Raw genomic sequence first — 99,289 nt, 5'->3', positions numbered from 1 at the left:
TTGGCGTTTCGTTGTTTATTCAAACATTTCTATATTAAAATACTCTTCTTCGTTAAACTTATCTTCTGATTCCTTCTTTGTTTCTATAAAATCATCTGTCTCAACCGTTTCCTTTTCAGATGTTTCGTCTACTTCATTATCAATACTTTCAATCTTATCTTGAATATCTTGAGTAAATGAATGAAAATCGACTTTTGAAAAAGCACCAATATTATCAATCTCTTCATCTAATTCAGATATCAAATTTTCTAAAGATGATTTAGAATCTTTATATTCAATTTCCTTATTTATAGCATTCGAGATTTTATTATCAATTTCAATCTGATTTGATTTTACAAGGTTGTCAAAATCCGTTGAAATTTCTTTTAGTATTAAAAAGTTTTTCACATTTCCAAACCAATCGATATTAGCTAAAGTGCTAGAAAATAAATCATTAAATCCAATTTTTATTTTATCTTTAAAATCTTTAAAAAATGATAGATATTTTTTTTCATCATGGTGAAACAACTTTTTTGAATCAATTGATTCAAACTTTTTTATAACGAAGTCTTCCATTAAGGCATTTTTACTTTCTTTCAAGTAATTTTTTAAGGAATCTATTTTGTCAATTTCCTTTAATGTCTCTCGCAATTCCATGCCATAGAAAATTGTATATGTGTTTTTAAATTCATCGTATCTTGAGGTTAAATGTTTATAGATTATCTTGTTTAATTTGTTATCCTTTCTGAATCTTTCACATAGATAATTTACGGTATATGCAAATTGATTAAAATAGAAAGAAGATTCAATTAATGCAATCAACAAATCTTTGTCAGGCTTTATGAGTTCTAATAGAAAGTCCTTTATTGATGGATTTTGAAAATCAATAAAGTGAGTTCCTTCATCCGTTAAATTTGTTTTAATAAAGCAATCTTCTAATTCCTTAATATAATCTCTATAATCTATTGGTCTAAAATTTATTCCTTGCTTAAGAGCAATTGTTACATAAAAAAAGTCTAACGCTTCTTTAATTTCAGAGATAAAGATAGGACGACCAATTGATAGTAAAATAAACAAAGTATATTTTGCTCCTTCAGAAATTTCTGCTTTAAAAGCCCTGTCCCAAATACCAAACGGATTATTTAAGTTTTCTAAAAATGAATTGGCATATTTATCAGGTTCTGTTTCTGCCAATTTAATAGTCATTTGTTCAATAATCCTAGGACTATAGTTTTTATGGTTAATGATTTTCTTATAAACCTTATTATTAATTAATTCTTTAATATGTTCGAGACTAACATCCGAATAATATAAATGATTATAAAGGATGAGTGTTCTTATTCTTTTCGTGTAAGTATTTAAGTCTAAGGTATATTTGTGAATGTTTAATTCATCAGTATCAAGCTTAGCGTATTTTTCCTTTGCCTGAGTGAGAATATATTCTCGTGTTGTCATAATGAGAATTTTATTCTTATTACTCATAACTCGATTTATAAATTGAACCAAGTCATATGAACGACCTTCTATTACATCATATTTAAGAAAATTTTCACCTAAAAAGTCATCAAAATAAAAAACTTGTTTACTCTTGCTTTCTTCAGTTAATATTTGTTCGCCTTCCAAAATCTTTCGTATCTCGATTATTTCATAATCTTTCTGCAAATATTCCCACAAGAGAAGTTTTGCCAAGGTTGTTTTACCTATGCCAGGTATTCCACTTATAATAAGAAATTGATGTCTATTCAGTATATCTAATGCAACCTTAATACTATTATTTTTAACGTAGTATTTATAAGATTTTTGAATGCTAGAAATTAATGCTTTTGAACGTTCAAACAAGTGTTGATTAATAATAACATTAAATACTTTTGAACTATTTAACCAAAGCTTATAATGTTTCCTCTGTATTTCTGGATATTTATCTAATAACTGATTTAATCTTTGTCTTGAATAAATGTTTTTATCACCTTCAATCCAATCTTTAAATAGGTCTTTAATTTGGTCAACCTTTTTGACACTTAAATTGCATGAAACAACAAAGTAATATTTATCAAATTTTAGTTTTTTTAGTTTTTTAGCTTCTTCCTCAAGAAGACTCTTGGTAATATTTTTTGACCTCTTACATTGTACTACTATTGATGATTTTTTGTTATCTGAATATCTTAAATCAACTCCACCATCCTTACCTTCTGCGAATGCAGTTAGTTCTATTTTTAAGTCAGCGGAGAGTAAATCTCTAGTCAAATATTCAAAATCTAATGGAGATAATATATTTTGAAAATCATAATTTGCCATATGCAATGTCTTTTTTTACAATGAACGCCAACGTTTGGCATATGAAACGTAAGGGATTTCAATGCTCTTAAGTTTCCAGTTTGCACTGAGCCAAATTTACGATTAGACACAAATTTAGTCTTTTAAAACAAACCGTCAAATCGTAGATTTGGCGGGGCTAATCTAATATGCAAACCTTTCGTAAATCGCTGTCGCCCTTATGTTTTATTATGCACTGTTACCGCCAGTTAATTTTGTCCATATTATCTTTCAAAGACGTCGTTGAATCTTTTATTAGTCCAGAGAATTCAGAATATTGATCTTTAAATTCCGTTGTCAAATTCAACAAGTCATTAAACAAATGAGATAAATCTTTTCCAAGGTTAGCGATTAATTTTCCTATCTCATGAGTTCTAAACAGATTTGACTTAACTAAATATTCTTGATTTGGGCGAAGTATTTCGTCATAGAACTTCTGCAACTCACGTTTACCCGAAATTTCATTATAAAACTTAATTATCGAATCATTGATTGTTTTGTAAGGTTCAGTATTTTCATAATCCTTAGTATTCTCTTTTTCAAAGTCAACAAAATCAGCCAATGCATCCATATATTTATTTAAGTCTGTATTCAATTTATCCCGAAATTTATTGCTGCCTGCCAATGCATTGGCATGGTATTCTTGAACTTCTGGTATTAGATTACTTAAGAAATCAATTTGGCTAACAACATTTGATAACTCTTTCTTTTTCTTGATAGAGCTAAAAAGTTCCTTCGAATCTAAATGTAATATTCTTTGAAAATCATTTGATAATATTTTCGGTGGAGTCAAAGTTATCCCAGTGTCAATTGTTGTGCCATTGGCAATTTTGGAATAAGCCCCTTGTAAATTTGTTGAAAACGAATCAATAATTTTATCAAGATGTTGCTTTACAAAAACTCTAATACTTTTCTTATTTCTTAATCTTTCAATCCATTTAATCAGAATGTTTATAAAGACACCAAGCGAGAATACTAATATTGTTGTAATCGTTGTGAATAGTGCATCATTGGAAACATTATCAAAGTAGTTGTCTTTTTGATGAGCAATCTGAATAGTATTGTTTAATTCCTTAAAATCCTCTTTGCTTTGTAAGCGTAATGAATCTAATTCGTTTACAATCATAGTAAAATCAGAATTCACTTTAATTGAATCTAACTTAAGAGGATAAATCTGATTATTTACAATTATAGTGTCCATGCTGTCTCTTTTTTAATTGGCGGTAACGGGCTTGCTTTGTTTCGTGGGCGATTAAAACAGTTGTCTTATCAAACCTCCAAATAAGCAAGCCTATTAAATTTCCTATATATTTTGAACAAACCCATTTAATTGGCTTGCTGGTGTTTCTTAATTGTACTAAACATTCAAACTGCTAATCACCGCCCATGAAATATAGCTTTTGTTACCGCCTGTACCTTGCTGACTATTAACTAATCTGTGTTGGGACTGAACATGCTATGTATCTGCTGTAATTTTTCAATGTGACCATTTATTATACTTGCATTTTTATCATTTCTTAAATTTAGAAGCTGTTCAATCATCCCTGTTAACATGTTTTTTTGCTTCTCTTGTTGGTTATCAGTTTTCTTTTGGTATTCAGTAACTAATATGTGAGTGAATAAAAACATTTCATTTAATATTTCCATAAAAGGGATCATTTTAAGAAATGTTTCTTCAATATCCATTTTAACAATCATGTCATAAACTTTCACAGGACTTTTATCCTTTGCTGTTTCTCCATAGTGTATGGATAGGTCACGTAATTCCTTTAGAGAACTGAAATTTACATTAAAATATTCGTCTAATTTTTGTGATATGTCATTATAGTGCACATTTAAATGAGGTAAATCATTGTCAATAATTCCACCAATTTCTTTTACCCAAAATGAATTATTTCTGTTCTTAAGTTTTGCAACACCATTATCACTTAGAGTTACAAAATTGTATATTTTCTTATATCCTTCATTGATAATTACGACTATTTGTCTTGCCGAAAAGACCCCTTCATATTGAAACTTTGCATTCAAATATATTCTAACTGCTGAAGTCAAGTCTAAAGTTAAAATCCCAATAAATAACCTAAACTCTAAAAGATCTAGTAAATTATTAAAGCTAGCATTGATATTTTCCTTCTTTAAAAAAGTATCAATTGCTTCAGCTTTTTTGATAAGCTTTCTAATGTTATCAATATCACTAGTTATATCATTTAATTTTTCCTCAGTACTTGTCAGTAGTCTTAATTTCGTTTCAGGTGACATCAGTGCTTTGTTCATAATGGATTATCTTTTTGGTATTGGCGGTAACGTTGGGCTAACCCAACCTAGTTGGTTTATTTTGATTATATAAGTTTGTTTACTCCACTAATATAGTTGGCTAACCCAACCTTTAGGTAGAGTTATTAAAAATATCACCTATTGGATTTTTAAACTTAGAAATCTCGCTTTTTGCAAAATGAGTATAAATCTCTCTTGTTTTACTCGAACCATGCCTAAAATATTTTGTATGTAAGGTAAATCTGTTCCTTGTTCCAATCCAATACACCATTTTCATTGGTGATAAACTCAAATTTATAAACAATTATCTTCAATCAAAACATTTTACAGTAATAAATTTTAAGGGAAATACACATCATTTATTCTTGTGCTGGTGTTTGTGGGGGCAACGAAACAAAGAGGGTGTCCAAAAAGTAAGTTCAATCGAATACAATATCCTGTTGAATGAAGTGAAACATCTGTTAATGAAAAGGACAGATTCTTCGCTGACTCAGAATGACAATACTATTGAACTTTTTGGACACCCTCTTTCTTTGCAGGGATGCATCAAAGGGCTACAGCACCAATTCTACGATATTTGATTTTTGACCAACCACCTCGTCTTTCAGCATAAAAAAGAGGTAATACTCGCGGCTTTCGCTTTTTTCGGGATCTGCCTTTGGTCGTGCATCAATATACTTCCCTGTGGTTGATACCCCAAGCAGTTGAAACTGTCCGCTTCCGTTAATACGTGAATATACTTTCCAACCATCGGTAGATTGTTTTTGGCATTTTAACACAGGGTATTCGGCTTCGACACTTGCCTTAAGTTCAGGAACCAAATTGCTTGAATCCTCGTTTGCATAGGTAGTATTAAAACCCAAATCAATCCACATGGCTTCGGTACAAGCTGGATTTTCACGAACTTTATCTCTACGAGTACGAATGTATTTCACGAAATCATCCTTCTCTACATTTACTTCCTTCACTGCAGCCTTCAATTGCACTTCAAGCTGATCCCTGGCATCCATCAAAGCCAATAGTTTGTTAATGCGTGCAATTTCTGCTGCAATCTCCTCCTCAGTCATTCCCAGTGTTGGGCCATGAATCTGAATTTTCGCAATATAGTTTAAACAAGCTTGTCTAAACTCTTTTACATTCCCTTTAATAAAGTCATAACGTTTTTTTATTAAAACCATAATTGTAAATTTTATTTAAACATATTTGATTCCTTATTACTTCCCTTTTAATATGACACCTATAAAGTCAAAACAAAGAGCCAATGATCACATTTCATATTAACATTAAACTCTTATAAATTGCATCATATGATGTTCATACAAAAAGACAATATCTAAGTTAGCAGCTCTATTTAAAAAATCCATGTAAAATAGAATATTTTTAATTTATATCATTTTGTTTAATTTTTAAACACTGATTTTCTGTACATTAGGAATTTTTTAAAAAATTACAATTTATCTCCCACCTCTCTCATAATATAAAATACAGCCAGCCATTACTTTTGCATCATCGCGAAAATGACCTCTTTCGCATTCAAAACATATATTTTTATTATCGCACAAATTATAACAAACATTCTATTTATCCTTAATTCATTGGTATTCTTGAACTTTTGTTAAAGACAAACACACATTCGGTAAAAAAATGAGGCTTTTTCGGCTTGCTCTCTTTATTTTTTTTCGATCATAGCGGTAAAATCTCAAAAATTATTTATTGTTTACTTTTCGGAAGCTCAGAAAATTCTCGCGATTACGCTCATTTTTCGCCCGTTTATTATGCTCATTCGCGCGGTGGAGCACTTTTTCCGCGCGTTTGACGGCTTCATTCGCGCGAAAATCCTGCTCAAACGCGCGGTGAAGCTCCTCATTCGCGCGGTGGAGCTCCTCATTCGCAAAAAAATTGATCATATTCGTGCGTTTATGGATAAATTTCGCTGTGTTGAGCACTTTTTTCGCGCGAAAATCATGCTCCACCGCGCGGGAGAGATGCTCAAACGCGCGGGAGAGCATGATTTTCGCGCGTTTGACGAGCTCTCACGCGAGTTATTGTTAATTAAAATCGAAGAATAAGCTCATCTTGCAATTCTTGAATATCACGTCAAAGCACACTGTGACTGGTATTGAGCGAGATGGAGATATCTGGGTCTTTTATTCAACAATTACAAAAAGTAAAAGGAGGCTTTTATTTTGAGGGCTAAATCAAGATCAAAAATCTTGAAAATCACTTGATTTTACACAAGTATTATGATTATTTAGTTTTAAGTACTTTTTGCGCCGGCACATTTATTCTCAAAATTTTGAGATTCTTTTCTTTATCATTTGCCTGAAGGGCAAAAGTCATATGGCTCAGGGTTAAAGGTGTGGAAACGATTGCCGCCTGGGTTAATCGATTTTGAGCATGCGCTCCTTTACATGTCATGCATCTTCGAGATGCTAGACATATTCACACCAACATCATTTATTCCTTCTCTTATTCCTAAATTTTGCCTGAAAAGCAAAAGTCATATGGCTCAGGGTTAAAGGTGTGCAAATGACTGCCGCCCAGGGTTAATCGATTTTGAGCATGCGCTCCTTTACATGTCAAGTATCTTCGAGATGCTAGACATATTCACACCAACATCATTTAATTCTTCGTTTGTTCCAAAATTTTGCCTGAAGGGCATATATCATACTAGCCCAGGGGAAAGGTGTGGAAACGACGGCCGCCCTGGGTCAATCGATTTTGAGCATGCGCTCCTTTACATGTCAAGCATCTTCGAGATGCTAGACATATTCACACCAACATCATTTAATTCTTCGTTTGTTCCAAAATTTTTGCCTGAAGGGCAAATATCATACTAGCCAGGGGAAGGGAGCGAAGCGACTGCCGCTCTGGGTTACTGGGTTCTACAATAACTCGTCGCAACTGGTTTTGTTGATTGGAGTGGATGGTTTACTGCGACGAAAATGAAATGTTTTCTTTGTCTTCAAGCCAGAAGGGCTGTTTTTATCCTCAAGCAGAGGATTAAGGTGAGGTGATTTGGGATGAACAACAAACACCTCATTCTATCTTTCTTCTGGATAGTCGGGACAGGCTCTAAAGAGGCTTATCCTGAGCGCAATTCCCTATAGGGAAGTGAAGGGTGAGCGTGGGGATTGATTCAAATTTAACACTTTGACCATTGCCTTACATGTCAAGCATCTTGAAGATGCCAGACATATACATCACCAACATCACTTATTCCTTCTCTTGTTCCAATATTGGATGTAATGATCCTGAGAAATTAAACCAATGGAACCTGAGTAGATTCCTCCGCCTTGCAATCCATCGTAAACACGCACTACAATGGTATTTTTTTCGCTGCTGCTTAGTAGGTTTTGAGGCAGGTAATATCCCCTTAATTGTTGCCACGAATTGGATCGTTCGTGAACGGTTTGTGGTTTAAATTCGCCAGACTGTCCTACCAGAACGCCATTTACAAACACCTGGTCGATGTCGTCAATCTTTCCCAGAATCAGTACCATTCTGTCTTTTACAAACTTCTCTTCCAGTTTAAATTCCAAGGCATAACAGGCATAGCCATCATAGTTTTTATAGCCCTGATCTTCCCAGTTTCCCGGAACAATAATATTGTCCCAAGTTTCCAATTGGTCAATATTTTCATGTGCATACTGGCCGATTTTAAACTTCCAGCTTCCGCTCAAATCAACATCTAATGGAACTGCATCAACATCCATCATGATGCCAAGGTTTCCATGAACAATCCCGCCTTCTCCTCCAGCGTCGTACACACGCACCGCAATGGTATTGTTTTCTTGTAATAAATCAGCAGGAAGTTTGTAACTCCTGAAAACATTATATGCGGTTGAAAATCGAGGTGGAAATTTACCTGACAATCCGATTCTTACGCCATTCACAAACACCTCATGCACATCATCAATGTATCCCAACTGCAAATACAAAGCTTGTTTGTCGGGCAATTGCCTTGCACTAAAAGTCGTTCGATACCATGCAAAACCATCATAACCATGAAAACCTTGGTTTTCCCAGCTGATGGAACATCGATCCACTCCCAGTCTGAATCGTTAAATTCAGGATTGGCCCACTCCTGCTTATCGCCAATGGAAAATTTCCAGCGATGGCTTAAATCCATTACCTTTTTTAAATCCTGGGCAGAACTGAAGCTTACAGAACTCATTGAAAGAAACAGAATCAAGCTGAGCTTGCTTAGTAGGTATGATATGTTTGAAGTTTGAATCATTATTCAGATAACTTTATTGACACGGTAATTTGAAATTTGTGTCATTTGTATTTTATTTTATCAATCGAACCAGTAATCCAGAAACTTTTGGAATGAATTTCGATTGTCTTTCATCGATTTATTAATGATAGGACTTGCCATTTCACGATCTGTAATTCCAATCGGTCCATCATAAATTCCTCCTGGTCCCATATGATCTCTCACCATGATTTCAATGGTATTCTCCCCTCCTCGGTTCAATAAATGATCGGGAATATCGTATGCCCTGAGTATGTAATTGTCAGAGATGTACGAATATCTCCTGTTTTTTCTTTTTAATTGACTGGACGATCCGATTTTTTCACCATTCAAATATACCTCATCCACATCATCAATTACCCCGGCAAACAATACCTGCCCCTTGCTGTTTAAATTGGCAGGATAGCTGAAAGTTTTGGTATAAATCGCTCTTCCGTCAAGCAGATTGTATCCCCTGGCTTCCCAAAACCAGGAACAAAAATCTTTCCGTCACGATGGGTAATCACTTTTTTCTGCTTTGGATCCACCTGAATACTGGTTTCAAAATCCCAATATCCCGAAAGGTCCACATTCATTTTAAACTGATCGGAATCGAAAGAAATGTTAATCTCTCCTCCTGTTATGCCACCCTCATTGTAATCATCGAAAACCCGAACCGCAATCAGGTTGGAGCCTCCATTATTCAAAATGTCCTTAGGGATAGGATACATTCTTGGAATAGCAGCGGCCGTTTGAGCAACAGGTCCCATTTGCCCGGATGCACCTACCAATTTTCCATTTACATACACCTGGTCGGCATCATCAATATATCCCATATTCAAATATACATACTGAGCCGATTTTGGAGCCATAATGGTAAAACTTTTTCGATACCATGCATATCCATTGTAATTCTGAAATCCATTTTGTTCCCACGATTCCGGCACAAACACCTTTGTCCATTTTGAATCGTTGTAATCGGGGCTGGCCCACTCCGGATCATCCCCGATTGTAAATTTCCAGTATCCTTTCAGGTTTACCAAGGATTTCAAATCTTTGGCAAGCACATTCCCCGATGAGAATGCTATGATAATGACTATTAAAAAATCCTATTCAAACCCAATATTTTTATATTGCTATTCACTTTTATTTCGATTAACCTGAATTCCGTTATTATTTCTCGTGGATTGCAAACTTTAATCGCAATGCCAATTCTTCACCACTTAATGCTGCAGTTGTTTTGATCTTCTTATTTTCAAACCTCTTACGGATTGCTGCTTTTAGCTCTTCATCAAAACCGATCACCTTACTAACAACCACTTCATTGTTTTCATTTACAGTGCATCGCAATACGATCAATTCCGATTCTCCACTTCTTACATAGTCGGTAAAACTAATTTGACTAGCAACTTTCTGTATTTTCTTTAAAACTGCGCTTTTTTCTTTTTCTATATTCTTTGTTTCAGGTGAACTTGCCATTCCTAAATTCACACTTAGCAAACATGCTAAAACAATCATCGTAATTTTTAAACTTTTCATGACCCTATTTTTTAGTTTTTTACATTTCGGTTAGAAATTTTTTAGAGGAACAGAATCGCGCGCCTTCCGTTCTTTTCTAATCTTAAATTTCTAATGTAAAATTAGGGCCACTTTACATCATTTGTGTCACGGCAAAATCAGCAATTGTCATAAGTTGTCACAGACAATGAACAATGATCAATTAATAATAAATAATACCAGAGAAGCTTTCTTTTCAAACGCAATTGCTAACCAACCTATATCCTACGCCATGCACCGTCAAAATAATTTTGGCATGATTTGGATCATCTTCTATTTTTTGTCTCAGCTTCAATATAAAATTGTCGATGGTTCTTGAGGTGGGTTGATATTCGGTTCCCCAAACCTCATCCAACAAATCATCTCTGCTAACCGTTCTATTCTTGTGATTCCACAAGTAATGAAGTATTTCAACTTCCTTATGCGACATTTTTACCTCTTCTCCCTCAACAAAGCCTTCGAAGGATTTAAAATCCACACTTAATCGTCCAAGCTCTATTTTTTCAATCTCTTTACTCGCCGATACATCCTGAGTGCGGCGCAAAACCGCACGGATTCGGGCCAACAATTCTCTCAAACCAAATGGTTTGGTAATGTAATCATCGGCACCCAGCTCTAAGCCAATACCTTATCAATCTCCTCTCCCTTTGCTGTAAGCAGGATAATTGGCGTTTGAATGCCTTTGGCTCTGGCTTTTTTACAGATGTCGAATCCCGAAATTTTAGGAAGCATTACATCAAGCAATACCAGGCTGTAATGGTTCTCCATAATCTTATTCAAGCCAATTTCTCCATCTTCGGCCGTATCCACCTCGTACGATTCAAATTCTAAATTGTCCTTTAAACCCATTAACATGCTGGGCTCGTCTTCTACTATTAAAATGGGATACATTTTCTATATGATTTGAAATTATTCAACTATTATTTTACCGGAAACAACAAACTAAAGCAGGATCCTTTTCCAAAATCACTTGCCAATTCAACTTTGCCATGATGTGCTTCCATAATGTGTTTTACAATGCTTAAGCCAATACCAGAACCCTTAGCCTTGTGCGCTAAATTGCCTGTTGTAACTCTGTAAAACTTATCGAATACCAATGGCTGATCTTTCTTCTCTATTCCAATGCCATAATCCTTCACATCCACACGTACCAAATCGCCATCCAAACAGGTACTCACCTCTATTTTTTTCACTTCAGCACTGTACTTCATTCCATTGTCAATTAAATTGATAATGGCTTCGGCTACCGCCTCCTTGTCCAGCTTGATATCAGGTATCTGATCTGCCAATTGTAGCTCAATCTCAAAACCATTCTGATCGAAATGTTGTTGGTAATTTGCTATGATGTTCTCGATTTCGGCATTCAAATTTGTATTGGTAAAATGGTATTCTCTTTTCCCACGCTCAATTCTACTAAAATTCAGAATCTTATTCACCATTCTCGACAATCGGTTGGCTTCGGTATTGATTACCTTATAATACTCCATCTTCTTCTCTTCAGTCGGAATACGTCCCATTTCCAGAGTTTCGGAATACATATTAATCAAAGCCAAAGGAGTTCTAATTTCATGAGAAACATTGGAAATAAAATCGGTTTTCAATTGATTCAAGCGAATCTGTTTCCTGACATTCTTGTAAACAAACCAGGCTCCCAGCAACAAAATGATATCCATCACAATCAAAAGAATGATATTGGTACGAGTCCTTTCCCGAACCAAATCTTCAATGGTATTTCCGCGCATCTGAATACCCAACTGGTAATCAGGAAACAACCAAATATCTTTTTTTTGAGTGATATTTTTATCTTCACCGGACTGAATCTGGTTGGCATATACTTCTTCTGATTCATTCTTGAAAACAGAAATGTAGAAACGTTCCTGAGCTACCGACTGAATCTTTGGCCCCATGTTTTCGCTAATAAATTTATCTGTATCGACCAATAACAGCACCGTTTTCACAGATAAAGTATCCTTTTGCAATGCAAATGCAAACAAACTTTTGCCTGGTAATGAGTTGGATAAAGCTTCAATTTTTCGATAGCCACTTTTGACATATCGCTGTAAAAGTTCAATCTTATTCAGATTGGCAGCAAAATCAAGTTCAAGGGTGGAATGTAAATTTGCCAAACTATCTTCCGGGACTTTCTCTTTTGCGTATAATTTAAAATCATTAATATCTTTGATTCCTATCGCATCTATCGAATAATTTTTCGATAATAAAGTATTCGCATCTTCGGTCTCACGCTCCAAACGGTTTGCCCACCCACTCAGCACATCGTCAGAATATTGGTTTAAGGAAAATAAAATGGACTCCAATTGCCCTGTGTAAATGGAATCAATAACAGCTTCGTTCTTACTTAAATTACTGATTTCGTAGGCAGAAAAGAACAATGATGGCAGAACCAATATCAAGGTTAAAACAATACCGATTTTCAATCCGGGTTTTATCATTCGCAATGCTTTTGTTTACCCAAATATAAGCATTAATGATGATGATAAGACAGATGAAGCTTTTCTGTACCCATAAAACCTACTTCCCATTTCAATTAAGCTTTATGTTGCTTTTTGCTTAGACTTGTAAATTGACTACTTTTTCACTTTTAAAGACTTTATAAAAAACAAGCCATGACTCAAAAAGAATCATGACTTTGATTTTGCGAACTTTAGTCCGAATTACATATTTTCTTGCTTAACTGTCAGAATTCGTTGCGCATTTAACAACGTCCACCTTGCCTCCAAAATATTTATTTTTAAATCGTAAAGCTACATTTACCAATGCGATTAATACAGGTACTTCTACCAATGGTCCGATTACCGCAGCAAAAGCTACACCTGAATTGATACCAAACACTGCAATGGCTACTGCAATGGCCAATTCGAAATTGTTACTGGCCGCAGTAAACGACAAACTTGCTGTTTTTGAATATCCTGCCTTGAATTTGTGTCCCATAAAGAATGAAATCAGGAACATTACTACAAAGTAGATGACCAAAGGAATGGCAATACGCACCACATCTAATGGCAATTGTACAATGTATTCTCCTTTCAAGGAAAACATTACAAATATCGTAAATAGCAATGCAAACAAAGTAAGCGGACTAATTTTTGGAATGAATTTCTTCTGATACCAATCTTTTCCTTTTGCTTTGATACCGAAGTAACGAGTAATCATTCCTGCAAAGAATGGAATACCAAGGTAAATTAATACACTTTCAGCAATATCGCCCATTGTTACATCCACAACCGAACCCTGAAGACCAAAATACTCAGGCAATACAGTGATAAACACATATGCATATACTGAGAAGAACAGTACCTGGAATATGCTGTTGAAAGCTACCAATCCTGCTGCATATTCTGGATCTCCTTTGGCCAAATCGTTCCATACAATTACCATAGCAATACATCTTGCCAAACCAATCAAAATTAAACCAGTCATGTATTCAGGATAATCTTGCAGGAATACAATTGCCAAAGCGAACATTAAAGTTGGACCCAATAACCAGTTCTGCACCAAGGATAAGATTAAGATCTTACGATTTTTAAACACATCCTTTAGCTCTTCATATTTCACCTTTGCCAATGGAGGATACATCATGATCACCAGTCCTATGGCAATCGGAACATTTGTTGTTCCCACCGATAGTTTGTTCCAAAATCCAGCCATGGCAGGAAAAAAATAACCTGCTCCCACACCTATTACCATTGCGGCAAAAATCCACACGGTTAGGTATCTATCCAAAAAGGACAATTTTTTATTTAAAGATCCCATAATATTTAAGTATAACGGAAAAGCAAGAATCTGATTTTAGCCCTCGGGTAATTCCAGTTTTACACTTCCCCCTATATTGAAGCTTACGCTTGTAAGTAAAAAGTTTAAAGTATTCAGGATTGAATAATTATTAATTACCAATTATTCAATCCCCATTATTTTATGCTTTTTTTAAAATGTACTCTTCATTGAATTTTGCGAAATCTCTTCTGATCTCATCACGAACACGACGGAATACATCGAAAATTTCTTCTTCTGTTCCTTCTGCGTAAGCTGGATCATCAAAACCAATATGAAGACGAGTTCCTACTGGTCCCAGGAATGCCGGACATGCATCTTTAGCTCCACCACATACCGAAATCAAGAAATCAACCCCCTCATCCAGGAATTCATCTACCATTTTTGGACGGTGAGAACTGATATCAATTCCTATTTCAGCCATAGCCTTAATCGCTAAAGGATGTACTTGATCTGCAATTTTTGTTCCTGCCGATACAACTTCTAAATCTGGATTGATATCTCTTAAAATTGCTTCACCCATTTGACTTCTACATGAGTTTCCTGTACACAACACCAATACTTTCATCTTATTTTCTTTTATTCAATTTTTCAGCAAAATAGCCGAGTGAGTATTAACAAATTTTATTTTCTAATGGAGTGATTTCTTCAAACAAATCTCCAAATACACTTTTCAATTTCTCTATCCCTTCTTTGTTCAAGCAATATTTAATTTTTAAACCTTCAACATCCCCTTGAATTAATCCCATGGATTTTAATTCTTTTAAATGCTGCGAAACCGTTGTTCTACTCAAAGGCAAATAATCTGAGATATCACCAGAGATACAGGTTGGAGTAGAAGCCAAAAACTGCAATATGGCAATTCTTGCAGGATGCGACAGCACCTTTGCCAGTGAAGCAATTTCCTGCTGATTTTCTTCAAATAATTCTAATTTCTTCATAAGTTCTCCATTTCCTATTTCTAATGTCGCAAACATACGTCATTAATTTGAAACTCTAAACAGATTTTTAAAAGTTTACAATTTATTAACATCGGATCCAGTATAAAAGCACCATCAAAAAGAAAGGTCCTACTCATTGCGAGAAGGACCTTTTCTGTAAATTATCTTGATTGCTTACAATCTAGACTCTAATATTTCCGCAACATCTGCTGCTGCAACATCAGGTAACATACCAACGTACCCACGCTCAAGAAATCTTTGAGAAATGGTATCAATGCTGTCTTGTCCCACATTGTGCTCTCCTAAACGGGTTGCAATGCCAACGCTTTGGAAAAATTCTTCGGTTTTCTGAATTGCCAAAGTTTTTCTTTCATCATCACTACCTTCTGTAATATTCCAAACTCGCTCAGCATACTGCAATAATTTCTCACCACGTTGTTCTTTCAATTTGGTCAATAGTCCAGGAAGAACAATTGCTAAAGTTACGCCATGATCAATTCCATGGAAAGCTGTCAATTCGTGACCAATCATATGAGTTGCCCAGTCGCTCTTAACACCCATTCCAATCAATCCGTTTAAAGCCATTGTTGCTGCCCACATTAAATTGGCTCTGTTTTCATAGTCAGGAGTTTCGCTAGCCATTGCTTTCGGTCCTTCTTCAATTAATGTCAACAATAATCCTTCTGCAAATCTATCCTGAACAGGTGAATTTACCGGATATGTCAAATATTGCTCCATTACATGCACATAGGCATCAACAATACCATTTGTGATCTGGCGCATTGGCAATGAATAGGTTGTTTCCGGATCAAGAACTGAGAATTTTGGAAATAACAATGGATTTCCGAAAGCCAACTTCTCTTTTGTTGCAGCCTTGGTAATTACACCACCACTATTCATTTCAGATCCTGTAGCTGCCAAAGTTAAAACAGCTCCTAAATCAACAGCTTTTGTAATTTCAGCTCTTTTCGCCAAAATATCCCACTCATCTTCTCCCTCATAGTAAGCAGCTGCTGCAATAAATTTCGTTCCATCAAGAACAGAACCTCCACCTACAGGCAAAAGAAAATCGATTCCTTCATTTCTTACAATCTCAACTGCTTTCATTAAGGTTTCGAAATGTGGGTTTGGCTCAATTCCACCAAATTCTGTGATGTTATAATCTTTCAAAGCTTCCATAACCTGATCGTAAACACCATTTTTCTTGATGCTACCACCACCATAGGTCATTAGAATTTTTGCATCTTTAGGGATATGATTTCCTAGTTCTGCAATTTTACCTTTTCCAAACAGAATTTTTACTGGATTAAAAAAATCAAAATTTTCCATCTTATTAAGTTTAATTATTACTATTTCTTTTTCAGTGCTTTTACAAGCTCTTTGGCCATTAATAAATCAGAAGCTGGATTTTGACCGGTAATTAACCTTCCATCCACTACTACATATTCCTGCCAATTCGCCTTACAAGAGTATATTGCACCTTTTTCTATTAATGCCGTTTCCAACAAGTAAGGCACTTTATGATCGGTTCCAATGGCCTCTTCTTCCTGATTGCTGAATGCGGTAAGTTGTTTGCCATTTACCAAATAACTTCCATCATTTAGTTTTACATTTAGTAATCCTGCTCCACCATGACAAACGGCACAAACCACCCCATCATTCTCGTAAATTTCCGAAGCTATTTTTGCAATATCTTCATCAAAAGGAATATCAAATACAGCTCCATGACCTCCTGGAAAATAAATGGCATCGTAATTACTTGCTGAAATATCTTTGGGATGATAGGAGTTCATGAATTTATGCCTGGCATCTTTATCTTTAAAAAACGATTTTACTTTCGAATCATCCAAATCCAGTTGCTTAACCGGAACTTCGCCTCCTTTTGGAGATACAAAATCAATTTCAATTCCATTTTTTATCAAATGGAAATATGGAACAGCTACCTCCAGAACGTAACATCCCGACTCCCATCCTTTTTCATCTTTAAAATGACTTGTTAATGCAAATAAAACTTTGGCCATGTTTCTAAATTATTTCTCTGCAAATATATATCTCATTATTATATTAATAAACTTATTCTTTTTATACTTTTGTATAAATAAATTTATAGATACATGGTAAACCTAGAATGGTACAGGACTTTTAAGGCGATATATGAACAGGGAACATTAACTGGTGCAGCAGAAATTTTACTCATTACACAACCCGGTGTAAGTCAACAACTCACCGCTTTGGAAACATACATGGGAGTTAAGCTTTTCGAGCGAAAACCCAGAAAAATGTTACCAACTCCGCATGGAATGCAACTTTACAATCAAGTTGAGGAAGCCATATTGCAATTGGAGAAAACAGAAGAGAGCTTCAAACGCAAAACATTAATTAATCGTCCTACTGCCAAGATTGGTATGTCGATAGAAATGTTTAATCATGCTTTTGCCAATATTCTGGACGACCTGGAAATGAATGTGGAATTTACCTTTGGAGAATATGAAGATCTTCAAGCCAAATTGTTTGCGAAAAAATTAGATTTGACCATTACCACACTAAATCACAATTATCAGAACATAGAATACAAACACTTTTGTCAAGAGGCATTGCTTTTGGTAAGCAATAAGGATTTAGATACTATCCCTTTTAACAGGTTTATTTACGAGAAAAAAATAGATGAAGCTGAAAAATGGCTGAGTCAGCAAAATTGGTATTCTTACACTTATAAAATGGAAACCATTAAATCCTTTTGGATGCAAAACTTTAAGAAAAAACCTTATTTTAAACCTCGCTACGTGATTCCAAATTTAAGTGGGATGCTGCAAGCAATTCAGTTGAACAAGGGCATTTGTATATTGCCTTCTAGTTTGTGCCAGGAAGCATTGGAAAAAAAAGAAATCATTGAAGTTTGGCAGGGTATTCAAACTACATACTACAATAAGTATTTTGCCATAAATACACAAAGCAAAAACCTAAAACAAGTAGAAGAAATTATGGAAATCATCATCAATAGAAATACATGTAAATCAATTTAATATGAATAAAATTTATCATTTAAGCAGCTGCTCAACTTGTCAAAGAATCTTAAAAGAATTAAATATTGATTCAGATTTTGAATTACAGGATATTAAAACACAGACAATAACAGCAGATCAATTGGAGGAAATGAAAGATCTAAGTGGATCGTATGAAAGTTTGTTTAGCAGACGAGCCATAAAGTATAAAGAACTTGGCTTAAAAGAAAAGGTTTTAAGTGAAGATGATTATAGAGATTATATCTTATCAGAGTACACCTTTTTAAAACGCCCTGTACTTTTGATTGATGGAGCAATATTTGTCGGCAATGCAAAAAAAACAGTTGAGAATGCAAAAAAAGCATTGGGCAAATAGAAAAATAGTAAAAGAATGCATTTTGTATTTTTCTGATTTAATAATAACTTATGGGATGCATAATCATTAAATAGGATGCAAAATGCATCTTTTTTCGTTCTATCAGTAACCTTAAAAACTTTTACTTATGCCATATTTAAAAGTTCAAACCAACGAGAGTTTCTCTAGCAAAAAACAACAAAGTTTTTTAAAAGAATGCTCCACATTGATCTCCTTTGAACTAGGAAAACCAGAAAAATACGTAATGACAGCTTTCGAACCTAAAACTGAAATGACATTAGGTGGTTTGGAGGATCCTGTTGTATTTCTCCAACTAAAAAGCATTGGTTTACCAGATACAAAAACAAAAGATTTATCAAGCAAATTTGCCAATCTGGTTGAGGAACAGCTTAAAATTCCAAAAGATCGTGTTTACATTGAATTCATGGATGTACCCAGAGGATTTTGGGGATGGAATGGTATTTTGTTTTAAGATTTCAATATTTAATTCGTGTAAAAATAAATTCTCAGTTAATTTTTTAACAATTCGATAAATTTTTATTGTTTTTATAAAAATTTTATACACCTTTACATCCGAAATAAAAAATTGACAGTACAAATGAGATTTACATTTAAATACAAGAAGCAGAATAAACGCAATAAACAGTTGTTGTTTGTGTAGTGTTGTAGAATAATGTAAAGCTTAAAAATATAGAAGCCTGCAGAAATTCTGCAGGCTTTTTTTAAACTTGTCAATTCAATTAGAAAATATCAATAAAAGCGAAACAAATAAACTCCCATTCAGTTGGGATAACAAATTAAACTATTAACCAATGAAAGTTTTAAAGTTTGGCGGTACTTCAGTCGGATCTCCTGAGAGAATTCAGAATTTGGCTCAATTGGTTCAATGTGATGAACCAGTTATCATCGTTTTATCGGCTATGGCAGGAACCACAAATGCCTTGGTTGAAATTACTGAACTCCTTTATCGAAAGGACATGCAAAAAGCGAGTGAGCAAATCAATGACTTAGAGGAACAGTATCGAAAACGAATTGAAGAATTATTTACCACACAAGACTTCATCAACAAAGGAAACGAGTTAATTACATCACATTTTAATTATATCAAAAACTTTGTAAACAGAAGTTTTACTGCATTGCAAGAAAAAGCAATTTTGGCTCAAGGTGAATTAATTTCTACTGCCATGTTCCATTATTATTTATCGGAAATTGGCGTTGATTCTGCATTTTTACCTGCTTTAAATTTTATGAGAATTGATAAAGATGGTGAGCCTGATTATTTCTACATCCAGGAAAATTTGGAACGAATTCTTGCAGAAGAATCCGAACACAAATTATTTATTACTCAAGGTTTTATATGTAGAAATGCATACGGAGAAGTCGATAATTTAAAAAGAGGTGGCAGCGATTATACTGCCTCATTAATCGGTTCTGTCTTGCAAGTTGATGAAGTTCAAATATGGACAGATATTGATGGTTTCCACAATAATGATCCAAGGTATGTTGAAAACACCTCTGCCCTGAAACAACTATCGTTTGATGAAGCAGCGGAATTGGCTTATTTCGGTGCAAAAATCATGCACCCATCGAGCATTATGCCATGCAAGCTAAAAAGTGTACCGGTAAGATTAAAAAACACACTGAGTCCTGCTGACGAGGGTACATTAATTACCGATGATGAAACGGGGAAAGGAATTAAAGCCATAGCTGCAAAAGATGGAATTACTGCACTAAAAATCAAATCGGGCAGAATGCTTTTGGCTTATGGGTTCTTAAGAAAGGTGTTTGAAATATTTGAAATCTATAAAACACCTATCGATATGATTACAACCTCAGAGGTTGCAATTTCATTAACCATTGATGATAATAGTAAACTTAAAGAAATCGAATCTGAATTGGTAAAATTCGGAAATGTTGAAATCGATGAAAATCAGTCAATCATTTGTATAGTTGGTGATTTTATTTCTGAATCAACAGGGAGTGCTAAAAAAGTTCTGGAGGCCTTGGAGAATATTCCTCTCAGAATGATTTCTTATGGAGGTAGTAAACACAACATTTCTGTTCTTGTAAATCAAGAAGATAAAGTATCAGCATTACAAGCATTAAGCAGCAATTTATTTTAGGTTTTTACATTCAAAATTTAATTGAATCATGTTCAACAGTACAAGAATAGAACTATTCAAAAATATTCCCACTCCTTTCTATTATTACGATATGGAGTTATTAGAAAGTACCTTAAAGCTTATTAATTCAGAAGCTTCTAAATACGGATATCACATTCATTATGCTGTTAAAGCCAATGCAAATCCTAAAATCATGAAGTTAATTCAGTCATATGGATTTGGTGCTGATTGTGTGAGTGGAAATGAAATTATAAGATCGCTGGAAACCGGATATACAGCTGATAAGATTGTTTATGCAGGTGTAGGAAAATCAGATCGGGAAATTCTAACAGCACTTGAGGCTGGCATTTTCTGTTTCAATTGTGAATCGATTCCGGAAATCGAATTAATCAATGAATTGGCAGAGCAAACCAACAAAACAGCAAGAATTGCCATTCGAATCAATCCTAATGTTAACGCCAATACGCATCATTACATCACCACCGGAATTGAAGAGAACAAATTTGGAATCAACCGTTGGGAATTCGAATCGGTTTTGGAAACATTAAGCCAAGCAAAGAATATTGAATTGATTGGTTTGCATTTTCATATTGGATCTCAAATTACAGATTTAAGTGTTTTTAAAGGTCTTTGTCTCAGAATTAATGAGATTCAGGAATGGTTTAAGGAGCGTCAGATATTGGTGAATCATATTAATGTTGGAGGCGGATTTGGAGTAGATTACAAATGTCCTGACGAAAATCCAATTCCTGATTTTGTTACTTTTTTCGGAATCTTCAATGAGTTTTTAAATCTTAAACCCAACCAGGAATTACATTTCGAATTGGGAAGATCAGTTGTTGCTCAGTGCGGTAGCTTAATTTCCAAGGTTTTGTATGTGAAAAATGGAGTAAACACAAAGTTTGCCATACTCGACGCTGGAATGACAGAACTGTTGCGTCCTGCTCTTTATCAGGCCTATCATAAAATAGAAAACATCAGCTCGAATGGAGAAGAAGAAATTTATGATGTGGTTGGTCCTATCTGCGAGTCATCTGATTGCTTTGGCAAAGCAGTTAATTTACCTTTAACACAACGAAACGATATTATTGCTCTTCGAACAGCAGGAGCATATGGCGAAGCAATGGCTTCCAGATACAATCTTAGAGATATAGCAGATTCTGTTTTCTCCAACGAATTGTAGTGTGATTATTAGTTTGGATACAAAGGCAATATTCTAAGGAGTATTGCCTTCTTTATTCAATCCCAATTTTTCTCAACAGCGATTTTGACGGAACAATAAACAAGGTAAGATTGTAAAACATCCCTCCTTTGGCATAGGAATCGATGATTTTATCCTTATTGGTGAATTTACTTCCTGAAAAGCTAAGCGTGCTATTCTTATTTGTAACATCGAAATTGATATTACTTCTGTATCCTCCTTCAAAAGAAAACCATAGCCAATCCGTAATTCCTTTTTCTATTTCAAGAGAAAAATTCACATCCGACCTACGAAATTCTAAGGTTTTAAAATCACTCAATGCAGGATTATCTGGGTTCAACATTTCCTCACTTTGAGCTTGTTTATCAAAATGCATACTGTAACTTCCTCCTTTTAGGTAAGTTTTAGCACTGATAAAACAAAGTTCCGAAGGCTGATATCTTAGCTTAATCTTTGCAGGCAGAAAAGCTACAACTCCCCATTTATCAGCAAAAGTATGATTGTAAGCAAAAATTGGAAAAACCAGAGGATCGCCAAAAGTATATGAAAATGCAAGCCCCACTCCCCAAGATTTATACTTATTAACCTTCCATCCAATCACAGGAGAAACTTCCATTTTTAAGAATGTGTATTTGCTAACTTCTCCAATGTGTTCTTTCCAGTAGTCCCCTTTTAACTTCGCATTAAAACGAAGCATAAAATACCTGTTCCTTTTCCATTGAGTCATAAGGTACAAACTACCTCCTAAGCTCTTCATGTTTTTATCATTTAAGCTCCGATAAAATGGATAGCTTATATTTTCACTATTTTGAAAATGAATTTCTTCATCGCTATACTCAATACTCCCAGCCATTTTCAGATTCTTTTTTATTAAAATCGGAAAACGCAATTTGGTTTTAAATATTCGATTGTAATCAATTTTGGCCTTCCCATCACCATAAATTTCTGATTTAGATCCCACATCAAAGCCTGTAACTCCAGTATAGGATGCCTCAAATCCTCGAACAGGTCCACTACCAACAACACTAGGGTTCCAGTCATAATGGGTTGAATCCGAATACAACTGTGCAGAAACACAATTCCCCATAATTATAAATGATAGAAATACAATTAGTTTCCTCAAACTCATAGGTGTATCTTTTTTTTTGCTTAATGCATTAATGAAAACAACTAACACTTTGATTCAAAACACGATTATAATTGATTTGTTGTAATTCCCATAATATTAAAACCAGTAGCCAAGACTCACATAATTCAACACCTTATCCTTTTTATTGGAATACATCAATGAAAATTCCATTGGCCCAATAAGACTGTTATACGAATAGGTTACACCAAGTCCGCGAATCCATTCACCTGTACTTAATGATTCATTTACATCTTCGGTAATTTTACCAACATTTGCTTTAAATATCAGATAGTTATTTTTAAATAACTCATATTGAAAATCGCCACGAAACACAAAAGAATTTGTAGATGCAACTTCCATTCTTTCTAAACCAACAAACGGCATTTGAATATCAAAATAATCTGTTTGGTCAATACCTCCTGTATATGTCATAAAGAAGTCAGGAATATTTTTACCCCAAATCACTCGTCCATAAAACTTTGGATAAACCGTAAATTTGTCCGTAATACTAATTGCTTTCTGAACTTTTAAATAAGCAATGGATGCTGGTCTTTCCATTCCATCTAAACTTGCCCCATTATTTGTAACCAGTTTATATTCTCCATATAGACTAATTCCTCTCTTTGGATAATATGCCTTTTCATGGGAGTCTAATCTCAATAGTGTGTAATAAGAAAAGAAGTAATCTTCAGCATTACCACTCTCTAATCCAGGCAATGTGAAAGTTGATTTCACATTGTAATATTCCACTTTAGCCCCAATACCAACAGAATAGGATTCCCTTAAAATCGAATGAATTTTGAAGTCTAACTTCACATAGTCCAGATCAAAGTTTCCAATCTGTTCCCAATCTTCGTAGGCATTTACATTCCAGTCATTGTATTCAGCCTGCAGCGTAATTCCCGGTTTTAACCCATTATCAATTGCATAAGTAGTTACAAATCTTGGGGTTTCTGAAAGTTTCAAATCAAATGATAAATGAGAACCGCTTCTTAGTTTATTGCGAAAAGTAGTATTAAGAAGCACTCCTGCTTGATTATCCGAATCATACCTAAGTCCTACATTGAATCTTTTAGTTGTACGTTCTTTTACTCTTACCTGAAGAGTTTTTGCCTTATTCCCAAGCAACCTAAAATCTACCTGGTCAAAATACTTACTCCCATACCCCCAATTAATGCCTTGCTTCAGCTGACTTAAACTTATCTCGCCCGGAACATCCAAATTAAACTTACCGGATAACAATGACTTGCTTACATCATTCAATCCCTCATACTCAATATTTTTCACATAGTAAGTTGTGGAATCAGCAGGTGGCTTATATTGCTTTATTTTTTTCTTTTTAAGTTGATATTTTTCTTTCAACTCTTTTAGTTCAGAGTAAAATTTCCTTCCTGCCTCCTCTCCCTTATGAATTAGAGAATCTGCTGCATTAAAACTTCCAACGGAATAATTGTTAATGTTAGGCTTAATGTAAACATCTACAAAATCGATGTTCTTTTTAAATTCATTCAAAGCCATTAAAGACACGGTTTGATTGATAATATCAAGAAATGATTTCAATTCCTCCTTTGATTTTGGTCCGGATTGTACATCAACGCCAATAACAATATCGGCTCCCATATCAATTACTTCCTTTACCGGAAAATTATTAACCATTCCACCATCAACCAATAATCGCCCATCAATTTCAATTGGTGAAAAAACTGTTGGTATGGCCATACTAGCTCTCATGGCCTCTGGAAGATAACCCTTATCAAGAGTTACGGCTTCTCCCGTTTCAATATCAGTTGCTACACAAACAAAAGGGATTGGAAGCTTCCTAAAGTCTGTTACATCATGATAGTCAATCGATAGTCTCTCAAACAAATTAATAACATTCTGGCCTTTTACAATCCCACTTGGTAGTTCTATCCCTTTGGGTCTTATCGGAAAAGATAAAACATGGCGTTCATAGTTCTGCTTTTCGTGAAATGGAACATATTTACGAGAAATTTCATCAGCAAGCAATTGATCCCAATTCTGACTAATGATCATTTCTTCAATTTGGTTGGCCGAGTATCCTATTGCATAAAAACCACCAATAATACTTCCCATACTCGTACCCGCAATGTAATCAATAGGTATTTCTAATTCATCGATAATTTTTAATACACCAACATGAGCAAATCCTTTAGCCCCCCCACCACTTAGTACCAAACCTATTTTTGGTCTTTTTTTATTTTCGAGTGTATCAGTTTTAAATTTAGCTGATGATATAAAGTTCAGAGATATAAAAAGGATTAATAGTAATGAATGTTTCATTCTGTTATTTTGTTCAATTTGATTTTAATTTTCAATTTTTAAATCTTCCGCAAGCTTCAATACATCCTTCTCTTTCCCGTTCTTCACCTTAACTCGAATCGCTCTCAAACCATATACTCCTTGTAGATCTTCCAAGGTATGGTACTCTATTTGGTTTTCAAAATAGCCAGCTGAAATCAAATACTCCAAATATCTCTGATATTCCGCGATTTCTTTTTCCTGACTAAAAATTATGGCCAACATCCCCGGTTGGGTTAATCGCTCATTGGTTCCTTTAATTTTAGCCTTATCAATTCTCTTCTTCACAATTTCATAACGAATATTGTAAGCACCATCCACATCAAATTTCTTCTCATCCTGACGGAAACGTATTGCCAAAGGCTGACTATGAACCAAAATCAATCCTGTTGTATCCATTGGTATTGGCAGAGATTTTTTTAAAGCTTCAGTTTTTCTAGCCAGTTCAGCACTTACAATAAGTTGCCACAATCTCAAATTCTTAAGATAAATTCTGTCAAAATTTAAATGATTAGCTATACTTTCTCCAATATAAATATTGTGCTCAACCCCATCTGTTCTGTATTTTTCAAAATAGTGAGGAAACATTGCCTGAGCTTTTTCTTCTTCCTGTTCCAGGTAACTTGTTACACAATCATTAATCAGACCCAAACTGTCCTCGAAATCTTTCCTTCTTTTGTAAACCAGATTTAATCCCGGGTTGATATTTTTCTTGTAATTATCTATGGCAAGAATTACTTCCTCTCCATTTTCTTTAAAATGAGGAAATAGTGGCTCAACCTCATATCTGATAAAATTCAACACGTTCATTTCATCTCCTGATGATAAGCCCTTTTGAATGCCATCTTTGAAATAGTCAATTTTATAAATTAACTGATCGTATATTGGCATACTATTTATGGCATTCACACTTGAAACAACATTTCGTATCAGTTCCAACTGCTCCAATAAATCATCCTGAATGGTTTGATTTCGGATTACTGATGAATGTCTTACATCAATCGCTCCATATAGAGGGTAAACATTTGGGAAAACTATTTCTTCCATTTTAGCAGATTCCCCCTTACCTTTCTTCAACAACATATTAGAAGCAGCCTGAGTAAATCTCCACTCCACACTTGGATGTAAAGCAGTACACTCTTCTTTAATTATGGCTTCTATCTTATTTTGCAATTCTTCACTGGTTCGTTGTATTGCAATCGAAAATACAGGAATAATATCCTTAATAATACGCAACTTGGAAAAGGTAATATCATACGCCTTGTTAGAGCCCAATTCCATTACTCCAACCATCTCATCTTCATTATAGAGAGGCACAACTGCTATGTTTCTAATGCCCTCATCAAGCAAGGCTTTCTCTACCTCATTCGGATTTTCTCTTTTAGAAAGATCATTGATTAGTATTGGACTCCCTTGCTCCCCAGCTTGTTCATAAATGGTTTTCCTGTAATCTTCGCATTTAAAACGATCTGCACTCAAAAATCCATGCCAAAAATCAGATGGATTTTCAACACTTCCTTGGTTCATCCCAAACGCAATGATCCCTAATTTAAGATTGGGCAATTCAAGAAGAGATCTGATATTTTGTTCTAATTGATTAAAATTATTTCTGTTGATAATTGAAGATTTCTCCAACAATTGAGATTTAAGGGACGAAATCACTTCTATCTGACTGATATCAACATATCGAAATGGTAAAAATCCTGAGAATTTAAACTGATCCAATGGTAAGGTTTCCAGCCAAAAATCCATATCCAAAGGATTATTAATCATTTTATGCAACTGCTCTTCACTAAGCTTAGGTAGTTTGCCAGTATAGGTAATATCAATACAAGACTTCTCAATCTCAAGTTTATAATATTTTACCAGATCGTTGAGCTTATCCGTCACCTTATACATGAAAAGATATCCAAGCCCCAACTCGAAATTATAATATCGCTTTAGAATCATGGAATAAGCATAAAACAACATCCCAAATGTCTTAAAACACTTGTCCTGATCTTTTTGCTCAACCATTTCAACGATCAAGTTCTCATTTCCATATAATTCCAGGTACTTAGGGGTAAAATAAAAGTTCTGATCATCAAAAGGTGTAGCAACAACCCCAATGTCTTCACGATATTGAACCGGAGTAAAGAAATACCCCATTAAAACATGAATCTCATCTTTAAATTTCTCAACATCATTTACATCAAAATCTGCCCTTGCCAATTCAGGCTTCTCCTCTACTAACTTTAGAATAGCCTCACCTTGGATATCAAGACTCCCATTTATTTTTTTTTGTTCTTTTAACTTGTTAATTAATGGAACAAAACTTAGCGTTTTCTTAAACGGAACTTCCTCTATGTTAAGCTTTAAGCGATCCAGTTTCATAATATTTTATATATTTCCCCGATTTTCAAACTACTAAAGTAGTTCTTTTTAAATACCTGTAAAAGACAAAAGCGTCATTCAGCAATACAATTAAACCATTTTTAACATCTTCTGTTCTAAGATACAAAAATGCGAATAGAAACCCCATTGTATCTATCCTCTTAACTCTAAACCCTTTGTTCAGTTTTATTATTCCAAATATACTTTAAGAGGAGTAATAAAGGATATGAATTTCCCGTGATACTTTTCACTTGATTTTATATCGAATGATTGAATTGCCAATTCAAGCTTTTTACGATTATTTTAGGCAAAATAAATAGAGTCTCGAACTGCATTTATGGTGAAGGAAACTGCAACAATAAATCTCCTTTTACAATTCACTCTTCAATGAAAGCAGAAATCAAAAAACCCCGAGTTCTACATCTCGAGGTTTTTTATCTATGAAAAAACAGGCCTGTGGCCCAACTGGATAAACAATTTTTCTCTTTAATCATACCTATAACAGCTTTATTTAAAAATGGGGTGACAAATGGGATTATTTTTTTGTTTTTTTTTAGCTTATCCATAAATCAATTTAAAATTCAAGCATAAAGCTTAATAGCAAACACATAGGTAAACGCCCCTTATTTTTGCTCAAAATTGTGCCTTTTCTTCAACAATTATTGGCTTAGGGTAAAGCTATTTGCCGGAAATCTCTTTTTTTGTATGTATCGATTCTCACATTTATACACAATCAGTAATTTGTATACATCGCTCAGTAATTCGTATAAATCATCAAAAAACGTAAACCGTAAATTTGTAACTACAATCATTAGCAATTTTTTGTATTGGGTAAATTCACCATCGATATCAGTAGGAATTAACAATTCGATGGGGAATAGTTTCCAATTATCTGACTATATTAAGACAAAATATTAAAGAAATGAGCGATATTATAAATATCCAGACCATATCGGAACTTCATGATATAATGGGATTTGAGAAGCCTCAGCACCCATTAATTTCTATTGTAGATTTTTCGGAGGTTGAACCAATAAATTTAGGAAGTAATGTTAAAGTGGTTTCCTCCTTGTATTCGGTTATGTTGAAAAGTGCCAATTGTGGACATTTAAGATATGGTAGAAAAACATACGATTTTCAGGAAGGAACACTCTTCTGCATGGCGCCAGACCAGGTGATTGCCAAAGAGAGCGTAGATGAGTCTGATGGATATTCGGGATGGGGATTGTTCTTTCATCCTGATTTAATTCGCAAAAGTGCTCTTGCAAAAAAGATTCAGGAATTTACTTTTTTCTCTTACGAAGTGAATGAAGCACTTCATTTATCGGATCAGGAAAAGAAAAACCTTTCGGAACTGTTAGAAAGAATTAAAGATGAATACAGTGCCAATCTTGATCATTTTAGCAATGATGTAATTCTATCGAGCCTGGAACTATTTTTAAACTATTGCAACAGGTATTATGGCAGGCAGTTTATTACAAGAAGCTCTTACAATAAGGACATTTTAAGCAAACTGGAAAGCTTATTGAAAGATTATTTTAATTCCGATAAGGCAGAACAATTTGGCATTCCAACAGTTAAATATTGTGCCGAACAATTGAATTTCTCGCCCAATTATTTGAGCGACCTAATTAAGAAAGAAAGTGGCAAAAGCGTTCAGGAACACATTCATTATCGCTTAATCGAGAAAGCCAAAACTAAATTACTGAGTACTACCAACTCGATTAGCGAGATAGCCAATGAACTAGGCTTTGAATACCCACAGTATTTTAGTAAAATTTTTAAATCGAAAACTGGTTTGTCGCCGGTAGAGTACCGCAACTTGAATTAGAGTTGCACGAAGAAAATAAGAATGAAAAGATTGAAAAAGATGGGGATAGGATTAGGAATATTATTGTTGATTACCTGTATTATTGGAGTTTCATTTATATATGTCAGCCCACAGTTTGGGCGAAGAGCAAATGCTACACAGAAAAAAGCCTATGCTCTGCTGCCAAACTATAAGGATGGAAAATTCATTAATCGTGAAAAGATTGAAATGGAAATGAGCATGCGCTCTTTCTCTAAAATGTTTCGCGAAATGCTAAGTCCTGATCCTAACGTAAATCCAAAATCAAATGTTGAGGTAGTAAGTTTAAATTCAGATAATTTAGAGCTTAAAGCAGATTCTATAAACGAAGTAATTTGGCTGGGACACTCTTCTTTCCTGATCAGGCTAAATGGCAAAACCATTTTGCTGGACCCTGTATTTAGTGAAAAAACCGGCCCACATTCCTTCTTTGGAAGAAAAAAATACAACAACCAGATGCCAATCGATTTAATCGACATTCCACATGTTGATGCAATTTTTATCTCTCATGATCATTACGATCACTTGGATTATTACAGCATTGTGAACCTAAAAGACAAAACTGATAGATTTTTCGTTCCTCTTGGTGTTGGCAATCATCTAAAATCTTGGAAAGTTGATAAAAATAAGATTCAGGAATTCAATTGGTGGGATGAAAGTTCTTTTGATGGAATTCAATTTGCTTTTGTTCCAACCCGCCACATGTCTGGCAGAGGGTTGGCAGATCAATCGTCAACACTCTGGGGTTCGTGGGTGCTAAAAGGGAAAGACAAGAGCATCTATTTTAGTGGCGATGGCGGATATGGTCAACACTTTAAAGAGATTGGCGAAAAATATGGCCCTTTCGATATTGGTTTAATGGAATGCGGGCAATACAATAAGCTTTGGGCCGATGTACATATGATGCCCGAAGAATCGGTTCAGGCTGGAATGGATGTGAAAGCAAAAAGAGTCATCCCAATCCATTGGGGTTCGTACCGATTGGCAAACCATGCCTGGACAGAACCTGTGGAACGATTTAAGCAAAAGCCAAAGAACTTGAGGTTAGCATACTAACTCCCCGAATTGGAGAAAATATTAATTTAAACCAACACGATTTTTCACAATCTACAGAATGGTGGGAAGAAATCGCAGGTAGGTAAAGTCTAATAATCTATTTTTACTAAAGCTGTTCCATGTTGGGACAGCTTTTTTCTTTATAAAATTAAGGATTGTACAAATCCGGATTAAAGAAATCCATGATGGATTTGATCATCTCGATTTTAACATTGGCTTTTTTGTGTTCAGAATCAAGATCGGTAGTATGTAGGTAGGCACTTAATGCTTCTGGTAGGTTCCCAATTTGATGGTACAATTCACCCACTTGAAACTGAGCTTCAATATTCTTCGCATCAAGCTCCAATACAGATTTGTATTTTTCTATTGCTGCTTCAATTTTTTCTGCTTTAGCCAATTCTGCAGCTTCCACCATTAATTTTTCCACTTCCGTGCTCATAATTATCTTTTCCAAATTGATAAAATCTACTTTAGTATTGCGCAAATGTAAGCAATAGCCTTCACCAATCAAAGCATATAGCAAGAAGTAAGCACAGTTTATTAAACATCATTATATGGGCAACCAGCAAAGGTACTTCTGCAATAAAATTCAGAACCTCCGAAAGTAATCATTGCTTGTATACACGCAAATTCATCAATTCCGCACTCAATGTGAGTTCTTCCGCACAGGATGTCAATATCTCTTTATGTGTGCGGAAGGACCACCTCTGCGTGCGGAAGCACTTCCCAAGTGTGCGGAAGGGGTGCCTGGCTGTGCGGAACAACTTTCTTGGTGTGCGGAAAGGGTACCTGAGTGTGCTGAGAGGGTACCTTTGCGTGCGGAAGCTTTTCCCGAGCATGCGGAAGGGGTACCCGGGTGTGCGGAACAACTTTCTTGTGTGCGGAAGGGGTACCTAGGTGTGCGGAACAACTTTCTTGTGTGCGGAAGGGGTACCTAGGTGTGCGGAAGGCTGCCTAAGTGTGCGGAAGCACTTCAGGCTCCCTTTAATAAACTGTGTCTCCAAATTTTTCTCAATGTCTTCTGCCCATCCTTAAAGTTTTGAGAATAAAAAATATTCATTCCATTTCATTGTTTTCCAAGAAAAACTCCTCCTGGAATCACTGCATCTGTATGTACATAAATTGTACTGTCGTGTCTATTTTGTAAGTTTGTACATCGAATCTACACCGATTTGTTTCTAAAATAACGCATTGCTTCGTTACTCTCTCACTGCGTCTTTAGAAATCGATCGGCATAATAATTAGGGCAATATCGAATTAAAATATTATTAAAATCAAGCAAAGCAATAATGGCAAAACAACATTGGAAACCGGGAACCATGGTTTATCCTATACCAGCTGTAATGGTTAGTTGTGGATCGAAACCAGAAGATTACAATATCATAACCATTGCCTGGACAGGAACCATTTGCAGCGATCCTGCAATGTGTTACATTTCAGTACGCAAGAACAGACACTCCTACAATATCATTAAGGAATCGGGAGAATTTGTAATTAATTTAACGACCAAAGACCTGGCCTATGCTACCGATTGGTGTGGGGTTAAATCGGGAAAGGATTTCAATAAGTTTGAAGAAATGAATCTTACTCCTGCTCCATCAAGAGAAATATCGGCACCTATTATTGAAGAATCGCCATTGAGTATTGAATGCAAGGTGAAAAACATTGTAGAATTGGGTTCTCACGATATGTTTATTGCCGAGGTAGTAAATATACAGGCTGATGAAAGATACATCAACGAAAAAACCGGAAAATTCTTGCTTAGCAAAGCTCGTCCTATTGCCTACTCGCACGGTTATTACTTTGAACTGGGTAAATTGATTGGACAATTCGGACACTCGGTAATGAAAAAGAAGACCAGAGAAATAAAAGGCAAAAAGGGGAAGGTAAAAAAGGCCTAAGGAGAAAGTCATATAATATCCTTTCCTAATAAGACTGCATTTATAGACTTATTTTTGAGTTCAGAAGTTTAATTTTAGAATTCTCCCTTTATAGGGGAGATCCCGACAGGGAGAGGGGTGTTTAAGGTAAGTCTTCTTTTATGCATGACCCTTTTGCCTATCGGCATTTTCCCTAAGAGGGAAAAATTCAATTTGAAAATGCAAGCTAAAAAGGTGCTACGCACACTAAGCGTGCAAAAAAAATACCGGCCCATTGAGCCGGTATTTTCAATTTATATCGTTTCGGATTATCTAATTCTATCCATTGAGCGAATCATTGCTTCATCTTTTCCAATTCCTCTTAATGCCAGGTAACTTAAGATTAAAGCTACCAAAGGAAATGCATTGATAATGCTATAGCTTGCTATCGCATTTAATTCACCCGCCTGGCTGTTGATGCTGTAGTAAATTAATCCCATTGCACCCAACATACAAACCATATTAAAAATGGTAAGGCGAATTTGAATCATTCGCTTTTTAAACAAGAAAATGGTAATTAAACTCACCAGTGCAATCACCGATAATAAAATTGCTACCGGGTAGGCAATAAATATTGCAGGAGCACCTTCAGTAAGCGCAGGAATTCCCCTGTACAAAAATTCATAAGTTTGACCTGCAGTATCAATTAATTCAGCTAACGGGAAAAAGAACATGATCCCAATTAAAATAAAGCTCCCCAACAGGTATAAAGATTGTATTCTTTGTATCATAGTTTTTAATTTTTGTACAAATTTAATTTTAAATTAAAAAGCAGCAAACTTTCATTTGCTGCTTTTATCTTCATTACTTAACACTAACTAATCACACTTAAAAATTGCTTTTGAAGAAGTTCCCCTAAAACCCTTCAAAACTAAACTCATAAGCTTTCACGGAAAGTTAAGGCCCGTAAAATTTAAGCAGGTTTACCATTAACCTTTTCTCTTTAACGACATGTAGTCGATATAATATAGTAGTTTGACCGAAAAGCTATTAAGCTGTGTTGCGTCAAACGTATCTTTCAAATTGTCTACAAAACCATGCCTGATTTCGTCTTGTGCATCACGAATTGAACTCTTCCAAACCAAGCTAACTCGCTACCAGGTGCAAATCGCCAATTGTACACCATATCCACATTAAATGTGTTGAAGTTTACATCGTGGTTTTCATTGTAATCAGAGTCGGCAACTCTCCCATTGTCCATTAGCGTATAAAAATCCTTGTATTCAGCTTTTGCCCAATAGTGGCGCATTCTAAAACTCAAAGAGGTGTTGTTATTAAAAATATAATTGGCCGAGAATTTATTCTCTAACCTGGCTGTATTTCTATTTCCAATATAAACAGTGGTAAAATCATTAATATCCGTTTCAGAACTTGCATAACCAAGCTCATCCAAATTTCTACTCCAAGCCGTCTCATAAACCATTAACAGTTTATCGTTTACACGATATCTTGGTGAAACCTTTAATCTGAATGTTTTAAGATCATCGGTAGACATACGAACACCATAGTTTGCATCTATATCCAAAGCAAGCGCTTTTCTATAATCTGTTGAAATCCAAAAACCAGCCGAAGTTGATGAACCTTTTCTCAACTTCATTCCAGAAACACGAGGTTCCTCGTAATCATACCTGTGCATTGGGCGAGTATTTCCATAAAATCCCATCGCAAAATGATTGTGAAACTTTAGTCTGGCATTATAATAAAATGAAATACTTGCATATCTGCGTGGCTCATATCTGGCTTCATGATGTATTTGAAACCTTGCATGGCGCTGTATAACTGATCCTTTGGGCTCAAAATTATCGTAGAAAAAGTTCAAATTGTTATTAATTTGATTGTTACGATACAAGAAACCCAAATCGTTAGGATTGTATTTATCGGTCATTAGCCTGTGAAAATAATTCCAGGTAAATTTTCCTTGAATTTTCCCAACCTGAACCTCATGCATGTATCCTATTTGATCTTTGGCTTCATCCTGGTATCTCTGAGTCGTAATTACCTTCCCTTTCACATCGTGTGACCTTTCTCCATTTCGGAAATCGAATTCGGTACCAGTAACATTTGCAATATAATTCGTTTCGGGTATATAAACATTGGTATTGAATAAGCTTACGTACGATTCATTTTTCATACTCTTATCAACCACCAACATATTGTAATTGGTAAAAGGTTGAATTTTTTCCTTACGCGATTCTCCTGTAACAGTATCCTGAATTGTGGCATAAGTATTTCTATTCATCGCATTAAGTACGCCAATTCCCAATCCTTTTGCGTTCCTACCCGAAACCTTGGTAGCATTAATAATTTTTGCTTTTGCTGGATTATCGGTAACAATTTCATTCTCGCCCAGATTATCGTAAACATCATATGCATATTTAGGTTTGCCTCCAATACGTCTGGAGTAAAAAATGCCGCCTCTGTTGAAAAGCTCAGTTGCTTCGGTAAAAAACTGGCGCTTTTCTGAAAATTTTGTCTCAAAAGGTGAAAGATTCAATACTTCATCATCCGATTGCACCTGACCAAAATCCGGAATCAACATCATATCTAAAGTATAACTTTCGTTGATACCGTATTTTAAATCCATTCCCCCTCTAAAATTTGTTTCTCCTTTCGATTCATCGGAATATTTATCGTAGTAAGCAGAAAAATAAGGAGTAAAAGACAAGCGAACAGGAGGTTCTACATTTTTCACACCACGAAGAATCCCGCTTTGATTGATCCATCCATCTTCTTCTTTGTCGATAAAGTTCCAACTGTTCTTCTCTCTATCTCTTTGAATGTTTCGAAGAAAGTTTACACCCCACTCTTGTACTTCTTTACTTGGGAATCGCAAAGCTGCATATGGAATTTCAATTTCTGCCGACCATCCGTCTTCATGAATGCTTGTTGCACTATTCCAAACGGCATCCCAACTGGTATCCTCACGACTTTTTACCACTTTTGCATCCCACTGAACTCCTGAAGCTGTAACAATAAATTCAAAAGCATCTAGTCCTGAATTAAACGGATCCACTACCAAGGATACAAAGTCTGCATTGTTTATTGCATCTCTTTTACTTAGTGTTTTTAATATTTTCTCTGGTTCTGGATCGTACATTTTAGCACCAACTATAATTGAATTGTTGGTATAAATAAATCTTACTTCTGTTTTGTAATTTGAGGCTGCCCCGTTATCTGGTTCCATTTGTATAAAATTATTGGCTACAGGCACACCTTCCCACACAGAATCATCTAGGATTCCATCGATTAAAGGTTTTTGTGATACTCTTATAGCCATAATTTCTTTCTTTGGTTGTAAGGCGAAACTTGGTAATACCAGAATAACAATTAATAAGGTTGATAAAATTTGTTTTAACATGGTTGATTTAAGTTTTCTTTAATGGTTGGTTGAATGTTTTAATAGCATTTGCGTTACTCCACTTATCATGCCATCATTTTTTATTTTTTGATTATTAATAATTTGCACTATTTTCTATACAATTAAAGTGAACGCTCACGTAACAATTACTGTACGCGTACGAACGAAAAAAAAAGCCGCCTGCAAACGCAAGCGACTCAAATTTATCAATTATAGTTTTCAGCTTTTTTTCAAAAACTGTTAATTATTTCCTAAAATCAATGGCATTCCTTCTTTTCCACTTCCAATAACAACCACTTTAGAATTTGGAGATTCTGACAACTTAATGGTTGCTTCAATACCTCTCATTTTCAAAAGCGATGGTGTTAAACTGCTGTTGATGATCTTATTTGCTCTTGCTTCCCCTTCAGCAGCAATTCTTTTTCTTTCCGCTTCACTTTTTTCCTTTTCTAATTTAAACTGGTATGCCAAAGCTTCCTGCTCTTGTTGCAATTTACTCTCAATAGCAACTTTAATTTTCTCCGGTAAGTTAATTGAACGAATCAAAAGAGCTCTCATTTGAATATTATTATTCTTCAAAACCTGAGAGGTTTCAGAAATAATAGCTTCTTCAACTTCTTTTCTTTTGGTTGAATAAATCTCCTCTGCCGTATATCTACCTGCAACTTGTCGAACCGAAGAACGAACCTCAGGAATTACCAATTGGCTGATATAATCTTTACCAAAGATCTCGTGCAAATACCCAATTTTATTATAAACCGGATTAAAACGAACCGAAACATCAATGTTTACCGATAAACCATTTTTATCCAAAACATCCATTGTTTCTTCACTTTTTTGTTCTCTCACATCGTAAACATGTATATCATTCCATGGAGCAATAACGTGAAAACCTGGCATAAATACATTTTCTTTATCCAATCCTCCAGAGAATTTTCTAAAAATCACACCTCTCTCACCAGGCTGAAGAGTAATAAACATACTGGATCCTGATAAAATTAGGATAACAGCAAAAAATGCCAATACAATTAAAAAATAGGGTTGCTTCTTCATGATTTTGTATTTATAATTTTTATTTATGATTCTATTTTCATTTAAAGATAGCACAATAATATAATAAAAATTGATTTTAAACACGTGTTACTGCTACTTACCGCAAAGAAATCGAAAGATTACATTTTGTTAGTTTGTAGATTAAAAAATTTTCTATAGTTTCGGCTCCTTGCTATCAAATTTTTTGAATATGGAAAAAATTAAATCATCAGAACTAATTATTAATCCTGACGGAAGTGTATTTCATTTACACCTTCGTCCTGAACATTTAGCCGATACGGTTATTTTAGTGGGAGACCCAGGAAGAGTAGAATTGGTTGCTAGCTTCTTTGATGAAGTGGAATGTACAATTTCTAATCGCGAATTTGTTACTACAACTGGAACTTATAAAGGGAAAAGATTCTCTGTACTGTCAACCGGTATTGGAACCGACAACATTGATATCGTAGTAAATGAATTAGATGCTTTGGTTAACATTGATTTAGAAACCAGAACACCTAAAACAGAACACAAAAGTCTTAACTTGGTAAGAATCGGAACATCAGGTGCGCTTCAAGGAAACATCCCGGTAGATTCATTCTTATTATCCAATAAATCCATTGGATTCGACGGCATGCTAAATTTTTATGCTGATCGTGACAGTGTTTCGGATCTTGATTTTGAGAAATCTTTTAAAGAATTCGTCAATTGGGATGCTAAATTGGCTTCTCCTTATGTGGTTCCTGCATCTAAAAAACTTATCGACCAGCTTGATGGAGACGATATGATTCAAGGCGTAACCATCTCCGCAAATGGATTTTATGGTCCCCAAGGTAGAGTTTTGCGCTTACAAACTTTAGATCCTGATTTAAATGATAAGATTGAAAAGTTCGATTTCAAAGGCGAAAAAATCACCAATTATGAAATGGAAAGTTCGGCTATTTTTGGATTGTCGAAAATGCTGGGACACAATGCTGCTGCGGTTTGTGCTATTATTGCCAATCGAATAACCAAAGATGCAAGTAAAGATTACAAGCCAACAGTAAAACGCTTAATCAATACTGTTCTCGACAGACTAAGCTAAGTTGGTTTTGGCCTAATTTTCAAATAAATAACCCGTAAGATTGCTTTTACTTACGGGTTTTCTTATATTTATTTGGGCCAAAACCTTAAGTTATGAACGAGAATAAACTCACCGCTCTATTATCTTTATTGGATGATCCAACACCGGAAATCTATAAAAGAATCGAAAATGAGTTAATTAACTTGCCAGTTTCTGCTATTCCTCAACTCGAAGATTATTGGTTGGATTCTAAAAGTACTTTGCTTCAGGAAAGACTTGAACAAGTCATTAATAAAATTCAATTTATTCATGTAAAAAATGAATTAATCACCTGGGGTAAAACCGATTCACAGAATTTAATCGAAGGCGCCATTCTGGTCAACAAAAGTTATAATCCCAACCTAATTACTGATTCAATTAGGAAGGAAATCGATAAAATTAAAAAGGATGTGTGGTTGGAATTAAATGACCATCTCACAGCACTGGAGAAAATCAAAATTCTCAATCATTTTTTCTACAATATCTATAATTACCAGGCATTGTCACCCAATCAACCAACAAATTGGGATGGAGATATTGGAACAGTGTTATCACAAAAACAGGGCAATTACATTATCATATCGATAATTTACGCTGGAATTGCACAAGAGTTAGGAATTCCGGTTTATGGAATAAACCTTACCGACAGCGTGCTTTTATGCTATGTAGATAAAAACGCCTCCAATAAAGAAGAGATTCTTTTCTACATCAATCCTATTGACAGAGGTAAAGTTTTTGGCAGAGCAGAATTGCAGTTCGTTATCGAATCTAAAAAAATTGTAAATCGGCCTAAGTATTACAAAGCTACCAATAACTCAACTCTGATAAAAAGGCTGGTAAAACACAACATCAGTGTATATAAAAAGCTTAAATTGAATACCCTCGTACCAAATTTTAAAGAACTATACAAATCCATATAAATAAAAAACCCGCTTCAAATTGAAGCGGGTTTCTTTTTCTATTTATTTGCTTTATTATTTAGCGTAATTGATTGCACGTGTTTCACGAATTACCGTGATTTTAACCTGACCAGGATAAGTCATTTCATCCTGAATTTTTTGTGCAATATCCAATGATAATGTTTCAGCTTCCTTATCTGATACTTTATCACTTCCAACAATAACTCTTAACTCACGACCAGCCTGAATAGCATAAGTTTTAAGTACTCCAGGGTGTGATAATGCTAAGTTTTCAAGATCTTTCAATCGCTTGATGTAAGATTCAACAATCTCACGACGAGCTCCCGGACGAGCACCTGAAATCGCATCACAAGCCTGAATAATTGGAGAAATCATTGATGTCATCTCAATTTCATCGTGGTGAGCACCAATCGCATTACATACATCTGGTTTCTCTTTGTATTTCTCAGCCAATTTCATACCTAAAATTGCGTGTGGCAATTCTGGCTCATCATCTGGCACCTTACCTATATCGTGAAGCAAACCAGCTCTTTTGGCACGTTTAGCATTTAATCCAAGTTCTGTTGCCATGATTGCACACAAGTTTGCAGTTTCTCTAGCATGTTGTAACAAATTCTGACCGTAAGATGAACGATATTTCATTTTACCAACCAAGCGAATCAGTTCTGGGTGTAATCCGTGAATTCCCAAATCAATTGCAGTACGCTTACCTGTCTCAATAATTTCTTCTTCGATTTGTTTGCGTACTTTATTTACAACTTCCTCAATTCTTGCAGGGTGAATACGACCATCGGTTACCAATTGGTGCAATGCAAGTCTTGCAATCTCTCTACGAACAGGATCGAAACCAGAAAGAACGATTGCTTCAGGCGTATCATCTACAATAATTTCAATACCTGTAGCAGCTTCAAGAGCGCGAATATTACGACCTTCACGACCAATAATTCTACCTTTAATTTCATCAGATTCAATATGGAAAATAGTCACTGAATTTTCAATTGCAGTTTCAGTAGCTACTCTTTGAATTGTTTTTACAACAACTTTTTTAGCTTCCATATTGGCAGACATTTTTGCTTCTTCCATGATCTCATTCACATAAGACATCGCTTCAGTCTTTGCCTCCTCTTTCAACGAATCTATCAATTGGTTTTTAGCTTCCTCTGCAGACATTCCTGAAATCTCTTCCAGTTGCTCAATTTGCTGTTTTTTAGCTTTTTCAAGCTCTGCAGATTTTTTCTCAACCAAATCAATTTGATGATTCAGATTCTCACGAATCGCATCAGTTTCTTTCTTCTTTCGCTGAAAATCATCAATTCTTTGATTTAAGGTATTTTCCTTTTGTTTGATTTTATTTTCGGCAGCTAAAAGCTTGTTGTTTTTAGAGTTAATTTGCTTCTCATGCTCAGTCTTTAATTGGAAAAACTTCTCCTTAGCCTGAAGAATTTTGTCCTTCTTAATCACTTCAGCCTCTGCCTGAGCTTCCTGGATTATTTTTTCACTCTTCGATTTAAGAGCTTTTTGCAATATAAAATATGCAAGTATCCCACCTACAACAAAGGCAAGAATTCCTATTATTATTTCAATCATATTATAGAATATTAAGTCAATACTAGTTTATATACAAAAATAACCCGCACCATCACTTAAACCAATAAACTCATAATATTAAGAAGATCCCCAAATCAAAAGAGAATCTAATAATATCAACAAGTTACAAGTTCAAGAAATAATGCGGGTTATTACTTTTACTATTAAAAGAACGTTTTTACTCTTTTTCTAAAAATTCACTCAGCTCGCGCTCCATTGCTTTCAATTCATTGTACACTGGTGCAACATCTGCCTTATTTTCCAATTCAATCACTTTAATCACATACTGCAAAGAAGCCATCGCCAGAAAATCCTGAGTATCTTTATCTTTATATCTTTGTTTGTACTGCATAACTTTCTCGTTAATCATTTTTGCGGCCTTTCTGATCACCTCCTCTTGTTTGCGATCAATATTCAAGGGATAAGTTCTATCCGCAACATTAACTTTAATTGAAAGTTTATTATCCATAAACAAATTCTATCTGTTCAAAAGAGCAATACATTTATCAATCTCCCGCACAATTCGGTTTATTTTAAGTTTAGCCTCATGCGAATCTTCACTATTGGAAGATAGAGTTTTGGCCAACTTTAATGTATCGTAATGATGTTCAAGTTCACTTTTTTCCCTCGAAAGAATTTCTACTTTTTCCATAAGTTCCATTTTCTCATAAATTAAAGTCTCTTTTTCTTCCTTGGATTTCTTGTACAACGAAATAAGTTCGTCAATACGTTGTTTTAAACTTATTATTATTTCGTTTGATTCTTGATCCATCATTCTAAATTTCTTTTACAAAATTAACATTGCTGAGAAGATTATCAAATTTATTGGTTTGTATTTTGGCTTAAGCTTCCTAAAAAAAGCTTTTTTTGTAGTTTTGACGAACAACACAAGAGTAACACAACAAGAAAATGAAGCATATTAAAACAAACATAATCACCTTTTTATCATTCTTATCCTTTCTTTCTCCAGTTCAACTTTCTGCTCAGCAAAAAAATCATCCTAAAAATTACTTTAGATCACCTGTAGATTTCACCATTACTCTATCAGGAAATTTTGCTGAACTTCGAAACAACCATTTCCATTCTGGAATTGATATCCGAACGTTTACAACAGGCAAAAAAGTGTATGCGATCGCAGATGGTTTTGTAAGCAGAATCAAAATTTCTGCGGGAGGTTATGGAAAGGCAATTTATATCGATCATCCAAATGGCTACACCTCTGTTTATGGGCACCTTGATGATTTTAATAAAACCGTTAATGAATTTGTAAAGGCGCATCAATACAGTAAAAACACTTTTGAATTTGACCTTAATTTAAAAAAAGATCGATTTCCGGTAAAAAAAGGAGAAGTAATTGCAATCTCTGGAAATACGGGATCCTCGGCAGGTCCTCATTTGCATTTCGAAATAAGAGATACAAAATCTGAACATCCTTTAAATCCACTTCTTTTCGGATTTAAAATCAAAGACACTACTCCTCCTAAAATTTTTAACCTGTATGTGTATCCAATCGATTCCTTAAGTAGTGTAAATGGAAAAAATACCCGCCAAAAATTTCCTGTTACTTATTACAACAACGCTTATCACCTAAAAGGAGATCCAAAAATTATTCTATCTGGAAACATTGGCTTTGGAATTCAGGTAAACGACTACCTGGACAACACTTGGGGAAAATGCGGAATTTATAAAATGAAAGTAAAGGTTAATGATTCTTTAATAACCGATTATTCTTTTAAAGAGTTTTCATTCGACGAGTCACGTTACATCAATTCTCACATGGACTATTCGTTAAATATTATGGAGAAAAGAAGAATTCATAAATGCTTTAAAGAGCCTAACAACAAGCTTTCCATGTACAATTACTTTAGCAATAGTGGAATTTATAATTTTAAAGCAGGAACAAGATATAAGATTGACTTTCTTGCTTATGATACAAAAAACAACCTTGCTAAGTTGAGAATTTTTGCACAAGCGAAAGAAACATCTAAACCTTTTAAACAATCTGATTACAACCAGTTATTATCTTGTATCAATGAAAATGTTTTCAAAAAAGATGAGTTGGAACTAAAATTCCCGACTAATTCGTTTTATTCAGATGTTAAATTTAAGTACTCCAAAAAAACTGATTCTACTTACTTATCGGATATACATTCAATACATGAAAGAACAACAGCTGTTCACAAGTATTACACCATTGCCATAAAACCAAACAGAACATTCAAAAATGAAAACAAGCTGTTTATTGCTACAATAGAGAAACCTGATAAAATTTCAAATGTTGGTGGTGCTTACATTAATGGATGGGTAAAATCTAAAACCAATGTTTTTGGAGATTTTGCAATTGTACAGGATACAACTCCTCCAACTATTAAGCCGAGAACAAACTTCAAATTAAAGAATTTATCAGTTCAAGATAAAATTTCCTTTACCATTGAAGATGAATTATCTGGTATTAAAAGTTACAATGGAACAATAGATGGGAAATGGGTTCTTTTCGAGTATGATGCTAAGAACAACCACTTGTTTTATAAATTCGACAAGAAAAGATTATTACCAAATCGCAAACATAAGTTAGAGCTAGAAGTTACTGACAAACTCAATAATAAAGCCAATTTTCAAGCTGATTTTTTCTGGTAACCAAATCCAAAAAATACCTAAAATAATACAATGAAAGACATTCCGGATAAAGACTTTTATCAGCTTTAACTTTGTATTTTTTTTCTATTTTTGTAAGAATCGTGAAAATTTTTATCGCAATTAAATTCACTTAAATATTTAAACATGAAGAAGATTTATGCAATTGCCTCTCTTCTATTGGCAATTATCGTCTTTTCGACAACAACCTCGCAAGCTTGTACTAACTATCTTGTAACAAGAGGTGCAAGTACTGATGGTTCTAACATGATTACTTACGCTGCTGATTCGCATGTATTGTACGGAGAACTTTATTTCCGTCCTGCTGCAGACTGGGCTGAAGGCACAATGATTGATGTTTACGAATGGGATACCGGTAAATACCTTGGTAAAATTCCACAAGTTCCACATACTTACTCTGTTGTTGGAAACATGAACGAGTTCCAGTTGGCAATTGGAGAAACCACTTATGGTGGTAGATCGGAATTAGGATCACAAGAAGGAGCATTAATTGATTACGGTAGTTTGATTTACCTTACATTGCAACGTGCAAAAAATGCTCGTGAAGCTATCAAAGTAATGACTGAATTAGTAGAAAATTACGGTTATTACAGTTCAGGTGAATCTTTCTCTATTTCTGATAAAAATGAAATCTGGATCTTAGAGATGATTGGTAAAGGTAATGGTGAAAAAGGTGCTATTTGGGTTGCAAGAATGATTCCTGACGGATATGTTAGTGGTCACGCCAACCAAGCTAGAATTACCACATTCCCATTAGAAGGGAAAAATTCTATCTCTTCAGATAAAATGGATAAAATTTACAATCCTGAAGTAACCAACGTTTATGCAAAAGATGTTATCTCATTTGCAAAAGAAAAAGGTTTTTATCCAAAAGATGGAAAAAACAAAGAGTTTAGCTTCTCTGATACTTATGCTCCAGTTGATTTTGGTGCTGCGAGATTCTGTGAAATTCGTGTTTGGTCTTTCTTTAACGATGTAAAAGAAGGAATGGATAAATATTTCGATTACTGTAAAGGTAAGGTTGAACATGACGAAAAAGGTTATGCAACCAATCGTATGCCATTGTGGATTAAGCCAGACAACAAAATCAATGTTCTTGAAATGATGGATTTCATGAGAAATCACCTGGAAGGAACTGAATTGGATATGGCTAAAGATATGGGCGCTGGTCCTTACGGAAATCCTTACCGTTGGAGACCTCTTACATGGAAAATTGATGGCGTAACATATTGCAACGAGCGTGCGACTGCAACTCAACAAACTGGTTTCTCTTTTGTTGCTCAATCAAGAAATTGGTTACCTGATGCAGTAGGTGGAATCAACTGGTTTGGAGTAGACGATGCTGCTTCATCAGTATATTTCCCAATGTACTGTGGTAGTACTAGAGTTCCTAAATCATTCGCTGTCGGTAACGGTAAAATGATGGAATTCACTAACAAGTCTGCATTCTGGGTATTCAACCAGGTAACCAACTTTGCTTATACTCGCTATAACGCAATCCACCCTGAAATTGCTAAAAAGCAAAAAGCTCTTGAAAACAAATATCTTTCATTTACTAAAATTATCGACCTTGCTGCAGAAGGTATGTTTAAAACTGACGAAGCTGCTGCTGTTGAATTCTTAACTGATTTCTCATGTAACCAAGGTGATAACCTAACTAATGAATGGAGAGAATTCTATGGCTACTTATTTGCTAAATTCATGGACGGAAACATCAAAGAAAAAGATGGTAATAATCAAAATCCTAAAATGAAGCAACCAGGTTACAGCAAAGAATTTTATAAAACAATTGTGAAAACAACTGGAGACAAACTAAAAGTTTCAGGTGCTTCACACTAAAAAATTATATTGCAATATTTAAAGGAGCCATTGGGCTCCTTTTTTTATTTATCTATTAATTTAAATTGCAATATATGCTTCTCTAATAGAAAAAAACAAACTTAAATCTTTTCAGCTTAGATATTTTTATTAATTTTGCGGCGAATTCGTGCGTAATCTCTGGCAGATCTATAGTTAAATTGTGAATATTGCGCTCGTTAAACCTTAATAAATTTAAAACAATGGATTTAATTAAAGTTGCAGAAGAAGCTTTCAAAAGTGGTATTGAAACTCCTGAATTCCAAGCAGGTGATACTATTAGCGTTTCTTACAAAATTAAAGAGGGAAACAAAGAAAGAACTCAGGTATTTAGAGGTGTTGTAATCCAAATTAAAGGAACAGGATCTACTAAAACTTTTACCATTAGAAAAATGTCTGGTAACGTAGGTGTTGAAAGAATTATTCCTTTCACTTCTCCATTCATTGAAAAAATTGAAGTAAACAAAAGAGGTCGTGTTAGAAGAGCTCGTATCTACTATCTTCGTGCTCTTACTGGTAAGAAAGCAAGAATCAAAGAAAGAAGATTCTAATCTTACTTCGAAAAAATACAAAAGCCTTCCGAATGGAAGGCTTTTTTTATTCACAAAAAAGCACCTGAGAATTTCCCAGATGCCAAATTATTTAAACAGGACTAATATCACGGATTATACCAATCTGGCATTTCCCCATTAAAAATCAATTGTTCTCTATTACTGCCATCAGGATCCATTGTCCAAATCGTTTTTTTCTCTGTTCCTGAATTTGATACATTCATAAATATAATTTTCTCTCCTGTCTCAGAGAATTTCGCTTGCAAATCATTACCGGTTTTATCATCTCCTGATAGATCCGTCCAACCAGTACCATCAATATTTATGCTATAAATTCTGGCATCTCTTTGAATTCCTCTATCATCCTCATACAAAGAATCCAAAGAAAAAATAACCTTATCTCCACCAAATGAAAATTGTGGATTAGATAGAGTTCCTTCTAAATTATCCACAAGCAAAGTCATATTACTACCATCAGGATCCATCAGATAGATTTCGTTATCGTAAGGTTTATCACCTTGTGCCAAAGCCACAATTTTTTCCTCGCTGTGGTTATTAAACTGATATGTCCAGTCCATTTGAGTAAATTCTCTATTCACCGGAGAGTTTGCAATTTTTTTCCATCCTGTGCCATCTCTATTAATGACAATTAACTCATTATAATATCCATACAATAACTGATCTCCTGTAGGAGACCAAACAAAACCTCCTCCATCATTGTGATTACCAACAACGGGGCGGTCACCTGTTACCTTAAAAACATCCTTACCTTTTAAATCCATTGTATAAATATGGAAAACTCCATTATTCATAGCCGAATATGCAATTCTTGAATGTTGTCCTGGCATAATTTTAGGATGCAATTCATCTCCTCCTCCATCAGTTAATTGCACCAGATGATTTTCTTTCAAATCCCAAGAATAAATATCACGTGAATCCAATGTATCCTTCACAAATAAATATGGATTTGTAGGAAAGTCTTCTGTTGCAAATCTCCATTTCTTACCTTCTACTTCGTCCAATTGTTTATTTCTGGCCACAACTTTCCAAAGATAAGTTGTTTCAAATTTTAAGTTATTTACCGTGTAGGTTGTATCTAAAATATTCGACACAATTTTTGTTCCTTCGGCATCATCTGCGCCTTCATATAAAATCACATCAAAACGTAAAGTATCACCTTTTTCCGTTTCACCGTTTCTCCATGTCAATTTGACTTCTGTAGGCAATTTGCTTTGATCCTCCTCTATGTCAGCTGGAGAAACATAAGTTATATCATCTGGAATTTTACTATCAAGAGGAGCAACTGTAAGTATAAAACTCATTGAGTTATTTTGACTTTCTGTTACTTTAATATTTATGCTTTGCGAAGAATAATCCTCTTTAGTTGCTGTAACAGAATAATCGCCTATTAGCACTTTCTCTATACTAAATTCACCTTCAGAATTTGTTGTTACCGAAGTAGTACCCGGATTAGTGGTAATGGTTACGCCTTCCATAGGTAAATTACTAGCCGAAGCCTTTACTGTTCCACTGATTGAACCATACAGATCAGGTTCCACCGTACTTTCATTACATGATGTTACAAACATGAATATTCCAAAGACAATAAATAGTCCAAAGAGTGTGTAGAATTTTTTCATATTCCGGTAGCTATTTTAATTTTTCTTAATTTACTCATTATCTCCATGTAAAACAACCGAATCTTGAGCAACTAACTGCTTATTGTGATAAACGAACAAACTCACGAACAAATTATCCTTCTGGGATAAATTCATTCTTACTTCGGATAATGTTAGCTGCTTATTAATTGGAGAGACACATTTGCCCTTTTGTATCGAAGTTGAATTCCCTGATCGACCTTCTTTTTTAGTCTTCAGAACGTAGTTGATGGCAATTGTTTTGCTACCTTCATCTTTGAATTTGGCACTAAGCGTAAGATTCTTAATCTCACCTTCTATTTCAATCCAAGCTTTCATTTCATCCTGTTCAGATTGGGCAGCAGTAACGTTAATTATCAAAAACAATAAACTTCCAAACATAAAAGTTCTTAGCATCATCTTATAGTAGTTGATTACGAATATTAAAAATATCTAATAGTTAATATAAAATCAATAAGGAAAGCGTTAAAATACTATAATTTGATAAAAAAATTATTTAATCTTCATAAAATATCTTAAAATAAGAAGGGGTATCCCAAAGGATACCCCAACCATTTAAACCTGCTCTGTATTCACAAACCACTTTGTATTATAACCGTCATACCATTTCCTACCTGGCTTACACTGTAGCCTCTGGTAGTATTTCCGGTATCTATTTGAATTAATTCATTGTCGTTTCCAACTTGTGTAATTTCAAAGCTCTTATTATTCCCAATAACTTCTTGTTGCAATGAATTGTTATCACCATATTGGTGAATGCTAGAGGAAATGTTGTTTCCATATAAGGCAGATTCCACAAAATTTAAATCTCCTCGCTGAAAAATCTCAATAATTTGGCGATTTCCCTTCTGAACTGCCTTTAGTATGTTCTCAACACCAACCTGTTGGATTATAGCCACCTGTTCTTTGCTGAACTGAGAAATCATTAAATCATTCCCTTTTCCAGATTGAATAGCGGAGATAACGTTTTCTCCTTCGATGGCTTTGGCAAGACTATAATTCAATTGATTTAGAAGTTGGTCTTCCTGATTATAATTCTGCCCAATTACAAGATTGCTAAAACATAAGAACAGAGCGCACCAAATGTATTTTTTAAAATAAAGCATAAGCGATTTAGTGAAGAATTTAATCAGGAAATTCCCACAAAAGTGGGAATTTCACATGATAATTTCATTGGATCATGGCGAGAATACAACTCCTGCATTACCTTGTTGAGTAACAGCGAAGTTTTCGTTACCATTTTGAATTACTAAACCAAAGTGATCATTACCAATTTGCTCAAGGAATGAGGTATTGTTATCACCCCACTGGTAAGTTAATGCTGTATTGTCATCACCTGTTTGTACAATTGTAGCACTGTTGTTCATACCGTCCATTTGTGCAATTACTGCAACGTTACGATCACCATTTTGCAAAATGTCTGCTAAACTTTCTTCTTGATCGAACTGGAATACCCAACCTCTGTTGTTATTACCGTTTTGGTTAACAAATGCGTCTGACTTTTTGCCACCAAATTGACCAACAAATGAGAAGTTGTGTTTACCTTTTTGGAAGATATCTGCACTATTCTTTTTACCACCAATCTGGTCAATAATAGCAGTATTTCCATGATCTAGTTGTTTAATCTTAGCCTTATTCTTTGTACCATAAAGTTGAGAAATATAAGCTGTTTGATGGTCGCCTCTTTGAACAATTTTAGCTTTATCGCCAACACCATATTTCTGAGTTACATCAGCAAAATGCTTGTATCCCTTTTGGTATACATTCACAACACCACCATACTCATGAATTTGCTCTACAAAGGCATAATTTTTAACTCCATCTTGAGTAGTAGTAGCTAAATTATTAGCACCATCAATTTGAACGGTTCTTGCTTTATTAAACCATCCATCTTGATTAATTTTTGCTGTATTATTAACTCCTTTATACTGGAAAGTAGAAGCCATATTTGCTACACCATTTTGATGGATAAAAGCTTTATTTCCTTCACCTTTCTTTTGAAGAGCAAAAGCTTTGTTAAATGCTCCATGTTGCGTAATGTTTGTAACATTAGCATAGCCACCAAACTGTTCAGATTTCGCCATATTAAACCATCCTGTTTGATCGATATGAGCAGAATTAAATTTACCAAACATCTGAAGTGTTTGTGCCATATTCATTACACCACTCTGGATAATCTCAGCATGTGCAAATTTAGTATACCACTGCGAAATAGATGCCTTATTCATGTAACCAAATTGATTAACAAGCGCATCACTAAGCATACCCATTTGAAGTACTGAACTTGAATTTCCAATACCAACTTGCAAAACTCCTGCCATGTTACCGAAAAATCCTTGTGTTACAGTAGAATTGTTTGCTAATCCAAACTGAGCAACATAAGCAGAGTTAGAAAGTCCATACTGTGCAATGGAGGACATATTTAAAAGACCCATTTGCCATACCATAGCATCATGGAATGCTCCTAATTGAGAAATGTAAGACATATTAAAAAATCCTAATTGCTCAACAACAGCACTATTCAATAATCCAAATTGCATAATTCTTGAAATATTATGCAGCCCGAGTTGATTTACAACCGCATTATTGAAGAATAAAACTTGATCAACATATGATACATTTAAAACTCCAGCTTGCGTTACGCCTGCAGAATTTAACATTCCCAATTGATCAATATATGAAATATTCCACAGTCCGTCTTGATCAACGTCTGCCATATTCCATAATCCAACTTGGTCAACATCACTCATGTTGAACCATCCCACTTGAGTTACACCGGCATTATTACCGAAACCCAACTGGTCTACTGTAGAGTAGTTTACCTGTGCAAATGCAGATGATACTGCAAAAACTACGGCAACTACCAGAAATAATAATTTTTTCATGGTTGATTCTTTTAAAGGTTTTAAAGTGAATTAAAATAAAATCTAGTATAGTATAAAGAGCTCTGATTAGACCCAATTAAGACCTTTAATAGCTTGGTAGATCTTTTATCTAAATTAAAAAAAAGCCTTTCCAAACACCTTTATTTTTACATGAACAAATCATTACTATTGATTAAACCTTATTCTCCACATACTAATTTTTAAAGAGTCTAAAAAAGCATAAGAAAACTTAAACAAGTGTTTAAAATGTTTTAAAACAAACTGCATTAAAAAACCGCCAAACTGCATTATTTCAGCAATTTGGCGGCAACTTTTATTATAAATCAATCAAATCAATTCATAAAAATTATGGAGTTGGAGTCATACCTGCATTGTACTGGCTAACAGTTGCAGTATTACCATTTCCAAATTGTGTTACAAATGAAATGTGTCCATTTCCATACTGATCTACGTCAATCGTGTTATTATTTCCATGCTGGAATGTAGCTGAGAAATTATAATCACCAACTTGATTTGTATTTGCATGATTATTAGAACCAATAAACTGAGTAGATAAAGCAACGTTATTATCACCATCTTGTTCAATTACTGCAGAACTACCTGATACATCATATTGAGCTATAGCAGCAAAGTTTCCATTACCATTCTGTAGAATTGAAGCGAAAGAGAAATCAGATTTTGCCTGATAAATATAAGCTTCATTGTAAGTACCTATCTGAGCAATAGCAGCTGCAGTTAAGAAGTTATCTTCCTGATAAATTCCAGCATAATTAGAATCGCCTAACTGAGCAACAGCAGCAAGAGTTCCTACATTATTTTTTTGGTAAACATCAGCTTCGTTATAATCACCAACTTGAGCAACAAACGCATAAGTATGAGAACCACCAATTTGCTTAACGTAAGCATCGTTTGACATTCCTAACTGTGCAACAGCAGCCAAATTATTTCTACCTTTAATTTGAGTAACCTCAGCTTCATTATATTTACCGTGCTGATAAGTTACAGCGGTATTATTATAACCTTTAATTTGCTTAATATCTGCTTCGTTTTCTTTACCTCTTTGGATTGCATATGCATCATTTCTAGAACCAAACTTCTGTAATATGAATGCATCATTTGAATTACCTCTTTGGTCTACGCTTGCATCGTTAAATGAACCACGAATTTGAACAGTCTTTGCATAATTATTCTTTCCATGCTGATCAATTTCAGAATCATTAAACCATCCTCCAACTTGCTTAGCATATGCGCTATTTCTTCTACCATGCTGATCAATTTCAACATCATTCATAAATCCACCTTTTTGGTATGAGCTAGCATAGTTGCTGCGACCATGTTGATTAATATTAGCGTCGTTGCCAATACCCCAAATTTGATCAACAAATGCACGGTTATATTTTCCATGCTGTTCAACTTCTGCATTATTAAACCATCCACCTTTTTGATCTACAACAGCAAAATTACTCTTACCATGTTGCTTAACCAAAGCAGTGTTTTTAAAAGTACCAAATTGATTGATATATGCCTTGTTAGACATTCCCCACTGACTAATAGTAGCTTTATCTCCTCTACCAAATACCTGGTCAATATCAGCTAAGTTAAAAGCACCAAATTGCATTACTTTTGCATACTCACCGTAACTAAACCACTGGTTTACTTCTGATTTGTTTAAAAATCCTCTTTGCTTAACATCTGCAATACCTCTTGCCGAAAAGAACTGATTTACTGTAGAAATATTGAAACCCTTCTGGTCTACAGTTGCTTTGTTATACCAACCTAACTGAAATACTTTTGAGAAGTTTGTTTTAACTTGAGTTACATATGCTTCATTTCCTAATCCCAGTTGAGTAGCAAATGACATATTAAAAAATCCATTTTGATCAATATCTGCAACATTATCCATTCCTCCCTGGAAAACATCACTAATATTTATAATACCAACTTGCTGAACTGTAGCTGTATTATCATAGCCATATTGTTCAACATTTGAAACGTTAACCTGAGCAAAAGAATATGCTCCTGTTAATAAAACTGCCGCAAGGACAAATAAAAACTTTTTCATGGTTTGAAATTTTAGGTTTAAAGTGAAATTCAGGTTTCCCTGAGTGAATTGTTTTAATTAATTTAATGCACTATTTAAAGTACGATTTGATGATTTATGTTTCTATTCGAAAACTAAATTAAAAAGGAATATTGAAAATAAAATGTTAGTTTACATCAATCATTAAATTTATATGATGAATATTTAAAAGATATTGATCAAATCAAACAAAGTTTTTAAATACACTTCAAATAGTTAATTATAATTAAACAAAACCCTTACAAATCAAGCAATAACGACCATACAGCCATCTTTGCCAAAAAAATTAAGGCATAAAAAAACAGGCTAGAAATTAATCTAACCTGTTAGTAACTTGTTAATATTTTATTCAGCAGACTTTGGTTGCTCTTTAGTTTTTTTTGCGTATCTTTTGTTTTCTTACTCTTTTCTTTTTGTTCTTATCCCAAAGCTTATCGAAATAAAAATTAAGCCCTATTTTACCTTCCAAAAAATAATCATTGTAATGCCCTTGCTTTAATCCATCTACTTCATCATTAAAAATGTAATGGTTCAAAATGGAAAAGTTTAATCCAAATCTGTCATTGAGTAAAAATTCAACTCCAGCACCATAGATTGCTTGAGCATGAATGGAGTTTGACAAATCAAAAGTAAATGCTGATTTATCATGCTCGGAGAACAAACCAAATCCCCCTTCAACATATGGGGTCCACTCCTTGTAAGGCAAAAGTCTATATTTTGCCGTTACATCAAGAGCATTAAACGTTTTTTGAAAATGTTTAGTAGTAGCCAAATCGCCTCTTGTAATACTGGCTTTAAACTGCATGAAAGATTGGGTATCGTACAATAAAGATAAACCTCCACAGGCTTCCATTTCTGTATGACTATAATCTCCCATATACAGCCATGATCCTCCTTCAATACCTAAACCAAATTTATGACGTCTCTTACTTATCAATTGGTCAAAAAAATCTGATTCCTGGTTTTCTTCTTTCTCCTCTACATATTTAGTAATCACTTCGGAATTAACCTCTTCTGGATTTTTAAGATCCCACAAGCCTTCTATAACGCCTTCTATAATTAAAGATTCAACAGCCTTTTCAATAGCTTCCTTCACTGCCATTTCGGATGGTTCATTGTATGTAAATCCAGTTTCAGCTTCTAAAAGCCTCTTAAATTTCACATACCTAAACAGACTTGCATCAACTTTTTGAGACAAAATCATTTTAGAAGTATAAACTGTTTTCAGTATTCTACCATTACTAGTAGAAATTGCGCGCAAATATACCGTAACTCTATCCTGGCGATACTGACCTGATCCACCAGCTGCAAAATACATTAAACCAGCCCCTCCTGTAATTACATTGGCATCATAACTAATAACGCCACCTTCCAAAACAATTCCTGCAAACAACAATGGAGGTAACAATTGAGATTGGTCATCTTTATCAGCATAGTTTGCTCTACTCGATCGAATAATCTTCCTCTCATTCAACAAGTTATTAAGCCCTTCTCGCTCCAAAGGTATAAACCAGCCCGATTCTTCAATTGCCTTTAATAATATTGAGGTTGTACCTTGTGTAACAGCCGTAGACCAATTCGCTCCCGTTTCAGAAGGTTTATACTGTCCTGTTTGATCCCGAAACTTATAAACTGCAGCAACAATCTTCTCACGTGGTTCTGGTAGTCCAATCAAATTCTTCCTAACCGGAGTTTCTGCTCCAATTTCTGCTCGCTGTTCCGTTAATGGTTGATTAAAGTAAGGTACACATCCACTGAAAATAAGAGTTACCAGCAGATAAAATGGTATAAATCTTTTCATATTGAGAGATTTAAAGAGGTATAGTAATTAGTAGTCTATTTTAATAACTTGGAATAATAACATTGGTGTAGTTCCCATTCCGTATATCCTGAATATTAACGGTAACACCACTCGCATCTTCCATTATATCTACTTTATAACTCCCCAAATTATAACTTCCCGTCTCTAAATCTCCTCCTTCTCCAAAAATCTGATTCACCAGCCTACTCGATAACTGGTTTAATATTTGACGATTTAAATTATCTTCAAAATCATCAAGTGGATCTGTCTGATAACTATCCTGTGCGGTAGGGTCCTTTATTTTATCTTGCTGTTTTGCTGAGTTTATCAACCAATTGTAATTGTATGGATTTCCACCAAAATTTGAATTTATTGGAGTATAAACAAAATCCTGAGCCATTGCTCCAATAGGCTGGGCTAAAGAAAATACAGCGACTATGATTATTGCTTTTAAATATTTCATGGTGTATTTATTTTAAGGTTAAAAAATTCCCGAACCTGATTGATCATCTCCATCAAGTTGAGATTTCATACTTTCGTAGTTATTTAAATATCCAGTTGTCTTATATATCGCATAATTTGACATTTGCTCCATGATATCATACCGCGGCTGAACACGTTCTTTAAACACTTCATTATCATTTACCGAAATGGTAATTTGGGTTGCTAAACCTGGTAAAACCATTTCTTTAATGGTAATTGTAAAGTTTTTAGCATTTTTAGGAGCATTCCAAGTTGCATAAAACATATCAAAAAAGTCCCGGCCTACTTTTGATATGGTCTCGTCCATTATCAGTCCATCAATTTCCATATCAAGTTCAGCAGACTCTGCACTTGAATTAGCTTGCTCAGCACTATTTAATGCGTCCTTTAATATCTTCAAAGTTCGCAAAGAGTCTCTCTCTTTCTGAGATTGCTGTGCATAAACTGAATGCGAGCAACAAAATAAATATGAAACAAATACCAATAAGGTAATTGCTCGCAACGAACCTATCATTCTAAATGCTATATAATCAGCCTTCTTCACAATATATAAATATATCGTTTCTAATTTTAAATTCATAAACTTTTACACTACAAAAGACGACTCTTAAGAAATCTTAACTTTTGTTAACCAGTTAATTAAACTTAAACAGATAAATATAATTCTTTGACAATTGGCCATTTTTTATCCATTAAAATTTCGGACATCTAATTGCTCTTATTCTTCTTTTCTTTCTAAAATAGTGTGATCCTGAACAGGATGTGCGAGTTTTCCCTAATAAATATGTTATAGAAATCTCATGAGCTCCTGAGTTGGTTTTAACCAATTTTGATACTACATAGTCATAGGAGTAGCCTATTCTTAATCTATCTGTTTGATATCCTAAAAGCACAATAAACGCATCATAATCAAATGATAGATTTTGTCTAAACCAAGTACCAACAACCCAATTGGTTCTAGAAAAATACAATCCATAATTAATTTGCTCAAAATCTTGCTGCTTCTGATACAAAATATTTGGCGAAATCATGAAATCACTTTTCATTAAGCCTCTTGAGTATCCAACAGGAATTGCTGCGCCTGCATGAACTGTATACTTTCTTGGCAAAGCAGCTGAATTATTCTCACTATCAAATGCTTCATCGGGTTCTGATAAATGATCAGCAACCACTCCCAGATAAAAGTTTTTATAATTTGCCACCATCCCAAGCGAAAAATCAATATAAGAATGTGATAAACTCCCTGGTTGTATTTCTCTCCCTGGATATATAACGCCATACAAAGGATCAATCATATCTGAAAAAACCAGAGATTCCCAATCTAACTTTCTTTGTACATATGTAGCTTTCAAGCCTGCATTCACCGAAAAATTTCTATTAATATTAAGGGAGTAGGAATACATACCCGAAGCCATTGTGGTTTTGATTGCACCATCGCCTTGATTATCTTGAATCAGCAAAAGTCCTAATCCTCCATGCATTATATCAACATACTGATCGAAAGAAGCTGTATAGGTTACAAAAGGTTTGTTGTTTTGCGGCCATTGATTTCGATATGATAATGATGCTACAGGAGCAAACTCTGATCCTGCTAAAGCCGGATTTAAGTACAAACGATTGGCATAAAATTGAGAGAATTCAATATCCTGTGCTTTGACAACCTGCGAAAGCACAATCAAAATGATTATATGAACAATTCTCCATTTTATCATCTTACCTTATTAAAGATACGGAGCCATCCTGTTTTGACTTCCCATTTATAATAAGAGTCCATACATAAACTCCTGTATTTACAGGCTTCCCTTTATAGGTACCATCCCATCCTACTCCTAGATCAGTAAATTCATAAATCATTTCCCCCCAACGGTTATAGATATACATTTCAATTTCTTCTCCTGCTATATCTCCAGTAATTACCGGACCAAATGTATCATTCAATCCATCGCCATTGGGTGTAAATGCGTTGGGAACAAAAATCCTATATCGATCTACATATACCATAATGTCATCTTCTCCCACACATCCATTGAAATCAGTAAATACCAATGTGTATTTTCCTTCCTCAGTTACTGTATAAGTGGATGACGTAGCCCCATCCTGCCACAAGTAAGTACCAGGTAAAAATTTTATCTCAATTGCCGGAGCCAACACCTTGCTCTCTGTATAAAAAATGGTTGTATCCGCACCCAAATCAAAAGTTGGTACATCATGAACGATAAAATTAACAGTTGATGCATTTTCACACATACCATCAGTAACCTGAGTATATAAAACCAGATTATTACTTATTTGATGTGATAAAGGATTATTCACAGCATCAGATAAATCTACATCCTGAAACCATGATATAATTGAACCCGAACCAGATACCCTCAAATCTAAATTTGACAAATTATAATTGTTTACTACCCCTCCTCCAGCTTCATCTTCGCACAACTCAATGACCAGATCAGTTGCTACAGGCAAAGGATTTACGAAAAAATTTAATCTCGCAATATTTTCACAGCTATTGCTATTTGTTACCAATGCGTAATAAGAACTTTGATTACTCACCATTTGATTACTTAGATCATTTACAGGTATAGTTAAACGATCGTCCTCATACCATTGAATTGTAGCATTGGGGTCCTGACTTAATGAGCTTTCAAAATCAGTAAGGTTAACATTATCAATGGATGAACTACCAAATGTTTCTTCACACAGGGTTTCTGTTACTGTTGCGGTTTCAGGCAAAACTGTAATTGTGAAATCAAGTTCTGCAAAACTTTCACAATTTCCATCCCACACACGGGCATAGAAAATATCTCCATCGGAAACCTGCACATTGCCAGGGTTCACAATAGCATTTGTATATGAGGCATCGGAATACCATACTAAAGATATACCTGAGCTTGAACTGATATTACTTTCATAAATTCTTAAATCTTCACCATTAACAAGACCTGTATTAAAATTATCTTCACAAAGAACTACGGAGTAATTCTGAGCCTGAGGAAGTGAATTAATTGTAAAATTGATTTCCCCAACATTACTTTCCACTCCAAAGCTAACTCTCACAAAAAAATCATCTCCATCGTTAACTGCTGCGCTTGATGGATTGGTTACAGGAAGATTTAAACTTGAATCGAAAAACCATTCTTTTACGGTTCCTGGATCATTATTTACAGCAGGCTCTAATTGAGTTAAATCATAGCCTGAAACTGCCCCTGATTCTTGATTATCCTCACAAAGTTGAATTTGTAGATCATTAGCTTCAGGCAATTGTCGAACATTAAAAGTAATACTACCAACATTTTGACAATAGGTATCTTGCACCAATGCATAAAAAGCATCATTATCAGAGGCACTAACATTATCGGGTGTCAAAACTGCGCTCATTAGTCCTGCATCATTAAACCAAGTAACTAAAGAAGCACTTCCTCCATTTATTCTAGAGTTATAGTTCAGAAGATTTATTCCCGTGGCCACTCCCGTTCCGAAACTATCTTCCCATACATCAACAACAATATTCAATGCTGTTGGTAAGCCTCTTACAGTATATGTTACAACAGCAACATTCGTATTTAATCCGTCATCAACAGTGGCAAAATATCTAACACCATTAGTGGCATTCACATTTGTTGGATCAGGAATAGGATTTGTTGGTAAACCATTGGGCTCAGTCAGCCAATCAAAAAACCATGCAAATGTATCGCCATTCCCCTCATTAATTTGATTTTCAAGCAAGCTTAAATCTACAAGTGCACTACCACTTGCAGCAACATCTTCACAAACCTCAGGAAAAACATCTCTGGCAACAGGGGTATTTATAACTAAAAACTGAACTGTAGCAACATTTGAACAACTCGCATTGGAAACCAGAACGTAGAAGATATCACCATCCACCACATCCTGCGAACTTGGATTTGGAACCAAATTACTCAAATCAGAATCGAGGAACCATTCTACGCTTACAGCTTGACCTCCTGTTATTGCATTATTATTAATTGTTAAGTCAACACCAGTAGCTGTCATTGATCCTGGAACATCTTCAAACTCAGTAATTGTTTGGTTGTTTGCAATAGGTAGTGACAAAACCGAATAGGTAACAATCGCGGTATTAGACTCACCTCCACTCTCAACCAAAACATGAAATTGTTGCCCATCACTTACGGTTGCATTTGTAGGATCACTCACCAAATTTGTAAGACCGGCATCATTATACCAAGTAACCGTACTTGTAGTTCCGCCATTAATAGCTCCATTTAAAGTCGTTAAATCGATATTGGATGCGATTCCACTACCCGCAATATCCTCACAAATATTAATATTCTGATCATTTGCAATAGGTGATGATCGAACAATAAACTCAACACTTCCACGATTTGTACAACTGCCATTATCTATAAATGCATAGAGAATATCACCATCACTTACTGTTATATTTCCAGGACCAGAAACCAAATTTGTAAATGCCGCATCTTCGTACCAAACAACTGTGCTTCCATTAGAAACAGTATTATCATAAGAAGTTAGGTCCACACCTGAAGCCGTTCCACTACCAAAAGTATCTTCCCATAATTGAATTGTAATATCATTGCCTTCAGGTAGACTTTCAACGGTATACGTTACTGTAGCAACACTTGATCCTGTTGAAGTATTAACCTCCGCATAAAACACTTCCCCATTGGAAACCGTCCTATTGGTTAGATTGGTAACTGGGTTTGTTAATCCAACATCATGAAACCAAGTTACTGAAAATGCATTTCCATTGGCAATTGCATTTTCGAGTTGAGTCAAATCAATATTCGAAGCTATTCCTGTATTATAATTGTCTTCACAAATCACTGGGTTTTGATCAACCACCTGTGGTAATGCATTTACTGTTACAGTTACTACCGCCACATTAGAACAATTTCCATCATCTATTTGTACCCAAAATTGCTGACCATTCGTAGCACTCACATTGGTAGGGTCAGGAACTACTGATGTAAGTCCTACATCAGAATACCACACATAAGTAATGCCTGATTCTCCGTTTATTGCAGTTTCGAGTGCCGTTAGATCAATGCCAGTAGCCACACCTCCACCACTCTCATCCTCCCATACAGCAATATTTTGATCATTAGCAGTTGGCAATGTATTTATAACAACAGACTGTGTTACATTATCGGTACCTCCTGAAATTAAATTTACCTCTAGATTAACATCATAAGTTCCTGCTGCCGGAAAAACATGAGTCACTGTAAATGGGTTTACACTGCTTGTTTGTGAAGTTCCATCTCCAAAATCCCAGGTTGCACTTGCAATATTGGTTAAATCAGAAGTAATGGTAAACTCTGTATTATCACCTTCACAATCGTATAGGTAAGCAAATTCGAGACTAAAAATACTGGTGACAAAATTGGGTAGTCCTAACCAACATCTTCTTCCCGACAGATTTTTCGAATCTGCCGCAAAGTTACTTCCTGCTCCCGCAACATCTGGGTTGTTAATCACATCCAAATTTAAACTACCACTTGTTGCTGAATTATTTGTTTTGGCCATATAAATTCTATTATCTGGCGCCAACTGCAATGCACCATAATACCATGCACCACTTCCAATTAATTGTACAGAGGCATTTATGGTAGCCTCGTTATTCGATGAAATATTGAATTGGTACATTTCACCTAGCGTATACAAACTCACATATAAAAATTCAGATGAAGGAGAAAATTCCACACCATAAGGAGAAGTATAACCGCTAATCTGAATCGGATTTGAAACCTGTCCAGTAGAAGTATTAAAATCAAATAATTCTACCATATTTTCCGTGTATATCGCAACTGCAAGCTTGTTCCCATTTGGGGAAGTTTTCATATAACCAATTGAAGATCGTCTGTCAGAATTATGAACGATTCCTACGGAACTGGTAACGGCAGCAGATAAGCCTGCTGCACTTAATTGATAAGCCCGAAATTGTCTACTTCCCCACTCATGAGTCAGTACCCAAAAATCGGTACCATTTGCATGTTTTACAGCTGTAACCTTTTCGCAAACTTCATTCCCATACACCACAACATTTTTGGTAGTAACTTGTCCTAAACCACCATTCATAGACATATCCACAATTGAATATCTCAAACCATTTCTTAATGCATTTTGATGAGCATCAACAGTAAAAATATAATACAACACACTACTTCCAGGTTGTTGTACAATGATTGAAGATTGTGTTGCCGAAACATTTCCATCCAATCCATCTCCATTTGCCATTTGAGCATGATTCTTATTATACACCGTAATTCCATCGGTATAAAACAAAAGATCACCCTGAGCATTACAAACAGTTGCACATCCTTCTTCTGTATTTAATGCTCCATCAGTTAATGGTACTGCCGGATCTACATTAAAATTTAAGCCGGCATTTTCGCCAAAATACCAAACCCCAGCACGTTTTTGAGCAAATATCTCCGAAAAAAAAGAAAGAAATATAAATACAAATACTATGTTTGCTTTTAGCCTCATAAAACAAATTTAAAAGCTTGTTTACTTTTGCTTAAATTTTGATTTTCTTTTACTTACACTCAATTTACAAAATAATGGTCATCATAACACAACAAAAGGCAACTAAAAAAATCAGGCAATAATTTCAATATTCCGAAGCTATTCCTGATTTTTAATATTAGTTAAACGACTGCAGCCAAAAAAAATTAGCTTAGTCCCAAATAATCAAATAGTTTTGATTTAACATTAGCAGTTAGAGGTCTCTTTCCATTAAGAATATAAGACAAATAAACATCTGTAATCCCAATAATTTTGGCTACTTTTTTCTTCTTGTCATCAAGAATTCTAAGTCTCTCTTTAATTCTTACCAAATCGTCTTGAACTTCTTGTGTCATAACTGTAGTTTTAAATTGAATAGAATTGAATAATAAGGTTTGTTTCTTTCATTTAACCAGATGGGAAGTAAGCATTGTGCCTACTCCCTCACCAAGTTAATTTTCTGCAAATTTTAACCAATTCATGGTTAGGTTTTAAAGTGAATAGAACAATTAGTTCGGACTATAATCCAATCCAGAACCAATAGCTTTTTTAAGGTCAAACAATCTTAATTGCTTTTGCAACAGATCGTAATTTGTATATAAAGTTTTACGGTTTCCTATTTTTGAGGTCTGTTCTTCTCTATCAACTGTAATAACAACTTTTGTTTTCTTAAAATGATCATTAATGTATTTTAACATATCTAAGTTGGAAAGCGCTTTAAGAGGGATAATTACCAGATCAATAGATGTTTTATTAAGAATAATTTCAGTTTCAACTGGATCATCTGCAAAAAAAGCCTGTGCATCCAAACTGTTAATATATTCTTTCAATTCACCTATTAGTGATCTATTCTCTTTTATAAATAAAATATTCATTGTCTTTCCTGATGAAGGAAGAATTTTAAAACTATTACCTTCCAATATTAAAACACTCATACACTTAGATATTAGAACGCAATTCACTATTCAATCAAAGTGCCAAGATTTATAACCCACTGATTTATTGTGTATTAATTAAATTGTTGAATTATTTTTTCTCTTGATAAATATCCACAAACGGATATATAAGTTTAAGAATATTAAAACAGAATACTAAAAGCCTGCTATTCCAGTACATGCGGTTTTTTTAGTAATTTTATCCACTTTCGGATATTACATTTTGATTAATAATTGTACTTTTAAGAACAGCCTGATTTTATTGATTTTACAATTTAAAATTGTATTTAAAAAGTGGATATATCCGAAAGTGGATGCAAAAAAAATCTGGAATAATCCAGATTTTCATTTTTCAATTTTGTACTTTTTGATTCGCCGATCTAAGGATTGCCAAGTAATATTTAATAAGTCTGCGGCTTTGGATTTATTATAGTTTGAACGCTCTAAAGCCTTGAGAATACAATTCTTCTCCACCAATTCCAAATCCAAAATCTCCTCGGTAGGATAATGATAATGATCAGAATAGTTTTCTTTAACCTCGTTTAACTGAAAATGAGATAATCCCAATTTATTGGTATCGCAAATAATTACTGCTCGTTCAACCATATTTTTCAATTCTCTCACATTTCCAGGAAATTCATAGGCCAACAACTTTCTTACAACCGCTTCGTCTACTTCATTTATGTTTTTAGCCATTATCCTATTAAAATATTTCACAAAATAATCCAATAGCAAAGGAATATCTTCCTTTCGTTTTCGCAACGGCTCCAGATGAATCACAAAGGAACTTATCCTGTGATATAAATCTAAACGAAATCCTTTTTCAGTACTTAGCTCTTCTAAATTTTGGTTGGTTGCAGCAATAATTCTTGTATCGAAAGGAATTTCAATATTAGAACCTACCTTTCTAATCTTTCGATCTTCTAAAACACGCAGAAACTTCGTTTGTAAATTTAACTGCATATCACCAATTTCATCTAAAAAGAGAGTTCCCTTATTTGCAGCCTCAAACCATCCTGTTTTGGTATCAGAAGCACCTGTAAAAGCACCTTTGGTATGTCCAAAAAATTCACTTTCGAACAAGGTTTCTGGTATCGCACTACAATTTACGGCATAGAAACAATTTTCTTTTCTACTGCTTAAATAATGAATTGCTCTAGCCACCAATTCTTTACCAGTACCACTTTCTCCTGTTATTAAAACCGATGTATTCTCTGTTTTGGCAACCTTACCAATTAAATTTATAAGATTCTTCATGTGGCGACTTTCTCCAACAATTTCGTAGCCCATCGCCTCATAAAATTCTTTCGATATGATTGAATAGTTTCGTTTTACTTCTTGTAAACTCTTGTTCAGATTAACAAATTTCTTTGTTCGCTCAATTGAATGCTCAACATCTCTCAATCGAAATGGTTTTGTGAAAAAATCGGAAGCTCCTAATCTCATTGAGTGAATCACCGAATCCATCTCACTATAACCACTTATCATGATTACTTCAATATCTGAATGTTCTTTTTTTATCTTCTCAAGAACATCCAATCCACTCATTTCTGGCAAATTAACATCAACAATTGCAATATGAACTTCATTACGATCCATAATCTCAAAAGCTTCAGAAGGCGTACTGGCTTTGAAAATATGGAAATTTGGATCAATAAGGAACTCACTCAGTTCGTCACGAACCAGTTGTTCATCATCCAAAATCAAAATTCTTAGATCACTTACTGAAATCATAGTGGTTGTATAGTGTTAACTTTCCTTAAAATATACCTATTTTTTCTCTATCATTTGTTCAAATGGGAAAATTAATTTCATTTCTGTGTACTGATTTTTCTTACTTCGAACTTTAATTTCTCCATTCATTTTTTGTACTATATTCTTGCTAACATACAAACTCAAGCCTGAATTCGTTTTTTCTTGCTTTGTTGAATAAAAAGGCTCAAAAATGGAATTCAAATTCCTTGGATCTATTCCCTCTCCGAAATCTTTAATCGATACAACGACCTCATTTCCTACTAATTTTGTCTTTACCTGAATTTTATCTTCCATACTCTCATTAGAATTACTTCTTTTCAGTTTTTCACCGATTGACTCATATGAATTATTCAGAATATCAACAATAACTTTCTGCAGTTTATACTTATTTCCACATATATAAAGCGAATCAGGATCAGCTTTCAATTGAATATCAACATTTGAGTTTTTGTACTGCTTTTTCATTAAATTAACAGCATCCTGAACTACATTATTTACATTCACCGAAGCATCACAGCTTTCGTTTTGTGATGAGTTGAAAATACTAATTTGAGATAGGTAAGTTTTTATTCTATCAATATCTCTAAATACCTGTTGACACTTCTCTTCTATATATTTCTTGTCAATGATATCTTTGGACAATCTTAGTAAAATGTTATCTATAATCATCGAGATCCCAGAAAGTGGTTGATTGATTTCATTGACCACACTGCTTGTCATTTTTCCCAAAGATTCGAGCTCTGATTTTTGAGTTAGCAATTGATTTTGATACTCATTGACCAATAGTTCATGGTCAATTTTATTCTGCATTTCAATTGCATTCCTCTCAAGCTCTTTTCCATGAACTTTTAAATCTGAAATAACAGATTGATATTTATTCTCTATAATTTCTTCACCATTAGGTTGAGGTAATTCGTTCATCAATAAACGAGTACTTCGCTCATTATATGCAAAAGCAATTAATATTACTTTTTTCAAATTCCCATTTTTAGATAGAAGATTAATAACATCAAAAACAAATTCTCTCTTTCTTGCTCTAAAATTCAACAAATCTTCCACTTTATCCACAAAAAGCTGAGGAATAAAATTAAAGAAACTTAAACTTGTTGTTTTTTTCAGATCATTACATTCCAGCAACTTACACCCTAAATCATTTACAAAAACAATCTCATTATTTCCATTCAATTCAACAAAGGCCCTATCATGATACTCTTCTCTCTCAAAACCTAGACTACTTTTAAGAGTCGTTTCCATTTCAACATCTTCGGTCACATCCCAAGCCACTCCGGTATAAATGAGTACATCCAATTTCGAATTATACTCCACATTTATTTCAAGGTGAATATGCCTTATCTTTTGATCCTTTGTAATGATTCTATGCTTTAGTTCAAGTTTTTGATTTTCTTTTGTACTACTATTAAGAACATTATCAAATGCTAGTAAATCTTCCGGGTAAAACTTCTCCTTAATGCACTCCAATACATTATCAATCTCCTTATCAGAGATCTCATAAATGCGATAAAATTCTGTTGATCCTCGAAGTATTTTTGTATAAGAATCCCATTCAAAGCTTCCCACTCTTGCAAGTTTCTGAATTTTACGGATCATCAATTCTTTCTTTATCAATGAATCCTTCAAGAGTTTTTTATCTGAAACATCTCTACCAACAATATGATAGTACATTTCATTAAATGCCATTTGCTTAAAAACAGTCCATTCTATCCATTTTTGTTCCTTCTGGTGATTTTTAATCGGTTTTTCTAATATAATTGATTGGCTTTTACCATTCATTTGCTTAATGGCTACCGATATTTGATCAGACAATTCACTATTAATATCTGAAACTGAATTCACCGAAACTCCATCTAAAGAATAATTAAAGAAATCAGTAAATGCCTTATTGGCAAACTCTATTTTTAAGGAATCATTAATTTTAAAAATCAACTCACTCTGCCCCTCTATAATAGTTCGGTAATTGCTTGCTAGATTTTTAAGCCTGTTTTCAAAAAGTTCTTTATCCCTTAAGGCAAGGTTCAACTTCAAATTTTGCTGCTCTTTCTGCTTTCTACTTTTGTACAGCTCCAAAAAGATATTCACCTTGTTTTTTAGAATTGTAGAGTTAAAAGGTTTCATGATGAAATCTACACAGCCACAATCGTAACCTCTTTGTTCACTTTCTTTATCAAGATAAAACGCAGTAATATAAATGATAGGAGTTGTAGCATTCTTTTGTCCAGATCGGATTTTTTCGGCTAGGGCAAAACCATCCATTTGCGGCATCTGAATATCAAGAAGAATTACAGCATATTCTTTCTCATCCATTTTTCGGATGGCATCCAATGGGGATTGAATCAACTCAAGTTTTGCATCTAATTTTCCCAATACAGCTCCAATTAGATCCAAATTCTCCAATCTATCATCCACTACCAAAACTTCAGGAGTAAAATTAAATCCCATACGCTACTGATTAATCTTAACTAAAACGATATATAGAAAAAAAATCCCCTAAATAGGGAGTTTCTCTTTTATTCCATTATTCTTGTTTAATCAAAATTAAAACGAATACGTCTAAAAATCAATGCTATTGTGATTAACAATGCATAATACTCCTTGAGAAGTACTAAATTCTTGGTCAACTATCCGAAAATGGTTATCAAGTTTTCAAACTAAAACTCTAGATAAGAGCACGAAGAGCTTCATCAAGTGTTAAATATTTATACTCAAATCCCTCTTTTTTCAGGCGATTCGGAAGAACGGTTTGCCCATTTAACAGAACAGTAGAAGCCTCACCAAGTAATATCCTCAAAATGAATGTTGGTACATGACAAAATGCAGGTCGTTTTACTGTTTTTGCCATCAATTTCGTGAAATCACCATTATTGATACTTTCCGGAGCAACTAAATTGTAAATTCCTTCAGATTTTGCTTTAATTACAAAGCCATATGCCTTCATCAAATCATCAATATGGATAAATGGGAACATTTGCTTGCCCGATCCCAAACGACCTCCAATTCCTAATTTGAAAAATGGCAATGATTTTTGAACAATTCCTCCTTGTTCACTTAAAACTACTCCTAGTCTAAATATTGTTGTTGCTACTTCCAGTTTTTGCATTTCCATTGCTGCCTGTTCCCATTCAATGCAAATTCTACCTAAAAAATCATAAGAATATGCTATACTTTCCTCTGAATGCTGATCTCTGCAATTGTATATTCCAGCAGCCGATGTACAAATAAATTGTTTGGGCTTATTTTCAAGCAAAGCAACTGCTTTACATAGGTTTTTAGTCGTTTCTACACGACTTTCGCGAAGTATTTTTTTTCTTCTTTTGGTCCACCTTGAAAGAATTGATGCTCCCGAAAGATGAATAATTACATTTGCACCGTTAAGCAATGTTGCCAAAGATTTTGCATCTCCATACAATCTTTCCCTGGTAATTTTTAAAATCTCGGCTCCAAGTTCAGCTTGTAAGTAATCACATAAATGTGAACCTACCAATCCATTACTTCCTGATATTGCAATTTTCATCTGCTTTGAATTTTTCTTTCTGTTACCAAATGGTTCAGGTAATCATCAGGATTTAGATGAATTGATTCAAACGATAAATCCAGAGTAATCTCCTGCTAAAAATTTCTTCAAATCGGCACCAGTAATTCGTACTTTAATATTTCCACCCATAATGTAAGAGATATTCCCCGTTTCTTCAGAAACTGTTATCACATGCGAATCTGTTGCCTGGCTCATTCCAATGGCAGCACGATGTCGTAAGCCCAAACTTCCAGGAATATTAGTACTATCCGTAACCGGCAAAATACAGCGAGCAGCAAGAATTCTATTATTGGCAATGATTACCGCTCCATCATGTAAAGGAGAATTTTTAAAGAATATTGACTCCAACAAGGTTCCGGAAACTCTTGAATTTACAATCTTCCCTGTTTCAGCATATGGCTGCAAATCGGAATTCTTTGCAATTACAATTAAGGCTCCAGTTTTCGATTTAGACATGTGTTCACATGCCGAAACAATTGATGCAATTTCTTGTTTTTCGAATCCAACCTCGTCTTTTCCAAACCAATTCTCTAAACTAAACTTCTGATTAATATTGTACCTAGAACCCAGAATGAGTAAAAACTTCCTTATTTCTGGCTGAAAAACAATAATCAAAGCAATTACACCAACTCCGATAAATTGCCCCAAAATGGTACTCAACAACTCCATATTAAGAGCACGAACGAACATCCATGTTAAGTAGAATAGAAATAATCCCACAAAAATATTGATGGCAACTGTTCCTCTAATCAGAAGGTAAACTTGATACAAAAGAAATGCTACCAAAAGAATATCCAGAATATCGAAAAGTCCAAGAGTGATAAAAGCAGTGATCATTATATATTTAAATTCGGTCTATTAACAAAATTACAATTTTATATGAAAATTTATTATTTCAATTGTGATTTGATCATATTATGCAGTTTTACGCATTCTACAGCCTCTTTCACGTCATGAACACGCAGAATATCTGCTCCATTCTCCAAACACATCATATTTAATGCAGTAGTTCCATTTAGGCTTGAATCAGGCGTACCTCCAAGGTATTTGTAAATCATAGATTTTCTTGACAAACCAGCTAAAATCGGCAAATTAAAATCAGAAAAATCATTTAATCGTGCTACAATTTCGTAATTGTGCTCCAATGTTTTTCCAAAACCAAAACCAGGATCCAGAATCACATCCTTTACTCCATAATGATTAAGCTTCATAATTCTCTCCTCAAAAAAAGTCTTAATCTCACCAATTAAATCATTGTAATAAGGATTCTTCTGCATGGTTTGGGGGGTTCCTTTAATATGCATCATGATGTATGGAACTTGAAGTTCTCCAATGGTTTCAAACATATTCTCATCCATAGTTCCTCCCGAGATATCATTGATTAAACAAGCTCCAAATTCATTTACAATGCTCTTTGCAATGTTTGCCCTAAAAGTATCAATAGATAGAATTGCCTGAGGGAACTCATTTCTAATTGCCTTTACAGCCAAAGTCATTCTATTGTACTCTTCTGCTTCACTAACATCTTCAGCACCTGGTCGTGTAGAAAATGCTCCAATATCGATTATATCTGCACCCTCCGAAAGAATCTTCTCTGCTCGGTTTAAAATAGTTTTCTCATTGGTATAACTTCCACCATCATAAAATGAGTCTGGAGTAATATTTAGAATCCCCATTACCAAAGGAGTTTCAAAATTTATTGAATGATTACCACACTTAATCATAGGAATATCGCTGTTAAAACAATTAGTTTTTTAATTTTGCATAAGCAATTTGAGTGATCAAATACAAGCAAAAGTAAAATAAAATACCATGGCTTTGCCTTATTTAGTACTTTTACGGGAAAATTTCTAAAATAAACTATGAATAACACAGACCAACAGTACAATCATATTATTGAAATCTGTACGGATATCTTCACAAAAAAAATGCAAGACTATGGAACAGCCTGGAGAATTCTTCGCCCAAGTTCCATGACTGACCAAATCTACATCAAGGCACAGCGTATTAGAAGCATTGAAACAAAAGGAACTAGTAAAATAGAAGATGATATTCGTTCAGAATTTATTGGTATTGTGAATTATGCAATCATGGGAATCATTCAGTTGGAACTAGGAACTTCTGATGAAGAAATGGATCATGATAAAGCATTGGAACTGTATCAGAAATACTTTAAGGAAGCAAAAGAATTGATGGAAGCGAAAAACCACGATTACGATGAAGCTTGGAGAAGTATGAGGGTAAGTTCTTTCACTGATTTGATTTTAATGAAGATTAATCGTACAAAACAAATTGAAGACAATCAGGGAAAGACCATAATTTCTGAAGGAATAGATGCCAATTATTTTGATATGATTAATTATTCGGTTTTTGGTCTGATTAAAATTGAATTTGAAAACGCCTAATAAATCCAAAATCAAATGAGTTTAATTCGATTTTTCAGCCGTCTGATTGTTGGCTTAATTTTCATTTTCAGCGGATTTGTAAAAGCAGTTGATCCAATGGGATCGACCTATAAATTCACCGATTATTTTACTGCATTTGGATTGGATGCACTTACTTCGCTAGCATTCCCTTTGGCAATTCTTTTATCAACATTGGAATTTGCCGTTGGTTTAGCTCTTGTTTTCAATGCAAGAAAGCAACTTTCTGCTTGGGGTGCTATCATATTTATGGGCATTTTTACACCACTAACTTTGGTTTTGGCAATAACCAACCCGGTTACAGATTGTGGTTGCTTTGGTGATGCTTTAATTCTTAGTAACTGGGAAACCTTTGGAAAGAATGTAATTATTCTTGCTCTTACACTGCTTTTGTTTTTTAGCAGAAAACAAAAAGAGAAATCATATCCTTTATGGGAACAAAACTTACTTGTTGCTTTCTCGATTGTTTTCTCAGTCGGAATTTCACTTTATTCCTACAAACATTTGCCAATTATTGATTTCAGACCCTATCACATTGGTGCAAACATCAGTGATGGTATGATTATACCCGATGGAGCTCCTGCCGACGAATACCAGAGCATTCTGAAGTATGAAAAAGATGGTGTTGTGAAAGAGTTTGATGAAACCAATTATCCTTGGCAAGATAGTACTTGGGTGTTTGTTGACTCGGAACAGATCAAAATTAAGGAAGGTTACACGCCTCCAATTCACGATTTCTCGATTTCAAATGATACCGAAGGAGATATTACCGATCAGGTATTGCATGATGAAAATTACACTTTCATTTTGGTATCGAAAGAAATTGATAAACTGAATGAGAAAAGTCTTCCTAAAATAAAGGAGCTGGCAATGTTCGCTTTGGAAAAAGGCTACTCCTTTATTGTTTTAACCGCTTCCGGAACACAGGAATGTGAAAATTTTAAAGCAAGTCGTGAATTGCCAATTGAATTTTACAATACTGATGAAATTCAGGTGAAAACAATTGTAAGATCAAATCCGGGATTAATTCTGATTAAAAACGGAACCATTCTGGACAAATGGCATTACAATGATTTCCCTGCTGTTGAAGAGCTAAAAGGTGACTTGGCAGCACATTCAATTACGAAACATCAAAAATTAAATATCAAACTAGTATTTATTAGTATTACTTCAACTTTGCTGTTGCTAATCTGCTTGTTCTTATTAGTTGGCAGAAAATCAAAAGCAAGAAAATGATTACAATTATGAGAAGAAAAATTGTTGCAGGAAACTGGAAAATGAACAATACTCTTGAGGAAGGTATTGAGTTGGCTGGACAAATCAATGATCTAGTAGAAAACACAGAGATCAATGATGTAGATGTTGTTATCGGTACTCCTTTTATTCACCTTACTGAAGTGAATAAAGTTGTAAGTGAAAAAATCGCTGTTGCTGCACAAAACTGTGCCGACGAAAAAAGCGGTGCTTACACTGGTGAAATCTCAGCTTCTATGATCAAATCAACTGGTAGCAAATATGTAATCCTTGGTCACTCGGAAAGAAGAACATATTACGGTGAAACCAATGAGATTTTGGTGAAAAAAGTAAACCTAACTCTTGAAAATGGTCTAGCTCCAATTTTCTGTATTGGTGAGGTTTTGGAAGAACGCGAAGCTGAAAAGCACTTCGAGGTTGTAAAGAGCCAAATCGCTGAAGGTTTATTCCACTTGTCAGCTGAAGAATTCGGAAAAGTTGTATTGGCATACGAACCAGTTTGGGCAATTGGTACAGGTGTAACTGCTTCTTCTGATCAAGCTCAGGAAATGCACGCTTTCATCCGTAAAACTTTAGTAGAACAATACGGTGAAGAAGTTGCAAACAACACTTCTATTCTTTACGGTGGTAGCTGTAAGCCTTCTAACGCAAAAGAATTGTTCGAAAATGAAGATGTAGATGGTGGTTTAATTGGTGGTGCTTCTCTTAACGCAGAAGACTTCATGGGAATTATTACTGCATTCTAAGAACAGAATAATATAAAATAAAGGCCGATACAAAGAGTGTCGGCTTTTGTTTTTTCTACACTTAAAGCATACCTTGCAACAACAAATAAACTATTAAAACAGATGGACTATATAGAACTAAAATGCCAGATAACTCCCTTTGACGAAGACATTGCAGACATTCTAATTGCAGAATTGGGAGAAATTGATTTCGAAAGCTTTACACAAACCGACGATACTGTTGAAGCTTTTATACAGGCACCTCTATTCGACATGCAAAGAGTGGAAGAATTAACGGTAAACCTTCTTCCCAATCATAGCATCTCTTATTCGCATGAAGTTATTGAATCGCAAGATTGGAATGCTGTTTGGGAATCTAATTTTCAACCGGTAATCATCTCCGATCAGGTAGTTATTCGTGCATCATTCCATACCGATACACCTAAGGTTCCATATGATATCGTAATTGATCCTAAAATGTCATTTGGTACTGGTCACCACTCTACAACTTCACTAATGGTACAGACCATCCTGGAAACAGAAATTGAAGGCAAGAGAGTGTTGGATATGGGATGTGGAACCAGCTTATTGGCCATTTTAGCATCGAAAAGAAATGCCGTAAGAGTTGATGCCATAGACATTGATGAGTGGCCATACAAAAACTCGTTGGAAAACATCAAGAACAACAAAGCCAAAAACATTTCTGTATTCCTAGGTGATGCAGCTCTGTTGGAAGGCAAAACCTACGATGTGGTGTTAGCAAACATCAACCGAAACATTTTGGTGAACGACATGAAACATTACGTAGCTTGTTTGCCTGAAAACGGTGAGTTGATTATGAGTGGTTTTTATACTGAAGATTTGCCACACATTCAAGCCGAAGCTGAAAACAATGGATTGAAATACATTAGCCACAAAGTAGATAAGAATTGGGTGGCGGTGAAATATATCAAATCCCAAGCATAAAAAATCCAAGCTCCAAACTTCAAATTCTATTTGGTTTTTGGGATTTGGAGTTTGATTATTTGTTCCCAGAAATTTGTTAAATTGCCTTATTACAATTCCTGATTGGCAAAAACAAAAACCTATGACTATAAATCTTCGTTCTCTACTACTTATAACTGCTTTTTTTTGTTCGTTCAACTTATTTGGACAGTCTATAAAATCATTTCCTCACGATTCCATTCAATTCCAGGAAGAGTTCCTGAAATTTATGGATAACCCAAGTAAAAAAAAGGAAAGTAAGGCATTTGTCGAGCAATTTCCAACATTTTGGTTATCGCCTAATTTAACATCAGTCGAAAGACAAAAAATATATCAAATCAGCGATATTCTCTTACAAAAAAGAGCAAGATCTTTTCCTGACTTTTACAACTACTTTCAAACCTTAATGCTGTTTCAACAGCAAAACAGAAGTGCAAGTGACTTCGTCAACTGGCATTCTGGTTTTTTGCAACATGTAAGCAATAAAAAAGTAAAACTGAGCAAAAGCAAAGATTTTCTTATCCAAACTCAACACCTACTGAATGACAGCATCATTAACAAATCGTATGCAGTAGAGTGGAAAGCAAAAAATGCTCAGTTCAAATACATATTTGATGAAAAATTAAGTATTGAATTCGATAAAGCCGATTTGCTTTGTATCGCACAAAGAGATACTTCAACCATTTACAATACCCAAGGAACCTACTTCCCGTTCGAAAAAATGTGGAAAGGGAACAAAGGAAAAATTAGTTGGGAACGAGCTGGTAAAGACATCAATACAGAATACGCAATCTTCGATTCCTACCATATCGATGCTTCAAAATCAACATTTGCCATCGATACAGTTCAATATTTCAATCCTGATTTATCAGACCATGCGCTTAACGGGAGTTTGATTGAGAAGGCAATCAAGACCAAAGATCCAAAAGGAGCCCTTTATCCTCGATTTGAATCCTTCGAACATGAAATTAAAATCGACGAGATATACGAACACGTAAACTACAAAGGAGGAGTTGCAATTCATGGAGCAAAATTTATCGGGAAAGGAAGTTCTGAACACCCTTCTGAGATTCAAATCTCGAGAAACGATACCCTGTTCCTTGTGGCTCAATCGGAACACTTTGCATTCCAAAACAATCAAATTGCTGGTAAGGATACCAAAATCGAGATCTTAATTGATACATGTAGAATCTATCACCCTGGTTTATTGTTTAAATATTTTCCAGAAAAAAAAGAATTAAACCTGTTCCGCGATCACGAAGGCATTTCAAAAAGTCCATATTTCAACAACTACCACAACCTGATTATGGATTTTGGTTTGCTGGTTTGGCGTTTGGATGAAAACATGATGCATTTTACCAGCATGAAAGGTGCTACCAAACGTCAGGCACACTTCGAGTCTACTAACTATTTTCGTATGAACCGATTCATGCAAATACAGGGAATGGATGAACAAAACCCACTGGTGCTGCTTAGAAAGTTTGCTGACTACATGTATGTAGAAACTTTCACTGCTGAAGAATACGCCAATTACATTAAAAAACCTTTAAACCAGGTTCGACAACAGCTCTTTTCCTTATCGTTCCAAGGCTTTGTGAGCTACAACATGAGTACCGATGAAGTGAGCCTGCAAAAACGACTGGACGACTACATTAGGAGTGGAATGGGACGCCAGGATTATGATGTAATTCAGTTTGCCACACAAACCGGGGACAAAGAATCGGATGCCATTTATTTTATTGGTAGTTCGAACCTACAGATTAATGGCGTGCGACAAATTGCGGTGAGTGATTCACAAAACGTGGTAATTTTCCCGAAGCATCGCCGAATTGTATTGAAAAAGAATCGTGACTTTGAATTCGATGGCAGATTAATGGCAGGATTGATCGATCTTCATGGTGAAGGTTTCGATTTTTCCTACGATAACTTTAAGATTGACCTAAAATCCATCGATTCACTGCAAATGAATGTGGTAGTCGATTCCTTAAGTAAGTTTGGGAAGCGATACACCAATTTGCTGGGGAGTGTAGTGGAGAACATATCCGGAGATCTACTGATTGACGATCCGAACAACAAATCAGGAAACAAAAATTTTGCTGACTACCCGATTTTCAATAGTGTTGATTCCAGTTACGTTTATTACGACAAACCACACATTCAGGATGGTGTTTACAAACGGGATGAATTCTACTTTAAGGTGGATCCTTACACCATTACAAACATCAACAATTTTGATCGTTCAGATATAGAATTCGCAGGAACCTTCGTTTCCGATAGCATTTTCCCAACCTTTAGAGAACCTTTAACCATTCGCGAAGACAACTCGCTGGGTTTTGAACACATTACGCCTGAAAAAGGATTTTCGGCCTACAACAAAGGTGTTTTTACCGATACGGTTTTCCTTTCGAATCAAGGTTTAAGAGGGAGTGGTACGGTAAACTATTTGGTATCCGAAACCAAATCAAATGATTTTATCTTCAGACCTGAAGAAATGCATACCAATGCCGAGAGTTTCGAACTGAAGGAACACGATACCAAAATGAATAACCCGGAAATAAACGGGAAGCAGATATACGTTCAGTGGTTTCCCTACAAAGATGAAATGTATGTGAAAAGTAGCGCCTTGCCGCTCGACATGTACCAAAAACTAGCAACCTTATCGGGAACGCTTAAAATTACACCAAACGGCATCACCGGTATGGGAAATATGGAGCTGGTAAATGCCGAAATTGAATCGGATTATTTCACCTACAATCGGAATAACATTTTGGCTGATTCGGCAAGTTTTAAAATCTTAAATGCCGATTCAACCGGATATTCGTTCGAAACCGAATCTGTTAATGCAAACATCGATTTTGTAAGCCGAACAGGAGCTTTTGACAACACCAAGGCCGACAAAAAAAGTATATTCCCCGATAATCGATACTTAAGCTATATCAACAGTTTTAAATGGTATATGGACGAGCAAATTATCGATTTTGGAAAAGAAGATGAAGCTACTCTTGCAGCACTTTGGCAAGGAGGCAAAATTGGCGATTTGGATGAAAAATCACTCAATACATTTGTTTCCATCGATCCGAAACAAGATTCGCTGAGCTTTGTAACTCCACTTGCCAGGTACGATGCCATGGACAATACCATTTCGGCCAAGTTCGTAAAAAGCATAAACGTTGCCGATGCCAAACTTTATCCGGATAGCGGGAATGTGGACATTGCAAAAGGCGGTAGAATGGAAACTTTCAGAAATGCCGAAGTAATTGCTGATACCATCAACCAATTCCACAGAATTTACGATGCCACCATTAATGTACACGGTAAAAACTCCTATTCAGGATCGGGTTCGTACACCTACAAAACTGCGGATAACAAAGAACAATTGCTCACTTTCGATGTGATTGATGTGGACTCTACGGGCCAGACCATTGCCTTGGGAAATATCCCGGAAGAAAAAGCTTTTACCCTAAGTCCTTATTTTGATTACAAAGGGAAAGTGAAGCTGGAAGCCAGAGATTCTGCCCTGTTCTTCGATGGTCAGGCACACATACACAACAAGTGCGGACAGATTGAAGACAATTGGTTGAATTTTAAATCGAAAATCGATCCAAATGAGATATTGATTCCTGTCGATCTTCATGCAATAGATGATGACAGGCTAAAACTGTACAACTCATTCTTCCTGACCAACGATTCGATTCACATCTATTCGTCATTCCTGTCGCGAAGAATTTTCTATACCGATAATGTTTTGCTTGATGCCAAGGGATATCTTACCTACAACGAAAAGCTACAGGCCTACCAAATTGCAGAAAAAGACAAGTTAAGAGATCCGAATGTACAAGGTAGCATGATTTCCTTCTATCAGAACAACTGCAATATCAAAGGAGAAGGTAAAGTAGATCTGGGTGCTGAATTGGGGCAAATTAAGCAAGTGGCTTCGGGTAATATCGAGCACGATTTAAGCAGCGATATCGTTACCCTGGATCTTATCTATGGTGTGGATTTCTTTATGAATGATCAGGCCATGAAAATCATGGAAAATGATTTTGCAAAAGCGAGTTTACCAATCAGCAAACTCAACAAACAGAATTACACCAAAAAAATTGCCGAAATCATGGGCAAAGCCAAGGCCGAAAAAGCAATGTTTACACGCGATGCCAATGGCTTATACAAAGAATTACCTAAGGAATTGAAGCATACCATTTACTTCAACAACCTCGATTTTATTTGGGACAAGGAAACCAAAGCCTACCAATCGATTGGTGATATTGGAATTGGAAACATCAACGGCAAGCAAATTAACAAGAGCGTAAAAGGAAAGGTTGAGCTCGACAAAAAACGAAGTGGGAATAAACTTACCATTTATCTTGAAATCGATAAATCAACCTGGTATTTCTTCGAATACCATCATGGGGTAATGTTTGTGCGATCGTCGAATGACGAGTTCAACACCATTGTTACCGAAACCAAAGAAGACAAACGTGAGTTTAAAGATCCATTGAAAAAGAATCCTTATTCCTACATCATTACTCAACGCTCTAAAAAGACGAAGTTCTTGAAGCGCATGAATTTCAAGTAATTTAACCACGAAGGTAAACGAAGTGGTTTCACAAAGGAACACAAAGTGAAAACAAAAGCTTAACCACAAAGGATGCTCAAAGGTATCCACTAAGTTTCGTAAAGGATAAAAAGATTTAGATTAAGAATGATTGATCGCAGAACCAGCATTTATGCTAGATTTTTGCAATTCTATGATTTATAATTAAAAATAACGCCACACTCTATTAGAATGTGGCGTTATTATTTAGTGTCTAAATCTAATTATTCTTCGTGGTCTTTGTGAAAAACCTTAGTGGCCTTAGTGGTTAGACTTTACGGTCAAAATTTGTGGTTAGGCTATTTCACAATCTCCTTCACACGTCCTACTTGCCCATTTTCCAATCGTACCTTAATGCCATGTGGATGCACAGCCGAATTGGTCAGCAAATCTTTCACAATGCCTTCTGTTAATTTTCCACTTCGCTGATCTTCTTTCAAAACAATTTTAACCTTTAAACCAGGTTTTACATTCTCCCTTTTATTTCCTTCATTCATAATCTTGGTTTTTTAATAGTCCCTATTGCAAATGTAGGTGGTTTTTATTGGATTATCATATTATTTCGCTTCCAATTATAAAACAAACTATCGCATAAGCTTACCTAGACAAATGTAAACCCAAAACATTACCATGCATCTCACAACAATTCTTAGTTCTATAATTTGTACAGACTTTGTTTTATCATAAACTAAAGTTAAATTAGTATCTCATTTATAAATACGAGAATATGACTAGGCTACAGCTTATTGAAAAAGGTTTAGAGAGTATAAACGATGTTGTTTTTCAAGAACTTTGTGACAGTTTCCTTCTAAGGCAAAATAAAAATTATAGGGCTTTTTCAAGAATAGGTAGCCAAAGTGGTAAGCAAAAATCAACTGTTGGAACTCCAGATTCACTTTTGCTATTACCTTGTGGTAATTATATGATGATCGAACATTCAACAAACATTTCAAAAGGTTTATCTAAACTAATAGATGATGTCCAAAAATGTCTTGACCATGAGAAAACATCAATACCCTTGAAAAAAATAAAAGAAATTGTTCTTTGTATCAATTTCAACCTTAAGAACCACGAAATAGAACAACTCAATAACTTAGTAAAGAATACTTATATTGAATTAACAATTCACACATTAGATTCCTTGGCTCTAGAAATTAATTTCCATCACAAAGATATAGCCTCAGAATACTTTGATCTTCCCTATGACACTGGTCAAATTCTAACTTTAGATAGATTCGTTCACAGCTACAATAGGGCTTCAAAGGGAATTGCAACACCTTTAGATAATGAATTTCTTCACAGAGAAAATGAAGTTAAAAACCTAACGGATGCTATAAATTCATGCGACTTTGTAATCTTAACGGGTGCTGCTGGCGTTGGAAAAACTAAACTAGCAATAGAAACAATTAAATTATTTCTTAATAATCATTCATCTTTTTCTTGTTATTGCATTTCATATAAAGGCGATACTCTTCTAAATGAACTATATCATCAAATACAAGAAGATAAAGACTATATATTATTTGTTGATGATGCAAACAGAATAGATCGATTCAGACAAATTAGCGGCTTCTATGAAAGCCCTAGAAATGGAAAACTAAAAATCGTGATAACTGTTCGTGATTATGCTTTTGACCAAGTCAAACATCTTTGTCAAGAATTTATTCCAAAACAAATTACCGTTAATAAATTTACAGATGATCAAATCAAAGATATTATTGAATCTAAATCTTTTGAAATATTAAATCCTGATTACCAACAACCAATACTCTCCATAGCAGATGGAAATCCCAGATTAGCAATTATGACATCCATACTTGCAAAAGAAAAACAGAAAATTGCTGCATTGAATGATGTGAGTGAACTATTTGAAACATATTTCGTCTCTATTCTAAAAGATGAAAAGAATATTGACAACCATGACAACATTAAGTGTCTTGGTATAATTTCATTTTTCTACTCCTTGCCATACAAAAACAAAGAAACTCTAATACCTATACTATCTAAATTTGAACTTGATTACAATACCTTTATTAACTGCATAAACAATCTTGAAAAAATGAATTAGTAGAAATTCAATATAAGCATGTTAAAATTCCTGAACAGAACCTTTCTTCGTTTTTCTTCTATAAAGCTTTCATAAAGGAAAAATATCTTTCTTTCACTGTATTATTATCACACTTCTACTCAAAAAATAAAGATCGATTTAAAGATTGCATTATATCTACTAATAACATGTTTGGCCCCAAGAAAATAATGCAAAAATTAAAGCCCGATTTAAAATCTTACTACCACCAAATAAAAAACAATAATGAAGAAGCATTAAACCTTTTACACTCTTTTTGGTTTTACCTTCTTGATGAATCTCTAGAATTTATATATTCCTATATTTCTACTAAATCGATTGTTGAACACCCGTCATATGATGTAACTTATGAAGACAATCAATATTCATATCCAAATAACGATATAATAGAATTAGCAGGAAATTTATTCAAATTTCCGATTGAACAATTAGATGATGCTCTTGAGTTAGGTTTTGAATATGTAAGACGATTCCCTACTTACCTTCCAAAACTTATTTATCTAATAAGAAAAGAGTTCAGTTTCGATAAAGATGATTATTATTCAGATTTTATAAGGCAAGAAAAGTTATTTAGCTATCTGACTAAAGGTTTAAATGAAGGAGATTACTTAATCAGTATTACATTTTTCGAATTAGCAAAGAGCTTTTTAGATTTCAACTATAGACAAACAAAAGGAGGAAGAAAGAATTCCATTATATTTTACAATTACCCTATTCCAAATAATTCACAAATTCAAAAGTTCCGAGAAAAAATCTGGGTTAATTTGGATTCGCATTTCAAGCATTTTCCTGAGAAAGCATTTGACGCATTAAAAGATTATTTTTCAATTACACTTGATATAAATAAAGATTTAATGGAGTTTGATCTTGACTTCATTGTTCAAATTATTTACAACCACCTTAATTATAAACTTTTTGAGCATTGTTTATTTGTTCAAAAATTAATCAGATGGAATCAGCGTAAATCAATTGATCATGCCTCATTCAAAAACTTTAAATCTTTATTCACAAATCCAATATATGATACGTATTGCATTATAGATTGGGATAGACACAGAGATAGAGAGTGTTATGATTTTGAAGATCATAGTGAGTACGAAAAATTGAAAGAAACTGAAATTAGAAATTCATTCATTTTCAAAAACAAAAACGACATTTATACTTTTTTAGAACAATACTCTTATTTAAAGAAACAGATGAAAAAGGAGTACTACTATAATCGTTCATTGGATTATATTATTGATGAGAATTGTAATAGAAGTTTTGAAATAGGCTGTCAAGTTTTAAACCATATCATCAAGGACAACAACAAAATTCAATTCAAGCCTTGGAATGTATTTCGTTTTCAATTGAATGAGAAAAAAAAGGCTGATAAACTATTTCAAATAATTCAAAGTAGAAATTATGAGCTAAAAGAGTCTTGGGAATTTAATTTCTACAAACACCTAGATAGTAAACTAATAGAACCTAAATATATAAATAGCATACTGACAACAACCAGCAATATAAACACTCAATTGACTATAGATTTTGATGGTCTCGATAGATATTTAAAATTTGACGACTCATTATTTCAAAAATGTTAGTACAGATCCATGAAAAAAACCTTTCTGAAGAATTCAAAGTAACTGTTTGGATGACATTTTTCGAAGAGCATTTAGATAAAATAGAAGATAATTTAGATTTTATTGAAAAAATATATCTACAACAAATATCTCTCGATCCTCATATCGACTATAAAAATGATTGTCTTAAAAGAATCATACAGAAAGACTATAGCTTTCTTACTCGTTACATTTCACATTTATTCAAAACAAAAAGTGAATCATTAAAGGAAAAGGAGCTAAACCTCAACTTCATTTGGGAATATGAAAACATCCAAGATCGATTAGTTCAAAGTTTTGATTATGCTATAGATAATGATCCAACATTTTATTTCAGAAAACATTTCTGCAATATATTTTTTAAAAACTTACAAGCTCCTTCTATAAATAAGGCTTCTCAGTTTTTATTTAAGTATGCTGCTAAAAATTTTAATAACAGAGATAGAATGAATGCCATTGTAGATATTGCAAGACACAACATGAAAAGTGATTTTGAAAAAATATTGATTCAACACGTTTCACTTAATCAAGATGCTGAACTCTTTTCACAAATTTATTGGTGTGGTACAGGAGGAACATACCATGGCGATGCTATAATTGGAGACATTGATGCTACTCAATGGAGAAACATACTAACAATTGTCGAAAAAGCGAAGCTAGGAATAAAACTAATTCCAATCAAAAAGTACATTAATGAACGAATTGAATCAGGGCTAAGAAGAGGAGATTTTGAAAGGCAACAAAAATACATTTCGTCTTAATATTGTAAAGACGGCACCAATGCCGTCTCTACCCTATCTCCTCTATTATTAAATCGCAAATCCAAGGCAATATCATGTATCTTACAAGCCATTCCAGGAAACATGTCAAGCATCTTGGAGATGCTTGACATATAATCCGAATCAAATGGATGTGCTATGGATCTATCCATAACCAAACAAACAGCATCATTCTAAAATAGGCAAACATGCCATATCAAATTGCGATGATGCTTGTTGTACAAGAGAGATTGCCTATTGATAATGCCATATTCCTTCTTTTTATAGCAAGCCTGGAAGAAGAACAGGGAGACATCCTTACTAAATAGGCATTACTGCATCTCAAAAAGGCAAGTTTGTTTATTGGAAAAGGAAGTTTGCTTGCCCAAGAAGCATGTTTCCAAAAATAACCAGGACACTTGCCTCCTTTTATAGCATCATGCCTTGTTCAGGAAGGATGAATCCCTCTCAAACAAGGATGTTTCCTTCTTTGAATAGGAAAATTATCTGTTCAGTTGATATAGCCTCCAGAGCAAGAATAACATCTCATTATTAACGAATAAACCCGAACCATAAGGTCCGGGTTCGTAAAGTTGTGGTAATCGAAAAGGATTATTAAATCTATTTATTCTGCTGTTTCGGCATTCGTTTTCTTTTTACCAGGAAAACGACTTCCCAAATCAGCAGCAGCTTCGCTTGCTCCGGATTGTCCCATTACCGCAGCATTTTTAAGCACTTTATAAATAGAAAGAGAGGAACTAAACGCCTCGCTACCTGCCAATGTTATGGTAGAATCAACTCCATTGGTAATTCTTTCCAGGGGCAGGAACAGTTGGCGTAATTTTCTTACACTTTGCAAATCAATTTTAGCCTCGTCAATATCAATAAAACTTGGAATGTAATTGGGATACTGTTCTGCATACTCCAATGATTTTTCAACAAAGGCTACTGTTTTATCTCCCATTTTCGGCAGCTCCTTTTTATCAGTAGCCGATAAATGGGTCAGTTTAGGTTCTAAAACTGAAGTCAACACATTTAATGCATCCATTATTTGTGTGTTTTCTTCTTCGCTTAACACGAATGAAACTTTGTTTTCCATTTTTGTTTTCTTTTTGATTAGTTAAGTTACATCAATCGATTACCACAAATAAACTCACAAAACATAAACTCTAAACACTTGACAAATATTATGTGCTTCATTATTTTTAACATTAATTAACACTTAATTTTATATCGATTAGTTTAAAAAACACAAATAACTTATCTACAAACCCATATTTTAAAACACTTGAAAACATAAATTACCTCTACCCTCTCAAATTACCTATGCTTTACGTTCAATTCATTTGCATTTTCCTTCAATAAAACTATCTTTATATGACCACATAAAAAATGAAACATATATGAGCAATACAGAAAACACATTGATAGAAGTATACACAGGTCTTTCATGGGAAGTTGAAATGCTAAAGACAATTTTGGAAGATCATAAAATCAATAGCTTTATTAAGGATGGTTATACAGGAATCATTGCTCCTCACCATTCTGGAGGTACTGCTGGTGCAGTAAAGCTTTGCATATCGAGTGGCGATTTAGAAAGCGCAAAACCCATTATCGAGGAGTTTCTTGCAAACAAGACCGAGTAGAATATGAACTCGCTAATGACAAAAATTTACGGACAGCGAATCATGGATGGTGATTTGCTGTTCGATCATGAAAAAATCACATTTCATACCAATCCAAAGGCCGCATTACTAAGTACAATTGCAATGGTCTTGGTTACAGTAAGTAGTGCTTTCAACATTTATGATACTACTGGAGAATCGAGCATTAGCATTGCTTCGATTATAATTGGACTTATAGCAATTCTTCTTGGAACACTTTCCGTGATCAAATATTTAGCAGCTCGAAAAATTAACCTCATTGAGTTTGCACCACAGGACATTAAAGAAGCTACCATTAATGAAATGGCTGATTCTTTGCGAATCAGCATTCACTTAAATACCAATACCATCCATAAAATTGGCTGCGCTAAAGATCGTTATTCAGGCAAGTTGGTTCAAACTTTAAAAGATGCTGATGTACATTTGATCTACCTTTAAGCTAGAATGTCTGCCAAATTCCAAGACAAATACAGAATTGATTCTACCCGATTGCAAAATTGGGATTATGGTAGCAATGGCAAATATTTCATACCAATTTGCACCTGCGAAAATGAGCATTTCTTCGGAAAAATCACTGAAGAAAAAATGCATTTGAATGCCATTGGCGAATTGGCTGATAACTATTGGCACGAAATCCCTAATCACTTCCCATATGTGCATCTTGATGAATTCATTGTGATGCCCAATCATATTCATGGCATTTTGGTGATTGATGATCCGTATAATGTTTGTAATAAGAAAAATCATGATAGAGACAGCATAAATGCTGTCTGTACGGAAAATGATCAAACAAACGATAAAGGTTTGTATGCGAAGGGTATTGGTAGAGACGGCATTCATGCCGTCTGTTCAAAAGACAATAAATTTAATCCTTTCTCTACAGATAAAAATCCAATGAGATCGAATAATATTTCAAAAATAATTCGTTGGTACAAGGGGCGCGTTACATTTGATGCCCACAAAATCAACCCCAAATTCGAATGGCATTCTCGATTTTACGACCACATCATAAAAGATCAAAAGGAATTGCAGCGAATTCGCAATTATATCGAATTCAATCCAAAAAACTGGAAGGACGATAAATATTTCGAATAACTCCTATTATTCGTTCTGTTTATCCAAAGTACAGACAAGGCATTGCCTTGTCTCTAGCTAAAAATTAATTTCAACATACAAGGAAAAAATCCCCTAATCCTTCCTCAATTCCTAATCAAAAGAACCAAAAATTGATTATTTTTAATGTCATAGATTTTTACAATTAGCAATTTCAATACATGTCAAAATATCAATTCCTTAACCGTGATTTAAGTTGGTTATCTTTCAATAAAAGAGTGTTGGAAGTTGCCACAAATCCAGACTTACCATTATACGAGAGAATTAAATTTCTCGCGATTTATTCTTCAAATCTCGATGAGTTTTACCGTGTGCGAGTGGGAACTTACAAGAGGTTTACTGAACTTCCTCCAGAGGACAAAAAGAACTTAAGAGAAAATCCGGATACAATTCTCAAGAAAATTAATGCCGAGGTAGATCGTCAGCAAATTGAGTTTGGAAAGATATTTAGAGACAATATCATCCCTGAGCTTCGCGAGAATAATATCATTCTGTTACAGGACGAAATATTGTGCGAAGAACATCATCAGTTTGTAAAAGATTTCTTTTTGGAGAACCTTTTGCCTCATGCACAGCCAATGCTACTGTTAAAGCAGCAGGTAAAACCTTTTCTTCAAAACAACTCCATTTACCTGGCAGTTAAACTGTATAAAAGAGGACAAAAAAAGGAGGAAGATGATGGCACAAGTAAAAAACGCAGAGCTCGTTATGCAATCATTAAAGTGCCATGTCATCATTTTCCGAGGTTTATAGAGTTACCTGAAATAGATGGAAAGCATTTCATCATGTTTCTGGATGATATCGTAAAGCTAAGAATGAAGATGCTGTTCCCAGGATATAAAATTGATTCAAGCTTTAGTTTTAAACTAAGTCGCGATGCCGATTTATTGATTGAGGATGAATATTCGGGCGATTTAATTGATATGATAGAACGAAGTCTGAAGAAAAGAGAAACAGGTTCTCCTTCCCGATTCCTATATGATGAATCAATTCCAAAAGGATTTCTTAGATTTCTTAAAGGCTCCTTCGACTTGCTACCCAACGATATGGTAAAAGGTGGAAGGTATCACAACTTTCAGGATTTCTTTGGCTTTCCAAACCCTAAGTATCCTGATTTAGAATTGGAACCCTATCATCCGCTAAATGTTGAGGAATTAAAAGGAGAAACCAAATCTATCTTTAGAACCATTCGCAAGAAAGATCGAATTCTGCATTTTCCATATCAATCGTACAAGTATGTTATCCGTTTCTTGAACGAGGCAGCCTTAGATCCTAAGGTGGAAGAAATTAAAGCAACTCAATATCGTGTTGCCGATAATTCGGCTGTGGTGAATGCGCTGATTAATGCGGCTCACAATGGCAAAAAAGTAACGGTTTTTGTTGAGGTTAAAGCCCGTTTCGACGAGGAAGCCAACCTACGTTCGGCACGCGAAATGCGAAAAGCAGGCATCAAGATTATTTACAGCATACCAGGACTTAAAGTTCATGCGAAAATTGCCTTGGTAATCCGTAAGGATGACAAGAGAGATTATGCCTTCTTAAGTACTGGTAATTTCAACGAGAAAACTGCAAGAATATATGCCGATCATGGATTCATGACTTCCGATAAGGTTATGATTCAGGAGTTGAAACAGCTATTCGATTATTTGGAAAATAAAACTCCTGGCTACACATTCAACAAATTATTAGTGGGGCAGTTCAATTTAAAACGAGAGTTGATTCGACTTATCGATCAGGAAATTGAAAATGTAAAGAACGGCAAAAAAGGCTACATTCTTTTAAAAATGAATGGTCTGCAAGAACGTGAAATGATTCATAAACTTTACGAAGCCAGCGAAAAAGGTGTAAAAATCGATCTGATACTTCGTGGGATCTGTTGCCTAAAACCAGAACAGTCTTACTCTAAAAACATCCGAATTATTCGAATTGTCGATCAATTTTTAGAACATGCAAGGGTATTCTATTTCCACAACAATGGAAAGGAGTTGCTTTACCTTTCTTCGGCTGATTGGATGAATCGTAACCTGCAACGCAGAATTGAATGTGCATTCCCAATTCATAATGCAGATATTAAAAAAGAAATCATTCACATTATAAAGCTGCAGTTGGCAGACAATGTAAGTGCCAGGTACCTAAACTGTAATTTGGATAATATTCCTGTTGAAAGATTGGATGGAGAACCCAAAGTGAGATCCCAAATTGCCATTGCAGAATTCCTAAAAGAAAAGGAAAAGACATTTAAAGAAAAAGAATCGGTAAAGAATAGAACAAAAACACAGTAACCTAAAATCCCAACACTATGAAACGTTTATTTCTGGTACGACATGCCAAAACAGAAGTAATAAGATACGACATCACTGATTTTCAAAGAAATTTGAAAGAAAGAGGAATCAACGATTCAAACCTAATTGCCAACAAGTTACTGCTAAAAAAATAAAACCCGATTTAATGATATCCAGTACGGCAAACAGAGCCATTCAAACCGCTCAATTGTTTGCCGATATTTTGGATTATCAACAAGAATCAATCGTGCAGTTGGATGAACTGTATGATGGATTTACCACTCAAGAATTTTTAGGAATGCTTGACCAATATGGCAATGAGAACGAATCGGCAATGATTTTTGGGCACAACCCAAGCATCGAATACCTGGCTTTCAACTTAAGTGTTGAATTTTATGAATATGTTCCAACCTGTACGGCGATAGGCATTGAATTCGATGTTGATGATTGGAAGGATATAGAAGCAAGATCTGGAAAAGTTTGCTTGTATGAATTCCCCAAAAAATACAAGTAGAGACACGCCATGGCGTGTCTTATATCCCACATTGTTGGACATGTCATGGCATGTCCTTACTGTTTTCCGAAAATGATTTTTCCCTGGTTATCCAAAATCAATTTTCCATTCACTTTCTCTTGTGTTTGTGGATCGACAAAACCTTTAATAAGGCCTGTTTTCTGCTGCTTTACCAAGGATTTTATCTGTGCTTCGCTCAGACTTTTCTCCATAAATACAAATGGTACAATAAACCTGCAGCCGCTCTTGTAGTTGGAGCAACCAAATGCTGCATTCCCTTTTAGCAAAGTACCCGATTTACATACAGGACAAGTCAGAACTTCTTTTTCCTCTTCAAGAATACTCAAGCTAAAATCAGGATCCAGAACCAGGTTGCCATTGATTTTGTTGCCATCCACAACGAATCCCTTAATTTTAGGGGTTTTACCTTTTAGCACCAATGCTTCAACTTGCTTATCGGTTAATTTCTTGCCACCAAATTCGAATGGAATTCTAATCTCACAACCATTCTTCCAATTGGTACATCCCCAAACCGATTTGCCTTTTATAATCTTACCTTCTTTACATTTAGGACATGTTAAATCAACTGGAGCTTCTTTTTTACTTTTGACTTCGGTTTTCTTTTCCTCTTTTTCTTTCGCCTCATCAATTACTTCAATGGCATTGATATTCTTTCTGGATTTTACATCCCAAACAATACCAACAACCATATTTTTCAGCTCTGCCATGAATTGGTTGACTTCAAAATTTCCCAACTCAATTTCACGAAGTTTCTTCTCCCACTGCCCAGTAAGTTCTGCCGACTTCAGCAACTCATTTTGTATGGTATCAATCAATTGCACACCAGTAATGGTAGCAACCAATCTCTTTTTTTCTTTCTTAATGTATCTGCGCTTAAACAGAGTCTCAATAATATTTGCACGAGTTGAAGGTCGACCAATACCGTTTTCTTTCATCAACTCTCTCAGCTCATCATCATCAACCTGTTTTCCTGCTGTTTCCATGGCACGCAATAAGGTTGCCTCGGAATAATACTTCGGAGGTTGAGTCTGTTTCTCAGCCAAATCAGGCTGATGTTCTCCTGTTTCCCCTTTCACAAAAGCAGGCAAGATCACGCCCTCTCCAACATTACTATCTTTGGCATACAAAACTCTCCAGCCAGGTTCAACAATCTGTTTTCCTGTTGCCTTAAATTCAATATTGGTAACCTTACCCATTACCGTGGTGTTACTCACCTTACAATCTGGATAAAAAACCGAAATAAATCGTTTTGTAACCAAATCATACACCTGCTTTTCTTCATATCGCAAACCAGAAGGAATAACCCCGGTTGGAATAATCGCATGGTGATCGGTAACTTTTTTATCATCGAATACCTTTTTCGATTTCCTGATTTTCGTCTTCAAAAGAGGATCAACAAATTCTTTATAAGGCGTTAACTTCTTTAAAATATCAGGAATCTTTTTGTAGATATCATCCGAAAGATAGGTTGTATCAACCCTTGGATAGGTGGTCAGCTTTTTCTCATACAAAGTTTGAATGATTCTCAAGGTTTCTTCGGCCGACAAATTGAATTTTCGGTTGCAATCTACCTGCAAAGAAGTCAAATCATACAAACGTGGTGGCTGTTCCTTTCCACTCTTTTTCTCCACCGAAATAATTTCAAATGGTTCAGATTTAATCTGATCAAGAAATGCAACACCTTCTTCCTTATTATCAAATCGTCCTCTGGTAACGGCAAAACTCACCTCACGATAAACCGTTTTAAGTTCCCAGTAAGTTTGCGGTACAAAATTTTCTATTTCCTTTTGACGATTTACAATCAAAGCCAAAGTAGGTGTTTGTACCCTACCAATTGACAAAACTGATTTTCCTCCAGCATACTTCAACGTATACAATCGGGTAGCATTTATCCCCAAAAGCCAGTCCCCAATGGCTCTTGTGAACCCGCTGCATACAAACGATCAAAATCACTCCCTTCTCTCAAGTTCTCAAACCCCTCACGAATAGCTTCTTCCGTAAGTGAAGAAATCCATAAACGTTTAACCGGAACATTGCATTTTGCTTTGTGCAAAACCCAACGCTGAATTACCTCTCCTTCCTGGCCGGCATCACCGCAATTGATTACCTCTTCAGCATTGGAAATCAATTTCTCCAGAATGTCGAACTGTTTTTGAACGCCTGTATCGGGAATTACCCTAATTCCAAAACGAGGAGGAATTAAAGGCAAATCGTTCATGTGCCAATATTTCCAATTCAAGTCGTATTCGTGCGGTTCTTTCAAAGTGCACAGATGCCCAAAAGTCCAGGATATCTGATAGCCATTCCCTTCGTAATAACCATCCCTTTTTGATTTCGCCCCTAAAATTAAGGCAATTTCACGCGCTACACTAGGTTTCTCCGCAATACAAACTTTCATGTGTTTAATTTTTTTTTTCAGTGTCACATGTAACTCTCAAGAAATTTTAATCATTACCTTTTGTGTAATTTTTAAAGATTAAAATTTACATGCTAGTTTCATATTCTTATAAAGTAGTTCGTAATTAGAACATATATTTAAACTCTAGAGAGAAAATGTTTTCTTCTTCCGACATGCCAAAATTAGCAGTTAATACCATTAATTTAAAGGGCGACATCCAAAAACCTCCACCATATCCATGATGCCATTTTCTAGAACTCTCACCATCAAGCCAAACCCTGCCAAAATCATTAAATGCCAACAAGCCTAACTCTCCAACCATAAAGTATGATTTAAATTTGGCCAATCGGAATCTAAAATCAGTATTCTGGTAAACCATATCGTCACCAGCAAATCGACCTTGTCGATACCCTCTTAAGTTTGATTTTAATCCCAGTTTATTTGCCTGATAAAAAGAATATCCACTTGTATTGTGAGCTGCTCCAAATCGAACTGCCAAAATACTTCTTTGTGGCCTCCCCAAACTTGTATAGAATCGCAAATCGGTTTCCATTTTTTGGAAGTTATGATCATTTTTCTCTAAGCCTCTGTAAAAGCTCCATGAATTTTTCCAATACATTCCCCGAACAGGAATCACTTTACTGTCTCTTGTATCCCATTCATGTGTGATATTTATCCCCAAATATTTTCTCGTATTAAAATCGGTTGACAGATCCAAATCATTATCTGGATTACTAAAATCGGTTACAAATCGATTAGGAGTTGCCTTTAATTCCAACTGTTCGTAAAATGGTCCAAAAGTAACACTCTGATTCGCCTCAATCTTTTTCCTCAACTGCATAGCAAGTGCAAATCTTCCAACACGTACCCTGTTATAATCATCATCCTGAGCTAAATTATTTGTTTCATTTCCAAGACCGAAATAGTATCCCTGAAAATTTGGGGTATTATAACGAATTTTGGGTAACAAATCTAAAGTCTTAAACACATTAATAATTTCTCCATCATATTTTACCTCTACGGATGGATACATGAATGCATAATTCACCAAAAATTTATGGAAAGAACCATAAGGCTCTTTTCTGAAACTCTGCTTCTTAACATTAAATCCTGCTCCTAGAATCAACCCATCATCGCTTACATAGTTTAAATTGGCTGCCGGACTTACAATATCATACTTAAATGATTTTCGGTCGTAAACATTCACGCTCTTATTTTTCGATAAACGATTTTGAAAGTTGCCATTTCCTTTAACTTTGGTTTTGGACTTATCGTAAACTACCACATTGGATTTGCGTGTACTATCAATTTTGAACTTATCCTTTCCAGTTCCTCCTACAATTCTTAACTTAACGCCTTTCGAATATTTTCCGTCGATATCAAATTCGTCTTTACCTCCTAATCCATAAATACACACCTCTTTGGTTTCGCCTTTCATGAATTTTCGATCGTAAAGTTTTTCTTTCTTATTTCCTTTTTTACTCAAACGGCGAACTTTTACACGTAGGTTTCCATCTTCATCCCACTCTGCATCAAAATTCTCTGTTTCATTTGTTCCAACAACATCAACCTTTTGCGCCAAATAGTTGTAAAATTCAACAGCCAATTCTGGTAAAAGATCTCTTCTTGATTTCAATTTTGACACAATATCATCAGCTGAAATAGCATAAACCTCTTTGGGTAGATCCTTTATTGCGTTTTCTATGCTTTCGTCTGTGAGGCTTTGCTTTAGTTCATTAGCCATTTCAATCCAATCCTGTTTGTTTTTAGATTGAAGGAAATTTCGATCAAAGTATCGAGCATTAAAACCTAAACCAACCACATTTTCCGGTATTGAATCGAAAACCTGGAATTTAGGCATTGCCCATTTTCTTCTGATCAACCAAGGAATTTTTCCATCACTATAGAAGAATACCTGGTCTCGATCGCGAGGAATTGGTCTTGCAATGGTTTTACCATCTTTCTTAAAAGTAGCCCAACGCCACTGATCATCATGCCTGTCCCAATCATTCAGGAAGATATCAAACAACCTTGCGCGTAAAACGGCAGATTCATCAATTACCAGGTCAGAATTCTTAAATCTTTTTTCAATAAGCTTATCCGTTCCAATAACATCCTTGGTATTGCCAAAGTTATCCGCATCCGACATGTCATCATTCGGGCGCTCTTCAAACAAATACAGTTCGTTCTTAAAATCTTCCTGGTAGATCCCAAAACGTGGATCATCTGGCACATAAACAATTTTTGGATTGGTGTGGTAAACACCTGCTGTTTCAGCCAGTTTAGGTACTGCTATAGCTGCATAAGGATATGATTCTGAAATACCATCCTGAACAATTTGAGCGGCAAATGTGCCCCTTAGTGCAGCTGGGATTGCTTTCTCCGTATATTTTTCAACTGACCTTAGCACATATTGTTTGCCATTTTTCGCCTCCAATCTTAAGGAGCGGGTTTGCTGTCCGCCACCTCTCTTTAAGATTTTCAACCCACCTTTTTCCGTTCCAATATCAAAAACCGGAACCTCAATAGGTGTTTCCCATTCCTTACGATAGTTGTTCCCTAACCAATTCCTTTTCGACTTATTATCGGTGGAATATAAATCACTTGCTGCAATGGTAATAGTGCTATCTGCAAAGTTTAGATCCTTGTATTTTTCCGCCAAATCTTCCTTGCTTGGAGTTGATTTGGTAAATAATTTATGCTGGAAAGCAAGATGTGGCTCATCGGTTCCATTTTTTCCAACCGACCACATTTCCAACCACACTTCATCATTGGAATAGAAATTCAACCTGGTAAAACCAATTTCTCGCAAAGCAACATCCATTTTCTTCTCAGATACATATTCCGCCACACTTCCAGAACCTGAAACCACAAAAAATGAACTGTCCTTTTCTGTAAATTGCAAACTATTATCATGAGCAGACACTGTAACCACGTTCTCATACCCTCTTCCCAACTTTCGGGCCATATATCTCATTTGTTTGTAGAATGGATAGGCAAAATCCTGGGATGTTCCCAAAAATTTTCGGTACAATTCCACTGGCCCTACAAAAGGAAAGTTTCCTGCATGCTTACCTCCACTATAAATTGGATGATGCGCAGCAAATACAATTTTTTTGTCTTTGTTTCTTTTCAAAGCATCGCTCAAGAGAATCAAAAAATCGGAAGGGTTCTCAAGTCCACATTCCGCCTCAGGTTTATCTGCTGCATGAAGCCACCATTGTGAATCTACTATAAGCAAAACAATATCCTCTCCTATCTCTATTTCAACAGGTCCGGGACATCCTCCTGATGGTAAGAACACATCCCCTTTGCCAATATAATCCTCAATATAAGCTTCCAAATTCATAACGGCATCCCAACCATACTTACGTCCTTGATCCCATTCCTTTTCTCCCGGAATAAAGATGCTTTCACCTTTAAATTCCTTAGCCAAATCCAATAGCTTGATTAAATTTTGATCTCCTGAATGGATATCCTCAATTTCCTCCCTATCGTATTCTTTAGAAATATTATTACCCAGAAATACAAGCGTTGCCTTGTTATTTTGCTCCGCTAATTGTGATTTAAGCATTTGCATATTGGAATTTACAATATTTGCTTCTCCAACATCACCAATAAAAAAGATAGAGTGCTTTAATATATTTGCATTAGGAGTTTCGTTGTTTTGCCCACTAACTGCAATTGCAAAAAATAACAGGCTAAAAAGTAGATTGATCTTTCTCATAAGTTTTTGATTCTATAAAATCAATTACGAAAAATGGATTTCAATTATTGTTTGAAACTATATTTTAAAATATTTCCTTTACTTCCTTTCCCTTCATTTGAAATGAACATGGTTCCATCGGGTGCGAAGCAAATTCCCTCAGGCTGACGGAATAGTTTACGTTTTAACTTGACAATTGCCTGGATATCACCTTTGGGATTAAGCACCACCAAAATTTTACCAACAGAACCTAGAACATACAAGTTCTTGGTAATGGGATGAACTGCAATCGCTGAAGGTTGAAATGTGAGATCTCCCTGAGATGGATTAATATTTTCCAAAAGCTTAACCGAAAATCTCGAATAAGAATCAAATTCCAATATTTTCCGAATTTGATCTTGATCAATCAAGTACTTGGGTGTTTTCGACAATTCGTTCTTGTCTATCGAGAATTCATAAATAGCTCTCTTTCCTTTGTATTTATTAGAATGCGCAGGACTTCCTTTACAGGCTATTAACAATGAATTTGTTGAAGGATCGTATCCCAAACCCTCGGTATCATTTCCAGCATTCAAATGAGTAGTTCGTTTTACCGAATGAATGTTATCCTTTAAGTGATCTACCTTAAAAATCCTACCATCCGATCTCAAAACATACACCAATGAATCCACCATTTCAATACCTTCATAATCTCCAGGTTTATCAAATTCATATTTCTTTGTTACCTCTTTTTTCCTATGGTTGAATTTATAGATAATTCCTTTCTCATCGTTCACACACAAAAGAGAATGCTCTGTAAAATAACTTAAACCTGATATTTCTCTCAAATAGTCTTTTAATTCATATTTTTCATCTGGTTCATAAATATCATAAGGGAAATTTCCATAGTTTTCCGATAAATAAACCATTTTCTGATCTTTCTTTTTAGCACATGCCTCAAGAAAAAACACAATAGTCAGCAAGCAAAATAGTGTGTGAAATATTTTTGTCATACGAAAAATCTAACTTTAAATAATTGGAATCATAAAATTAACAAATAAGCCTCAAATACCAATAAAAAAAGGGCAATTGAGGTATTTATAATCATTTAACAGAAGGATTTCATGTTTAATGATTATATTTATTCAATCAAAAAAAATATCTCAAAAACTGAAAAATTCAAATTATGAATATAATCCAGGAGGCTGAAATATACGTTACTAAGCTAATTGAAGATGCAATTAAACCAATATATACTTATCACAATTTAGAGCATACCCAGAATGTAGTTAAACATTCCTTAAAAATTAGTGAAGGATTAGAGTTTAGCGAGGAGCAAAAAGAAATTCTCGTATTAGCCGCTTGGTTTCACGATTCGGGATATTATGAAGACTATGCAAATCACGAAGAACTTAGTGCACGTAATGCCAGAGTTTTTTTAGAAGCAAGAAATTACCCGGAAGAAAAAATCGATCAGATTACTCAGGCCATCCTTCAAACAAAAATACCTCATCCTCCATGTGAAAATGTGGTTTGTAATGCTCTCTGCGATGCTGATTTGTATCACTTGGCTTCGAAGAGTTACATGAAAAGCTCAGAGCAATTGCGCGAAGAAAAGCAAGCACTATACAAACGTGAAATTTCTCCAAAAGAATATTGGGAGAATACCTTAATATTCTTGCAAAATCACAAATACAAAACCAAGTATGGTAAAAAACTTTTTGCAAAAAAGAAGGAACAAAACTACCTAAAAGTAGTTGATAAAATCAAGGGATATCACGAGAAAGAACTGAGAAAATTAAATGAGAAAGTTGAGAAATTAGAAAGTCAGAACATGAAACTGAAAATGCCTCAGCGAGGTATTGAAACCATGTTCAAGGTTACTGCCCGAAATCAAATTAATCTTAGTTCGATTGCCGACAGTAAGGCCAATTTAATGATCTCTGTTAACTCAATCATTATATCGGCAATCTTCTTTATTTTTAAGAACATAATGGATGTTCCTCATTTCATTATTCCTTGTATCATATTGCTGATCGTCTGTTTGGTTACCATCACCTATTCGGTTATGGCAACACGTCCTAATGTTACAGATGGTAAATTCTCCGAGGAGGATGTAAAACAAAAAAGAGTGAATCTTCTTTTCTTTGGAAACTTCCATGATATGGATTTAGGAATTTATTCAAGAGCCTTGAAAGGAATGATGACCGATTACGATGAACTATATGATAGCTTGATTAAAGATCAATACTATTTAGGAAAAGTATTGGGTAAGAAGTATCGCTTTTTAAGAATTTCCTATACAATTTTCATGTATGGATTAATTTTATCAGTTATCGCATTTATTCTTGCTGCTATTTATCAGCCATTAATGTGGTAAATAAATGAACAAAGCCTAAATTTGCAGCCCAATTAATAAGCGCAGATTAATATGAATTTATTTTATACGCCAGATATAAAAGATCAGTATTATCAACTTGATGAAGTTGAGTCGAAGCATTGTGTTCGAGTTTTAAGATTAAAAGAAGATGATGAAATCCATTTGATTGATGGAAAAGGAACATTATTCACGGCTAAAATAATCGATGCGCATCCTAAACGATGTACTGTTGAATGCGTTGAGAAAAAAGAAGAATTTGGCAAGTTGGATTATGAGCTGCATCTGGCTTTGGCTCCTACAAAGAATATCGACAGAACAGAATGGTTTCTTGAAAAATGTACTGAAATAGGTACAAGTGAGTTTACGCCTCTTTTGAGCTCTCATTCGGAACGAAAAGTAATAAAACACGAAAGACTTTTTAAAGTAATTACTTCTGCGGTGAAGCAATCTTTGAAAGCTTATCATCCTAAATTAAACGAGTTGACCCAATTTGCTGATTTGGTAACTTCTGATTTCGATGGTGATAAATTCATTGCTCATTGTAATCCTGGAGAAAAGACGCACCTTAAGCAACTATGCAAACCCAAATCAAAATGTTTGGTACTAATTGGTCCTGAAGGTGACTTTAGTCCTGAAGAGGTTGAATTGGCTAAGGCAAATGGATTTCAGGAAATTTCTCTGGGTGAAAGTCGCTTAAGAACCGAAACTGCAGGAGTTGTTGCCTGCAATATAGTAAGTCTTGCTAATTACTAAAATGAGATTTCAACACTACATACTCCTCACATGTTTCTTGCTATTTGGCTTTAGCGGGCAATCGCAAAATACAACGGTACGTATTGGTTTGCTTAAGTACAATGGTGGTGGTGATTGGTATGCAAATCCGGGCTCATTGCCAAACCTAATTCAATTTTGCAATAAAAATCACATTGCAAACATTCAGGCAGAACCGATAACCGTTGAAGTTGGTAGCCCGGAAATATTTTCCTTGCCTTTTATCCACTTAACAGGACATGGTAATATTGTGCTAAGTAATCAGGAAGTTATTAATCTTAGAAAATATTTAATGGCTGGTGGATTCTTGCACGTTGATGACAATTACGGATTGAATGCCTATTTCAGAAGAGAAATAAAAAAAGTATTCCCAAACGAAGAGCTTGTTGAACTGCCATTTTCTCATCCCATATATCATCAGGTCTATGAATTTCCAACCGGATTGCCTAAGATCCACGAACACGATGGAAAAGCTCCTCAGGGGTTTGGTCTGTTCTACAAAGGAAGATTGGTCTGTTTTTACACTTACGAAACCGATTTAGGCGATGGATGGGAAGATACTTCGGTTCATAATGATACGGAAGAAAAACATTTGCAAGCCTTAAAAATGGGCGCTAACATCATCTCTCTCGCTTTCAGTAATTAGATTTATTCTTAATTAACTGATTCCCTATCAATTCTACCTTAATATTTCATACTCATTTTTGAATTTTCATTAACAAAATGATAACTTATAGTGATTTTATACCAAAGTCATTTTAAAATTGATATGGTATTACATTTGATATCAATCACTAAAGTTTATTGCTATGAAAAATAATAATTCGTGTAGAGGGATAATAGGCATCTTAACAGGTGGCGGTGATGTTCCCGGATTGAATCCTGCAATTCGTGCCGTTACTATTAGAGCATTAAGAGAAGGCTACAAAGTAGTCGGTATTAGAAAAGGCTGGAGAGGTCTGATTGATATCGTAAGAGATGAAAAAGCCGATAATAGTGAAAACTTTGAAGTTTTAACCGAAGAGTTAGTAAATAAAGTAGGACGCACAGGAGGAACATTTCTACATACTTCCAGGGTAAACCCATCGAAAACACCTAGAGAAAGAGTCCCTACGCATTTAAAAGACAAATACGATCAGGATATTAATGATTTAACGAAAGAAGTTCTGGCCAATCTTGATTTCTTGAATATTGATTATTTAATTCCAATCGGAGGTGATGATACTTTAAGTTATGGAGTTCGCTTATACCAGGAAGGTTTTAAGGTGATTGCTATTCCTAAAACCATGGACAATGATGTTCCCGGAACCGATTACTGCATTGGATTTAGTACTTGTATTACCCGAACCATTTCACTTACGCACAGCTTAAGAACTTCGGCAGGTTCGCACGAGCGTTTATTGGTTCTTGAAGTATTTGGTCGTTATGCCGGATTTACTGCGATTCTGCCTACTTTAGCCGGTGCAGCCAACCGTTGTGTAATTCCTGAATACAATTTCGATATTGAACGTCTGACTGAACTAATGATTCAGGATCGATTTTCAAACCCAAGTAGATACTCGGTTGTACTGATTTCGGAAGGAGCTGCTTTTACTGGCGAAGAAATGATTTTCCAGGATGATGCAATGGATGATTATGGACACAAAAAGTTAGGTGGAATTGGTGATCGCGTTTCTGAGCAGATGAAGATTTTATCTCCTAAGTTCAATAACTCCAAACCAATTAATGTAATCAATCAAAAACTGGGTTACATGGTACGATGTGGCGATCCGGATGCAATTGATTCAATAGTTCCAATGGCCTTTGGTAATTTGGCTTTAGATTTAATCATTAAAGGAATTCATGGACGCTTAATCACTTTGAGAAATGGCAGATACGATAATGCACCAATTGACATTGTTACCAGCTCGAAAAAATTGGTAGATGTGGATCGATATTATAATACAGACAGATTAAGACCAAAATATAACAGTTTTGAACTTCAGCCATTGTTTTTAATGACAGGTTTGTAATTCCGCATAATTTTGTACATTTGAGAAACCTTTCAGCATTGTGCTGAAAGGTTTCTACTTTCACAACCATTCCCAATTTAATTTATTGTTTATTTAAAACCGAACACTTATGTTAGAATTTAACATTTTAGGCATTTCTGTATTGGAATGGATTGGATACGCTGCATCTGTTCTTGTACTTGTATCATTAACAATGACATCGATAATAAAACTTCGATGGTACAATTTAGCAGGATCAATTCTCTTCTCAACTTATGGATTTTTAATCGGATCATTACCTGTAGGAATCATGAATTTCTTAGTTGTTTGTGCCAACATTTACAATTTGAAAAAGATGTATGTACGCAAAGAAGATTTTAAAGTAATTGAGATAAAAGAAAACGATGAATTGCTTATACACTTTTTAGATTACTACAAAAAAGACATAAGCCATTTCTTTCCTAATTTTGAAAAGAAAGAGAAACAGCTGGGAATTTTCGTATTGAGAAATATGGCCGTGGCAGGAATTTTTATCGGTACACAAGAAGAAAACGAACTAAGAATAGACTTAGATTATGCGCTACCTCAATACAGAGATTTTAAAGTTGGAGACTATTTGTACAAAAGCTTAAAGCAAACCTTAAGCGATCACAATATCAAATCGGTATACTGTTATTCTACTCAAATGCTGAAATACATGGAAAAAATGAGATTTGAAACAGACAGTAAGGATAACAAATCAATCATGCGAAAGAATTTAAACTAATTCAGAAATCTCCTCAGTCAATTGAGGAGTTTCTTTTTTTGAGAAAACGAGCTCCTCAGCCAATTGAGGAGGTACTTTTTTGGGAAAACGAGCTCCTCAACCAATTGAGGAAGTACTTTTTTT

Annotated in this window: 83 protein-coding genes and 1 pseudogene; 33 read left to right on the top strand and 51 right to left on the bottom strand. The window is 34.8% G+C overall.

The window, feature by feature from the left end; translation table 11 throughout:
• Window positions 1-15 precede the first annotated feature (15 nt).
• From JCM15579_RS12820 to JCM15579_RS12805, 4 genes are all read right to left on the bottom strand, one after another.
• The gene (locus tag JCM15579_RS12820) at window positions 16-2,274 is read right to left on the bottom strand and encodes an nSTAND3 domain-containing NTPase (protein WP_054720739.1); all 2,259 of its coding nucleotides are present in this window, start codon (window positions 2,272-2,274) and stop codon (window positions 16-18) included.
• 217 nt (window positions 2,275-2,491) lie between these two features.
• A complete protein-coding gene (locus tag JCM15579_RS12815) occupies window positions 2,492-3,493 on the bottom strand; it encodes a hypothetical protein (RefSeq protein WP_054720737.1) in 1,002 nt (333 codons plus the stop codon).
• 230 nt (window positions 3,494-3,723) lie between these two features.
• Window positions 3,724-4,566 (bottom strand): hypothetical protein, encoded by an 843-nt coding sequence (locus JCM15579_RS12810; protein WP_054720736.1) that lies wholly within the window; start codon window positions 4,564-4,566, stop codon window positions 3,724-3,726.
• A 554-nt stretch (window positions 4,567-5,120) separates the two neighbouring features.
• The gene (locus JCM15579_RS12805) at window positions 5,121-5,744 is read right to left on the bottom strand and encodes a hypothetical protein (RefSeq protein WP_054720734.1); all 624 of its coding nucleotides are present in this window, start codon (window positions 5,742-5,744) and stop codon (window positions 5,121-5,123) included.
• A 597-nt stretch (window positions 5,745-6,341) separates the two neighbouring features.
• Here JCM15579_RS12805 and JCM15579_RS20280 point away from each other — a divergent pair.
• Entirely contained in the window at window positions 6,342-6,635 is a 294-nt protein-coding gene (locus JCM15579_RS20280; protein WP_157471467.1) for a hypothetical protein, read from the top strand.
• A 1,143-nt stretch (window positions 6,636-7,778) separates the two neighbouring features.
• Here JCM15579_RS20280 and JCM15579_RS12795 read toward each other — a convergent pair.
• The 13 genes from JCM15579_RS12795 to JCM15579_RS12740 all read right to left on the bottom strand — a co-directional run bounded on the left by JCM15579_RS12795 (window position 7,779) and on the right by JCM15579_RS12740 (window position 17,111).
• Window positions 7,779-8,525, bottom strand: coding sequence for a sugar-binding domain-containing protein (locus JCM15579_RS12795; RefSeq protein WP_157471466.1), 747 nt, complete (start codon window positions 8,523-8,525; stop codon window positions 7,779-7,781).
• Window positions 8,459-8,806: a hypothetical protein gene (locus tag JCM15579_RS12790; RefSeq protein WP_054720728.1), complete on the bottom strand. Its 348-nt coding sequence runs from the start codon at window positions 8,804-8,806 to the stop codon at window positions 8,459-8,461. The genes JCM15579_RS12795 and JCM15579_RS12790 overlap by 67 nt, the downstream gene beginning before the upstream one ends.
• Before the next feature lie 60 nt (window positions 8,807-8,866).
• Window positions 8,867-9,196 carry a hypothetical protein gene (locus JCM15579_RS12785; protein WP_054720726.1) on the bottom strand — a complete coding sequence of 110 codons (330 nt, stop codon included), beginning with the start codon at window positions 9,194-9,196 and terminating at the stop codon, window positions 8,867-8,869.
• 17 nt (window positions 9,197-9,213) lie between these two features.
• The gene (locus tag JCM15579_RS12780; protein WP_054720724.1) at window positions 9,214-9,870 is read right to left on the bottom strand and encodes a beta galactosidase jelly roll domain-containing protein; all 657 of its coding nucleotides are present in this window, start codon (window positions 9,868-9,870) and stop codon (window positions 9,214-9,216) included.
• 106 nt (window positions 9,871-9,976) lie between these two features.
• Window positions 9,977-10,342, bottom strand: coding sequence for a hypothetical protein (locus JCM15579_RS12775; protein ID WP_054720721.1), 366 nt, complete (start codon window positions 10,340-10,342; stop codon window positions 9,977-9,979).
• Window positions 10,343-10,556: 214 nt separating this feature from the next.
• Entirely contained in the window at window positions 10,557-10,937 is a 381-nt protein-coding gene (locus JCM15579_RS21525; RefSeq protein ID WP_245625896.1) for a winged helix-turn-helix domain-containing protein, read from the bottom strand.
• Window positions 10,938-10,975: 38 nt separating this feature from the next.
• Window positions 10,976-11,251, bottom strand: coding sequence for a response regulator (locus tag JCM15579_RS21520; RefSeq protein WP_245625895.1), 276 nt, complete (start codon window positions 11,249-11,251; stop codon window positions 10,976-10,978).
• Window positions 11,252-11,280: 29 nt separating this feature from the next.
• A complete protein-coding gene (locus tag JCM15579_RS12765) occupies window positions 11,281-12,810 on the bottom strand; it encodes a sensor histidine kinase (protein WP_054720718.1) in 1,530 nt (509 codons plus the stop codon).
• Between the two features lie 238 nt (window positions 12,811-13,048).
• A complete protein-coding gene (gene arsB, locus JCM15579_RS12760) occupies window positions 13,049-14,101 on the bottom strand; it encodes an ACR3 family arsenite efflux transporter (RefSeq protein WP_305067101.1) in 1,053 nt (350 codons plus the stop codon).
• Window positions 14,102-14,291: 190 nt separating this feature from the next.
• Window positions 14,292-14,717, bottom strand: a complete 426-nt coding sequence (locus JCM15579_RS12755) for an arsenate reductase ArsC (protein WP_054720714.1) — start codon at window positions 14,715-14,717, stop codon at window positions 14,292-14,294.
• Between the two features lie 46 nt (window positions 14,718-14,763).
• Entirely contained in the window at window positions 14,764-15,126 is a 363-nt protein-coding gene (locus tag JCM15579_RS12750) for an ArsR/SmtB family transcription factor (RefSeq protein WP_083464665.1), read from the bottom strand.
• A gap of 138 nt (window positions 15,127-15,264) precedes the next feature.
• The gene (locus JCM15579_RS12745) at window positions 15,265-16,419 is read right to left on the bottom strand and encodes an iron-containing alcohol dehydrogenase (RefSeq protein WP_054720712.1); all 1,155 of its coding nucleotides are present in this window, start codon (window positions 16,417-16,419) and stop codon (window positions 15,265-15,267) included.
• Between the two features lie 20 nt (window positions 16,420-16,439).
• Window positions 16,440-17,111: a type 1 glutamine amidotransferase domain-containing protein gene (locus JCM15579_RS12740; protein WP_054720710.1), complete on the bottom strand. Its 672-nt coding sequence runs from the start codon at window positions 17,109-17,111 to the stop codon at window positions 16,440-16,442.
• A 93-nt stretch (window positions 17,112-17,204) separates the two neighbouring features.
• On the opposite strand from JCM15579_RS12740, the gene JCM15579_RS12735 reads away from it, so the two are divergent.
• The 5 genes from JCM15579_RS12735 to lysA all read left to right on the top strand — a co-directional run bounded on the left by JCM15579_RS12735 (window position 17,205) and on the right by lysA (window position 21,774).
• Window positions 17,205-18,113 (top strand): LysR family transcriptional regulator, encoded by a 909-nt coding sequence (locus tag JCM15579_RS12735; protein WP_054720708.1) that lies wholly within the window; start codon window positions 17,205-17,207, stop codon window positions 18,111-18,113.
• A 1-nt stretch (window position 18,114) separates the two neighbouring features.
• Window positions 18,115-18,468, top strand: a complete 354-nt coding sequence (locus JCM15579_RS12730) for an arsenate reductase family protein (RefSeq protein WP_054720706.1) — start codon at window positions 18,115-18,117, stop codon at window positions 18,466-18,468.
• A 127-nt stretch (window positions 18,469-18,595) separates the two neighbouring features.
• Window positions 18,596-18,940: a phenylpyruvate tautomerase MIF-related protein gene (locus JCM15579_RS12725; RefSeq protein WP_054720704.1), complete on the top strand. Its 345-nt coding sequence runs from the start codon at window positions 18,596-18,598 to the stop codon at window positions 18,938-18,940.
• Between the two features lie 340 nt (window positions 18,941-19,280).
• Window positions 19,281-20,591, top strand: coding sequence for an aspartate kinase (locus JCM15579_RS12720; protein WP_054720702.1), 1,311 nt, complete (start codon window positions 19,281-19,283; stop codon window positions 20,589-20,591).
• Window positions 20,592-20,619: 28 nt separating this feature from the next.
• On the top strand, window positions 20,620-21,774 hold the full coding sequence (gene lysA, locus JCM15579_RS12715; protein WP_054720700.1) for a diaminopimelate decarboxylase: 1,155 nt from the start codon (window positions 20,620-20,622) through the stop codon (window positions 21,772-21,774).
• A 52-nt stretch (window positions 21,775-21,826) separates the two neighbouring features.
• Here the strand turns inward: lysA and JCM15579_RS12710 are convergent, their stop codons facing one another.
• The 3 genes from JCM15579_RS12710 to JCM15579_RS12700 all read right to left on the bottom strand — a co-directional run bounded on the left by JCM15579_RS12710 (window position 21,827) and on the right by JCM15579_RS12700 (window position 27,613).
• Complete coding sequence (locus JCM15579_RS12710; protein ID WP_157471465.1) at window positions 21,827-22,921, bottom strand: DUF6268 family outer membrane beta-barrel protein; 1,095 nt, start codon at window positions 22,919-22,921, stop codon at window positions 21,827-21,829.
• Between the two features lie 96 nt (window positions 22,922-23,017).
• The gene (locus JCM15579_RS12705; protein WP_054720695.1) at window positions 23,018-25,222 is read right to left on the bottom strand and encodes a patatin-like phospholipase family protein; all 2,205 of its coding nucleotides are present in this window, start codon (window positions 25,220-25,222) and stop codon (window positions 23,018-23,020) included.
• A 24-nt stretch (window positions 25,223-25,246) separates the two neighbouring features.
• A complete protein-coding gene (locus JCM15579_RS12700) occupies window positions 25,247-27,613 on the bottom strand; it encodes a GAF domain-containing protein (RefSeq protein WP_054720693.1) in 2,367 nt (788 codons plus the stop codon).
• A 922-nt stretch (window positions 27,614-28,535) separates the two neighbouring features.
• On the opposite strand from JCM15579_RS12700, the gene JCM15579_RS12695 reads away from it, so the two are divergent.
• Window positions 28,536-29,444: a helix-turn-helix domain-containing protein gene (locus JCM15579_RS12695; RefSeq protein ID WP_054720691.1), complete on the top strand. Its 909-nt coding sequence runs from the start codon at window positions 28,536-28,538 to the stop codon at window positions 29,442-29,444.
• Between the two features lie 21 nt (window positions 29,445-29,465).
• A complete protein-coding gene (locus JCM15579_RS12690) occupies window positions 29,466-30,518 on the top strand; it encodes an MBL fold metallo-hydrolase (RefSeq protein ID WP_054720689.1) in 1,053 nt (350 codons plus the stop codon).
• A gap of 148 nt (window positions 30,519-30,666) precedes the next feature.
• Here JCM15579_RS12690 and JCM15579_RS12685 read toward each other — a convergent pair whose 3' ends face one another.
• On the bottom strand, window positions 30,667-30,972 hold the full coding sequence (locus tag JCM15579_RS12685) for a tetratricopeptide repeat protein (protein WP_172677430.1): 306 nt from the start codon (window positions 30,970-30,972) through the stop codon (window positions 30,667-30,669).
• 835 nt (window positions 30,973-31,807) lie between these two features.
• Here JCM15579_RS12685 and JCM15579_RS12675 point away from each other — a divergent pair.
• Window positions 31,808-32,419 (top strand): flavin reductase family protein, encoded by a 612-nt coding sequence (locus JCM15579_RS12675; RefSeq protein WP_054720684.1) that lies wholly within the window; start codon window positions 31,808-31,810, stop codon window positions 32,417-32,419.
• A 287-nt stretch (window positions 32,420-32,706) separates the two neighbouring features.
• On the opposite strand, the gene JCM15579_RS12670 is transcribed toward JCM15579_RS12675, so the two are convergent.
• The 3 genes and pseudogenes from JCM15579_RS12670 to JCM15579_RS12660 all read right to left on the bottom strand — a co-directional run bounded on the left by JCM15579_RS12670 (window position 32,707) and on the right by JCM15579_RS12660 (window position 36,848).
• A complete protein-coding gene (locus tag JCM15579_RS12670; RefSeq protein ID WP_054720682.1) occupies window positions 32,707-33,168 on the bottom strand; it encodes a DUF4293 domain-containing protein in 462 nt (153 codons plus the stop codon).
• Between the two features lie 198 nt (window positions 33,169-33,366).
• Window positions 33,367-35,714, bottom strand: a pseudogene (locus JCM15579_RS12665) (DUF5916 domain-containing protein).
• A 321-nt stretch (window positions 35,715-36,035) separates the two neighbouring features.
• Entirely contained in the window at window positions 36,036-36,848 is an 813-nt protein-coding gene (locus JCM15579_RS12660; protein ID WP_054720745.1) for a prohibitin family protein, read from the bottom strand.
• Window positions 36,849-37,038: 190 nt separating this feature from the next.
• Here JCM15579_RS12660 and JCM15579_RS12655 point away from each other — a divergent pair, with 190 nt between their 5' ends.
• Window positions 37,039-37,911, top strand: a complete 873-nt coding sequence (locus JCM15579_RS12655; protein ID WP_054720678.1) for a nucleoside phosphorylase — start codon at window positions 37,039-37,041, stop codon at window positions 37,909-37,911.
• Window positions 37,912-38,003: 92 nt separating this feature from the next.
• The gene (locus tag JCM15579_RS12650) at window positions 38,004-38,849 is read left to right on the top strand and encodes a transglutaminase family protein (RefSeq protein ID WP_054720676.1); all 846 of its coding nucleotides are present in this window, start codon (window positions 38,004-38,006) and stop codon (window positions 38,847-38,849) included.
• Window positions 38,850-38,903: 54 nt separating this feature from the next.
• Here the strand turns inward: JCM15579_RS12650 and rny are convergent, their stop codons facing one another.
• The 3 genes from rny to JCM15579_RS12635 form a co-directional block, all read right to left on the bottom strand.
• Entirely contained in the window at window positions 38,904-40,436 is a 1,533-nt protein-coding gene (gene rny, locus JCM15579_RS12645) for a ribonuclease Y (protein ID WP_054720674.1), read from the bottom strand.
• A 178-nt stretch (window positions 40,437-40,614) separates the two neighbouring features.
• Window positions 40,615-40,905 (bottom strand): cell division protein ZapA, encoded by a 291-nt coding sequence (locus tag JCM15579_RS12640; protein ID WP_054720672.1) that lies wholly within the window; start codon window positions 40,903-40,905, stop codon window positions 40,615-40,617.
• 9 nt (window positions 40,906-40,914) lie between these two features.
• Window positions 40,915-41,211, bottom strand: a complete 297-nt coding sequence (locus tag JCM15579_RS12635; RefSeq protein ID WP_054720670.1) for a coiled-coil domain-containing protein — start codon at window positions 41,209-41,211, stop codon at window positions 40,915-40,917.
• A 134-nt stretch (window positions 41,212-41,345) separates the two neighbouring features.
• On the opposite strand from JCM15579_RS12635, the gene JCM15579_RS21995 reads away from it, so the two are divergent.
• The 3 genes from JCM15579_RS21995 to rplS all read left to right on the top strand — a co-directional run bounded on the left by JCM15579_RS21995 (window position 41,346) and on the right by rplS (window position 45,499).
• Window positions 41,346-43,073, top strand: coding sequence for a M23 family metallopeptidase (locus JCM15579_RS21995; RefSeq protein ID WP_054720668.1), 1,728 nt, complete (start codon window positions 41,346-41,348; stop codon window positions 43,071-43,073).
• A gap of 144 nt (window positions 43,074-43,217) precedes the next feature.
• Entirely contained in the window at window positions 43,218-44,930 is a 1,713-nt protein-coding gene (locus JCM15579_RS12625) for a dipeptidase (RefSeq protein WP_054720666.1), read from the top strand.
• Between the two features lie 221 nt (window positions 44,931-45,151).
• Window positions 45,152-45,499 (top strand): 50S ribosomal protein L19, encoded by a 348-nt coding sequence (gene rplS / locus JCM15579_RS12620; RefSeq protein WP_054720664.1) that lies wholly within the window; start codon window positions 45,152-45,154, stop codon window positions 45,497-45,499.
• A gap of 107 nt (window positions 45,500-45,606) precedes the next feature.
• Here rplS and JCM15579_RS12615 read toward each other — a convergent pair whose 3' ends face one another.
• The 17 genes from JCM15579_RS12615 to folP form a co-directional block, all read right to left on the bottom strand.
• On the bottom strand, window positions 45,607-47,139 hold the full coding sequence (locus JCM15579_RS12615; RefSeq protein ID WP_054720662.1) for a carboxypeptidase regulatory-like domain-containing protein: 1,533 nt from the start codon (window positions 47,137-47,139) through the stop codon (window positions 45,607-45,609).
• Window positions 47,140-47,169: 30 nt separating this feature from the next.
• Window positions 47,170-47,556, bottom strand: coding sequence for a hypothetical protein (locus JCM15579_RS12610; RefSeq protein WP_054720660.1), 387 nt, complete (start codon window positions 47,554-47,556; stop codon window positions 47,170-47,172).
• A gap of 173 nt (window positions 47,557-47,729) precedes the next feature.
• A complete protein-coding gene (locus JCM15579_RS12605) occupies window positions 47,730-48,263 on the bottom strand; it encodes a hypothetical protein (RefSeq protein WP_054720658.1) in 534 nt (177 codons plus the stop codon).
• 72 nt (window positions 48,264-48,335) lie between these two features.
• Window positions 48,336-50,042 carry a hypothetical protein gene (locus JCM15579_RS12600; RefSeq protein ID WP_054720656.1) on the bottom strand — a complete coding sequence of 569 codons (1,707 nt, stop codon included), beginning with the start codon at window positions 50,040-50,042 and terminating at the stop codon, window positions 48,336-48,338.
• A 346-nt stretch (window positions 50,043-50,388) separates the two neighbouring features.
• Window positions 50,389-52,104 (bottom strand): hypothetical protein, encoded by a 1,716-nt coding sequence (locus JCM15579_RS12595; RefSeq protein WP_054720654.1) that lies wholly within the window; start codon window positions 52,102-52,104, stop codon window positions 50,389-50,391.
• A gap of 388 nt (window positions 52,105-52,492) precedes the next feature.
• The gene (locus JCM15579_RS12590) at window positions 52,493-53,923 is read right to left on the bottom strand and encodes a CsgG/HfaB family protein (RefSeq protein WP_054720651.1); all 1,431 of its coding nucleotides are present in this window, start codon (window positions 53,921-53,923) and stop codon (window positions 52,493-52,495) included.
• Between the two features lie 40 nt (window positions 53,924-53,963).
• Window positions 53,964-54,386: a curli production assembly/transport component CsgF gene (locus JCM15579_RS12585; protein WP_054720649.1), complete on the bottom strand. Its 423-nt coding sequence runs from the start codon at window positions 54,384-54,386 to the stop codon at window positions 53,964-53,966.
• A gap of 18 nt (window positions 54,387-54,404) precedes the next feature.
• On the bottom strand, window positions 54,405-54,986 hold the full coding sequence (locus tag JCM15579_RS20275) for a CsgE family curli-type amyloid fiber assembly protein (RefSeq protein WP_054720648.1): 582 nt from the start codon (window positions 54,984-54,986) through the stop codon (window positions 54,405-54,407).
• A gap of 112 nt (window positions 54,987-55,098) precedes the next feature.
• Window positions 55,099-56,118, bottom strand: coding sequence for a PorP/SprF family type IX secretion system membrane protein (locus tag JCM15579_RS12575; RefSeq protein ID WP_054720646.1), 1,020 nt, complete (start codon window positions 56,116-56,118; stop codon window positions 55,099-55,101).
• 1 nt (window position 56,119) lies between these two features.
• Window positions 56,120-60,895 carry a T9SS type B sorting domain-containing protein gene (locus JCM15579_RS12570; RefSeq protein ID WP_054720645.1) on the bottom strand — a complete coding sequence of 1,592 codons (4,776 nt, stop codon included), beginning with the start codon at window positions 60,893-60,895 and terminating at the stop codon, window positions 56,120-56,122.
• A gap of 185 nt (window positions 60,896-61,080) precedes the next feature.
• Complete coding sequence (locus tag JCM15579_RS12565; RefSeq protein ID WP_054720643.1) at window positions 61,081-61,269, bottom strand: helix-turn-helix domain-containing protein; 189 nt, start codon at window positions 61,267-61,269, stop codon at window positions 61,081-61,083.
• 153 nt (window positions 61,270-61,422) lie between these two features.
• Window positions 61,423-61,848, bottom strand: coding sequence for a hypothetical protein (locus JCM15579_RS12560; protein WP_054720641.1), 426 nt, complete (start codon window positions 61,846-61,848; stop codon window positions 61,423-61,425).
• A gap of 345 nt (window positions 61,849-62,193) precedes the next feature.
• Window positions 62,194-63,582: a sigma-54-dependent transcriptional regulator gene (locus JCM15579_RS12555; protein ID WP_054720639.1), complete on the bottom strand. Its 1,389-nt coding sequence runs from the start codon at window positions 63,580-63,582 to the stop codon at window positions 62,194-62,196.
• Between the two features lie 36 nt (window positions 63,583-63,618).
• Window positions 63,619-66,060, bottom strand: coding sequence for a response regulator (locus JCM15579_RS12550; RefSeq protein ID WP_054720637.1), 2,442 nt, complete (start codon window positions 66,058-66,060; stop codon window positions 63,619-63,621).
• A 217-nt stretch (window positions 66,061-66,277) separates the two neighbouring features.
• The gene (locus JCM15579_RS12545; protein WP_054720635.1) at window positions 66,278-67,132 is read right to left on the bottom strand and encodes a TIGR01777 family oxidoreductase; all 855 of its coding nucleotides are present in this window, start codon (window positions 67,130-67,132) and stop codon (window positions 66,278-66,280) included.
• Window positions 67,133-67,198: 66 nt separating this feature from the next.
• A complete protein-coding gene (gene cdaA / locus JCM15579_RS12540) occupies window positions 67,199-67,990 on the bottom strand; it encodes a diadenylate cyclase CdaA (RefSeq protein ID WP_054720633.1) in 792 nt (263 codons plus the stop codon).
• A 53-nt stretch (window positions 67,991-68,043) separates the two neighbouring features.
• Window positions 68,044-68,877, bottom strand: coding sequence for a dihydropteroate synthase (gene folP / locus JCM15579_RS12535; protein ID WP_054720631.1), 834 nt, complete (start codon window positions 68,875-68,877; stop codon window positions 68,044-68,046).
• A gap of 138 nt (window positions 68,878-69,015) precedes the next feature.
• Here folP and JCM15579_RS12530 point away from each other — a divergent pair, with 138 nt between their 5' ends.
• From JCM15579_RS12530 to JCM15579_RS12510, 5 genes are all read left to right on the top strand, one after another.
• Entirely contained in the window at window positions 69,016-69,558 is a 543-nt protein-coding gene (locus tag JCM15579_RS12530) for a DUF1599 domain-containing protein (protein ID WP_054720629.1), read from the top strand.
• Between the two features lie 15 nt (window positions 69,559-69,573).
• A complete protein-coding gene (locus JCM15579_RS12525; protein WP_054720628.1) occupies window positions 69,574-70,812 on the top strand; it encodes a BT_3928 family protein in 1,239 nt (412 codons plus the stop codon).
• Window positions 70,813-70,820: 8 nt separating this feature from the next.
• On the top strand, window positions 70,821-71,576 hold the full coding sequence (gene tpiA / locus JCM15579_RS12520) for a triose-phosphate isomerase (RefSeq protein WP_054720743.1): 756 nt from the start codon (window positions 70,821-70,823) through the stop codon (window positions 71,574-71,576).
• Window positions 71,577-71,678: 102 nt separating this feature from the next.
• Window positions 71,679-72,521, top strand: coding sequence for a 50S ribosomal protein L11 methyltransferase (gene prmA / locus JCM15579_RS12515; protein WP_054720741.1), 843 nt, complete (start codon window positions 71,679-71,681; stop codon window positions 72,519-72,521).
• A gap of 121 nt (window positions 72,522-72,642) precedes the next feature.
• Window positions 72,643-77,115, top strand: coding sequence for a hypothetical protein (locus tag JCM15579_RS12510; protein WP_054720626.1), 4,473 nt, complete (start codon window positions 72,643-72,645; stop codon window positions 77,113-77,115).
• A gap of 317 nt (window positions 77,116-77,432) precedes the next feature.
• Here JCM15579_RS12510 and JCM15579_RS12505 read toward each other — a convergent pair whose 3' ends face one another.
• A complete protein-coding gene (locus tag JCM15579_RS12505) occupies window positions 77,433-77,630 on the bottom strand; it encodes a YwbE family protein (protein ID WP_054720624.1) in 198 nt (65 codons plus the stop codon).
• Between the two features lie 230 nt (window positions 77,631-77,860).
• Between JCM15579_RS12505 and JCM15579_RS12500 the strand changes: the two genes are divergently transcribed.
• From JCM15579_RS12500 to JCM15579_RS12490, 3 genes are all read left to right on the top strand, one after another.
• Window positions 77,861-79,201, top strand: coding sequence for an nSTAND3 domain-containing NTPase (locus JCM15579_RS12500; protein ID WP_054720623.1), 1,341 nt, complete (start codon window positions 77,861-77,863; stop codon window positions 79,199-79,201).
• A gap of 188 nt (window positions 79,202-79,389) precedes the next feature.
• A complete protein-coding gene (locus tag JCM15579_RS12495; protein WP_157471462.1) occupies window positions 79,390-80,805 on the top strand; it encodes a hypothetical protein in 1,416 nt (471 codons plus the stop codon).
• A 50-nt stretch (window positions 80,806-80,855) separates the two neighbouring features.
• A complete protein-coding gene (locus JCM15579_RS12490) occupies window positions 80,856-81,584 on the top strand; it encodes a hypothetical protein (protein ID WP_157471461.1) in 729 nt (242 codons plus the stop codon).
• Here the strand turns inward: JCM15579_RS12490 and JCM15579_RS20270 are convergent.
• On the bottom strand, window positions 81,581-81,754 hold the full coding sequence (locus tag JCM15579_RS20270) for a hypothetical protein (protein WP_157471460.1): 174 nt from the start codon (window positions 81,752-81,754) through the stop codon (window positions 81,581-81,583). The two genes, JCM15579_RS12490 and JCM15579_RS20270, sit on opposite strands and share 4 nt — an antisense overlap.
• Before the next feature lie 452 nt (window positions 81,755-82,206).
• Window positions 82,207-82,680, bottom strand: a complete 474-nt coding sequence (locus JCM15579_RS12485) for a hypothetical protein (RefSeq protein WP_054720616.1) — start codon at window positions 82,678-82,680, stop codon at window positions 82,207-82,209.
• 304 nt (window positions 82,681-82,984) lie between these two features.
• On the opposite strand from JCM15579_RS12485, the gene JCM15579_RS12480 reads away from it, so the two are divergent.
• The 6 genes from JCM15579_RS12480 to JCM15579_RS12460 all read left to right on the top strand — a co-directional run bounded on the left by JCM15579_RS12480 (window position 82,985) and on the right by JCM15579_RS12460 (window position 87,154).
• On the top strand, window positions 82,985-83,227 hold the full coding sequence (locus JCM15579_RS12480) for a putative signal transducing protein (RefSeq protein ID WP_054720615.1): 243 nt from the start codon (window positions 82,985-82,987) through the stop codon (window positions 83,225-83,227).
• A 3-nt stretch (window positions 83,228-83,230) separates the two neighbouring features.
• Entirely contained in the window at window positions 83,231-83,683 is a 453-nt protein-coding gene (locus tag JCM15579_RS12475) for a hypothetical protein (RefSeq protein ID WP_157471459.1), read from the top strand.
• A gap of 6 nt (window positions 83,684-83,689) precedes the next feature.
• Window positions 83,690-84,340: a transposase gene (locus JCM15579_RS12470; RefSeq protein WP_054720611.1), complete on the top strand. Its 651-nt coding sequence runs from the start codon at window positions 83,690-83,692 to the stop codon at window positions 84,338-84,340.
• Window positions 84,341-84,519: 179 nt separating this feature from the next.
• The gene (gene ppk1 / locus JCM15579_RS12465) at window positions 84,520-86,640 is read left to right on the top strand and encodes a polyphosphate kinase 1 (protein WP_054720610.1); all 2,121 of its coding nucleotides are present in this window, start codon (window positions 84,520-84,522) and stop codon (window positions 86,638-86,640) included.
• 17 nt (window positions 86,641-86,657) lie between these two features.
• Entirely contained in the window at window positions 86,658-86,795 is a 138-nt protein-coding gene (locus JCM15579_RS20265) for a hypothetical protein (RefSeq protein ID WP_157471458.1), read from the top strand.
• An 11-nt stretch (window positions 86,796-86,806) separates the two neighbouring features.
• Window positions 86,807-87,154, top strand: a complete 348-nt coding sequence (locus JCM15579_RS12460; RefSeq protein WP_054720608.1) for a SixA phosphatase family protein — start codon at window positions 86,807-86,809, stop codon at window positions 87,152-87,154.
• A 56-nt stretch (window positions 87,155-87,210) separates the two neighbouring features.
• Here JCM15579_RS12460 and JCM15579_RS12455 read toward each other — a convergent pair whose 3' ends face one another.
• The 4 genes from JCM15579_RS12455 to JCM15579_RS12445 form a co-directional block, all read right to left on the bottom strand.
• Window positions 87,211-89,052 (bottom strand): type IA DNA topoisomerase, encoded by a 1,842-nt coding sequence (locus JCM15579_RS12455; protein WP_245625894.1) that lies wholly within the window; start codon window positions 89,050-89,052, stop codon window positions 87,211-87,213.
• A gap of 11 nt (window positions 89,053-89,063) precedes the next feature.
• Window positions 89,064-89,573, bottom strand: a complete 510-nt coding sequence (locus tag JCM15579_RS21510; RefSeq protein WP_245625893.1) for a toprim domain-containing protein — start codon at window positions 89,571-89,573, stop codon at window positions 89,064-89,066.
• A gap of 124 nt (window positions 89,574-89,697) precedes the next feature.
• Window positions 89,698-93,300 (bottom strand): BamA/TamA family outer membrane protein, encoded by a 3,603-nt coding sequence (locus tag JCM15579_RS12450; RefSeq protein WP_054720606.1) that lies wholly within the window; start codon window positions 93,298-93,300, stop codon window positions 89,698-89,700.
• 44 nt (window positions 93,301-93,344) lie between these two features.
• On the bottom strand, window positions 93,345-94,271 hold the full coding sequence (locus JCM15579_RS12445; protein WP_083464664.1) for an SdiA-regulated domain-containing protein: 927 nt from the start codon (window positions 94,269-94,271) through the stop codon (window positions 93,345-93,347).
• A 173-nt stretch (window positions 94,272-94,444) separates the two neighbouring features.
• On the opposite strand from JCM15579_RS12445, the gene JCM15579_RS12440 reads away from it, so the two are divergent.
• The 5 genes from JCM15579_RS12440 to JCM15579_RS12420 all read left to right on the top strand — a co-directional run bounded on the left by JCM15579_RS12440 (window position 94,445) and on the right by JCM15579_RS12420 (window position 99,166).
• On the top strand, window positions 94,445-95,638 hold the full coding sequence (locus JCM15579_RS12440) for a Pycsar system effector family protein (protein WP_054720603.1): 1,194 nt from the start codon (window positions 94,445-94,447) through the stop codon (window positions 95,636-95,638).
• Window positions 95,639-95,689: 51 nt separating this feature from the next.
• Entirely contained in the window at window positions 95,690-96,391 is a 702-nt protein-coding gene (locus tag JCM15579_RS12435) for a 16S rRNA (uracil(1498)-N(3))-methyltransferase (RefSeq protein WP_054720600.1), read from the top strand.
• A gap of 1 nt (window position 96,392) precedes the next feature.
• Window positions 96,393-97,055: a DUF4159 domain-containing protein gene (locus JCM15579_RS12430; RefSeq protein WP_054720598.1), complete on the top strand. Its 663-nt coding sequence runs from the start codon at window positions 96,393-96,395 to the stop codon at window positions 97,053-97,055.
• A 163-nt stretch (window positions 97,056-97,218) separates the two neighbouring features.
• Window positions 97,219-98,421 carry a 6-phosphofructokinase gene (locus JCM15579_RS12425; RefSeq protein WP_054720596.1) on the top strand — a complete coding sequence of 401 codons (1,203 nt, stop codon included), beginning with the start codon at window positions 97,219-97,221 and terminating at the stop codon, window positions 98,419-98,421.
• A gap of 109 nt (window positions 98,422-98,530) precedes the next feature.
• Window positions 98,531-99,166, top strand: a complete 636-nt coding sequence (locus JCM15579_RS12420; protein ID WP_054720593.1) for a YgjV family protein — start codon at window positions 98,531-98,533, stop codon at window positions 99,164-99,166.
• The last annotated feature ends 123 nt before the right edge of the window (window positions 99,167-99,289 follow it).

The organism is Marinifilum fragile JCM 15579 (assembly GCF_001310955.1).
Taxonomy (GTDB): Bacteria; Bacteroidota; Bacteroidia; order Bacteroidales; family Marinifilaceae; genus Marinifilum; species Marinifilum fragile.
This window is presented reverse-complemented; position numbering and strand designations above follow the sequence as displayed.

Coding starts and splice junctions, on each gene's coding strand:
- JCM15579_RS12775 (WP_054720721.1), bottom strand. CDS start 10,342: ATGAAAAGTTTAAAAATTACGATGATTGTTTTAGCATGTTTGCTAAGT.
- JCM15579_RS12485 (WP_054720616.1), bottom strand. CDS start 82,680: ATGGAAAACAAAGTTTCATTCGTGTTAAGCGAAGAAGAAAACACACAA.
- JCM15579_RS12755 (WP_054720714.1), bottom strand. CDS start 14,717: ATGAAAGTATTGGTGTTGTGTACAGGAAACTCATGTAGAAGTCAAATG.
- tpiA (WP_054720743.1), top strand. CDS start 70,821: ATGAGAAGAAAAATTGTTGCAGGAAACTGGAAAATGAACAATACTCTT.
- JCM15579_RS12670 (WP_054720682.1), bottom strand. CDS start 33,168: ATGATACAAAGAATACAATCTTTATACCTGTTGGGGAGCTTTATTTTA.
- JCM15579_RS12765 (WP_054720718.1), bottom strand. CDS start 12,810: ATGATAAAACCCGGATTGAAAATCGGTATTGTTTTAACCTTGATATTG.
- JCM15579_RS12690 (WP_054720689.1), top strand. CDS start 29,466: ATGAAAAGATTGAAAAAGATGGGGATAGGATTAGGAATATTATTGTTG.
- JCM15579_RS12790 (WP_054720728.1), bottom strand. CDS start 8,806: ATGATTCAAACTTCAAACATATCATACCTACTAAGCAAGCTCAGCTTG.
- JCM15579_RS12590 (WP_054720651.1), bottom strand. CDS start 53,923: ATGAAAAGATTTATACCATTTTATCTGCTGGTAACTCTTATTTTCAGT.
- JCM15579_RS12740 (WP_054720710.1), bottom strand. CDS start 17,111: ATGGCCAAAGTTTTATTTGCATTAACAAGTCATTTTAAAGATGAAAAA.
- JCM15579_RS12635 (WP_054720670.1), bottom strand. CDS start 41,211: ATGATGGATCAAGAATCAAACGAAATAATAATAAGTTTAAAACAACGT.
- JCM15579_RS12595 (WP_054720654.1), bottom strand. CDS start 52,104: ATGAAAAAGTTTTTATTTGTCCTTGCGGCAGTTTTATTAACAGGAGCA.
- JCM15579_RS12820 (WP_054720739.1), bottom strand. CDS start 2,274: ATGGCAAATTATGATTTTCAAAATATATTATCTCCATTAGATTTTGAA.
- JCM15579_RS12700 (WP_054720693.1), bottom strand. CDS start 27,613: ATGAAACTGGATCGCTTAAAGCTTAACATAGAGGAAGTTCCGTTTAAG.
- JCM15579_RS12470 (WP_054720611.1), top strand. CDS start 83,690: ATGTCTGCCAAATTCCAAGACAAATACAGAATTGATTCTACCCGATTG.
- JCM15579_RS12615 (WP_054720662.1), bottom strand. CDS start 47,139: ATGAAAAAATTCTACACACTCTTTGGACTATTTATTGTCTTTGGAATA.
- JCM15579_RS12805 (WP_054720734.1), bottom strand. CDS start 5,744: ATGGTTTTAATAAAAAAACGTTATGACTTTATTAAAGGGAATGTAAAA.
- JCM15579_RS12490 (WP_157471461.1), top strand. CDS start 80,856: ATGACATTTTTCGAAGAGCATTTAGATAAAATAGAAGATAATTTAGAT.
- JCM15579_RS12725 (WP_054720704.1), top strand. CDS start 18,596: ATGCCATATTTAAAAGTTCAAACCAACGAGAGTTTCTCTAGCAAAAAA.
- JCM15579_RS21995 (WP_054720668.1), top strand. CDS start 41,346: ATGAAGCATATTAAAACAAACATAATCACCTTTTTATCATTCTTATCC.
- rplS (WP_054720664.1), top strand. CDS start 45,152: ATGGATTTAATTAAAGTTGCAGAAGAAGCTTTCAAAAGTGGTATTGAA.
- JCM15579_RS12475 (WP_157471459.1), top strand. CDS start 83,231: ATGAACTCGCTAATGACAAAAATTTACGGACAGCGAATCATGGATGGT.
- folP (WP_054720631.1), bottom strand. CDS start 68,877: ATGATTAAGTGTGGTAATCATTCAATAAATTTTGAAACTCCTTTGGTA.
- JCM15579_RS12705 (WP_054720695.1), bottom strand. CDS start 25,222: ATGAAACATTCATTACTATTAATCCTTTTTATATCTCTGAACTTTATA.
- JCM15579_RS12720 (WP_054720702.1), top strand. CDS start 19,281: ATGAAAGTTTTAAAGTTTGGCGGTACTTCAGTCGGATCTCCTGAGAGA.
- JCM15579_RS12435 (WP_054720600.1), top strand. CDS start 95,690: ATGAATTTATTTTATACGCCAGATATAAAAGATCAGTATTATCAACTT.
- JCM15579_RS12735 (WP_054720708.1), top strand. CDS start 17,205: ATGGTAAACCTAGAATGGTACAGGACTTTTAAGGCGATATATGAACAG.
- JCM15579_RS12425 (WP_054720596.1), top strand. CDS start 97,219: ATGAAAAATAATAATTCGTGTAGAGGGATAATAGGCATCTTAACAGGT.
- JCM15579_RS12460 (WP_054720608.1), top strand. CDS start 86,807: ATGATATCCAGTACGGCAAACAGAGCCATTCAAACCGCTCAATTGTTT.
- JCM15579_RS12640 (WP_054720672.1), bottom strand. CDS start 40,905: ATGGATAATAAACTTTCAATTAAAGTTAATGTTGCGGATAGAACTTAT.
- JCM15579_RS12695 (WP_054720691.1), top strand. CDS start 28,536: ATGAGCGATATTATAAATATCCAGACCATATCGGAACTTCATGATATA.
- JCM15579_RS20275 (WP_054720648.1), bottom strand. CDS start 54,986: ATGAATTTAAAATTAGAAACGATATATTTATATATTGTGAAGAAGGCT.
- JCM15579_RS12610 (WP_054720660.1), bottom strand. CDS start 47,556: ATGATGCTAAGAACTTTTATGTTTGGAAGTTTATTGTTTTTGATAATT.
- JCM15579_RS12810 (WP_054720736.1), bottom strand. CDS start 4,566: ATGAACAAAGCACTGATGTCACCTGAAACGAAATTAAGACTACTGACA.
- JCM15579_RS12555 (WP_054720639.1), bottom strand. CDS start 63,582: ATGATTTCAGTAAGTGATCTAAGAATTTTGATTTTGGATGATGAACAA.
- JCM15579_RS12480 (WP_054720615.1), top strand. CDS start 82,985: ATGAGCAATACAGAAAACACATTGATAGAAGTATACACAGGTCTTTCA.
- JCM15579_RS12430 (WP_054720598.1), top strand. CDS start 96,393: ATGAGATTTCAACACTACATACTCCTCACATGTTTCTTGCTATTTGGC.
- JCM15579_RS12575 (WP_054720646.1), bottom strand. CDS start 56,118: ATGATAAAATGGAGAATTGTTCATATAATCATTTTGATTGTGCTTTCG.
- JCM15579_RS12445 (WP_083464664.1), bottom strand. CDS start 94,271: ATGACAAAAATATTTCACACACTATTTTGCTTGCTGACTATTGTGTTT.
- JCM15579_RS12495 (WP_157471462.1), top strand. CDS start 79,390: ATGCAAAAATTAAAGCCCGATTTAAAATCTTACTACCACCAAATAAAA.
- JCM15579_RS12710 (WP_157471465.1), bottom strand. CDS start 22,921: ATGAGTTTGAGGAAACTAATTGTATTTCTATCATTTATAATTATGGGG.
- JCM15579_RS12525 (WP_054720628.1), top strand. CDS start 69,574: ATGAGTTTAATTCGATTTTTCAGCCGTCTGATTGTTGGCTTAATTTTC.
- JCM15579_RS12730 (WP_054720706.1), top strand. CDS start 18,115: ATGAATAAAATTTATCATTTAAGCAGCTGCTCAACTTGTCAAAGAATC.
- JCM15579_RS12530 (WP_054720629.1), top strand. CDS start 69,016: ATGAATAACACAGACCAACAGTACAATCATATTATTGAAATCTGTACG.
- JCM15579_RS12815 (WP_054720737.1), bottom strand. CDS start 3,493: ATGGACACTATAATTGTAAATAATCAGATTTATCCTCTTAAGTTAGAT.
- JCM15579_RS20265 (WP_157471458.1), top strand. CDS start 86,658: ATGAAACGTTTATTTCTGGTACGACATGCCAAAACAGAAGTAATAAGA.
- ppk1 (WP_054720610.1), top strand. CDS start 84,520: ATGTCAAAATATCAATTCCTTAACCGTGATTTAAGTTGGTTATCTTTC.
- prmA (WP_054720741.1), top strand. CDS start 71,679: ATGGACTATATAGAACTAAAATGCCAGATAACTCCCTTTGACGAAGAC.
- JCM15579_RS12440 (WP_054720603.1), top strand. CDS start 94,445: ATGAATATAATCCAGGAGGCTGAAATATACGTTACTAAGCTAATTGAA.
- JCM15579_RS12625 (WP_054720666.1), top strand. CDS start 43,218: ATGAAGAAGATTTATGCAATTGCCTCTCTTCTATTGGCAATTATCGTC.
- JCM15579_RS12505 (WP_054720624.1), bottom strand. CDS start 77,630: ATGAATGAAGGAAATAAAAGGGAGAATGTAAAACCTGGTTTAAAGGTT.
- JCM15579_RS12550 (WP_054720637.1), bottom strand. CDS start 66,060: ATGGGATTTAATTTTACTCCTGAAGTTTTGGTAGTGGATGATAGATTG.
- JCM15579_RS12745 (WP_054720712.1), bottom strand. CDS start 16,419: ATGGAAAATTTTGATTTTTTTAATCCAGTAAAAATTCTGTTTGGAAAA.
- JCM15579_RS21520 (WP_245625895.1), bottom strand. CDS start 11,251: ATGTATCCCATTTTAATAGTAGAAGACGAGCCCAGCATGTTAATGGGT.
- JCM15579_RS12660 (WP_054720745.1), bottom strand. CDS start 36,848: ATGAAGAAGCAACCCTATTTTTTAATTGTATTGGCATTTTTTGCTGTT.
- JCM15579_RS12420 (WP_054720593.1), top strand. CDS start 98,531: ATGTTAGAATTTAACATTTTAGGCATTTCTGTATTGGAATGGATTGGA.
- JCM15579_RS12450 (WP_054720606.1), bottom strand. CDS start 93,300: ATGAGAAAGATCAATCTACTTTTTAGCCTGTTATTTTTTGCAATTGCA.
- JCM15579_RS12585 (WP_054720649.1), bottom strand. CDS start 54,386: ATGAAATATTTAAAAGCAATAATCATAGTCGCTGTATTTTCTTTAGCC.
- JCM15579_RS12655 (WP_054720678.1), top strand. CDS start 37,039: ATGGAAAAAATTAAATCATCAGAACTAATTATTAATCCTGACGGAAGT.
- JCM15579_RS12500 (WP_054720623.1), top strand. CDS start 77,861: ATGACTAGGCTACAGCTTATTGAAAAAGGTTTAGAGAGTATAAACGAT.
- JCM15579_RS12570 (WP_054720645.1), bottom strand. CDS start 60,895: ATGAGGCTAAAAGCAAACATAGTATTTGTATTTATATTTCTTTCTTTT.
- JCM15579_RS12545 (WP_054720635.1), bottom strand. CDS start 67,132: ATGAAAATTGCAATATCAGGAAGTAATGGATTGGTAGGTTCACATTTA.
- rny (WP_054720674.1), bottom strand. CDS start 40,436: ATGATTGAAATAATAATAGGAATTCTTGCCTTTGTTGTAGGTGGGATA.
- JCM15579_RS12565 (WP_054720643.1), bottom strand. CDS start 61,269: ATGACACAAGAAGTTCAAGACGATTTGGTAAGAATTAAAGAGAGACTT.
- cdaA (WP_054720633.1), bottom strand. CDS start 67,990: ATGATCACTGCTTTTATCACTCTTGGACTTTTCGATATTCTGGATATT.
- JCM15579_RS12600 (WP_054720656.1), bottom strand. CDS start 50,042: ATGAAAAAATTATTATTTCTGGTAGTTGCCGTAGTTTTTGCAGTATCA.
- JCM15579_RS12510 (WP_054720626.1), top strand. CDS start 72,643: ATGACTATAAATCTTCGTTCTCTACTACTTATAACTGCTTTTTTTTGT.
- JCM15579_RS12560 (WP_054720641.1), bottom strand. CDS start 61,848: ATGAGTGTTTTAATATTGGAAGGTAATAGTTTTAAAATTCTTCCTTCA.
- JCM15579_RS12750 (WP_083464665.1), bottom strand. CDS start 15,126: ATGTTTGCGACATTAGAAATAGGAAATGGAGAACTTATGAAGAAATTA.
- JCM15579_RS12605 (WP_054720658.1), bottom strand. CDS start 48,263: ATGCTTTATTTTAAAAAATACATTTGGTGCGCTCTGTTCTTATGTTTT.
- lysA (WP_054720700.1), top strand. CDS start 20,620: ATGTTCAACAGTACAAGAATAGAACTATTCAAAAATATTCCCACTCCT.
- JCM15579_RS12675 (WP_054720684.1), top strand. CDS start 31,808: ATGGCAAAACAACATTGGAAACCGGGAACCATGGTTTATCCTATACCA.
- JCM15579_RS21510 (WP_245625893.1), bottom strand. CDS start 89,573: ATGAAAGTTTGTATTGCGGAGAAACCTAGTGTAGCGCGTGAAATTGCC.
- JCM15579_RS20280 (WP_157471467.1), top strand. CDS start 6,342: ATGCTCATTCGCGCGGTGGAGCACTTTTTCCGCGCGTTTGACGGCTTC.
- JCM15579_RS12650 (WP_054720676.1), top strand. CDS start 38,004: ATGAACGAGAATAAACTCACCGCTCTATTATCTTTATTGGATGATCCA.
- JCM15579_RS20270 (WP_157471460.1), bottom strand. CDS start 81,754: ATGGATAGATCCATAGCACATCCATTTGATTCGGATTATATGTCAAGC.